Genomic DNA, 115343 nt, shown 5'->3' on the forward strand with positions numbered 1-115343 from the left:
AACCAGGTGCCCACGTCGACCTGCGTGGTGATGCGCTCCATGATCTCGTCGCGCTGACCGTCCCACCGCTTCAGCCAGTCGACGAACGGGCTTTCCTCGCCGCGATCGATGAACCAGTCGTGGAAGAGCTGCATGCGCTTACGCAGGAAACCGTGCGAGTAGTAGAGCTTGAGCGGAGTCCACGGCTCACCCGCATCGGGGAAACGCTCGGGATCGCCCGCGGCTTCCCACGCGGCCATCGAGACCTCGTGGCAGCGGATGTGATCGGGATGCGGGTAGCCGCCGCGTTCGTCGTACGTGGTGATGACGTGGGGCTTGAAGTCTCGAACCACCTTCACCAACGCCTCGGTGGACACCTCCAACGGCACCAGCGCGAAACAGCCCTCGGGCAGCGGCGGCAGCGGATCGCCCTCGGGGAGTCCCGAGTCCTCGAATCCGAGCCACGTCTGCTGTACCCCGAGGATGCGCGCCGCCTCGGCCATCTCTTCGCGTCTGACCTCCCGGATGCGTTCGTGGACGCCCGGAATGTCCATCGCCGGATTGAGGATGTCCCCTCGCTCGCCGCCGGTGAGCGTGACGACCAGAACGTCGTGCCCTTCGGCCGCATAGCGGGCCGTGGTCGCAGCACCTTTGCTGGACTCGTCGTCGGGATGGGCATGCACTGCCATGAGCCGCAGTCCGGACACGTTCTTCCTCACCTCGGATTCGCCTTGTTCTTGCCTGCCCTATAGTTCCACCTGACGCCGACATGCCCCCAGCGGCACCCCCGATTTCATTCCGAGAGCTGACATGACCAACGCACTTCCCGCAGGTAGATACCCGTCGGGTTCCGGTCCCAGCGGCCTTCGGCGAGCTCCGAAACGTGCGACGAAGATCGCACTGGTGGCACTGGTCCTGCTGGTCGGGCTCGGCGTGGCCTATTACGCGTACACGAAGTTCTCGGTCAAGCCCATCGAAGGCAGCCAGCTCTCGTTCGACATCGTCGACGACAGCACGATGTCGATCCGTTTCAGCGTCACCCGGGAGAACCCGGAGCAGCCGGCGGTGTGCATCGTCCGCGCGCGTTCTCGCGATGGTTCCGAGACGGGACGACGCGAGGTGTACATCCCACCGGAGTCCTCGTCGACCACGGTGGAACTCACCACCGACGTGACGACGTCGTCCCCGCCCGCCGTCGGAGACGTGTACGGCTGCAGCCTCGATGTTCCCGAGTATTTACGAGCCCGATAGGCGAACAGCCTGTTCGTGGTAAGCTCGGGTCGTACACGGCTGCCGCACAGGTGCCGTGTATTGCTGCATTGCGGGCAGGGTTACCTGCGTCAACGATGTCGACGGCTCCAGGATGCGGGCCGACCAAGGGGATCCATCCATTGGAGTCCCCTCTTCGTTGCGTGCCCTACCGCCTAGAAACCGGAATCGAACTCGAGATTCCGACTACGAGGGAGTGATCGAGATGACCGAGACCCAGGTGACCTGGCTTACCCAGGAATCACACGACAGGCTCAAGAGCGAACTCGACCAGCTCATTTCCAATCGCCCCGTCATCGCCGCCGAGATCAACGAGCGTCGCGAAGAAGGCGATCTGAAGGAGAACGGCGGCTACCACGCTGCGCGCGAGGAGCAGGGCCAGCAGGAAGCACGCATTCGTCAGCTGCAGGAACTGCTCAACAACGCCAAGGTCGGCGAGGCACCGACCCAGTCGGGCGTGGCTCTGCCCGGATCCGTCGTCAAGGTCTACTACGACGGCGACGAGTCCGACACCGAGACCTTCCTGATCGCCACCCGCGAAGAGGGTGCCCGCGACAGCAAGCTCGAGGTGTACTCCCCCGCGTCCCCGCTGGGTGGATCGCTCATCGACGCGAAGGTCGGCGACACCCGCGAGTACACCCTGCCCAACGGCAAGACCATGAAGGTCACGCTCGTCAGCGCGGAGCCGTACCACACGTAAGCCTGCTCGAAGAAGGTGTGATGCACCCCCGGTCGCTCAGCGGCCGGGGGTGCATTCGTCTGTGCGATTCAGCACTGCCGGTACACGTACGCCGGATCCGTCGAAGAAACCAGACCACGATCGCGCAGGATCGTGACGGACGGCCGGTCTTCTCGCGCACACAGCCGGTCGAACGGCTCCGCGAGGTTGTCGGTGTACTCGATGTCGTAGACCCGAGATCCGTATGCCGCAGTGTACGAGCGACATTCGTCGAAAGCGAGACATTCCTCGGCGACGGCGAAATCGAATCCGACGTCCTCCTTGATCCGACCGGCTCCGTCCGGCGCGTTCTTTTGCGCGATCTCGATGCCCGACGCATGTGCACGGTCTGCGTACAGGCGCGCCAGTGCGAGTACCGACGCTTCGTCGATCGAGTCCGGGAACCTCGTCCAGCTGTCGAGGTTGTCGATTTCGACCCCACTGAAACCCCTCGCGGCACACGCATCGATGATCGGGCCGATGACCCCGGCGATCTCCGCTCGTTTGTCGGCGGTACTCGGGTCGAGGACGAACTCGTCCGGCCAGTCCGGATCGATCACCGGCTCGCCGTCCACATCGCGCAGCAGGAGGTCCTGGTTCCACTCGGCACCGGGCTGAGTCTGCAGACCGTTGACGTAGCAGATCGACGATGCGCCGGACAGCGGCGCGGCGGTGGAATCACGCACGACGGTATCGAGACCGCCGGGTGCGTCGTACGCCGCGCCGAGTTGGTAGTCGAATCGCTCGGTCTGGACCGGACCGCTCTGTTTCGGTTCCGAACTGCATCCCCCGAGCGCCATCGCGCCGGCCAGTAGGCACGCTACGGCCGCCGCGGTGCGTATCACGCAGTCATCGTCTTCTGGTACTTGCGGACCGACAGCGGCACGAACACCACGAGCATCACCACGACCCAGATCAACGTGTACAGCACCGGGTTCTGCAACGGCCACACCTCGGGCGGCGGGGCCATCGGATTGGTGTTGCCGAACTGCTCACGCACGGCCAGGGTCACCGACGAGATGGGGTTCCATTCCGCAATGGTCTTGAGCACGCTCGGGAAATTGTCGATCGGCACGAAAGTGTTGGCGATGAACGTGAGCGGAAAGATCACGATGAACGACGCGTTGTTGAAGATCTCCGGGGAGCGCACGATCAGTCCCACCAGAGCCATCACCCACGAAATCGAGTAGGCGAACAGCAGCAACAGCACATAGCCGAGCAGAGCGTCGAAGAACGACGACGTGATGCGCCAGCCCACGATGAGTCCGGTGATGGACATGATCGTGATGGTGACGACGTTGTTGCCGACGTCGGCCGCCGTCCGTCCGATGACCACGGCAGATCGCGCCATCGGCAGCGACCGGAAGCGATCCATGACGCCCTTCTGCAGGTCCTCGGCCAGTGAGGATCCGGTGATGGACGCACCGAAAATCATCGTCTGGACGAAAATGCCGCCCATCAGGAAGCTCTTGTAGTCGATGCCGGGTACGTCGATGGCACTGCCGAAGACATAGGCGAACAACAGCACGAACATGATCGGCGACAGCGTGGCGAAGAACAGCAGATCGGGAACTCGCTTGAGCTTGATCAGGTTTCGCTTGGTGATGATCGCCGAATCCAGGAGAACGTTGCTCATTTCTCTTCCTCCGCAGCCTCGGGCTCGCCGGTGGTCTGACCGGTCAGAGACAGGAACACATCGTCGAGGTTCGGCCGTCGCAGACCGACGTCGACCACCCCGATCCCCGCAGCTTCCAGCTGACTCAACGCCGTGGACAGATCCTTCGATCCACCGTTGACCGGCATGACGATCCGTCCCACCTGTTCGTCCAGGGTGGGCGGCTCGACGCCGATCGGGGTCAGGATCTCCTTGGCACGATCGGCCTGAGATCGGTCGGTGAGTACGAATTCGATTCGCTCGCCGCCCGTTTGAGCCTTCAGCTCGTCGGCGGTGCCGCGCGCGATGATCTTGCCCTTGTTGAGCACGATGATCGAATCGGCGAGCCGGTCCGCCTCCTCGAGGTACTGCGTCGTCAGCAGGATCGTCGTTCCGTCACGGACGAGATCTGCGATGAACTCCCACATCGTGATTCGGCTGCGGGGGTCGAGACCCGTGGTGGGTTCGTCGAGGAACACCACCCGTGGCCTGCCGATCAGACTGGCCGCGATGTCGAGTCGGCGACGCATACCTCCGGAGTACTGTTTCGCGGTGCGGTCGCGTGCATATTCGAGGTCGAATCTGCTGAGCAGCTCGTCGGCGCGTTTCCTGGCCTCGGCCTTGCGCAGCCCGAACAGTCGGCCGACCATCTCCAGATTCTCGTACCCGGTCAGATACTCGTCCACAGCCGCGAACTGGCCGGTCAGGCCGATCGTTCCCCGAACCTCGTTGGCCTGCTTGGCCACATCGAGCCCGAACACCCGCGCCGAACCGGACGTAGCCTGCAGCAGAGTGGCCAGGATCCGCACCGCCGTCGTCTTGCCCGCACCGTTGGGGCCGAGCACACCGAGCACTGTGCCCTCGGGGACCGTGAAATCGATCCCGTCGAGCGCGACGTTCTTCCCGTACCGAAGTACCAGGTTCTCTACTTCTATAGCGTTCGCCATGGCCCTCTCCCCGTTTCTTCCACTGTCGGTATAAGGACTTCCGAACGCGTAGACATTAACCGGTTTTGATCGGACCCGGTGTCCAGAGGCCGGAGCGCTGAACCTCGGTTGCTGTGATCGTCGCCGGCTGAGCCGTTCGGTCGTACGGTGTGTACTGCTCGATCGATCCCCAGTCGCGATCCCAGTCCCCGTCCAGGTACGACGGGATGGTGCGGGCCGAGGCAACGACATCTATCCATCCGAGTGGGCCGCCGCCGAAATGGTCCTGCCAGGCGTTGGTGATGACGGCACCGCTGCGGTCCGGCAACACCCGGTACTGCGGAACTTCGGCAACCCCGAGTCGGTGATCGAACGGATGCTGACACGGGAAGTTGAAGCCCACCTCCCAGTCCAGCAGCACCGGACTCTCGCGCCCGACCACCTCGTTCAACGTCTGGGTACGCGGCACCCGCGGCGGGGTGACGGCAAGCCACTGGTCGGGGTCGCGGTCGGTGTCACTGAGCACCAGTCGAATCATGTTGCTGCCGGCGGGAATCAGGTCCATCGGCACCCGCAGGTTGCGCCACGACGGCGTCGGGCCGATGTCGATGGGCGTCACCCGCCCCTGCGCCCGGCCGTCCACTCCGTACTCGAGCTCGAGGCTCTGGCCGTAGGTGACGATGCCGTCGGAGTTCACCGAGCGGATGCGTCCGGCCGCGGCGATGGAGACGAGCTGACCGGGGTCGGCAGGCAGGGCGTACCAGCCGGTGGTCAGAGTGGCCGGACTGTCCGATCCGAACGACCCGAGTACCGGCACGGTCGCAGGATCGAGGCCGAATGGGAGCGCACTGCCGCCGGTGCCGGCACCGGTGGTCGACGTCGGCTGTTGCTGATCCTCGGTGTCGACGGTGTTCGAGGTGCCCGATGCCGAGGATTCCTTGTCTGCGGTGAGGTCGCGGGCAACCCCGTCCGGGGTGAAACCGTCGTTCTCGGCCCCGAGAGCGGCGAAGGCGTCGCCGCTGACCGGTTGCAGCACATCGGCATTGGGGTTCGTCTCGAGCAGCACGTCGTTCGCGAGTCCGCACGTGTTGCCGGCCAGAGCCGACAGGTTGGATTTCGCGACCGAGTACGACGGCCACTGAGCCACCGCGCCCTTGGCCATCGACGCCACGGCCAGCAGCACCATCAGACCTGCAGCTACGGCGATCGGCGGCACCGACCACCATCGCGCCATGGGCTTGTCGACGCGGACGTACGGCGCACGCAGATGAAACCACACTGCGGCGAGCAACAGCAGTACCGTCAGGCCGAGGAACATCGTCGAGATGCCGAGACCGGCCACGAGAATCGGCTTGTCCCAGAACGGAACTCCCCACGCCGAGACGTACCAGTAGCCGTTGGTGCCGGTGAAGGCGACCGCCGTCAGGAACGACACGGCCGCCGCGAACAGCAACCGGTTGCGCCGCGAACGGAGCACCGCTGCGCCGGTTGCCACGGCCGCGAGCACCGCAACCGAGGCCGCGAGCCCGGCGAACACGCCGAAGTGATGCGTCCACTTGGTGGGGGTGATCATCATCAACGCCATGGCCCCGACGGTGATGCCGACGATGCGACGGGCGGGTCCGGTGGCCGTGCCGGGAATCTTGCCGCCCTTGCGCAGCATCGCGATGACCACCGCGATGAGCGAGACGACCATGACGAACACCCCGAATCGGCGCGCGAGCGAGCCGTCGATGTCCATGTTCATCAGCCATTGGTAGCGCAGGTACTCCTCGAACCACGCCTGGCTCGGCCCGGCCGCAGTGTGCACCCGCTGCATCTCGAGCATGCCGGCCACGGTCTGATTCCCGAACGCGAAGACGAGTACCACCGTGCCCGACGCGATCAACGGCGCAAGCAGTGTCAGTGCACCCCATGCTGTATTGCCGAACGCGCGGGCGCGGGCGACGACGATCTGAATCACCGGCCGGGCACCGGCAATCAGTGGCGCGAAACAGATGAAGCCCGACGGCGCGCACGTGACCGTCAACGCGGCGATCAGAATCGCCGCCGCCGCAGGCAGCAGTCGACGCGTCGCGATGGACCGCTCCACCGAACACCACGTCAACAACACGCCAAGAGCCACGAACGGCTCCGGCCGCAGACCGTTGTTGTACGGCAACCAGAACGCGAGCATCACCAGCCCGCCGGTCCACAGCGCAGTCTTCGACGCGCGAGCAGCGGCACCGAACCGCGGGATCACCTCACGACTGAGGACGAGCCAGACGACGACGCCGCAGATCAACGTCGGAATCCGCATCCACACACTGGCCGTCGAGACGTGCGAGAGCAGAGTGAACATGTCGTACAGCGGTGTGCCGAACGGTGTTTCGGGCACCCCGAAGTAGCGGAAGTAGTTGGCCATGTACCCGGCGTGGTCGGCCGTGCGTGCCATGCCGAGTTGGTAACCGTCGTCGGAGGTGTTCGCGCCGATCACGTGCCACACCAGCAGCGTCCCGATCACCACCGCGTCGGCCGGCCCGAAACTCCACCAGCGCCGCGGCAGGAATCGTCGGGCGCGACGGCCGTCGGACAGATCGAGGCGGTGCAAAGCCACCAGCGAGATTCCCGTGGCGAGCACTCCGACGATCATCGCGAACCACTTGAGCGCACTGGGCGTGGAAGAAAACCTACTGTCCAGCTCGGCCTGCAGCTGCAGACCGGGAACGTTGCCCTGCAGATCGCTGAACACTCCGACCAGCTGGGGCCGCACGTCGCCGTCGCGGGAGACGGTGTCGTCACCGGACAATCCGACAGTGGTCGCGGTGCCGTTCGAGGTGATCGTCAACGAGCAGTCGCCCGCAGTCGATGGGCTCAGTTCCGAGACCGGCTTCTCGAGCAGGACCGAATCGCGCAGCGTCACCTTCAGTTGCGAGTCCTCGCCGCCGGTCACCTCAGCGACGAGACCGTAGCGATAGGCGTCGGGCGATCCCTTGGGCGAGGTGGACAGCAACAGGCCGCCGTCGGAGAGACCGGCCGCGGCTGCACACGGAACGGTCGCGTCGACGCTGATCGGGGTGTAGCCGACCAGCGGAGCCTCGACATTGCCGACGGTGTCGCTCTGCGGCCAGGTCAACGACGACTGCTGTTGTTCGATCGGCAACAGCGGTATCGAGATCGTCAGCAGGATTCCCACCAGTGCCGAAACGATCGCGACGAGCCGTGCCATGCAAACTTCTCCCACCGATGTCCTGGTCCAGGTCGCTGATCAAGGTACCAGTGCGACCTGTGTGAACCCGGCCGTCAGTTCTCGACCTGCACTGCATATCCCGCTGCGCCCAGCGCATCGAGCACCGTGCCGCGGTGATCGGGCCCGCGTGTCTCGACGGTCAACATGACATCGACTTCCTCGAGGCCCAGACGTCCGCCGGTGCGGGAATGCACGACGTCGACGACACTCGCACCGGCGTCGCGCACGACGCCCAGGACGCCGGTGAGCCCGCCCGGCTTGTCCGAAATCGTCACCCGCACGGCCAGATAACGCCCGCCCGCCCGAAGCCCATGGGTGATGACATGAGTGAGCAGCAGCGGATCGATGTTCCCGCCGGACAACACCGCGCACACCGACCCCGTCAGGCCCAGTTCCTCCGCCGAGTGCGTCATGAGCGCTGCCACCGCGGCGGCACCCGCCGGTTCGACGATGAGCTTCGCTCGCTCGATGCACAGCACCAAAGCGCGGGACAGCGCGTCCTCACTGACGGTGACGACGTCGTCGACCCAGCCCTGCACATGATCGAACGGCACCGAACCGGGGAGACCCACGGCGATGCCGTCGGCCATCGTCGACATCGACGTCAACGCGATCGGGTGGCCCGCCTTCAACGACGCCGGCCACGCGGCCGCGCCCTCGGCCTGAACGCCGATAACCCTGACGTCCGGTTTCGTCAGCTTCACCGCTGCGGCGACACCCGCCAACAGTCCCCCGCCGCCGGTGGGGATCACGATGGTGCCGACGTCCGGCATCTGCTGCAGCAGTTCGGTTCCGAGCGTTGCCTGCCCGGCCACGATATCGAGATGATCGAACGGGTGGATGAGCGTGGCACCGGTGCCGTCGGCGAATTCTCGTGCCGACGTCAGAGCCTCGTCGACGGTATTGCCCACCAGATGAACCGTCGCGCCGTACGCCTTGGTGGCGACGAGTTTGGGCAGCGACACTCCGACCGGCATGAACACCGTCGAGGTGATCCCCACCTGCGACGCGGCCCACGCCACACCTTGAGCATGGTTGCCTGCGCTGGCCGCCACCACGCCTCTGGCACGCTGGTCGGCGTCGAGGCGGGCGATGCGGTTGTACGCCCCGCGCGGCTTGAACGATCCGGTGCGCTGCAGGTTCTCGCATTTGAGGCGCACCTCGTGACCGGTCAGATCGGACAGAATTCGTGACGCGACCACCGGCGTCCGGCGCATGACCGGCTCCAGCAACGCCTCGGCCGAGGCAATATCCGACGTGGTCACCCGAACGATTTCCGACACAACCGCAGTATGCCAGGAAGAATTGCGCCGCCGATCCGGGCGAGGTGCACCGCGTCACTACAGTTGTGGAGTGCAACACCACAGTGCCCGTGACGAGCTGCGCGGAAGTCTGAAGATCAAACACCGTGCGCTGTCGAGAACAGCCATCGCGGCGGCATCGAAGGACTCTCGGGTCACCCGCACCACCGGCGGCATGTCGCGACTGACCGGTCGCGAACTTCCCCGAGCCGACGTCACCCTCGGAGAAGACACCGTCTCGGTCAACCTCTACATCGGAGTGCGCTGGCCCTCGCAGATCACCGACGTGACCGAGTCGGTTCACCGCACCGTCGAGGCCGCACTGGCGACGATGACCGGCGTGCACGTGCATCGGGTGAACGTGCTGGTGTCGGACACCACGCTGGATCGTTCGACGCGCGGTCCCGCACACGATGTTGCTGCCGATGATGTTGGTGCTGCTGCGGTAGTTTCGCCCCGACCACCCACGGCCGGCCCCGCAGCGATGCCGGTGGCCCTGGTGTTCGGGTTCGCCCTCCTCGCCGTTGCGTTCGTGGCCGGTCGCGAATTCTTCGTCGCTCAGGGGCATCTGGACGGCAGTCCATGGATTGCCGATGCCGTGCAGTGGGTTTCGCAACTGCACTGGCAGGGTTGGATGATCGCTTCCGCCGTCGGATCGCTCGTCGTCGGTGCACTGTTCGTCTACGCGGGCGTGAAACCGCGGACGAGAACTCATTCGGGATTGGGCGGCCCGACACCCACCGTCTGGGCCACACCGACGGACATCGCTCGATTGTGCAGTGCTGCAGCACAGTCCACCCGCGGAGTCGTGGACGCGCATACGGTCGTCACACGCAAGAAGATCGAGGTCCGGGTGGAGCGCGACCGAGCTGTTTCTCTGGACAGTGCCGACGCTGCCGTGCGCGCTGCCCTCGGTCCGGTACTGTCCGTGGCCGCGGGTGGACGGCGTCTGACGATGCAGCACTCGGTGTCGCAACCGACACGGGTGTCGTAGTGAAAACCTTTGTCGCCGGCGCGGATCGACTCGTTGCCGTCATCGCGGGGGCCAGTCTCCTCAACGGTGGAGGCTTCGCGCTCGCCTGGCACTACGACGTTCCGTGGGCACGGGAGACGCTCTCTCGCTTCGAGCGTGCTCGTATCGCCGAACTGCCGCAGCAGGGTTGGTGGGTACCGACACTGGCAATCGTCGTTGCGGTGGCCGTCGTCGCGGCGCTGGTGTTGTTGGTCGGCAACTTCTCACCACGCACGACCGGAACGGCGAGCGTCATCGAGGAGCCACACTTCTCGGCGCATGTGGACCTGAGTGCGATCGCGTCGGGCGTGGCCGCGGAGTTGGCGCAGTTCCCTGGTGTCGGACGGGCCAGGGGAACTGCCATCGACGACCGAGGCATGCCCACCATCACCGTATCGGTCTACGCTGCAGCCGATTTCGACGTCGTCGGCTTCACCGCCGAAGCCGAGTCGCGCGCTGCGTTCGTGGCACGGTCCCTGGGCGGCGCAGATGTGGCGACACGCGTCCAACTGCACATCGACAAACGGACCTGACGTCACGTTACGGTGGCTCCATGACGGCATCGACGCGTAGCAGATTCGAGCGATGGTCCGGCGGAATGCCCCTCTCTGTCCCGGTGGCATTCGGAGCGGTACTGGTGATTGTCGCCTTCGCCTCGAAACTCGGTGCCAGTTCCCTCTACTTCTACGTCCCCCTGGTGTTCGCGACGACCGGGACGGTGATCGGGCTCAACGCCCGTCGTACCCCCGATCGAATCGGCCTGCTCCACGCCGCTGTCGGATCAGCACTGCTGATCGGATGCGGCATCGTCGTCGCGGTCTGCGGACTTGCCGGAGGCGTGATGCTGGACTCGACCACCTTCTGGGCATCCATAGCGGTGACCGCCGCAATCGCAGCACCCATCGGTGCCGGAATCACTCCGTTTTCGTCGCCGCAGGCCTGAGTGCGGCTTCGCCGCAGTGGTGTGGATATGTGCCCCAGATGGCGCATAGCCACACCACTGCCGCAGGCACCTACAGCCGCGGGTCCACCGGCTCCGATTCCAGTGCCAGTACCGCGAACACGGCCTGGTGGATGGAAAAGAGCGGCTCACCGCGGATCGATCTGTCCAGTGCCTCCATTCCCAACGCGTATTCGCGCAGAGCCATCGACTGCTTGTGTCCCACGTTTCGGTTACGCAGTGCAGTGAGTCGATTCGGGTCGGTGTAATCCGCACCGTAGATCAGCCGCAGGTACTCCCGGCCACGAACCTTCATGCCGGGCTGCATCTTTCCGCGCGGCATGTTGGCCGCCGGTTTGACGACCATGCCCTCACCGCCCTGTGCCGTCAACTCCTCCCACCATCTCTCCCCTGCCGCAACCGAATCCGACGACGACAGATCGACCTCGATTCGACGCGTCGTCGTGAACAGCTTCGGCGCAGTGGCCACCAGTCGATCGGCCAGTGCAAGGTGCCATTCGTGCGGGCGGTCCGCATACGTGCCGGCGTCGGAGGCCAACAGCTGGAACGGGGCGAGGCTGACGCCTGCCAGTCCATCCGTCGGCCAGCTGTACCGCCGATACGCAGCAGTGAACTCGGCGAGGTTGCGCTGCCGACTCACGTTCCGTTCCTGCAGTTCGGACACAGCCAGGCCGCGCGAGGCCGCCCGAGCGAGCACCGACTCCTCGGCTTCGAGATTCGCCCGGGACACGGCAGCAGGTGCCGCGTACTCGGACTTGATCAGGCCCTCCGCCTTGGCAGACCACGGCATCAGTTCGCAGTCGAGAACCAGCCAGTGCGAGGACAATTCGTCCCACACGCCGGCCCTCTCCAGAGCGTCGGCCACCCCAGCGATCAGCACCCCGGTCACGGTCTCGTCGAACACCGGCCGACCGGTCCGCGTGTACGCGGTGCCGAGGACACCGTCGGGAGCGTCGAACTTCGCGCGAGCAGTGTCGGCGTCGCGGCACACCACGACGACCACCCGCGAGCCCATGTGCTTCTCCTCGCAGATCACCGTCGACGCACCGAGTGCGCGATAGGCGTCGAATGCCTCCGTCGGGTACTCGAGATAACCCTCTCGCTCCGAGGTACGACTCGGTGCCATGGTCGGCGGAAGGTAGTGCAGCCACTGCGGAGCCAAGGCGAATCGGCTCATCACTTCCAATGCGCCCGCGGCATTCTCCGGCCGAATCGACACACGCCCCCGCAGCGCAGTCTCCACTCCGGTCGGTCCGATGACGTCCGACAGGTCCAGCGAGGACGACTCCCGAACGAACCCGCCCAGCGGCCGGGTCGGCTCGTACCAGACCTGCTCCGCCGGCACCGAGACGACCTCACGCTCCGGATACCGCAGCGCCGTCAACTTGCCGCCGAAGACGCACCCCGTGTCCAGACACGCAGTGTTGTTCTCCCACGACACCTCCGGCACCGGCGTGTGTCCGTACAGCACCGTCGCCGACCCGCGATAGTCCTGAGCCCACGGATACCGCACCGGCAGGCCGAATTCGTCGGTCTCTCCGGTGGTGTCGCCGTACAGGGCGAAACTGCGTACTCGGCCCGACGCCCGGTTCTGGTACTTCTCGATCAACCCCGCGTGCGCAACGACGAGTTTCCCCCCGTCGAGCACCAGGTGGGCGACGAGACCATCACAGAATTCGAGCACCTCGCGGCGGAACTCGTCGGTCTCGCCGTCGAGCTGCTCGAGTGTCTCGGCCAAACCGTGTGAGGCAGTAACCTTCCGCCCGCGCAGCGCCTTGACGAGCTTGTTCTCGTGGTTGCCCGGAACTGCCAGTGCTGAACCCTCTGCCACCATCCCCATCACGAGCCGCAGAACTCCGACCGAATCCGGCCCACGGTCGACGTAGTCCCCGACGAACACCGCAGTTCGACCCTCCGGAGGCGTTGCACCGACTGCCTTACCGTCTGCGTTGCGCTCGAGTATGTAACCCATTGTCGTGAGCAGGCTTTCGAGCTCCGACAGACATCCGTGAATGTCGCCGACGACATCGAAAGGCCCGGAAAGCTGCCGTCGATCGCTCCGCAGCGGGGTACGAACGAACGTCGCCGACGCCACCGCGTCGACGCCGTCGAGGACATGGACCGAGCGAAAGCCTTCTTTGGACAGCCCTCGCATCGAGCGCTGCAACTGGGACTGCTGGCGGCGCAGCACATCTCGGCCGAACGTCCTGTCGCTGCGCTCCGCGTTGCGCTGTGCACAGACCGGTTCCGGCACGTCGAGCACGACGGCAACCGGAAGGACATCGTGCTCACGAGCCAATGCGATCAGGGCCTTGCGAGCCGCCGGTTGCACGTTGGTTGCGTCGACGACGGTGAGCAGACCGGCCCGCAGCCTGGTCGCGACCAGGAACTCGAGGAGGGCGAACGCATCCTTGGTGGCGCTCTGCAGGTTGGGATCGTTGCTGACCATCCCTCGACAGGCATCACTGGACACGGTTTCGTACGGGCCGAACCGGTCTGCAGCGAAGGACGACTTCCCTGATCCACTGATGCCGACGAGGACGACGAGGGACAGGTCCGGAATCTCGAAGGTACTCACTGGGACTGCTCCTCTCTGGTGAATACAGCGATCTGGGTAGGGCTACCGAGCACGTCGTCGAAGGGTCCGATGCGGTCGAAGCGAACCGTGTAGGCGTGTGCGTCGGCCACCGACGTTGCCCACTGCTCGAATTGGGCGCGGCTGAACTCGAAACGGTGATCGACGTGTCGAAAGGTCCCAGCGCGGAGGCCCGGATACAGCACGTTGTATTCCGAGTTCGGTGTGGTGACGAGCACCTTCCTCGGACGTGCCTCTCGAAATACCGAGCGCACCAACGCCGGAAGGCGTTCGAGATCGATGTGTTCGATGACCTCCATCAGAACCATGGCGTCGAATCCCTGCAAACGCACGTCGCGATAGGTCGCCGACGACTGGAGTAGTTCGATGCGTCCACGCTGCCGATCCGACATCTCGTCGAGGCGCAGTCTGCGCTGCGCCTTGGCCAGCGCACGATCACTCACGTCTGCGCCGAGTATCCGCTCGATTGAGTTGTGCGCAAGCAACTCACGCAACAGACGGCCCTCGCCGCACCCCATGTCGATGACCGACTTCGCACCGGCAGCATCGAGTGCAGCCAGCACCGCATGTACTCGTTGCTCGGCCAACGTCGGATCCCGTGGGATGACAACCTCTTCGGGGGCATCGGGGACCAGACGATCCAGTGCGGACTCGACGAGCTCCCGACGGTGCGCCAGATACCGGGAGGCGATCAACGACGACTCCGGGTGATCACCGAGCCAATCCCCTGCTGCGCGAACGAGTTTGTCCGCCTCGTCCTCACCGACCCAATAGTGCTTGGTGTCGTCGAGCACTGGCAGCAGTACGTACAGGTGCCGCAGCGCAGCCGACAGAGTAAAGGTACCGGTGAGTACAAGATCCACGTATTCGGAGTCGCCCCAGTTCGGCTGCGTCGAATCCAGTGGGATCGGGGTGGTCTCGACATTCCAACCGAGGGGACCGAACAGCCGAGGCGCAAGATCTGTTGCACCGCGCGACGGCGCGGCCGGCATCGTGACGCTCAGATCGATTGCCGCAGAGACCAACTCGGGCTTCGTGGTGCAGACGCCTGCCAGCGTCTGCTTGAACAGGCGAGACAACGCCACGGCAAGCCCGGATACGGCAGGACTCTTGCCGTCTGTGGCGTCGAGCAGTACTGCAAGGGTTGTCCGCTCTGCTGAGACCTCGGGATACAACACCGTGGTCTGGCCCATGGGCAGGTTGCGAGTCTGTACGCGATCGGGGTGCTTGTGCAACAAATACCCGATATCGGAGGCGTCCGGGAAATCGGTTGTGGCATTTGCAGTCACGGTCAGTAGCACCGCAGCGACGTTACGGGACAGCCGCGCCCGATGCGTCCCATTTTTCGGTCGTGTACTCCCCTCTACCCGCCGGATCAATGCGACTTTGTTGCAGTCTGAGCGACTGAAACCCACATTGATCCCGACGGGAGGGCCGTCCAACGGGAGGGCCACACAAGGGAGGCCGCACATTGAGGAGGTCGCGTGCACACGCAAAAGCGGCACCCACCAGAAGGTGGGTGCCGCTGTCGTAGAGCTGGGTGAAGCTAGATCACTTGATGATCTTCGTGACGCGACCGGCTCCGACGGTACGACCGCCCTCACGGATTGCGAAACGCAGGCCGACGTCCATGGCGACCGGCTGGATCAGCGTGACGGACATCTCGGTGTTGTCACCGGGCATGACCATCTCGGTGCCCTCGGGAAGGGTCACGACGCCCGTAACGTCCGTGGTACGGAAGTAGAACTGCGGGCGGTAGTTGTTGAAGAACGGCGTGTGGCGGCCGCCCTCGTCCTTCGAGAGGATGTAAGCGTTGCCCTCGAACTCCGTGTGGGGAGTCGTGGTGCCGGGCTTGATGATGACCTGTCCACGCTCGACGTCTTCGCGCTTGATGCCACGAACGAGGAGGCCGACGTTGTCGCCTGCCTGACCCGAGTCGAGCAGCTTGCGGAACATTTCGATGCCGGTGACGGTGGTCTTGGTCGAGCCGGGGCGGATGCCGACGATCTCGACCTCTTCGTTGACGTTGACCGAGCCGCGCTCGATACGTCCGGTGACCACGGTGCCACGACCGGTGATGGTGAAGACGTCCTCGACGGGCATGAGGAACGGCTTGTCGGTCTCACGGACGGGGTCCGGAACCGAATCGTCGACGGCCTGCATGAGCTCCAGAACCGACTCGCCCCACTTCTCGTCACCCTCGAGTGCCTTGAGTGCGGAGACCTTGATGACCGGTGCGTCCTCGTCGAACTCCTGCGAAGCGAGGAGCTCGCGGACCTCCATCTCGACGAGCTCGATGATCTCGTCGTCGTCGACCATGTCGGCCTTGTTCAGTGCGACCAGGATGTACGGCACGCCGACCTGGCGAGCGAGCAGCACGTGCTCGCGGGTCTGCGGCATCGGGCCGTCGGTAGCTGCCACGACCAGGATTGCGCCGTCCATCTGAGCCGCGCCGGTGATCATGTTCTTGATGTAGTCGGCGTGACCCGGTGCATCGACGTGCGCGTAGTGGCGCTTCTCGGTCTGGTACTCGACGTGGGAGATGTTGATCGTGATACCACGAGCCTTCTCCTCCGGAGCCTTGTCGATCTGATCGAAAGCCGATGCCTCGTTCAGGTCCGGGAACTTGTCGTGCAGAACCTTGGTGATTGCAGCCGTCAGCGTCGTCTTACCGTGGTCAACGTGACCGATGGTGCCGATGTTGACGTGCGGCTTCGTCCGATCGAACTTCGCCTTCGCCACTGTGTGTCCTCCTGGACTGATCTGTGCGTGCCCCTGCGGGGCAAGCACGCGTATGTGTTGTTACTTATTACAGGTCGAGCGTGGTCCAGCAAACGAAGAGAATTACTCTCCGTTGACCTTCGCGATGATTTCCTTCGCTACGTTCGCGGGAACTTCTGCGTACGAATCGAAGACCATGGAGTAGTTAGCACGGCCCTGCGTCTTCGACCGAAGGTCTCCGATGTAGCCGAACATCTCCGACAGCGGAACCAGTGCCTTGACGATACGGGCACCGCTGCGTTCCTCCATGGCCTGGATCTGACCACGGCGGGAGTTCAGGTCGCCGATGACCTCACCCATGTAATCCTCGGGCGTGATGACCTCGACGGCCATGACGGGTTCGAGGATGACGGGGCTGGCCTTGCGGGCGGCTTCCTTGAACGCTTGTGAGCCGGCGACCTTGAAGGCCATTTCCGACGAGTCGACGTCGTGGTACGCACCGTCGAGCAGTGTGACCTTGACGTTGACCAGCGGGTATCCGGCGAGAACACCGTACTGCATGGCGTCCTGTGCACCTGCGTCGACCGAGGGGATGTACTCCCTGGGCACACGACCACCGCTGACCTTGTTCTCGAACTCGTAGGTCGCGCCGTCTTCGCCCTCGAAAGGCTCGAGCTTGATGATGACCTTCGCGAACTGGCCGGAGCCACCGGTCTGCTTCTTGTGGGTGTAGTCGTGCTTCTCGACCGTCTTGCGGATGGTCTCGCGGTACGCAACCTGCGGCTTGCCGACGTTGGCCTCGACCTTGAACTCGCGACGCATACGGTCGACGAGGATGTCGAGGTGGAGCTCGCCCATGCCGCCGATGACGGTCTGGCCGGTGTCCTCGTCCAGCTTCACCGAGAACGTGGGGTCCTCTTCGGCGAGCTTCTGGATGGCTGTTCCCAGCTTCTCCTGGTCGGACTTGGTCTTCGGCTCGATCGACACCTGGATGACCGGGTCCGGGAAGCTCATGGACTCGAGGATGATCTGGTTCTGCGGATCGCAGAGCGTGTCACCCGTCGTGGTGTCCTTGAGGCCGATGACGGCGTAGATGTGACCGGCAGACGCGGTCGCGATCGCGTTCTCCTTGTTGGAGTGCATCTGGAAGAGCTTGCCCAGACGCTCCTTCTTGCCCTTGGTCGAGTTGATGACCTGAGCGCCGGAGTCGACCTTGCCCGAGTACACCCGGACGTAGGTCAGCTTGCCGAAGAAGGGGTGCGTCGCGATCTTGAACGCCAGAGCTGCGAACGGCTCGTCTGCGGACGGCTTGCGAGTGATCTCCTTCTCCTCGTCGCCGACGGCGTGTCCGATGGTCTCGGCAACGTCGAGGGGAGACGGGAGGTAGTCGATGACCGCGTCGAGCATGGGCTGAACGCCCTTGTTCTTGAACGCGGATCCACACAGGATCGGGTACAGCTCGCTGTTGACCGTCATCTTGCGGATGGCGCCCTTGATCTCGTCGATCGTGAGCTCTTCGCCGCCGAAGTGCTTCTCCAGAAGCGCTTCGTCGGACTCGGCCACGGTCTCGAGCAGCATGGTGCGGTACTCGTCTGCGCGCTCCTTGAGGTTTTCCGGGATCTCCTGGATCTCGTACTTCTCGCCGAGCTTGGTCTCGCCACTCCACACGAGAGCCTTCATCTGCACGAGGTCGATGACGCCCTCGAACTCGTTCTCTGCACCGATGGGCAGCTGGATGACCAGCGGCTTGGCACCGAGACGATCGATGATGGTCTGCACGGTGTAGTAGAAGTCCGCGCCGAGCTTGTCCATCTTGTTGACGAAGCAGATACGCGGCACGTCGTACTTGTCGGCCTGACGCCAGACCTGCTCGGACTGCGGCTCGACACCTTCTTTGCCGTCGAACACTGCGACAGCGCCGTCGAGGACGCGGAGCGAACGCTCCACCTCGACGGTGAAGTCGACGTGACCGGGGGTGTCGATGATGTTGATCTGGTTGTCGTTCCAGAAGCACGTCGTGGCAGCAGAGGTGATCGTGATGCCACGCTCCTGCTCCTGCTCCATCCAGTCCATGGTGGCTGCGCCATCGTGAACTTCACCGATCTTGTAGGAGATACCGGTGTAGAAGAGGATGCGTTCGGTAGTGGTGGTCTTGCCGGCATCGATGTGGGCCATGATGCCGATGTTGCGGACCTTGTTGAGGTCGGTCAGCACGTCCTGTGCCACGAGTTAACCCGCCTTGGTGTTGGAAGAGGTATTGCCTGAGCTGATCAACGCTCCGGCGACACCGGAAAGTTCCGAGTGCCGCCCGAGCGAGGAGATCACCAGCGGTAGTGGGCGAACGCCTTGTTGGCTTCGGCCATCTTGTGAGTGTCTTCGCGGCGCTTCACAGCGGCACCGAGGCCGTTGCTGGCGTCGAGCAACTCGTTCGCCAGACGCTCGACCATGGTCTTCTCACGACGAGCGCGCGAGAACGTGACCAGCCAGCGCAGTGCCAGCGTGGTGGAGCGGCCGGGACGAACCTCGACGGGCACCTGGTAGGTGGCACCGCCGACGCGTCGGCTGCGAACCTCGAGGGCCGGCTTGACGTTGTCGAGTGCACGCTTGAGCGTGACGACGGGGTCGGTGCCGGTCTTCTCGCGAGCCTGCTCGAGCGCCTGGTAGACGATGCGCTCTGCGGTCGACTTCTTGCCGTCGAGAAGGATCTTGTTGACGAGCTGCGTGACCAACGGCGATCCGTAGACCGGGTCGTTGATCAGCGGCCGCTTGGGTGCTGGGCCCTTGCGTGGCATATCAGCTCTTCTCCTTCTTGGCTCCGTAGCGGCTGCGAGCCTGCTTGCGGTTCTTGACACCCTGGGTGTCGAGCGAGCCGCGGATGATCTTGTAACGCACACCCGGGAGGTCCTTCACACGACCGCCGCGAACGAGCACCATCGAGTGCTCCTGCAGGTTGTGACCCTCACCGGGGATGTATGCGGTGACCTCTACCGAGGTGGTCAGGCGAACACGCGCGACCTTACGGAGAGCGGAGTTCGGCTTCTTGGGGGTGGTGGTGTACACGCGAGTGCACACACCACGGCGCTGGGGACTGCCCTTGAGGGCAGCGGTCTTCAGTTTCGCGACCTTGTCGGTGCGACCCTTACGGACCAGCTGGTTGATCGTTGGCATAAACCGGCTTTCTTCGTGTCGATAAACAGGGATCTAGCAGTTGGAGCAAGAGAACACTGCTCCTCACCCATGACGTCTCCGCGGGTCTCTTGCACCCCGCGGTCGGGTGTGTCGCATACCCCCACACGTCCAGCCGGTTGCGCGCTCTCGAGACGAACGTGCGCACGGCTGTACCTCGCATAGGCACACAAACGGTCCGGCCAGGCCGGACACGACCCATAACGATACCCGGCGGCGCGGCCTCGGGTCAAAACACCCTTCGCTCTGATACGCAACCTATCTGCTCAGGTTGAGTGTGAGGTCTGCCAGCTTCGCCGCCGCCTGGCAGGGATCGGGGTGTGCGACGCCCGGACGGTACTGCACCCACCACCCGAAGATGCCCGCCTGGTCCGCTCCGGCCGACACTCCGCACGAGTCCGGGTCGTTCGGGCGTTGAGCCTGTATTGCCTTGCGGCCCTGCACTGTTGTGTCGCTGACGGTGTACGTCATCTTCTCGTCGGCCGCCCGCTCGGCGGCCAAGGTGCCGGACTCGAACCAGTTGAACGTCACCTTCACGATGCCCGCGGAACCGATCAGATCCCATCGGCAGATCGCTCCGAAGAAGCCGCGAGCGATCTCGTCGGCTCCGGCGGCATCGGCGATCTGGTCGTCGGAGACGGCATCGCACTCGGTCAACAACTTGGTGAATTCTTGGTTGCCCGAGCCGGCATAGGACTGGGGCTTGGCCGTGCCCTCGACCGTCTGCGAGCAACCGGCCGCGAGCAGCAGGGTCGCTGCTGCGGCGAAAACCCGTCTCGTCGTACTTGCTCGAGATCTCATTGCTTACGCTCCACGGTCAGCTTCGCCAGCTCGTTCCCGACGTCGCACGGAGGACGGGCCGGGATCTGCTCGGAGTAGGTGACCGACCAATGGAAGAAGTCGTCGCCGAATTGCACACCGATCTCGCACAACGGGCCCTGTTCGGCCTCGAATCCGGGGTTGCCGTCGATGGCGATGTCCTTGGCCGGACGGCCGATCAGTTCGGAACCGGCGCGTTCTCGGCCGATCGGGCTGCCGCGGTACCAGGAGAAGCTGACGCTGGGACCGCTGATGGCCACGGTTTCCCACTGGCAGCCGACGGAGTTACGGGTGACTTGGGCAAACGGTCCGGCACCGAACGCGGCCTGCACCTCGGCATCGGTGATCGATCCGCATTCGCCGAAGAACGGGCCGGGCTCGTACGCCGCGGTGGACGGCGCCTTGTCCTGCGGCGGCGATACGGTGTCGTCCTCGCCGCCGCCACAACCGGCCATCAGCACAGCTGTGGCCCCCGCGACCATCGCGAACCGTCTCGTCATCCGCGGGCGCTCACATCTACGGGGACTCACAGCTACCGGGCCGAGTCGAGTCCGACGAGCCATACGAGCGTCTCCCCTGATCACCTGTCGATGTACCGATCCCGCACCGAGAACCCTCACGGTATCAATCGAAGTAGTCCCAGAACTGCAACCACTTCACCGAGGCGAACAACGCCAATGTCAATGCGTACAGCGCGACGACGATCACCGCACCGCTCACGGCCACTCGCACTCTCGCGCCGTCCACCGGATCCAGCCAACGCCGGAAGCGCCCGGTCACCGCGGGCATGAGCACGTAGGTCATCGCCGCGACACTGCAGATCTGACTCAGCCACATCGTCAGCCACGGCGAGGCGGAGATGTCGTCGAGCACAGGTCCGAGAAACCGAGACAGTGTCATCACGGTGGGATACAGCACGAGGAGGACGAGCATCGCCGTCTTCCAGTCCGGTGTGACGCTCGTTCGGTCGCCGTCGATGCGCACGATCGAGCCGAACCCGGTGTTGCGGGCGTGAACGGTGAAGTCTCCTCGAAGATCGCGTCGCACCTGCGGTAGCGCGCGCTCGCGGGTCTCGGACTCCATCCAAGCCGCCAGCTGCCGGGGCGTTCGGAACCGCAGAACCGACAACCAGCTCGCACCGGGACAGCTCGGTGGGAGGACGGACGCACCCTCGAAGCCGGAGAACCCCGCACTGAGTCCGATCAATCGACTCTGGGCGACGAGGAACTCTGCATCCTGACCGGTTCGCACGTCGTGCTCGATGACTTCCAGTCCAGGCACAGGCTCGCTGCCGTCGACCACGACGATGTCCGCACCGGCCCGCAGCATTCCACCGGCCGCAGCGTCGGCGAGCGCATCGGCGCGTGCGGAGCTGTCCAACCAGCTGTGCAACGCGTCTTCGGACTCGAAGGTCACCGACCACGTCCAGTCGATGGGCGCGTCGTACAGGGCGGTGACGCTCCCTACGAATCCTGGCCATGCACGTACGACGGGGTCGAGCAGTTCCATCGGCCGGGTGTCCGGTCCCCGATGAAAAACGGTTATCGCAGACGCGGCAATCCGAGCCTCAGACACGTCGGCTCGCCTGAGCGGAGAGTTCGCGGCCCTGGACATACACACCGACGATTGCCGGTTCACGCATCGCCATCAGCAGGGCGAACAGGGTCTGATCGCGCGCCAGCTCAGGGTCGTCGGCGCGGACGCCGTGGTCGATCGCCGCGGCCAGTTGCGGCCACGCCGACGGATCGACGACGACGAAATCGGCTTCCTTGCCCGCATCGAAGTTGCCGATGCGGTTCTCCATGTCGAGTGCACGTGCCCCGGCGAGGGTGCCGGTGAACAACAGTTCGGCCGGGTGCAGCGACAGACCGGCGTCTCCCGGTTCGGAGATGTGCACCTTGAACGCGTCGGCGAGCACCTGCGGGAGCAGCCACTCGTCACCGCCTCCGAAGTCGGACCCGATGGCGATGTTCACCCCGGCGGCGACGGTTCGCTTCCACGGCATCGTCCCCGAGCCCAGGAACTGTTGAGAGGTAGGACAGTGCGCGATCGACGTGCCGGTCTCTGCCATTCGGGCGAGCTCGTCGTCCTGACAGTGCACCGCATGAGCCAGGATGGTGCGCCTACCCAGAAAGCTCTTGCCACCTACCTGCGAGCCCGGTAGGAACTTGCCGTCGTAAGTGTCGAGGTAGCTGTCGACCTGGTACGCGCCCTTGGTGGCGTCGATCTCGCCCGTGCCCGGTCGGTTGTTCTCGTTGAGGTGCGTGTGAAAGTAGACGCCTCGTGCTCGCACGGAATCGTAGAGCTCGCCGAGATTCCTCAGCGTCTCCGTCGTCACCGAGAGCGAAAACCTCGGTACGACGGCGACGTGCAGCATCGCCGTGTCGACGTCGCCGGTATCTGCGGCGTGCCATTTCTCGATTTCTTCCGACACCAGCCTGACGGCCTCGTCCTCACCGGTGATCAGTGCGCGCGCCGACGCCGGGCCGGTGGTTTGGACCCCGCGGCCGCTGACGATGCGTAACCCGCTTCTCAGGGTCTCCGAGAACAGCGAGTCTTGTGCATGTGGGAAGGCCGACCCGAACACCATTGCCTGCGTGGTGCCGGCGCGAATGCGTGCCGCGCAGAAGTCGCGAGCTGCAGCTGCTGCGAACTCCGGATCGGCGAAGTGAGACTCGGACGGGAAGATGCACGCGTTCAGCCATTCGAGAAGCTGACCGCCGCCGTAGGAATCGCCGGCGTAGGTCTGTGGGAAGTGGATGTGCGTGTCGACGAATCCCGGCAGTAGGAAACCGGGCCGGTGATCCGACACATCCACGTGGGCATATTGCTTTGGCAGAGAATCGAACTCGCCGCAGAACTCGATCTTTCCCTCGGCGGACACAACCAGTGCACCGTCGGGAATCGAGACCAACGACGCGGCGGCGTCCAGCACTGTGGGCGAGCCCGCGATGTGAAAGATATGGCCACGGTGGACGCGTGCGGAATCGGAAGTCACGAGCCGACTCAAGCACAAGTCGATCGGGACTGCAGTTCGATCGCTCTACTGCGCTACCGCTCCCGCTGCGGACAGCCGTGCATTCAGCGAGGCATCGAGCACATCGGCCCAGGCTCGCACAATTTCGACGCGGCGACGCGCGTCGTCGGTCAGGACGTCCGCGAGACCGAGCCCACGCGCCAGATCGAGCGTCGCCTGGACCAGGCGGTGGGTGACGGGATCGTTGTCGTCGACTCCGAGGTTCTCGACGGCCATCATGTGTGCTCGCCGACCGAATCGCTCTTCGAGTGGGACGATCCGGTCACGCAGCTCCGGGTCGGCCGACGCGGCCGTCCAGACCTGCAGTGCCGCTTTGAACATCGGACCTGTGTAGTACTCGACGAGCCGCTCCACCACCAGTTTCGTTCGGCCGGGGCCGGGTGGAATCTCCTGCGCCTCGCGGCGAGCATGGTCCATCCGGGTGTCGAACATGTACTCGAGTGCCCCGGTGATGAGGTCCTCACGCGTCGGGAAATGGTGTTGGGTGGCACCGCGAGAAACGCCGGCGCGCTCGGCGACGACACCGACCGTCGTTGCGCTCCAGCCCTGCTCGGCGAGCGAGTCGATAGTCGCCTCGAGCAGTCGCTGACGCGTCACCCTGCTGCGATCCTGCTTGGGTTCGCGCGCCATCACCATCTCCCTGCTCCTTCTCGACCTACTTTTCGGCAGCCCAGGACGGCGGCCTCTTCTCCAGAAAGGACATCATCCCCTCTCGGGCTTCCTCCGATGCAAACAACCTGGCCGATTGCTCGGCGACGGCCGTTCCGCGCTCGTCGATCTCGCGTCTGATCGCGGCGGTGGTGAGCTGTTTGGACTCGGCCAAGCCCTGCGGCGAGCACTTCCGAAACATGATCATGTAGTCGGCCACCGCTGCCGCGGGAACGGCGTCGGCCACGGTGACCAGACCGATCGCCTGGGCGGTGGCACCGTCGAACGTCTCGCCGGTGAGGAAATATCGACTCGCGGCCCGGGAGGTCAATCGCGGCAGCACAGCAACGGAGATGACCGACGCCGCCAGTCCGAGGCGAACCTCGGTCAGGGCGAACGAACTCTGGGATCCGGCGATGGCAATGTCACATGCCGCGACGAGGCCCATCCCACCTGCCCGCACATGCCCGTCGATCTGCACGACGACGGGTTTAGGGGTGTCGATGATCAACCGCATCAGGTCGAGCATCTGCCGGGTGCGCAGCTCCGGTGACGATCCTGCTTCTCGGAGGTCGGCTCCGGCACAGAACGTGGTGCCGGTGTGACCGAGCACGATCGTTCTGACGTCGTCGTCGTGCGCCGCAGCGATGAGGCCCGCTGTCAGCTCCTCGACCAACACTGAGGACAGCGCGTTTCGGTTCTGCGGCGAATCCAACGTCAAATACGCTGTGTCTTTGCCCGACTCGACGAGAACGGCCATCAGTAGCTTCTCGGTAGGCCGAGCGAGTGCTGGCTCACGAAGTTGAGGATCATCTCCCGGCTCACGGGAGCGACGCGGGCGATACGGGCGGCTCCGAGCATCGCAGCCAATCCGTATTCACTGCTCAACCCGGCACCGCCGTGCGTTTGGATCGCCTGATCGAGTGCCTTGATGCTGGCTTCGGCGGCAGCGTACTTGGCCATGTTCGCAGCCTCGGCCGCACCGAAATCGTCGCCGGAGTCGTACAGCACCGCGGCCTTCTGCATCATCAGCTTCGCCAATTCGAGCTCGATCTTGCACTGCGCCAGCGGATGAGACAGGCCCTGGTGCGCACCGATCGGCGTCTTCCAGACGGTGCGCTCCTTGGCGTACTTCACCGCCGCGTCGATGGCGTACCGGCCCATCCCGACGGCCATCGCGGCCCCGAGAATGCGTTCGGGGTTCAGGCCGGCGAACAGCTGCATCAGCGCGGCGTCGGCCTCACCGACGAGTGCCTCGGCGGGGAGCCTGACGTCGTCGAGGAACAGCACGAACTGGTGATCGGGCTCGACGATGTCCATCTCCATCTGCGTCTTCTGCAGTCCGGGAGCGTCGGTGGGCACGATGAACAGGGCCGGCTTGAGCTTGCCGGTCTTGGAATCCTCGGTCCGTGCGACGATCAGGACCGCGTCGGCCTGATCGACACCGGAAATGTAGATCTTGTTGCCCTTCAAGATCCACCCTGCTTCATCCCCCGTCGCTCCGCTCGCCCCGTCCCTGTCACGACGCGCGGTGGTGGTGATCTGATGCGAGTTGGATCCGGCGTCGGGCTCGGTGATCCCGAAAACCATGATCTTGGACCCGTCGGCGAGAGCGGTGAGCCACTCCTGCTTCTGGTCTGGCGTGCCGTACTTACCGATGATGGTGCCGCAGATGGCCGGGCTGACGACGACGAGCAGCAGGCCGGCACCGTGCGCGGCCAACTCTTCCTGCACGAGCGCGAGTTCGTAGATGCCCGCCCCGCCACCGCCGTATTCCTCGGGCAAGTTGACGCCGAGGAAGCCGAGCTTGCCCGCCTCGTTCCACAGTTCGGTCAGCGGCTCACCCTTGCGCGCTTTGGGCAGGACGTAGTCGATGTAGTTGTAGCGCTTGCCCAGTGACGAGACTGCGTTGCGCAGACCCTTCTGCTCTTCGGTTTCGATGAAACTCATGGTTGCTCCACTCCGTTATCGGTGACTACTGCCAAGACCTGTCCTACCTCGACTTGCTGACCCTGCTGCACGTTCAGTTCGGTGAGCACACCATCGGCGGGTGCAGTCACGGTGTGCTCCATCTTCATTGCCTCCAGCCACAGAATGGGCTGGCCTGCGGTGACGGTATCTCCCTGCGCTGCAGCAATTCTGATGACGCTGCCCGGCATCGGCGCGAGCAGTGATCCGGCCGCCACCTCGTCGGTGGGGTCGGTGAACCTCGGTGCCCGAGCCAATCGGACAGGACCCAGGGAAGAATCCACGAACACGTCGGAACCGTAGGTGCTCACTGCGAAGATACGACGAATACCGTTGTCGTCGAGCGTCACCCGAGTCGGTATGTGTTCGACGAGCTGCACGCCGTCCAACGCCACTCCGGCTACCGACGAGGTGAGTCCGCTGCGTCCGATCGAGTATTCGACGGTGATGTCGTTGTACGTCTTGCGCTGCGGTTGCGACCGGAGATTGCGCCAGCCGCCTGGTAGTCCCCGGTTCACCCGAGCTCGCGCGACGTTGCTCGCCGCGTCGGCCAAGGCAGCCGCGAGCGCCGACAGCTCCTCGGATCGGCCGTGTGCGATCGGCTGGGCCAGGACATCGAGGCCGTGCGTGTCGAAGAAGGCGGTATCGGTGTCGCCCGCCAGGAAAGCCGGATGGCGCAGAATGTTGACCAGCAGATCGCGATTGGTCTTCAAGCCGTGAATGGTGGCGTTCTGCAGTGCTTTCGCCAACAGAGTCGCCGCTCGGTCCCGCGTCGGGGCGAAGGAGATCACCTTGGCGAGCATGGGGTCGTACTGCGTTCCCACCACGCTGCCCGTCTCGACGCCGGAATCGACTCTGATGTATCCAGCTTTGTCCGACACCTCGAACTGCGCACCGGGGATCTCGAATCGGTGCACGGCACCGCTCTGCGGCTGCCAGTCCTGAGCCGGATCCTCGGCGTACAGCCGAACCTCGATCGAGTGTCCCCGTGTCGTGGGCTGTTCGGCCGGTAGCCGCTCCCCCGCCGCAACCTGGATCTGCAACGCAACGAGATCGAGACCCGTCGTGCATTCGGTGACCGGATGCTCCACCTGCAAGCGGGTGTTCATCTCGAGGAAGAAAAAGTTTCCCTTCTCGTCGGCGAGGAATTCGACGGTGCCTGCACCCTCGTAGCCGATGGCCTCGGATGCCAGTGTGGCTGCCTCGAACAGCTTCTCGCGCATGCCGTCGATGCGTTCGACGAGCGGCGACGGAGCTTCCTCGACCACCTTCTGGTGCCTGCGTTGAATCGAGCATTCACGCTCGCCCACCGTCCACACCGTGCCGAATCGATCGGCCATGACCTGAACTTCGATATGCCGTCCGGTTTCGATGTACCGCTCGATGAACACCGTTCCATCACCGAAGGCCGACAGGGCTTCTCGTCCGGCCGCCTCGAGCTCCGACTGCAGTGCGTCGAGACTGCGGACGATGCGCATCCCCCGACCGCCACCTCCCGCGGAGGCCTTGATCAGTACCGGTAGCTCGTTCTCGGTGACCGACTCGGGATCGAGTCGAGTCAACACCGGCACTCCGGCGTCGGCCATCATCTTCTTGGACTCGACCTTCGAGCCCATCGATTCGATGGCCTTGACGGGCGGTCCGATCCAGGTCAACCCGGCGTCGAGTACCTGCCGGGCGAATTCGGCGTTCTCGGAGAGGAATCCGTATCCCGGATGCACCGCGTCGGCACCGGCCTGCAACGCGGCGGCGATGATCAACTCTCCGCGCAGGTAGGTCTCGGACGGGCTCTGCCCGGGCAGGCGCACAGCGGAGTCCGCCTCACGCACGTGGGGAGATGCCGCGTCGGCGTCGGAGAAGACCGCGACGGTGTCGATGCCCTCCGCGCGGCAGGTGGTGAAGACGCGTCGGGCGATTTCGCCGCGGTTGGCCACGAGGACTTTGTTCAGCATGCGGGCATCACATCCGGAAGACACCGAAGTTCGCGGTGCCTTCGATCGGGGCAGAGGCGATGGCCGACAGGCACATTCCCACTACCGTGCGGGTGTCACGGGGATCGATGACGCCGTCGTCGTAGAGGCGTCCGGACAGGAACATCGGCAACGATTCGGCTTCGATCTGATTCTCGATCATCGCGCGCAGGCCGGCATCGGCCTCCGCGTCGAACGCTTGACCGCGAGCTTCTGCGGCGGCGCGTCCGACGATGGAGATGACGCCGGCCAGCTGTGCGCCACCCATGACGGCGGATTTGCTGGACGGCCACGCGAAGAGGAAGCGAGGATCGAAGGCGCGGCCGCACATGCCGTAATGGCCGGCCCCGTAGGACGCCCCGAGCAGGATCGAGATATGCGGCACCTTCGAATTGGAGACGGCGTTGATCATCATCGATCCGTGCTTGATCATGCCGCCTTCCTCGTATTCCTTGCCGACCATGTAGCCGGTGGTGTTGTGCAGGAACAACAGTGGCGTATTCGACCGGTTGGCGAGCTGGATGAACTGCGTCGCCTTCTGCGATTCCTCGCTGAACAACACGCCGCGAGCGTTGGCCAGGATGCCGATCGGGTAGCCGTGCAACTCTGCCCAACCGGTGACGAGCGAGCCGCCGTACATCGGCTTGAACTCGTCGAAGTCGGAACCGTCGACGATGCGGGCGATGACCTCGCGGGGATCGAACGGGATCTTCAGATCGGTGGGGACGATGCCGAGCAGATCCTCGGGATCGGCGAGTGGCTCGATGACCTCGGTGCGTGGCTCGGGCCCCTTCTTCTTCCAGTTCAACCGGGAGACGATGCTGCGTCCGATGCGGATGGCGTCCTGCTCGTCGACGGCGAAGTAGTCTGCGAGACCGGACTTCCGGGCGTGCATCTCGGCTCCACCGAGCGACTCGTCGTCCGAGTCCTCACCGGTGGCCATCTTCACCAGGGGCGGTCCGGCCAGGAACACCTTGGATCGTTCCTTGATCATGACGACGTGATCGGACATGCCGGGAACGTAGGCACCGCCCGCAGTCGAGTTGCCGAACACCAGGGCGATGGTCGGAATGCCGGCCGCCGAGAGCTGCGTCAGATCGCGGAACATGCGTCCGCCGGGGATGAACACCTCTTTCTGCGTGGGCAGGTCGGCACCGCCCGACTCGACGAGAGAGATCACCGGCAGTCGGTTCTGGGTGGCGATGTCGTTGCCGCGGAACCCCTTCTTCAGGGTCCACGGGTTGCTGGATCCGCCGCGGACCGTGGGATCGTTGGCCACGATGAGACATTCGACGCCGCACACGACACCGATACCCATGACGGTGCTGGCACCGACGGGAAAGTCGCTGCCCCACGCCGCAAGTGGGCACAGTTCGAGAAACGCGGAATCCTCGTCGATCAACAGTTCGATGCGCTCACGGGCGAGCAGCTTGCCACGCTTCTTGTGGCGATCGACGTACTTCTGACCGCCACCGAGCAGCGCCTTGTCGTGTTCGGCGTCGATCTCGGCCAGTTTGGTGTGCATGGCCTCGGTGGCACCGGTGTACTGCTCCGATGCGGTGTCGAGAGTGGACTTCAGCACGCTCATGCCTGGTACCCCAATCGTTTTGCGGCGAGGCCGGTGAGAATTTCGGTGGTTCCGCCGCCGATACCGAGGATGCGCATGTCGCGGTATTGCCGTTCGACCTCGCTCTCGCGCATGTACCCGAGTCCGCCGAAGAGTTGGACGGCTTGATTGGCCACCCACTCCCCGGATTCGACGGCGGTGTTCTTGGCGAAGCAGACCTCGGCGATGAAGTCGCCGTCCTCCTGCATGGACCGCTCGACGAGGGAGCGGGTGTACACGCGAGCGATGTCGATCTTGCGCGCCATCTCGGTGACGGTGTTCTGTACGGATTGCCGTGCGATGAGCGGCTTTCCGAAGGTCTCTCGATCGCGAACCCACTGCAGCGTCAGATCGAGGCACCGTTGCGCGCTGGCGTAGGCCTGAGCGGCGAGAGCGATACGCTCGGTGAGAAATGCCTGCGCGATCTGGACGAAGCCACTGTTCTCCGCACCGACCAGGTTGGCCACCGGAACCCGTGCGTCGACGAAGGAGAGTTCGGCGGTATCGGAGGCGCGCCACCCCATCTTGTCGAGCTTGCTGGTGACCTCGAAGCCCGGTGTCCCCCTCTCGACGACGAGGAGCGACACTCCGGCTGCACCCGCGCCTCCCGTCCGGACCGCAGTGACGACGAAGTCCGCACGGCACCCCGAGGTGATGTAGGTCTTCGATCCGTTGACGACGTAATGGTCGCCGTCTCTGACCGCCTTGGTCCGCAGATGACCCACGTCGGAGCCGCCGCCCGGCTCGGTGATCGCGAGCGAGCCGATCTTCTCCCCCGCGAGCGTCGGCCGCACCCACTTGTCGATCTGCTCAGGATCTCTCGCGGCAACCAAGTGCGGCAACGCAATTCCACAGGTGAACAGAGAGGCGAACAGTCCGCCCGACGCCCCGGCCTGGTGCATCTCCTCGCAGATCAGCACCGCGTCCGCGAGATCACCACCGTCGCCGCCGACGTCCTCGGGAAACCCTGCGCCGAGCAAGCCCAGAGCGGCCGCTTTCTTGTGCAGCTCGCGCGGGATCTCGCCCTCGGTCTCCCACCGATTCATGTGCGGCGCAATGTCCTGCTCGACGAAACTGCGAACGGTCTTGCGAAGCTGCTGACGCTCCGGGGTAGTCCAGATGCTCATACGAGTGCTCCCTTGTAAGCGAGTGTTTCGGGGATGTCGATGTGTCGCGACCGCAGCCATTCACCGAGTCCCTTGGCCTGTGGATCGAATCTGGCCTGCGAAGCCACGCCTTGACCGAGGATGCCCTCGATGACGAAGTTCACGGCCCGCAGATTGGGCAGCACGTGGCGGGTGACCGTGAGGTCCAGGGCCTCAGGAAGCATCTGTTTCAGGGCCTCGACCGTCAATGCGTGGACGAGCCACGAGAATTCGTCGTCGGTGCGAACCCACACCCCGACGTTGGCGCTCCCGCCCTTGTCTCCGCTGCGGGCGGCGGCGATGGTGCCGAGTGGTAGTCGGATGGTGTCCTCGGCGGCACGCGGTGCCGGAAGTTGCGGTTCGACCAGCGATTCCAGGACTCGCGTCTGCGTCGAGGGTGCAATGCTGCGTTCGGTGCCGTCGGCCAGGTGGGCCGTATGCGGTACGTCGTGTGCGTCGACGAAACCTGCGGTGAACACCCCGTACGGTGCTCCGTTTCCGGGCGGTGCAGTCACCGAGAAGCCCGGGTAGCTGGCAAGCGCGAGCTCGACCGCCACAGCCGAGAACTGGCGTCCCACCGCGTCGGGGTTACTGTCGCGAGCCACGCAACGCAGCAACGCGCTGGCCGTCTCCTCGGTCTCGGCGTCCGGCTTGTCGGTGCGCACCAGGGTCCAGTCCAGTTCGGTCGGCCGTGCGGGGAGCCAGGACTCGAATTGACGCTGTGCCAATGCAGCTTTGGCCTCGATGTCCAGGCCGGTCAACACCATCGTGAATTCGTTGCGGAAGCCGCCGAGTGCGTTGAGCGAGACCTTGTAGGTGGGCGGCGGAGCTTCTCCGGTGACCCCGCTGATCGATACTCGGTTGCTGGACTCCTGCGCCAGGACCGCCGTGTCGATGCGCGCGGTGACGTCGGGGTTCGCGTATCGGCCACCGGTGATCTCGTACAGCAGTTGCGCGGTGACGGTACCGACACTGACGGCACCGCCGGTGCCCTCGTGCTTGGTGATGACGGAGGATCCGTCGGCTTCGATCTCGGCGATCGGGAATCCGGGACGGGACATGTCGGCGATCTCGGTGAAGAACGAGTAGTTTCCGCCGGTTGCTTGAGTACCGCACTCGATGACGTGGCCCGCGATGACCGCGCCGGCCAATGCGTCGTAATCGGTTGTCGACCAGCCGAAGTGAGCGGCGGCGGGTCCGACGATGACACTGGCATCGGTAACTCGTCCGGTCACGACGACATCGGCACCGGAGTTCAGGCATTCCACGATTCCCCAGGCACCGAGGTACGCGTTTGCCGTCAGCGGGCTGCCGAGGCCGAGTTCGTCTGTCCTGCCTAGAAGGTCGTCCCCGTCCACGTAGCCGATCTTCGCGCCGGAATCGAGCTTCTCCAACGCCTCGACCAGTCCGCGGGGATTGAGACCGCCGGCATTGGCGACGATCTTCACGCCCTTGTCGAGTGCCAGTCCGAGGCAGTCCTCGGCTTGCCGCAGAAAGGTTTTGGCGTAGCCACGGGTCGCGTCCTTCATTCGGTCGCGTCCGAGGATGAGCATGGTCAGCTCGGCGAGGTAGTCACCGGTGAGGTAGTCGAGGTCTCCTCCTTCGAGCATCTCCCGCATCGCGGACAGTCGATCTCCGTAGAAACCGGAGCAGTTGCCTATACGTACGGTCATGCTTTTTCGCGTCCTGCCTTGTCTCGTCCCTGACCGGGAGGTCCTGCGAAGGCTTGGGCGATGGTGAGCCAGTGTGCGGCATCGGCCCCGTCGGCTCGAACATCCAGGTCGTCGCGGTGTGCGCGCTGAGTGACGAGAAGGCAGAAGTCGAGTGCAGACCCGGTGACACGCTGTTCTGCGTCGTCGGGACCCCACGTCCACACTTCGCCCGAGGGTGCGGTGAGTTCGATTCCGAACGGTTCCGCCGGCGGAGTCTGCTCGTTGACGGCGTACGCGAAATCTCGTGTCCGGACGCCGATGTGTGCGACTCCGCGGATTCGGTCGGTCGGCACGCGAGTGACGCCCAGCGCATCGGCGACGTCCTGGCCGTGGGCCCACGTCTCCATGAGACGGGCGGTGGCCATGGACGCGGCACTCATGGGCGGGCCGAACCATTGGATCTTGACGCCCGACGGGACCTGCTTCAGCGCGTCCGTCATGGCGTGGCGGCGAGTTCGCCAGGCGCTCAACAGTTCTGGATTGCTCACTTCCTCCTCGGCGGCCTCGTCGACGAACCCGGTGGGGTTCTCCCAGGCCTTTTTCAGCGTGCGAGCGAACTCCTCTTCGGCCGCGGTATCACCGGATGCTGCGGATGTGGTTCGCTCCGCGACGTGATCCGTCCACGACAGGTGCGCGATCTGATGTGCGATCGTCCAGCCCGCCGCCGGAGTAGGTGCCGCCCAGCGTTCGGGTGCCAGCTCGGCCACCAGCGCGTCGAGGTCGTCACCCTCGGCGCGGAGATCGCCGACGAGTGAGTCGAGGTCTGCCATGAGACCAGCTTCACAAAGGCACGAGAAAAAAGCAAGCACGCTTGCTTGTTAATTCGTAACCTTACGTTCGCTTGCCGTCTCTACGGTCGGGAACGTGAAAACGTCGAGACTTGTGGCCGTCGCCATTACCCTCGCCTTCATGGCTGCCGGCTGCTCCTCCACGGACCCGTCTGCTGCGGACCCGACCCCCGACGAACCGTCGAGCATCCGGGTAGCGACATTCAACGCCAGTCTCAATCGGCCCGCGGCCGGACAATTGGTCACCGACCTGAGCACGGAGAACGCCCAGGCTCGCGCAGTGGCCGACGTGATCTCCGCGAACTCACCGGATGTGTTGCTGGTCAACGAGTTCGACTATTCGGGATCGGATGCCCCGACCCTCTTCAACGAGAACTATCTGGACGGGCAGTACCCGTTCTTCTTCACTGCTCCGGTGAACACCGGCGTCGACTCGGGACTCGACCTGGACGGGGACGGCGTACTCGGTGGCCCCGGTGATGCCTGGGGATTCGGACAGTTCCCCGGCCAGTACGGCATGGTGGTGTACTCGAAGTTCCCGATCAACACCGGTGCGGTACGCACGTTCCAGAACTTTCTGTGGAAGGACATGCCGGACTCGCTGTTACCGCGCGACTATTACGGAGAGAACGCGGACGCGCTTCGACTGTCCAGCAAGTCTCATTGGGACGTGCCCGTCGACGTGAACGGGAAGACGCTGCACGTGTTGGCCTCGCATCCCACTCCCCCGTCCTTCGACGGACCCGAGGACCGTAACGGTAAGCGCAATCACGACGAGATCCGGTTGAGTGCCGATTACATTTCCGGTGCCGACTACCTCTACGACGACACCGGCGTGCGAGGCGGACTCGACGAGGGAGCGTCGTTCGTGATGATGGGCGATCAGAACAGCGATCCGGTCGACGGCGACTCCGTGGCCGGTGCCATCGCACAGGTTCTGGATCTTCCGCGAGTACGAGATCCGGCACCCATGTCGGATGGACATGGAACGGACACAGCCGATTTCGCTGATCCGACGCCGGGTGACCTGCGCGTGGACTACGTACTGCCCTCGGACGATCTGACGGTGCGCGACTCGCAGGTGTATTGGCCCGATCAGGCCGAGCACCCGTCGGATCACCGATTGGTGTGGGTAGACCTCGAAATGTGATGCGCGAGTGACCGAACTGCCGATTGTCGAGTTCGCCTACCCGGGCCCACTACGGGACACGCTGGTTGCGGCCGGGGAGATCCGAACTTCACGGTGAACGATGACACCCAGGTGGTGCTGGAGCGATTCGAGCCGACATGAAGGTCGCCCGACAGTCTTGCGGCGATGTTCGAGGTCCATCCGCGGACCCGGTGTTTGTCGGTGGGTGGGTGTATAGACACGCCGCCTCCAATCCTTCTTCATTGCAACATAATTGAGGTTGACGATTGGTTCAGATCCCGGTACCATCGAACACACGTTCTACACATTGTTGGAACACCTGCCGGGGGGGCGAAGACACAATGGGCACATCGACGCGTAGCCGTTTCGCGGCCTATCTCGGGCCGCAATCGAAGCCGTACATCGAGGCTGCTTCGTTGGCCGAGATTCGGGATGTCGCGATTCTGGAGAATCAGGCGTGCGCCCGCAAGGTCGCTGTGGCCGCCGCCATCTGGGACTCGTGCATTCATCAGAACGTTCTGGTCGGCGATGTCGTTCAGGATGCGGGCAACTATGCAGCGTCCGAGATTGCGCACGTGCTGGGTTGTTCGAAGACGGTCGCGAACTCGTACGCCGAGATCGGTATGGACCTACGGCTTCGGCTACCCGCCATTGCAGCTGCGTTCGGGGTCGGCGAACTCGATTTGCCCCGAGTCCGTGCGATCTACCGCTGCACTCACAATCTGACGCAGGACGCAGCAACGGCTGTCCAGATCGAGGTTCTCCACGCTGCCAGACGCCTCTCCCCCGGCCCGCTCGCGACCGAGATCTGGTCGATCATGTACCGCATCGCGCCCGAGGAGGCCGCCGCTCTCCGTAAGGACCTGGAACGACACACCAACGTCACTTACACCGACAAGGACGTGCTGTCGACGCTCAAAGCCGATCTCACCGCTGCCGACGCCGCCGCAGCCTGGCAGCTGATCAACGAGATGGCCGCCACCGTCTGCCGACGCGATCCGCGCAACAAAGGACAGAGACGAGCGGCCGCGTATGTCGCTCTGCTGCACCAGGAATCGTTTATGGAGTGCCTGTGCGACGCGAACGACGACCATCCGTGCACGGCCGACGCATCGCGACCTGATCGACGTGCACCACTGACCGTCATCACCGTCGACCTCGCCACCCTCGCCGGCTTGCTGTCCAATCCCGCGCACCTGGCCGGACACGGAACCATCGACGCCGAGTACGCCCGCGAGCTTGCCGAGAACGCACAGTGGCAGCTCCTGCTGACCGAGGCGCGCAACCTCGCCGACAAACTCGGACACGGTGACGACCTCGAATCGATGATCGACGTCGACTCGACAGAAGACACGAAGACCGACACTGGCGCTGGGACCGACACCGAAAACGTCGCCGTGGATGTCATAGACGGGGACGATGCAGGGGATGCCGAACCGCTTCGGCCGCCACGTACCCCGCATGTGGTGTTTCATCCGCTGGGTCGTGGGCGTCGTCGAAGCGGGGCAGTTCCTCGTCCACTCCGATCGCCGGCTTCCAGATCAACGGCTTTCAAATCAACGGCGGCAGCCAGCACTCCACCGCAGAGTAGTTGCATTGCCACGCCGTATCGCGGTGCTTTCTCTCTGGTGGCCGAGTTCGAGGCGGCGATCGCAAGCAACCCCACGCTCGGGGTGGCGCGTCACCCGGATGGGCATGGCGGCCTCGTCATACCGCCACCCGGAGCCCTCGTCTATCGGCCGTCCAGCGCACTCGCCGACAGTATTCGGTTCCGCGACCGGACCTGCAGGCATCCCGGTTGTGACGTCCCGGCGCAGCAGTGCGAGATCGACCATATCGTTCCCTATTTACACCGTGATCCCGCAAGCGGTGGGTGGACGATCGCCACCAATCTCCACTGCCTGTGCCGATATCACCACAGCCTCAAGACCATGGGCCTGTGGACTCCGGTCATGATTGCCGACGGCGTCGAATTCTGGGTCTCCAATGCCGGCACCACCGCCGTCACCGGCCCCGCAACAACTCAGCTCGCCGATTGCGGCCACCTACCGACCGTCTACCGCAGACCCAAAGGCGCGAAACGGCAGGCAGATTTATCGACCCCGACCGCACCAAGACTTCGATCTACGTCGACCTCGGTGCCTCTGTCCACTTCCGCATCCGCACACGACGACGACGTGCCACCGTTTTGAATGCGCAGTCGATGGCGCTGCAGCCGGGCTCGAAAGGCAGAGCGTCAGACCCGATCCGCGTAGACGACGATGTTGTCCTCGTAACTCGCTACATCCGAATCGAATTGGCCACCGCACGTGATCAGACGCAACCCTGGGTGGTCGAGGTCGCCGTACACCTTCTGGGTGGGGAAAGCATCCTTCGGATACTGCTCCACAGCGCTGACGACGAACCGGACGGTGCTTCCATCCTCGGCAGTGACGGACACATCGTCTCCCTGCTCCAGTTCGCGGAGTCGATAGAACACACCCGGGCTACCGGCCCAATCCACATGGCCGGCAACGATCGACGGTCCCAGCTGACCGGGAATCGGCGATCCGGTGTACCAGCCTGCGGGAAAACCGCCCGGCGGAACGTCCATTGCTCCATCGGGGTTCAACCCGAGGTCCATCACATCGGAATCGACACCGATCGCCTCGATCTCGATACGTTCGGGCGGAGATGCGACACCCTCTACCGAACCAGCGCCCTGGGCAGGGACCGAATTGGGTTGAGCGACAACCTCAGCCGATGTCGTCGCTGGCGTTCGAGACGGAGCGGGTTCGTCGACGGGTGTCGCGCAACCCGATACGAGCGCGACCGCCATCAAGCAGGCTGCTGCCGCAGCCCGCACTGCGACCCGGCGACGGGTCACAGTGCGGGAAACGTGTGCAGCAGTAGTTATTTCACTGTTCACGTGTTACTCAGCGTCGACGACGGCTCAGAGCCAAGGCCGAGAACCCGCCTGCAGCGAGTACCACCAGTACAGCCCACATCGACGTCATCGACGCCGCGGCCGGCCGCACGCTGGTGCTGCCATCGCCCGTTTCGACTCCACCGTTGGGAATCTGGGTGATCTGGCCACCGGGGTTGTACGTACCCGGCTGATCCGGACCGCTGGGCTGTTCGGGAGTACCCGGGGTGCGCGGCTGGTCAGGGGTGTTGGGAGTGTTCGGGGTGTTGGGGGTGTTCGGGGTGTTCGGGGTGTTCGGCGTGTTCGGGGTGTTCGGCGTGTTGGGGATGTTCGGGGTATTCGGCACGTCCGGAATTCCGGGGATACCGGGGATGGGCGGAAGCGTGATCACCGGCGGCAGACCGGGAATGGGCGGCAGACCCGGAATCGGGGGTACTTCGATGACGATCGGCGGCGTTCCGCCACCGCCGCCATCACCCGGTGATCCTGGCGTACCGCCACCGCCACCCGGCGTTCCGCCACCGCCACCGCCACCCGGTGCGGTCGTCGTAGTCGTGGTTGCCGGCGGCGTCGTGGTGGTGGTTGTTGTGACCGGCGGCGTGGTGGTCGTCGTCGTGGTCGTGACCGGCGGCGTCGTCGTCGTGGTCGTGACCGGCGGCGTCGTCGTAACCGGTGGGGTGATCCCACACTCCGCATTGCTGATTGTGTTCGAGTCGAGGGTGACTGCGCCGGTCAGTGCCAGGAGTCGTCCTCGCACATCGGCATCCGTCGTCGCGGTGATCGACGCCTGCGCCATGACCGTGCCGACGAAATCGGTGCCGGTGCCGAGAGTGGCCGAGCTTCCCACCTGCCAGAACACGTTGCACGGGCTGGCCCCGTTGATCAGCGAGACACTGCTGTTCGACCCCGTGATGAGAGTGGATCCAGCTTGGAAGATGAAGACGGCTGCGGAATTGCCTTGCGCGTCGAGGACCAAAGGCAGAGGTCCGGTCAGTCCGAGCGTGTCGCCCTTGTACAAACCGGCATACCGAGTGGTGCCGCCCAGCTCGACCGGGACCAGTTCGGGACCCGACCTGTTGGCAGCGTCGGTGTATGCAACCTGCAGAGCAGCTTTCGCATTCAATGCTCGTTCGTTCTTGTCATCTATGACGCCGTTGGTCACTTGGCCTTGCAGCAGTCCGCTGACGCTCGAAGGGTTCCCGTCACCTGGGCTCACACCCACGGAGCCGTTGATCACAGATCCACCCGCATCGGTCACGGTGGAGCCGGCAAGAATTGCATACGGGTCTGCTGCACCGAGACCGACGGTGGGGACGACGACAGCAGGTGATTGAGCGTCGGCCGAAGAGGCGTTGACCAGCATGAGCGCGCTGGTTGCCAGTGCGACGGTACCGACGAGGGGAATCAACGCCGAGCCCTTGCGTCGGGATCTGGACTGCGCAGGACGATGTTGCGGAGAGTACATGGTGAGTACCGATCTGCTCGAGGAGGTGCGCGCGAGGCTTGTTGCCGCACAACGCGTTATGAATATCGATTCCCCCGACGAGATTCGACAGAATTCAGATGTCACGCGACGGTCGACGATGGTCACTGGAATTCACCAGGGGCGTCGAGGTCTCGCGGAATCCGTAGATCGGTGGCGTCGCCGGCTGGCTGTTCAACCGCACGACATGGGTAGAGGGGGCGCGGAGGCTCGTGGCCCACTCCGCAACAGCGAGTTTCCCCGTATCTCTACGGTGTAGAACTACAGCTCACCATGTGTAAGGTCTGGGGTCAAGCGAAAAGCGTTGGTGAACAGCAAGATTGTTTGTCGACCGAAAGCCGAACGGCGTGCCGCTTACTCGAAACCCGACATCGGCGGAGCAATGTGATGACCCCCTCGGATCGCAGCAGCCAGAACTCTCGGGACAGAATCGACCACGAATTCGTCGTGTCGGCCGCCCTCGCCATCATCGACGACACCGGACTCGACAGCCTGACCATCCGCAGCCTCGCCGTATCGATCGATCGCGATCCCATGACCGTGTACCGGTACGTCGCCACCAAGGAAGCACTACTCGATGCCGTTGCCGATTCGATTCTCGGCGACCTCGTCTCGGTGGACGGATCGGACACCGATTGGCGACGTCAGCTGACGATCTTCGGACGGCACTATCGCGAACTCGCCTTGGCGCATCCGCGCGCGGCCGTTCTGCTGGCGACTCGGCCACGCGCAACTCCGCTGGGCCTGGGTACCACCAGGTCCCTGATGTCACTCGAAGGAATACTGAGCCTGCTCGCCACGGCGGGATTCACTGTCCCCGAAGCGCTCTCGGCTTACCGATTGCTGATGTCGCTACTCCGCGGTCACGTGCTCAGTGAAACGCAGGAGACGACGGACAACCCGGACGAGACGGTCGACAGACTCAGCCTCGCGTTACGCCGACTACCGATCGAGGATTTTCCGATCATGTCCGTCCTGCCGCCGCTCATCACCGCATACGACGGTGCCCACGAACTCGACCGCGGATTGGACGCCTTGTTCGACGGCCTGCGTCACATCCCGTGACCTCGGTTCATGTTCGGCGAATGGGCGCGAACGTTCGTACGGCATCACGGGTGAAGAAGTCCAGCAACATCGCATTGCACAACGCGGGCTTCTCGACCAACAGACCATGCGAGGTACCCGGGACTATCGCCAACTCGGCGACCGGGACACTGCGATAGAACTCGGCAGCATGCTCGATGCTCACCTCGTCGTCGTCACCGATCATCACCAGAGTGCGCACCGACAACGCGGCGAGATCGCTCGGAGTCAGTGCGGGGTCTGCGCTGTGCATATCGTCGAGTCGCCGTACGAAATCGCTGCGGTCGGCATCGGCGAGCCCGGACAACCCGCCGCCCCAACCGTCGCGATGAAAGACACTCGCGACGCAGGCGAGACGGTCCACGAGATCCGGGCGTTGCAGCGCCACCAGTAGCGCCACGACACCGCCGTCGCTGCAGCCGGCCAACCGCGTCCGCCGCCCGACGACCTCCTCGATGAACGCAATGGTGTCGGCGACCATGTCCGAGAACGTCAACTCCGAGGAGAGACCCGGCCCGGAGACATCCGGGGTGCGGCCATGCCCTCGACGTTCGGGCGTGAAAACCCGAAACGCCGAGGACAAGCCGGCGACAGTGACATCGAGTGCTCGCGCATCAGCGCCCCCAGGATGGAGAAGAACCAGCGGGTCTCCGTCACCCACCTCGGCGTACCAGGTGTCCACCGAGCCGAGCCGGACCCAGTTCTCCGAATTCACGCCATCAATGTAAACCGGTGCCCACGTCGTTGGCTTGCTCTTCGTCGCGTTCCTGCTGTGCTGCCGCCAAACCCGACATCGTGCGCAGCGGCACCTCCTTGAGGAAGAGCACCAGGACGAATCCGAGGAGCATCAGGATCGATACGGCCAGGAACACGTAGTCCATCGCATCGGAGAAGCCGATACGGAACGGCTCGGCAAGCGCGGGATCGAGCTTCTGGATGAACGAACTGTCCTGCAAGGCGCTACCGGCAACGGATGCATCACCCGAGGCGATGGCCTTCGCAAAACCGGACTGCAACGGATCGGCACTGGTGGCCGCGCTCTGCACGGCCTGCTGGAACGCGGGCGTCGAACCAGCGGCGACCAACGCATCGCCGGTCTTGGGAGTCAGCTGCGTGAACAGCATCGACAGGAACACCGCCACGCCGACCGTCGCACCGATCTGACGGAAGAACGTTGCCGCCGAGGTGGACACGCCCATGTCCTTGGGCGGCATCGCATTCTGGATGGCCAACGTGAGCGGCTGCATCATCGAACCGAGACCGAGACCGAACACACCCATCACGACCATCGTCTGCCACAACGGAGTGTCGGCGTGCACGTAGTGGAACGTGAACATGGCGATCGCCATCAGCGCAGTGCCGACGATCGGAAAGATCTTGTAGCGCCCCGTCTTCGAGATGATCGAACCCGACACGATGGACGCGATCATCAAAGCGCCGACGAGCGGCAAGGTCTGATAACCGGCGAGAGTCGGCGAGGAACCCTTGACCACCTGCAGGTACTGCGGCAGCAACGAGATGCCGCCGAACATGGCTGCGCCTGCGATGACACTGACGGCAATACACAACGAGAACAACGGGTTTCGGAAGAACCGCATGGGGATCAGGGCGTCGTCGCCCATCTTGATCTCGGCGAGCACGAACGCGATGACGCCCACGATGCCGATTCCGAAGCACAGCAGTGCCCGCGGCGAACTCCATCCCCAGACGCGGCCCTGCTCGGCGATGATCAGTAGCGGCACGAGCCCGACGCTGAGGAGCACTGCGCCCCACCAGTCGACACGAGCTTCGCGGCGGTACACCGGCAGGTTCAGCACCCGCCAGACGACGACGAGCGCGATGATGCCGAGCGGAACGTTGATGTAGAAGACCCAGCGCCAGCCGGTGATGCCGAGAATGGACGACTGCCCGGCCAGCAGACCGCCGATGACCGGCCCGAGCACACTGGACGTACCGAATACGGCCAGGAAGTAACCCTGATACTTTGCCCTCTCTCGCGGGGGCACGATATCGCCGATGATCGCCAACGCCATCGACATCAGTCCACCCGCACCCAACCCCTGAATGGCACGGAAGGCTGCGAGCTCGTACATCGATGTCGCGATACCGCACAGCATGGAGCCGACGACGAAAATCGAGATCGCCGTCATGAAGAACGGCTTGCGTCCGTAGAGGTCGGAGAGCTTGCCGTAGAGCGGGGTGGAGACAGTAGAGGTGATCAGATACGCCGTGGTCACCCATGCCAGAACGGAGAACCCGTTCAGGTCGTCGGCGATGGTGCGTACCGACGTCGACACGATGGTCTGGTCGAGAGCCGCCAGGAACATCCCCATCATCAGACCCGACAGAATGGTCATGATCTCGCGGTGCGAATACTCGCCGACCGCAGGAGTCACTGCACGCTCGGCGGTCGCTTCGAACTCGGCGGACACTTCAGGCTCGCTTACCATCTCTTTGTTGCACCTTTACGTAACGTTTGCTTGTGTCCTACAACAATATTGGGACCACCAGCATGCTCGCAGAAAGCCGTTTGAGCAAAGGTTTATTTGCGGCGAATCCGGTCACGGACCTCGCGCATCGTGTGCGGGTGGATGCCGTCGGCCGCAAGTACCTTGCGTGTTTTACGACGCGTCGCCAACACCCCGATGATCGCGACGATCCACACCGGAAACTGCGCCAGCATCGCGACCCGGAAACTGTCGAAGTCGTAACCGCCCATGGCGTCGAGAATCCACCCGATCGCCGCGATGACCAACAGCGATGCCAGGAAGCCGCCGATGTTGACCATCCCCTGAGCCGTCCCCAGATTGGCACTCGGATTGAACGTGCGGGCGAGGTCGAATCCGATCACCGACCCCGGCCCACCCACGGAAATCACCACGACGAGAAGACCGAGCAGCCACAGCGGCGCAGGTCCGGGAAGCGACAGCACGATGGCCCACATCGTGGCGTTGCTGACCATGATCGCCAGTACCAGCCAGGACCGACGCATCGGGTAGCGGCCGGTGAGCAAACCGAGCACGATGCCCGACACCACCGCCGACAGCACCGACAACGTCAGCAGCGCTCCGGCCGTCGACGCCGACAATCCCTGAGCGGTGGTCATGTACGGCACGCCCCACAACAGGGCGAAGGTGGTGATCGAGAACTGGGTCCCCATGTGCGAGAAGAATCCGAGCCGGGTTCCCGGTCGTCGCCACACCTCGCCGATGGAGTCCAGCGTCTGCCGCAACGACGTCGGTTCCGGTTCCGGAGCAGTGCTGTCGTCCGGACGATCTCGAATCAGAGCGAGTGCCAGGACGAGTGCGAGCAAACCCAGAGCCGCAGCGCTACCGAAAGCGAACGTCCACCCCGGCCCGTTCAACAGGATCAGGAAGGGCACTGCCGAGAGCACCTGCCCGAGCTGCCCCAGTAGCCCGGTCAGCTGGGACACGATCGGCACCCGCCGCGGCGAGAACCAACGCGGCACCAAACGCAGGACCGAGATGAACGTCAGCGCGTCGCCCACGCCCACGAATGCACGTGCCGCCACCGCGACCGGCAGCGAATCGGTGAGCGCCAACGTGATCTGCGCCGACGCCATGATCAGCGCACCGGCGGCGATCATCTTGCGCGAACCGATCCGGTCCAGCAGCACCCCGGCGGGAATCTGCATCGCCGCGTACACGACCACCTGCAGCACCACGAACGAGGACAACAGAGATGGAGAGATCGAGAACCGGTCCGCAGCGTTCAGCCCTGCGACCCCGAAAGCCGTTCGATGCAGCACCCCGATGACATAGGCGAAGACACCGATGCCCCACACCACCCAGACTGTCTTGCCAGTACTCACCGGACGATTGTGTCAACCACGCTGTGGAATGATCGGACCCGGTAGTTCTCAGAGCAGGAAAGTGAGTGACGTCATGGCCGAGCAAGTACTGGTGCTCAACGGTCCGAACCTGAACATGCTCGGCACCCGGCAGCCCGAGGTGTACGGCCACGCCACCCTCGCCGACGTCGTCGCCCTGTGCGAGAAAACCGCTGCCACACACGGACTCGACGTGAAAGCGGAGCAGTCCAACCACGAGGGACAGTTGATCGACTGGATCCACGAGGCACGCGGGGTGGCGTCGGGCATCGTCATCAACCCCGGCGGATTGACCCACACGTCGGTGGCGCTGCGTGACGCACTCGTCATCCCCGAGGTCCCGATCATCGAGGTGCACATCTCCAACGTGCATGCCCGCGAGGATTTCCGGCACCACTCCTACGTCTCTCCGATCGCCAGCGGCGTCATCGCCGGACTCGGCATCGACGGATACCGATTCGCGATCGAACGACTCGCTGCACTCATCTGACACAGCACTTATCTGATACAGCACTTATCTGATACAGCTCTCATCTGACACTCAGGTTGTCCTGCATAAACTGGTCGCCGTGAACACCAGCAACAAGGCAACGAAAGACAGCAGAGCGTCCAAGGACATCCGGGCAATGCAGAACGGCGACAAGAATCGCCGAACGTTGATCCAGATCGTCGTCGCCGTAATTCTGATTGCACTCGTTGCGGCCATTGCTCTGTTCATCGTCAACAAGGATTCGTCGTCGGGTGAGGCATCCCCCGCCGCGAGTTCTGCACAGGGTTCGCAGCTGACGCCCACCTCACTCACCGCGAACGGTGCCATTCGTTTCGGCAACCCCGACGCCACCACGGTCGTCAGCGTCGTCGAGGACTTCCAGTGCCCGGCCTGCAAGGCATTCGAGTCGGTGAGCGGATCGACTCTGCAGCAGCTGGCCGACGCCGGCAATGTCGCCGTCGACTACCGTCCCATCTCCATTCTCGATCGCTTCTCGAACGGCACCATGTACTCCACTCGCGCCGCGAGTGCGTCGATCTGCGTCGCCGAGAACGATCGCGACAGTTGGATGAACTGGCACAACTCGATGTTCGCCGAGCAGCCCGCCGAGAACGGCAACGGTCTGCCCGACGACAAGCTCGTCGAGATCGCCACCGCAGCCGGTGCCGACTCCCCCGCCACCGCGTCGTGCATCACCGACGGCAGTTACACGGACTGGGTCACCAGCCAGACGCAGACCGTCATCGGCGAGGGCATCAACGGCACGCCGAGCGTCCGCGTCAACGGCACCGACGTCGCCACCCCGACACCCGAGAACATCCTCGCTGCCGCCGCGGCAGCCGGAAACTGAAGCAGCAACCGGTAACCGACCATGACAACTCGCGCCGGCGCTGCTGTCTTCACTCTCTTCAGCGCACTGGGGCTCCTCGCCGCACTGACCCTGACGATCGAACGATTCAAGCTCCTCGAAGACGCGTCCTACGTTCCGTCGTGCAGCCTGAATCCGGTGCTCTCGTGCGGGTCGGTGATGGTGACGAAACAGGCCGCGCTGTTCGGATTTCCCAATCCGATCCTCGGAATCGTGGCGTTCTCCGTCGCCCTCGTCGCCGGTGTCCTGTGGCTCGGCCGCGTCGAACTCCCGCACTGGTTCTGGCTCGGACTGAGCGCCGGGCTGCTGCTCGGCGAAGTGTTCGTGCACTGGCTGATCTTCGAGAGCCTGTACGAGATCAACGCCCTGTGCCCGTACTGCATGGTGGTGTGGGCAGTGACGATGCCGCTCTTCGTGTTGGCCCTGAGCCGACTGATCAGTACCGGCTCGAACACCACTGGTGCAGACGCCGGCACAATCGGCCGGCTGTTCCTCGAGTGGCGGTGGACGCTCCTCGCGGTCTGGTACGCAATCGTCGTCGCGCTCATCGGAATCCGGTTCTCGGACTACTGGGCCTCGTTGCTCTGACAGTTTCGCAAAACTCATGAGTCGATCGGCTGCACCGTGCATGATAGTTGCAGCACCCGGGTGAGTCTGATCACAGCTCCTGGCTCGGGGAAGAACGATCGAGTAACAGGAGTCGAAGCATGGCAGGCGATCCCTTCGCAGTCATCGTTGCCGTCATCGTGTCTGCCGCAGGCGCAGTCGCCGGAACGGACGCCCCAGCTCCACTGCAGAATCAGGCGGTGAAGGATCAGGCAGCCGCGGTCGCTGCCGCTGCCGAGGACCAGGGCAAGACGATGTCCGATCAATGGGCAGAACTGATGGGCACCATGCCCGAACCCGCCGCTGACGTCGCAGACCGGACCCTGAACGACGCCGCCGAGGGACTGCACACCGCCGTCGAACCGATGCTCCCGGACATGCCCACGGTTGCCGAGATCGAGACGCCGGCAACTCTCGCAGCTGCCGACCCGGGCGCAGTGTCCCCAGCTGCAGGGGCGGCCGTCACACAGGCTGCCATCACTGCCGGTGCCGCCCCGCTTCCCTTCAGTGTCTTCTCGTCGAACAGTGTCTTCTCGCCGAACAGTGTCCTCTCGCCGAGTGCGGCATCCGCCGCTGTCGCCGGGCTCGGTACCGGCGCTCTGCAATTCGCCGGCCGGACGTACACCGCCGCCGACATCGCGACCCAGACGGCGTTCATGGCGTCGGCCGAGGCCATTCGCCGAGCACTGTTCCCCGGTCTACCCATCACGTTCACCGGCATCAATGTGGGTCCGATCGGTTTGGGCGCGGTGGGAGCCATCACCGCGTTCGTTCCGTGGTTGCAGAAGGCGGGCAACATCTGCGGCGGCGTCAAGGCCACGACGATCGCCGCGCTCTATGCCGCCGAGAACGGATTCCGGTACGGTCCCACAGCTCCGGTATCGAGCACCGGCGCACAGGGACCCGGCCAGTTCATGCCGGGAACATGGGCGACTTACGGCAAGGACTACGACGGCAACGGCGTGGTCGACGTCAACAGCATCGGTGACTCGGTCATGGCGTCGGGCGCGATGCTGTGCGACATCTACGGGCAGGTCGACGGCTGGAAGCGCGCAGGCAAGGTATCCGGTGACACGACGGACCTCACCCTCGCCGGATACAACGCCGGAGCGGCCGCAGTGCTGCGCTCGGGTGGAATGCCCTCGGGGACAGTCGATTACGAGACGCAGACGAAGCCCTACGTAGCGCGCATCCGGGCCACCGAGGCGCAGTTCGCGGCCATCCTCACTCCGTTCGCCGGGCTCGATCTCACCGGGATGGGCGGGCGGGCAGTGCAGTTGGCGATGGACTACCTGGGACTTCCGTACGTGTGGGGCGGCGGAAACATCAACGGACCGTCCGGCGGCGGATTCGACTGCTCGGGCCTGACGTCCTACGCACTGTTCAAGGCCTCGGGCGGAAAGGTCACCCTGCCGCGTACGTCGGAGACGCAGTGGAACGTGGGCACCGAGGTGCCGATGGCCCTCGCCCAGCCGGGCGATCTGCTGTTCGGCAACTGGGGCGCGGCGGGCCCGGGACACGTGGCGATCTACATGGGCAACGGACAGATGGTGCATGCGCCCACCACCGGTGACGTGGTGCGGGTGGCACCGGTGTTCGACGGAATGCGAGCCCGCCACATCCTGTAACGGGTATCGCGTAGGTCCACCCGCGTACAGTGCGGACGTGACCAATGCACGCGTGGAACCGGCCGGCTTCGACGACGAACTGGCACCCGAGCCGCCGCCCGGCGAGGGCTTCGAAACGAGCTGGCCGGTACGGACCGGCGACATCGACCCCAACAACCGTCTCCGGTTCGACGGTGTCGCGCGCTACCTCCAGGACATCGGCACCGACAATCTCGACGCCACCCCGCTGGGTAAGACCGACCCGATGTGGATCGTCCGACGCACCGTCATCGACGTCTTCGAGCCCATCCACTTTCCCGACCGCGTGCACCTGCGGCGCTGGTGTTCCTCGATGTCGACGCGGTGGTCCAACATGCGGGTGGCGGTGACGACCCCCAAGGGTGGTCGCATCGAAACCGAGGGCTTCTGGATCAACATCAGCAAGGACACCGGCATGCCGACGCGCATCAGCGACGGGGCACTGGAGATGCTGGCCAAGACCACCGATCAGCACCGGTTGCGCTGGAAGGCGTGGCTGACCGAACCGGTACCGTCGCAGTCCCAGAGCGATATCGAATTCCCTTTGCGCGCAACCGATATCGATCCTTTCAACCACCTCAACAACGCGGCGTACTGGCACGCGGTCGAAGAACTCCTGGTGGACTTGCCGCACCTGGCGGCAGCGCCCCACCGCGCCGTCATCGAATACCTCACGCCGGTGCTGGCGAACGAACGCGTGACGCTACGTCACCGCTACGAGGGCGGAGCGCTGACCGTCTGGTTCGTCGTCACCGGAGCCTCGGGCGAACCCACGGTCCGCACCGTCGCCAAGGTTGCACCCAAGGCCTGACGATCGAGCTTGCCGCGCGGGGTACGCGGCAAACCGTCGACGATCGCGATGACGACGGGCAGACTCGGGTCGGGTAGCAACGAACGCAGGTGCCGCCGTATCCGCGCTACCGTCGGTGAATCATTCTCTGCTACAACCACTCCGGCGGCCGGTATCTCCCCCGCTCGATCATCGGGCAAGCCCAGAACTCCGGCATCGAGAACACCGGGGACCGACAACAGCGCTACCTCGATCGGGGGCAACTCGACCGTGAGGCCTGCTCGAACGATCGTCTCGCTACCGCGGCCGAGCAAGGTCAGCCGGCCCTGGTCGACGCCGCCGCGATCACCGACCGTCATCCACCCGTCGACCGGGCCGTCCGTCAGGCTGGTGTGCTCACCCACCCGACTCAGATAGCCGTCGAACAGCATGTCGCTGCGCACATGCAGAAATTCGCCCCGGGTCTCCACCTCGACGCCGTCGAACAGCGCCCCCTCGATCTCCGCACCCTCGGAAGTTCGACGGTCGTAGGACACGAAGCTCAGTTCCGACGCGCCGTAGAAGTGCGTCATGGTCGCGTTCGGTAGCACCGTGGCAAGTGCCGCCCGACCCGACTGCGGCCATCGCGCCGCAGACGACAGCACCTCACGGACGCTGGGATAGTGCACGTGCGACCGCGCGATGTCCCAGGCGATAGTCGGAACCGAATACAGGTGTGTCGGAGCATCTTCGAGAGCGGCCGCCGCCGTACGCAGGTCAACCGTCGCGCCGCGGGTCAGCCCGTGCAACGCACCGTAGAGAAAGTGCGTGTGATCGAGAGTTCCCGACGCAGACACTCTGTCGCCCGGTCCGAGATCGAACAGAGAATCGGAACGGTCGAGCGTAGCGACCCAGGACGCCTGATCACGGACGAACAATTTCGGTGGGCCGGTAGTTCCGGAGGTGATGCCCACGAGCAGTTCGGCGCTGCGTGCCGGCGGATCGACGCGTGCGACACGGTCGCCGGCAAGCTGCTCGGGTGCCAGCACCGCGTCGGCACCCCACCGACGCAACCGTGCGTGCTGACGCGGATGCGCCACGATCAGCGCAGGCGCAGTGACCGACATCGCGTCGACGAATTCGCCGGGTAGCAGATGCCGATGCAGCAGAACGACACTCACGCCGGCATGCATCGCGGCCGCGACGACGACCAGCGAGTCGATGTCCGACGTCGGCAACACCGCGATGCGACGCATCCCGGCCATCGACCCGGCCGTACATTCCACCCGACGCCACATATCCCGGTACGTGATCCGACCGGTCGCGTCGACGATCGCGATGTCTGCCCGATCGCAGTGCTGCGCTACCCGCGCGGTGAGAAGATCACTCCTCATCTGCACCGTCATCGTCCACACCGTCGTCATCCACCCCGTCGTCATCCACCCCGTCGTCATCCACACCGCGCGCAACCAGGGCGTCGCCCATCGCATCGGCGGTACGCAGCGCGCGCACCAACACCGGTGTGGCCAAGGCGGTCATCGACCACTGGAGGCCGCGGGCCTTCCGGGCCTGCGACACTTCCTGCACGATCGACGTCAACAACGGTATGCAGCGAATGGCAAGGGCCAGAAGCAAACCGATTCGATCCGGGTCGACGCCGAAGCGGCGGACGGGACCGAGGGCTCGGGTGACGGTATCGAGCATGTCGGTGACCCGGGTGGTCAGCGTGACCAATGCGGCCAACGCGACGGAGACGATCAGCACTCCGCAGACCACCGCTGCGCGTTGCCAGGTGGTGATGATCACCTGGAACACCCCGATGATCAGCAGCATCCACAGCACCGGACGTAGTTGCGCCAGAGCAACTTTCACAGGGATGCGGGCGACCGCGAACAGTGCCGCGACCATCACGGCAACCACGCCGACCTCGAGGGGTGTGCGGGCAAAAATCACCGTCGACAAAATAGCAACGATCAGCGCCAGCAGTTTCGATCCCGGACTCATCCGATGCAGCAACGAATCACCGGGGCGGTAGAGACCGATCATCCGATCAACTCGCGGTAGGCCGGGACTGCGGCAGCCGGGGTGCCGTCGAACGCGATGCGGCCGTCGTCGATGACGATGACGCGCTCGAAGCCGTCCAGCAACGCCAGCTGATGAGTCACGACGATGACCTGCTGGTCCATCGAATTCAAGGCGTCTGCGACGACGCGGCCGTTACGCAGATCGAGCAAGGTCGTCGGCTCGTCCGCGACGATCACCTCCGGCCGCCGAATGAGGACGGCCCCGATGGCGAGCAACTGTTTCTGTCCACCGGACAGCAGATGCGCAGGGTGGTCGCGGTGCCGATCGAGTCGAAACCTGACGAGCATCTCGTCGACACGCTCGGCCACCTCGGTCTTGCTGAGCCCGGACCTCCGTAGCGAGAACGCGAGATCCTCTGCGACGGTGGGCATGACGATCTGAGAGTCGGGATCGGTGAAGACGAATCCGACCTTCTTGCGGACCTGCGCGCCCTTCTTGGCCGCGTCGATTCCGTCGACCGTGACCCGGCCGGTATCGGGCTTGATCAACCCGTTGATCATGCGGGCCAGCGTGGATTTTCCCGATCCGTTGGACCCGATGATGCCGATACGGCGTTCGTCGAATTCGAGGTCTATGCCGCGCAGCACCTGGCGCTCGCCGAATGCGTGAGAGATGTTCTCGAAGGCAACCGTACTCATGACACTCTCTCCGCCAGCATAGCTATTCCCTGCCCGCCGCCGATAGCGCAGGCCGCCAGCCCCAGCGCAGGGCCTCCGGGCTGCAGCATACGAGAGAGCAACCGCACCAACAGTATTGCGCCCGACGCTCCCCACGGATGCCCCATTGCGATGGCACCACCGTCCGGGCAGATGCGGTCCTCGTCGATGCCGAGTTCGTCTGCGACGGCAAGCACCACCGACGCGAAGGCCTCGGTGATCTCGACTGTTTCGATGTCGCTCAGCGCTACCCCGGTGCGGGCCAGCAGCTTGGCGATCGCAGGTACCGGTCCGAGCCCGGGAAGGGCAGGATCGGACCCGGCAACAGCGCTTCCGAGAATGCGCAGCGCCGGCATGCCCGCGGCGCGGTCGAGGCTGGTGACCGCCAGAACGGCTGCGCCGTCGGAGATTCCACACGAATTACCGGCGGTCACGGTCCCGTCCGTGCTGAACGTGGGGCGCAGCCTGCCCAGGCGCTGCGTCGTCATGTTGGGCCGAATGCGCTCGTCGGTAGCCATATTGTTCACAGCCACGATTTCCGCGGAGAAGTCGTACGCTGCCGCTCGTGCGAAAGACCGTGCGGCATAGGCATCCTGGCGTTCGCGACCGATCCCGCGACGCCGCGCGAGGTCATCCGCCGCAACACCCATGTCCGGGTCGTCGAACCCGTCGGGTGCGAACGGCGCTCGGGTGTAGCGGACAGGCTCCGCGTCGCCGACGGGCGGCCAGAACCGCCACGGGCTGGTACTCGCAGATTCGACTCCCCCGGCCAGAATCATCGTCTCGTCGCCGCTCCGGATACGCGACGCGGCCTGGGCGAGCGCGTCCAACCCGGATCCACACTGCCGATCGACAGTGACTCCCGGGACGGCGACACCGAGCCCGGCACCCAACGCCGCCACTCGGGCGACGTCACCGCCTGGGCCTAGGCAGTTGCCGAGAATCACGTCGTCGATCGGAACACCGAGTGGACCGACTTCTGCGGCAACGGCTTTCAGGACCGGTACGGCCAAGTTCGGTGCCGTGACATCGGCGAACCCGTGCCCTGCGATACCGATCGCGGTACGTTTACCCGCGACAACAACGGGTGTGGGTGTCATGCCAGTGCCCCTTTAGCCAGCAGGGCCCCGCGTGCGATTTTTCCGCTGGCGGTGCGGGGCAACTGCTGTACCACCGTCCACCGCCTCGGTAGTGCCTCTTTGGTCATGGCCGCTCGGGCATCGGCGCGCACCAGGTCGAGATCGCGTGAACCGTCGAGTTCGATTACGGCAGAGACTGTTTCGCCGAGAACGGAGTGCGGGGTCCCGATCGCCGCGGCGGCGAGGACGCCGTCGATCGAGACCAGAATTCGCTCGACGTCCTCGGCGATCACGGTGGTGCCGCCGACGTTGATCGCCGCATCTCCGCGCCCGTGAACGACGAGCTCCCGGCCGCACACGTCGGCCAGGTCGCCGACGGCAAACCAATCGTGTGCACTCAGGGCGGCGTAGGGGGACCGCACGAACAGGTATCCGTCGTCGGTGCGCACCTCGACGTCGCGAAGCAGCGCCAGCAACGGCTGCTCACCCACCACTCTCGCTGCGATCAAGGACAACTCGGCGGCCCCGTAATATTCGACCAGTCTCACACTGTCCGGAACTGACTGAGCTGCAATGGAGTCCAGCATCGTTCCAGCTACGACCGCGATCCGAAGGTGCGGCATCCGCGGAGCGACGTCCCGCAACACAGCGGGGACCGCATGTACCACCGTCGCCTGCGCATGGTCGTCGGTGACACAGGCACCGAGCCACAGCGCATGCAGCGCCGCGAACAGATGCATCGTGGCGTGCAGAGGGCCGGTGATCGCTACCGAATCGGTGGGACGGATGCCGGTGATGTCGGTGAACTCGGCGAAGCTGTCGAGCCACGACGCCGCGGTCCGCGCGAGCGGCTTGGGCCTGCCGGTGGAACCGGAGGTCGCAACCAGGAGGAAGGCGTCGGGATCGGGGGCGCCGCTGCGTTCGGGCCTGGCGGCCGGGTCCTCGACTCGCACCGCGCACCCCTGCCGAGCAGCCGCGAGAACGCACACCAGTGCGTCCGGCAGATCCAGTGCTGACGCGTCGTGAGATTGGGCGTCGTGAGATTTGGTGTGTGCCGGGAGGTGAGGCCACTGCTCGACGGCGGCGTCGAGTTCGGCGTAGGTGAGACTGCGACCGCGCCAGACGATGGCGGTGTCCTGGTCTCGACCACCCAGCGTCAAAGTCACCTCTTGATCAGTCCCGGGTAGGCGCGGTGCACGCTCTTGGCCACGACCGTGCCGACGACGACCTTCGCGATATCGCCGGGCAGGAACGGTCCGTTGGTGGTGATCGCGGCCCAGATCCCGACGTCGGTGCGCAGGATCAAGCCGATAGTGCCGAAGATGTAGATGACGAGGATTCCGCCGACGGCGTTGATCGCCAGACCGAGCGCGATCGAGTACTTCGGCAGGATGCGGGCGGTGAGCCAGCCGATGATCAGCGCTGCCGCGATCCAGCCGATCAGGTATCCGACGGTGGGGCCGGCCATGGCCTGAAGGCCGGTTCGTCCGCCCGCCAGCAGCGGCAGGCCGATCATCGTGAGGGCGAGGAACACCAGCACTGCGGCTGTCCCCTTGCGCGGCCCCAGAACTGCGCCGGCCAGGATGATGCCGAGGGTCTGCAGGGTGATCGGGACTCCGGAGAAGCCCACCGTGATCGATCCCGGCAATCCGAGCGCGGCGATGAGTGCCGCGAACACCGCGATCTGCGCCATGTCGCGGGCGGAGACGTTCATTCGACCGACCTTACGGCTCGGCGGGCGAGTACTGCTGTCGATACCTGACACGGTGGCTCCTCGAGGAAGGGGCGATCACCTGCCCCAGATACTTGAACGGCGTTCAAGGTAGCAGGTGCGTGGCCCTGATTACCTATCGGGCACCGGCGGTGCCGGCGTCAGAAGGGCGCGGGATCGTATCGACTCCAGTCCTGTCGTATGCGTGCGTGCACAACGCGGCAATGCTCGAGATAGGCCCGCCTCTTCTCTGCTAGCCGCTTCCTCGCCATGTCCGTCGAGGCAGCACGGAAGTCCGCGAGCGTCGGGGGTGTGGATCCGCTGTAGTCGAGTTCCCATCGGGTGGGTTCGGACACAGATGACACCAGCTCCGCCGACCGTTTCCGACGTCGGCGGCGACCCACGGGCGATCCGATCGAGAAGTCCGGCAACGTGACCGAGCACAATCCGAGCGAGTTCGACCACGAAATTGCCCCTCCGGCCGGCATCGCCGCCGACCACGTTTTAGAGGTCTTCGCCTGATGATGGAACACGCACACCGGCTGAAGATTGGTCTCGATGGTCCAACCACCCCGCCGCGGATCGTCTTGGTCGAACGGCACAAGATGGTCGATCTGGCACCGCGCCGACGGCACGTCGCAACGGGGAAACGTGCACGTGCGATACGCGGCCCGAATGACCGCAGCGACGCGGGCACTGGGTCGATAGGTCACCGCACCCTGAGATGGACTGCGCTCCCCGCCGTGGCCGTCGGGAAAGATGCCGCAGGCACGCTCGGGCTTCTCGGCAATCCATGCGAGCCACCGAGCGACCAGCCCATTGCGAACAGACTCCTCCCCCAGCAGAGCGGCTGCGGGTGCGGCTACGGGTGTAATCGAGCAGTCACCTGCCCCGCGTATCGACGGAAGCTCGCCGGCAGCGCGCACGCGCCCGATGCCCACCACTCGACGTAGCAACAAACCGGTCGACAACCGCAAGCCTGGGTTGTGCCCGCTGCCCGGGTGCTTACTGCTGCCCGAGTCTCGACCGCTGCACTCACCGCGCTGCGAGCCTCCAAAGCCGTCCGGGCCTCTTCCGCGACGGTCGTCCTGGTCGCCGCCGTCTGGACCCGCATCGCCGTCAGGACCGGCATCGGGACCGCCATCGCCGTCAGGACCGGCATCGGGACCGCCATCGCCGTCAGGACCGGCATCGGGACCCGCGTCGTCGTCGGGACCGGAATTGCCATCAGGATTCACGTTGTTCGGGTCGCCGCCATCCGGCCCTCTGCTAGACGGTCCTCCGCCTTTCGGGTCACCGCTAACCGGGCCGTCACCGCCCTCAGGGCCGTCGTCGCCCTCGTCGCACTCAGGGCCGTCACCGCCCTCGTCGGGACTGTTTCCCTCTGGTTTGAGCATGTCGACCAACTCGGTCAGCATCGCCTGCCATTTCGCGTCGGTGGCGACGACGCGCGCCACCTCCGGATCGATGGGCGTCCCGTCCGCCAAGGTCGCGGGATCCGAGGACAGTCCCAGCAGCGTCTCCACCGCCACCACGATCTGAAGGAGATGCCCGCGCCGAGGAGGGAGATCATCGGTGCCACCCGCAACCGGGCAGTCGTCGCCCAGATCGCACTGACAGGCCAGCGAATGTTCGCCGTGTAGCAACGCCATCAGTCCCGCCGCCCGCAGCATCCCCGTCGACCGCGGATCGTCCTTGCAGACGGTCCCCACAATCTCGGCAATGAGCGCATCTGCCTCGGCCGCCTCGAGATCCGTGATTTTTGCGATGAGCGACGAAATACCGCCGGGACCGGCGCGGTCGATCCGCACACCGACTTCCTCCGTCTTGGCGGTCTCGCGAGCCTGCGCAGCGCCGTCCGGATCGGCCCGCATCCACAACCGCCAGATTCGGTTCCGCAAGGCCTGCGGACGCATTCGGCCTCCTGCGGCGCAGACCTCGTATTCGATTGTCGAGATGGTCTCGTCACTGGCGCGATGCAACACCGACGTGATGGTGACCATCGTCGACCAGTCGAAGCTGCCGGTCACAAAACGCAAGGCCGTCAACGGCATTCGATGTAGACGCTCCGCAACGTCGTGCATCACCCCCGCATCGCGACGCGTGCCGGTCATCGTCACGGCCAAGTCGCACAACGCGCCGCGGACGGTCTCGCCAGGGTCCCCACCGCCGGATTCGGCAGCCTCCAACCGCATTTCGAGCACGTCGCAGTACGCCAGGACGGTCCCCGCCCGGGCAAGATTCTCCTGGACACGGCTGAGCGCGATGACATCGAGAAACCCCGCAATACAGTCATCGACCGACGGCGTCTCCACCGCCCCCCACCCCCCCGATATCGAACATGTATTCGATAGTACGAGAGGGGTCCGACAAGAAAATTCGATTCGGTCACCGAGTTCGGGCCGGTATAACGACACCATGCGCAGTTACTCGATTCGTGATGTCCGGCCCGGCGACGAGCATCAGATCGGTACAGCACACGTTGCGATCTGGAAGGCAACGTATGCGGGAATGATGAACGGTGCGAAGTTGGATGCGATGAGGCCCGCACACCGCATCGAACGGTGGGAGCAGATCATCGCCCATCGCGACGAGTCGTCGGCGCGCGGAGTTCGCACCCGATGCGCAATAGACGTCGCCGATTCGGGCGTCGTCGGCTTCGCGACCGGAGGACCCCCGCGCGACGAAAACCCGCCCGCGCCACGAGAATTGTGGTCGTTGAACGTTCTTCCCGAACACCACGGCACCGGCATTGCACTGGCGTTGATGAACGACGCACTAGGTGAGGACACTCCCGCTGCATATTTGTGGGTGGCCGCGGCCAACGAGCGCGCGGTTGCCTTCTATCGCAAGAACGGGTTCGAGCTGGACGGCGAAGCCCGCTTCGACCCGACGTGGGAATGCCATGAGGCACGCATGGTCAGGGCTTGACGGGTGGTTCGTTTCTGGATCGGTCGGGGTTCACGTTCTCGGGATTCAGCACGACGTCGGTCACCACAGGCGTCGTTTCGACAGCCCGATCGTTGGAACGGACAGCCACCGTGTTCGGCAGGAACGCATCGAGGGCGCGAGGCGTGATCCACCACAGCAGGGCCGCGAACAGGATCAAAATGTTGATCCACTGCAGCACCGTCGCCGAATTGTCGGACGGAATCACCCGGTCGAAGACCTGGATGTTCATCACGAATCCATGAATGAGGATCAGCACCCACAATCGCCGATATCGGTAATACACCCACACCGCCGCCGCGCCCCACATGGCTGCCCACAGGAATCCGCCGCCGCCGAAATACAGGTACAGGAAGCCCCGCAACGTTGCCGACAACCCCATGATCGCCCAGATCGGCATCCTGCCCACCAACAGCAGAACCGGCAGAGCCACCAGAATCGGCTCCTCCCTCAGACCGACAGCGAGCGCCGAAACGACTGCAAGCCAATCCGATTCGACAGAGGCAGGGATAGAGAACCCAAACCGGACGATATTCAGTCGCGACAAGACGAGCACTATCGCCGACGCCGCGCCGATCGCAGCACACCATGTCAACGCAGCCTCACGCGCGGAGCCATGCCGCAGAGGCAGCACCGCCGGCAATGTCCGTCGCCGCGCGAGATACACCGCGCCGATCGCAATCGCTCCCACAACGACCTGCAGCGCGCCGACCGCGAGATCGGTCCACTGATCGTGCATCGTGAGGATCGGTGCCGGCGCATGCGGCTCACGAAAACGCCACAGCGCACCCACCAAGCCGATGAAATAAACGACGACCCACCCGACCACAAGAGCCGCAACCATCACAGCGGTACCGGCAGCGTTCAAACCACGCCGAGGCGAGCGAGCACGAAGACCCGCGTCGACACCGGTCGTCACCGGACCACCACCATTCCGCTCGATACAGATCGCCGAACAGCTTGTTTATCACGCCTGGGCCGAGAATTCAGTATGGTCTCAGCGATACGAACCGGCGGTGCCAGTCACGGCCGAGTGTCACGCTCGGATGCATCGCTCGAATCCTCGGTTCCGACGATGTCGTCTCGCAGTTCCGCGAGTAGCCCCTTTTTTCGGCGTGCCGCGACGCGAGTCCCATAGGTCCAGCATCGCGAGCACCACCAGAACACAGCCGATCGGGCCACCCTGGAACCAGAACATGTGCTGGTCCCAGAAGAACAGCGCCAGCACAGCTCCGACGACAATCATGACGACGCTGCGCGCCTCTCTCGACTTCATCGCTTCCCTTTCATTGGTTCGGACCACAACCAGGTCAGACCAGATTCAGTTCGATCGCCGCATTCGCGGTCAGTAGCGCGCCCACCACGATCGACACCGTTGCCGCTACGCCGGCGGTCCAACGGTCCACGCGCCGCACCAGCGGTCGCGTGACCGACGAAATACGCTCCTGCGCAACCACTCCGACAGCCAGCAGGACGAGGGCAGGCGACAGCATCACAAGCACGTACGCCGCCAGAATCGACACCGAGGACAACCACCCCAGGTCCGCATCTCCCACGATGGCGATTGCCGAAAAGTAGGGCAGCATCGTCGCTACCTCCACCGCGCCCACAACGACCGCGAGCAGAACAACCCCGCGAACACTCCCCGGGGTCCGCGTCCACCACGCACTGCTGGGGACTCGACGCCGATACTGTCCAGCAGCGCAAGCCCGGTCAGCTTAATTAACACAGCTGTACCGTAACACGGTTTCAACACAGTCGTGTCAAAAAAATCCTCTCGTGCTAGAACAGACCGATGCCGAAGATCGTCGACCACGACGCACGCCGAGCGAAGATCGTCGCCGCCGTGTGGCGCGTCATCGAACGAGCAGGAATGAACGGGGCGACGGTACGTAGCGTCGCTGCCGAAGCCGGCGTCTCCCCTGGATCACTGCGGTACTACTTCTCCGATCAAGGAGAACTTGTCCTCTTCGCGGCCGAGGCCATGACGCAACGCGTCGTACATCGGTTGGAGGAGCATCCGGCCGGAGGCGACGGCCTGGTTCGCGCGATCCGAGTCCTCGAGGAAATGCTGCCACTCGACGAGGACCGCCGTGCCGAGGCGTCGGTGTGGCTGGAAGCGATCGTGCGTGCCAGATTCGACGAGCGACTCGCCGCCCTCAAGACGGCCGGGTGGTTCGGCAGCCGTTACCTCTGTCGGCTCGCGTGGGCGCACCTGCACGATCTCGATCGACCGAACTCCCCCGCATTCACATTCGACAGCACTGTCGACGAACATGCCGCGGCCGAACTGCATACCTACATCGACGGACTGACACTGCAGGCGGTGACGTATCCCGAGCAACTCACGGCCGATGAGGTGCGTCGGTTGTTGCGCTCTTATCTGGAGCCGCAGTCCTGAACCGAGTCGATGGGAAATCTGCGGCCGTAGAGCCACCCGATCACCGCGACGACGACGCCCGCAGCAGCGATCGCAGCCAATACCGACCCGAAGCCCGATGCCTCGACGACCCGCCCGACCACCAACGGTGCCAGCAGAAATCCGGCACGCGAGATCAGCGAGACGGTCGAGATCGCCGCAGCCGACGACACACCGGGAAGCCGTCCGGCCAGGCTGAACACGATGGGAAACAGCGGACTCGACCCCAGGCCGGCGACCGCGAACGCGGCAATGACCAGAACAGGCACGTCGACGGCGAGCACCGACAGCCCCGCGATGCCCGCAAATGCGACCGCTACCAGCGCTGCGCCACCCGTCAGTACCGACGACGGTCCGAAGCGGTCCACTATCCGGTCACCCACCAGGCGTCCCACCAACATGGCCACCGAGAACGCCACGAACGCCAGACCGGCAGCGCCAGGACCGGCACCCTGCTCGGTCGTCATGTACACCGCGCTCCAGGACTGCGGGAAATCCTCCATCAGGCCGGCCAGCAGAACCACCGCGCCGAGCATGGCCAGCGCCGCAATCGGACGGCCGACGGCCGGCTGAGGAGTTGGCCCGTCGGCGGACTCGTCCGGCCGTGCGTCCGGACCCAGCAGACCCCGGCCGACCGCCGCGAGCGCGAGAACCAACACCACTGCAACGCAGCCGAAGTGCACCACGACCGGAAGGCGAGCACCCGCGGCCGCGGAACCCGTCACTCCGCCCACCACAGCCCCGACGCTCCACGCGGCATGAAAGCCACTGAGTAGAGACCGACCGGCACGCTCCTCGACCAGCACTCCCTGTGCGTTCATGGAAATGTCCATCACCGCGTCGGCCCCGCCGAGCAGGACCAGAGCTGCCAGCAACGTCCACCACGACACCGCCACAGCGGGGAGCACGAACGCCCCGCACAACAAGAGTCCCGACGCGAGAACAGCCCACCTACTACCGAATCGGTGGACCAGCACGGCTGCAACGGGTGCTGCGGCAAGCCCGCCGACACCGACCCCTGCAAGTGCGAGACCCAGCGTGGCAACATCGATGGACAACGAGTTCTGGATCTCGGGAATGCGGGGTGCCCAGTTGGCGAACACGGCGCCGTTGACGAAGAAGACGATCAGAACGGACAAGCGAGCACTGGTTTTCGGGCGGCCCATAGTGCCGCGAGCCTATCGTTGATGGAGCTACCCAACCCGTTACTCGAGGTAACGTCGATGGGATGCATGTGTCCGACCGCCTCACCGACCACGTTCCCGAGCGTTGGCTCGCGCCCCTCGTCAAGCACGCCGAGGCTCTGAAGTTCCTCATCGTCGGAGCAATCACCTTCGTCGTCACCGTCGTGCTGTTCTTCGGCTTGAAGTGGACGATCCTGCAGGACAAGCCGGTGACAGCCAATGTTCTGGCCGTGCTGATCGCGACGATCGTGTCTTACGTCCTCAACCGGGAATGGTCGTTCACTGCCCGCGGCGGACGACGTCGCCATCACGAAGCAGCGCTGTTCTTCGCCGTCGCCGGGACCGGTCTGGCCATCAACCAATTGCCGCTCTGGGTGTCGAGTTACGTGCTGGATCTGCGCGCTCCCAACGTGTCTTTCATCACCGAGAACATCGCGGACTTCGTCAGTGGCTCCATTGTCGGCACCCTGCTCGCTACCGCCTTCCGGTGGTGGGCAATGCGGAAGTTCGTTTTCCCCGAGCCGGTGAACGTCGTTCCCGACGAGGTTGCCCTGACCGTTTACGGTGGACGGCATGGCGACCACTAGGACTCTCGTGCTGATGCGGCACGGAAAATCCGGCTACCCCGACGGCGTGCCCGACCACGAGCGGCCACTGGCTCCACGCGGCCAACGGGAAGCAGGACTGGCGGGAGCCTGGATCACCGAGCATGTCGGCTCCGTCGACGCCGTGTTGTGCTCGACGGCTCTGCGGACTCGCGAGACCTTGGCCGCCACCGGCCTCGGCGATGCACCCACCCGCTTCGAGCGAGATATCTACGGCGGTTCGGCCGACGAGATCATCGACGAAATCAAACTGGCGGACACCTACTTCGACGACGTGACGGTCTCGACACTGTTGGTCGTCGGGCACGAGCCCGGAATTCCGTGGACGGCACTCGAACTGGCCGTCGACGACGACACCGACGTGGCCCGCGAAGTGCGACACCGCTTCCCTACCTCGGCGATCGCCGTGCTGACCACCGAATGCAGCTGGGCCGAGCTGGCAGCAGGTACCGCCACGATCACCGAATTCTGCATCCCCCGCGCCGATTCCGACGGCGCGTAGACCCGACTAACGGTTCCGGAGATACAGGTAGCCGGCACCGCCTGCGGCGATCAGCAGAATCAGCGCGGCAGGAAATCCGAGAAGCCACCACACCACCGCGAGCACCACCAATGCAGGTGCGGCGGCAATCAATGCAATACCGGGATTCTCGCGAACCGTTTCCAGCGCGGACTGTGCATGGACTCTGTCGATCTTCTTGCCTGCCATCGTCGACTCCCTCTTCGTGTCCCGTATGCGTGATTCCACAGTAGCGCGGCCTACTACGACTTTCGGTGGACCGCCGCGTCGTACGTCGGTAGGAATCACCAGCTACGACGCCTCGGCAGGGGTGTCGCATCAGAGCCGACTCGCGTGAGATCGGCCCATGGACAATCCGATTCTGCTCACCATCGCCGTCTGCGAAGTCGGATTCTGGGTGCTGGTCCTGGGCGGCCTGTGCTTGCGCTACCTGGCACGGATGCGGCGAGCCAGCACCGTCATGCTGGCTCTGCTTCCAGTCCTCGATCTCGTCCTCGTCGCTGCCGTCGCCGTCGACTTGCATCGCGGTGGGGAGGTCGAGTTCGCTCACCGTCTCGCCGGTATCTACCTCGGTTGGACCCTCGTGTTCGCGCACTCCACCGTGGCCTGGCTGGACGTGCGCTTCGCCCACCGGTTTGCGGGAGGACCGGCACCGTCCACGCCACCCAAGTCCGGACCGCAGGCCTACCGCAACGAGATCCGAGGATTCGTGAAATGGCTGTGCGCTGCCGCGATCGCACTGGCTATCACCTACGTGCTGGCGGCTACCGTGGCAGACTCGAAGCAGGCAGCAGCGTTGAAAACAGTGGTGCAACCGCTCGGCGTCATCACGTTCTTCTGGTTCGTCACCGGACCTCTGTGGGTGCTGGGAACCAAGAGCCCTGGGCGCTCGAAAGACACTGCAGGAGAACGGAGTCGACTCTGATGATGGGCAGGTCCCGGATACCGAACACGTTTCGCCCTTCCTGGCGGCCGCGTAATCCGGTGGTCCTGCCCGTCGAGATGCTGCTGGCCACCGTCGTCTACGCCGCATTCCAACTCTCGACGGGCATGGTCGGCGACACCAGAGACGAACTCGTCGAGAGCCCGGCGCTGATCACGGTGAGCGTCCTCGCAGTACTGGCGATGACAGCGGCGACCTGGGTCCGCCGGACCTACCCTGTCTTCTCGTACTCGGCTGTGGTCGCGATCAGCGTGGCACTCATCCTCGTATTACCCGAGCGCACTTTGGGTTTCACTCCCCTGTACTGGTTCGCCATCGCCGCGTTGGCAATTCGCGTGAGCGGCCCGCGACTCTTCGTTCCCCTCGGCGCAGGATTGATACTGGAGATCCTGGTCAGCGTCGATACACGCCTGTCCTTTCCCGACGCCGCAGCCGGACCTGGCGGCACCGTCGGAGTGGTGGCCGAACAGATCGCCAACCTGGCCATCAACTACACGGTGCTCATCGCGCTGGGTAAATACATCGCACGTGGCCGGGCCCAGGAACTGGAGAGCGAGGCGGCATTGGGGCGGGCCGAATCGGCGCACCGGGAACGCCTGGAGACAGCTCTGGACAACGAGCGGCGCACCATGGCACGCGAATTGCACGACGTCGCAGCCCATCACCTCACCGGCATGCTCATCCAGGCCAAGGCTTCGAAGACTCTGATCACGAGCGACCCCGAGCAGGCACGCGAACTACTCACCGGCGCAATCGGACACGGTCAACGCACCCTCGACAGTCTCCGCCAAATTGTCGGCATCCTGCGTCCGACCGACAATGACGGCGGCGCACCACAGCCCATGATCTCCGATATCACCGACCTCGTCGAACAGTCTCGAATGTCGTTCGCCTCCATCGACCTCGACGTCACCGGCGACGCAGCCCGAACGGACAGCGCGGTGCAGCTGACATGCTTTCGCATCGTGCAGGAGTCACTGTCCAATGCTCGACGCCACGCGCCCGGTTGCGCCGCACTGGTCCAGGTCAGCACTGGAGCCTCGAATGTCGAGGTGACCGTTTCCAACACGATTGCCTCCCTCACCTCCGGTCATGACGATTCCTTGGGTCAGGGATTCGGCATTCCCGGCATGCGGGAGCGAGCAGCCCTGTTCGGCGGGACGCTGGAGGCCGGGCCGAATGAGCTGGCCGACGGCAGAGGCTGGGTGGTGCGCGCGCGACTACCGGTCGACGGCAAGATCTCTCGCCCCGACGGGGTACCGGCATGATCAGAGTACTGATCGTCGATGATCAACCCGTGGTTCGGCAGGGATTCGAGCTGTTCCTGGCCGGCAACTCCGCCATCGAGGTCGTCGGACACGCATCGTCGGGACGGCATGCAGTTCAACAGGTCTCGGCGCTGCAGCCCGACGTCGTACTGATGGACATTCGGATGCCGAACGGCGACGGACTCACCGCGACACGGGAAGTCCTGGCGCGATTCGACGATGTTCGCATCATTGTCGTCACCACCTTCGATCTCGACGAGTACGTGTTCGCCGCACTCGACAGCGGTGCATCCGGATTTCTGCTCAAGGATGCCGATCCGGACGAGCTCGTCGACGCCGTGACGACCGTCGCCGCCGGCGGAGCGGCCCTGTCGCCGCGCATCACCCCGCGGTTGATTGCGGAGTTCGCGCGACGCGGGGCACCACAGCGATCGACGAGAAGCACTGCCCCACAACACGACCTGAGCCTCCGGGAGATGGAGGTGGTGCAATTGCTGGCGACAGGGCTGGGCAACAGCGAGATAGCCCGATCACTGCAACTCGAGCAGAGTACGGTCAAGACCCACATCGGCAACATCTGCCGCAAACTCGAGGTCAGCACCCGAGTGCACGTTGTGATCTGGGCCTACCGCAACGGTCTGGTGGGCAGCTAGCCCTATCCGAATCCTAAGCCGCTGAACGTTCCTCGTCGTCCGATGTCTCGTCGGCAAGTTCGAGCATCGACCCGGACTTGTCGGTGTACTGGAAGTGCGGTCGCTTGTCGCCGATGTACGACGTCATCCACGACACCACCGCAACGTAACGGTTTCGGAAACCCACCAGGTACATCAGGTGCACCGCGAGCCACATCACCCAAGCGATCGGCCCGGACATGTCGACCTTGCCGAACAGTCGAGCCACCGCACTGAAACGGCCCACGATCGACATGCTGCCCTTGTCCACATACTTGAACGGCGTTCCCGCGTCGACCTTTCCGATGATCGTCTTGGCTACATGGCGGCCCTGCTGCATCGCAACCGGCGACTGTCCCGGCAGCTTGTGCAGCGAGGTCACGTCGCCGATCGCGTAGATGTCCTTCGCGGTACCGACGGTGAGGTCGTCGTGCACGAGCAACCGACCGGCCCGATCGGTCTCGCACCCGGTGCGCTCGGCGATCGTCGCCGCCAGCTCGCTCGCCTGAACTCCGGCCGACCAGATCACGGTCTTGGCCGGGTAGGTGCGCGAGGTCTTCGTATCTACGTCCTGCACCGTCACGACGTCGTCGGCGATATCGGTCACCATGGCACCGGTGACGACGTCGACGCCCGACTTCTCGAGCTTGGTGCGGGCATAGGCACTGAGCTTGCCGCCGAAAGCGGGGAGTACCTCTTTCACACCGTCGACGAGGGTGACCGTGACGTCGTCGGGTCCGATGTCGGGGAACGAGCCGGCGAAGTATCGGTGCGCGAGATCCCTGATCTGGCCGGCCAGTTCGACGCCGGTCGCGCCTGCACCGACGACCACGAAGCTGAGTAGTTCCTTGCGCGCGTCGAGATCGGATGTCTGGTGCGCCTTTTCGTAGCAGCTCAGAATCTGCTCACGCAGGGCGATCGCGTCGTCGACGGTCTTGAGCGCGAAGGTGCGGTCCTTGAACTCGTCGCGGCCGAAGTAGGCCTGAGTGGCCCCGGTGGCGACGATCAGGCGACCGAAACCGATGGTGTGGCGTTCGCCGCCACCGACGTAAGAGACCTGATGACTCTCGGGATCGACGTCGACCACTCGGCCCAGACGCACATCGGCGGAGTCGTACTGCGCGAGAATGCGCCGGATGGGCGGGGCGATCTCGCCCGTCGAGATCATCCCGGTTGCCGCCTGGTAGAGCAGCGGCTGGAACAGGTGCTCGGTGGTGCTGGAGATCAGAGAGAACGTCACACCGGCCTTGCCCAGAGCCTTGGCCGCGGCCAACGCTCCGAATCCCGAACCCACGATGACGACGTCGTACGTTTTCACAGCACTTCCCTTTCCGAGCACACATTTCTTGTAGATCGACGAACTACCTCCATGAAACTCCGCCGTTCCTGCGCTATCAACGCGAGAGTTGAAATAGCATCCATGAGCAGAACTCATGAATGGAGGTGGCCGTGGAGCTGCGGCAACTGAAGTACTTCCTCGCGGTCGGGGAAGAACTCAACTTCTCCCGTGCCGCCGAGCGGTGCTACGTCTCGCAATCAGCGATCAGTCTGCAGATCTCCAAGCTCGAACGCGAGATCGGTGAGCCGCTGTTCGAGCGCACCTCACGCACAGTCCGATTGACCGTCGTCGGAGCACAATTGGTGTCCATCGCCCGCCACATGGTGGAGCTCGAACAGGCCGCTCTGGCGCTGACGACCAGGCGTCGAAACCAACTCCGCCTCACCGGAAACATGACCTTCGCCGCGAACGCCATCTCCGCAATCGTCGCGGTACGCGAACGCCATCCCGACGCCGAGATCGACTTCGTTCTCAAACGATTCGCAGAACAGATCGAAGCGGTGACCTCGGGCGACTGCCAGGTGGCACTGATCCGCGGCAGCGTCGAACGCTCCGGTCTGCACGTGACCGAACTGTGGACCGAGGACCTCGTCGTCGTCCTCGCAGAGGGCCACCCCCTGGCCGGGGAACCCAACCCGAGCCTGAGCCAACTCGCCGAATATCCGCTGCTGCTGCCCAAACGAAGCGAGCAGATCTTGCTGCACCGCGTCATCGAGCGTGAGATGAAACGCAGTGGGCTTCCACTGACCTTCGGTCCGCCGGTGGCGTCCGATCACACCGCGAGCGCCGAACTGCTCAACCACCCGCAGTGTTGGTCGATCCTCTACGCCAGCACGGCCGAGAGCACACCCAAAACCGGCCTGGTGTTTCGCACCGAGGCCGACCGTCGGCTGCGACTACCGGTCTCGGCAGTGGTCGACGCGACCGTGCCGGCCACCGACATTCAACGCGATCTGGTTGCCGCGCTGGCAGATACAGCTCCCGCTCAACCCACCGCGCCGGTTCAAAAAACTGCGCCGGAGAGCTGAGCGAAAGCGGCGTCGGCGGCGAACAGTTCGGCCCGGTCGAACGTCGACGTCGAGGCCATGACCTCGTCCGCGCCGGTGCGCTCGATCAGCTCGTCGAGCCGTGGGCGGACCTGCTCGGCCGTGCCGAGGATGGTTGCTTCCAACGAGGATTCGATCCGATCTCTGGTCCGCGGCGTCCACCGAGCTTCGTCGATCGACGAGGCGGGTTCGAGCGCCGGGAACTCACCCTCGCGCCGTGATCGCGCCATCGCCCACGCCTCCGGGAGGGCGAAACGGCGCGCATCTGCTGCGTCCGCGGCGATCGTCACATCGAGCGAGACGACGACGTACGGATCCGGCAGTTGCGGACTCGGCCGAAAGTGCTTGCGATACTGCGCCAGTGGATCGTTCCCGCGCAGTACCGGGCCCCCGACGACCACCGGCAACCCGGCACGGGCAGCAACCTCCAGACCGGCACCGGTGGCGAGCACGAACATCGGCGGCGGCGTAGTTGCCGGCCGCGCGGTCACAGGACCGGACCCGTCCAGATACGAACGCACTTCGGCGACGTCGGCCTCGAAAGTATCGGGAGCGTCGCGGTCTCGACGCAGGGCGGCGCGCACCGGTTCGGTGAACCCGAGCGAACGCCCGACGCCCAGGTCTATCCGGCCCGGAAAGAGCGACTCCAGCATCAGAAACTGTTCGGCCACGATCAGGGGTTGATGATTGGGCAGCATCACCCCGCCGGACCCGACGCGAATGCGCGAGGTCTGCGACGCCACCGCCGCTGCGAGAACCGCAGGCGCGCCCGACGCGATGCCGAGTACAGCATGATGCTCGGCCACCCAGAACCGGTGCAGCCCGAGCTTTTCGGCGTGCACACCGCGTTCGACGGTGTGACGGAGCGCCGCGGCGTCGTCGACACCTGCCCTCGTGCGGGATCGGTCGAGCAGTGAGAAGAACACATCAGCTGCAACCGGCGAGGCGTCGGGCATATTTCTCGGAACGACCTGCTCATCGCGGACCGAATATGTCCGCAATGGGGCTCATCCTTGCTTCATGACTCTCACCATGAAGATCGAACTCATCACCGTCCCTGTCACCGACGTCGACCGCGCCAAGGAGTTCTACACGTCGATCGGGTTCAACGCCGACCACGACGCACGCCCGTGGGAAGGCATTCGGTACGTCCAACTCACTCCCCCGGGATCGGCGTGCTCCATCGCTATCGGCGAAGGCATCACCGACGCCGAACCCGGTGCCGGCGCAGGCATTCTGATGGTCGTCGACAGCGCCCAGGAGGCCTACGACCACCTCACCGCGGTGGGCCTGACCGTCGAGGAGCCGAAGGACGAGGGCTGGGGAACATTCGTGTACTTCGCGGACCCCGACGGCAACAAGTGGTCGCTGCAGCAGTTGCCGACCCAGCCCTAGTTCGGAAAGCCCTGGTTCGGTTAGAAAGCCAATCGTGCCAGGATGCCGCGGTGGTCGGAGCCGGGGACGGTCACGGCCTCGACCGAACGAACTCCCATGTCTGCCACCAGAACATGGTCGATGGCAATGACCGGCGGGTGCCAGGTGTGCGCCGGATACGTCCTGAGCATGCCTGCTCCCGTGGCCACCGCGCCGTCGACGAATCGGCCGTCCTGCAGATCGCGGTAGCGCCGGTGGTCCTGCGTGGCATTGAAGTCCCCGGCCACCACGACAGGTCCGTCGTCGGCCGGGATCTTGGCCAGCAGCTGCCGAAGCAGCCCGAGCTCACGTACCCATTCGGACGGCTCCCGCGGCCACGGCGGAACTGGATGCACCGCGAACACCAGCGGCCGACCCCGCATCTGCACCCGAGCCGACAGCATTTCGGTCACGAAGCCGTCGTGCCGCTGCTGGTCGGCGAGTGGGAATCGGCTGTAGATGCCGGTTCCGTTGCCTCCTGGTCCGGCGCTCACGTGGGCGTACGGTAACAGCTCGGACAGCCTGGGTCGAAGACTCGCATCGGCCTCGGGCGTCAGCTCGACGAGAGTGAGCACATCCGGACGATGGTGCTCGACGAGCGCGATCAACGCATCCGGATCGGCCTGGCCGAGCCAGATGTTGGCGTGCAGCACCGTCAGGTCCGAGTTGTCGGGCCTCGGCGCGACGCGGCGGTAGCGGAGCCGGAACTGGGTCGCGACCGCCGCGGCAGAGACGGCCGATCCTGCCGTCAGCCCCCACCCACCGAAGGCAACACCTGCCAACACAGTTCCGGGCACGGCCGCGAGCATGAGGACATGTGCCAAAGCCGCAGCGACCGCCATCGGCTGCCCACGTCCGTCGACCAGGTGCGCGACGACCCCCGTGACCACCACGACGAGCAGTAATACAGCCACCGATGCCGACACCATGAGCGGAGTCTGGCAGGCAAACCTGAGGCCGAGCTGGGAGCCGTCCCGAAATACGACCGGACCGTTGGCTTTCTTGTCGCAAACACGACAGAATCGGGAGCGCTGTCCGCGAGGTGTCCGAGGGGGAAGTACTGCCGTGAATAGAAGGCAACTGTTGCGTTTGGCCGCTGCCGGAATGCTCGGTGCCGCTGCAGCCCCGGTCCTGAGTTCGACCGGACTGGCCGGATCCCCCGTCGCCGGCGCTTTGCCGATCGGAGCAGACCGCATCCGGTCGCTGGTGCCCGAACTGTTCGCCGACCCTCCCCGACCACCGGACCACTCGCCCGTCATCGTCATCGGTTCCGGCTTCGGAGCCAGCGCCGCCGCCCTACGCATGGCTCAGGCCGGCACCGCGGTGACCGTCCTCGAGCGCGGACTGCGCTGGCCGCGCGACCCCTGGCGCGAAATCTTCACGGCGGACATGACCGCCGACGGCCGCGGACTGTGGCAGCAGACCTCGTTCACCAACATCACCGGTCTTCCCGTCGGACCGGTCGACCTCTTCGGCGGCGTCCTCGACACCACCCGCTACGAGAACCTCTCGGTCTGGCGCGGCGCAGCCGTCGGCGGCGGCTCCGTGGTCTACACCGGCGTCACCATCGCACCGAACAAGAAATTCTTCGACCTCTCGTTCGGCGGACGCCTGAACTACGACGAGATGGCAGCCACCTGGTACCCGAAGGCCCGTTCCATGCTCCGGCCGTCGGCGATGCCCGAGGACGTCTACAACAGCCCCAACTTCGCTCACTCACGGACCTGGGACGATCACGCCCGCCGTGCAGGCTTCCGCCCCGAAGCAGTCGACGGCAACTGGAACTGGAACGTCGTGCGCGACGAGATCGCCGGCCGATCCCGGCCGTCCGCGACAGTCGGGGAAAGCACCTTCGGTAACTCCAACGGTGCCAAGCACGACCTGACCCAGAACTACATCCCCCAAGCCGAAGCCACCGGTAACGCAACGGTGTGCCACAGCCACCGCGTCGCAGCGATCGGCAGCGAATCCGGCGGCCGCTACCGCGTCGACATCGAACGCCTCGACCCGTTCGGCAACATCGTCGAGACCCGGACACTCACGTGCGACACCCTCGTCCTCGGGGCCGGATCCATCGGCACCACCGAACTGTTGATGCGCGCACGCACCACCGGCGCATTGTCGAACCTCAACGAATTCGTCGGCACCGGCTGGGGCACCAACGGCGACGCCTCGATGACCAGGTCCCTCGGACCGATGTCTGCCGGCCCGCAAGCTGCGCCCTGCGCGTCCCGCATCGTCGACGACTCCGGACTGCCCCTGACCGTCGAGAACTGGTACACCCCAGGCGTTCCCGTGAACATGGGCTTCCTCGGCTCACTCGGTATGACCATCGACCCCTTGCGCGGAAACTTCGGATTCGATTCCGCTGCAAACAAACTGACCCTCAACTGGCCCAAGGGCGGCAGCCGCGACACCGTCGAGGCCCTGCGTGCCGTTCAGAACCGCATGGCCCAGGCCGGCGGCACCATCGTCGCCGCCGAACCCTTCACCCGCGATGTCGACGACACCTTCACCGCGCACCCCCTGGGCGGCGCAGTACTCGGCGACGCCACCGACGATTACGGTCGCGTCAAGGGCCACCCCGGGCTCTACGTCGTCGACGGTGCCCTGATCCCGGGCAGCACCGGTGCCGCCAACCCGTCGCTGACCATCACCGCACTCGCCGAACGCAACGTCGCACAGATCATCGCCGACGGTCGCTGAGCCGTCTGTCCAGAGGTTTACCCATGCACCATCCCGCCACCCGACTTGCCGAAAATCACGATCTGCTGCTTGCGGCCGATACACTGCGCGACGCATTTGCCGACTACCCATGGACGCGATGGGTGGTCCCGGCCGATGACTACCTGGCCACGCTGCAGGAACTCCAGCAGCTGTACCTACAACACGCGCATCGACACGGAATCGTATTGCTCACCGCGGATTACGCCGGGGTCGCGGCACTACTTCCCGCAGATGCCCCTCCACCCGATGACGAATCCATGGCGAGGATCATCGAACTACACGGAGATCGGATCGATCGACTGTCCTCCAGTGAATCACCACCGGGGTCATGGACACTGGAAACGCTTGGTGTGCAACCGCATCGGCAAGGGCACGGGATCGGCGGACGACTGCTCGAGAAGGCCGTCGACGAAGCACGGCAACGTGGCACCTCCGGGTTGGCCTTGGACACGTCGGATCTGCAAAACGTGCGCCTGTACGAGCGGGCCGGGTTCCGTGTCTCGAGCCACGCCGCACCGAGTGAGGGGCCCGAGGTGTGGTCCATGGTCCGTACATTCGGCACGGATTGAGCCTGCGACACCAGGCGCTACCCGAGCTGAATCTCCGGCCGCCCCTCGGGAACGGTGACCGTCATGGCTGTGCGAACCGGCTTACCCGGCGTCGACACGGCATCGAGAACCCTGACCTCCGAACGCCATTCGGTGGGTGTCAAGGTGCTGCGCAGGTAGCCACGACGGGCATTTCCGTACTTGACGTGCGGCGAACCGTCGGCGATGGCAGTTCCGGTGGAGTCGATGTCGGCACCGTCCTTGCCCGACGCGATGGACGTGGTGGCGATCTCGACTCCCTGCAAGGGCGAGACCTGATCCTGGTAGTCGCGGCGCAACTCCGAGACGATCGTTCGGTGGATGTCGCCGACGATCGACGCCACGTTCTGCGTGCCACGATCCCGGGCTCCGTCGAGAATTCGATGCCGCGAGGCCTCGTAGCCGCTCCACGGATCCATGCCGACCTTCCGGTCGTTGCCCTGCCCCTGCGCGAGATCGGATATGACCGTCTGATGCGCCAGGAAGTTCCATCTCGACGGCGACGCGAATCCGTCGAGTATCCATTGTTCCTGTGCTGCACCGGTGATGGTGCGCGCCGGATCCGCCGTCTCGGCGTCCTGCGCGTGCTCACCGTCTCCATGAGCCTGATCGCTGCGATACTGCCGGGTGTCGAGCACCGAGAAGTCCACCAGATCACCGAACGAGAACCGGCGATAGACCTTCATGTCCGGGCCGACGGGCCTCAGGTTCGCGCGCACCGGAGTGTTCTCCCACCACGCCTTGAACGCATCGGCCCTGCGTAGCAGGAACTCTCGTGGATCGTCGTTGTCCTGGCTGATCTGCGAGGCCCAATTGTTGTCCACCTCGTGGTCGTCGAACGTCGAGACGAACGGTGCCGACGCATGTGCGGCAGCCAGGTTCTCGTCTGCCTTGTACATCGCGTACCGGTCGCGATAGTCGCTGAGAACCATGGTTTCTCGAGCGGCCGACTCGGTGCGAGGCTCGCCCGCCCGCGCACCCTCGTTCTTGATCGCGTACTCGTAGATGTAGTCGCCCAGAAAGAACACCACATCGAGATTCGAGGCCGCCAGGTCCTGGTACGCACCGAAGTAGCCGTCCTCCCACTTCTGGCACGAGGCCCACGCGAAATCGAGCTTGCTCAGCGGCTGCCCGAGTGCGGGTGCAGTTTTGGTGCGACCGACGGGACTCGCATGTGGGCCGACCAGGAAACGGTAGAAGAATTCGCGCGCCGGCTCGAGCCCGCGCACGTCGACGTGAATGGACCAACCGTCGAATTCGGTTGCCGGCTCGATGCCCTGCGCCACGATGCGGCCGAATTTTTCGTCGGCGGCTATCTGCCACTGGACCGGCACCACACCCGGCGTCATCCCGCCCAGCGGGGCGAATGGGTCGGTGGCGAGTCTGGTCCACAGCACCACCGAATCGGGCAACGGATCGCCGGAAGCAACACCGAGACGGAAGGGATAGTCGGGGGTGATCACCGACTGCGCACCTGCAGTCGCGGATGTCCCCGCAAGCTCGGGCGTGAAGGCCAGCGCCCCCACCAACGCACTCCACGTCAGAAACTGTCGACGTGTGGCCCCGGCCCGCAGAGAAATGTCGCGACCGATCCTGACGTCGTTACCTCGGTTCACCATTGTCCGAGACTCTCGTGCGACCGACAACTGCATTCGTCATCGATCCGACGGGCAGGTGAACTCCGTGTGTCGCCTCCGTCACTGCGGCCGCGGCAGCGTCCCGTTGGCTCGCACATGGTCGCGCAGACGAGTGAGAAGCGGTTCGAGAGTGGCGATGTCCTCGGGTGCGAGCCCGTCGAAGAACAGTCGACGCACCACGTCGACGTGCCCCGCCGCCGCTGCGTCCAGAGCGGTCCTGCCCGCTTCGGTGAGCACTGCATCCGTGGCGCGCCCGTCGGTCGTCGAGACCGTGCGATCGGTGAGCCCTCGTGCGGACATCCGCGCGAGGTGATGGGAGGCCCTGCTGCGCTCCCAGCCGATTTCGGCGGCCAGTTCGGTCACCCGGCGACGACCGTCGGGACTGTCCGCCAGTGCGACCAGCACCGAATAGTCGGCCAGGGAAAGACCGTGATCCTCGGTCAGCTGCCGGTTCATCTCGAACGTCATCTGCAGCGACAACCCCATGTAGGCGCGCCACGCCGATTCCTCGGTGGGCGTCAACCACGGAGTGCTTTCGGCTTTACTGGGTGACATGTCACGTACTTTCTGCGATGCTGGGTCCGGGGCACCGAACCCCCACCACCAACCCTAGGGGCACACCATGGATCGCAGCACTCCCGCAGAGCTGGCACGCCGCAACGTCGTCGAAGTATTCAACACGAACGACGACGCGAAACGACGCGAACTCATCGAGTCCATGTATCACCCGGACGCGGTCTTCTACGACGCCGAGAACACCGCCACCGGGAGAGAGTCGGTCATCGAGGCGATTCGAGCGCTGGTCGGTCCATCCGAGGGTCTGACGTTCGCCGTCACCACCGAGCCCACCGCCCTGGGTGACGTCGCCCGAATCTCCTGGGCACTGTCGCCGCCCGACGCCCCCGCCGTAGTCTCGGGGCAGGACTTCGTCGTCGCGAAGGACAACCTGATCGCCGAGCTGTACACGTTCATCGACCAGGCATAACCGACCAGACATAGACGGCTACCCGAAGGGCTCGCCACGGCCGACGTACGCGTCAGATGAGCCGCGCCCCGGGGCCCGCGTTGCCCAGCTCGTCGCCTGGATTGAGCAGACTGCATTTGTTCAGGGAGAGACATCCGCAGCCGATGCAGCCGGTGAGTTGCTCCTGCATCCGCGCAATCGACTGCTTCCGATCCTCCAACCGCTGGTTCCATGCAACCGAAATCTTGGCCCAGTCGCGCTTGTTCGGGGTGCGCCCCGACGGTAGGGACGCAAAGACCTCGGCCACCTCGGCAAGCGGTATTCCGAACCGCACCGCCACCTGAATCAGCGAGATCCGTCGAATCGCATGACGGGGGAACTTTCGGACGTTGCCCGCCGTCCGCTCGGCGGGAACGAGCCCGAGAGTCTCGTAGTACCGAACCGCAGACACTGCGGCACCGGTTCTGGCCGCGACCTCCCCGATGGACAACAGTTCGTCACTGATACGGATCATGCTGCCTCCCAGCCGACACGACGATTTGACCTCGAGTGCACTCGAGATCCTAACCTTCCACACCATGCACTCCCCCACCGAATCCACGACCGGAACCTGGCGACAGCTACTCGGCGCTCGCTACATCGGCACCGCAACCGTTCTCGCCGGCGGCGTCGCGCTGTACGCCACGAACGTCTACCTGACGACCAGCCTGCTCCCCACGGCCATCGACGAGATCGGCGGCCAGCGCTACTACGCCTGGACTGCAACGGTTTTCCTCGTTGCGTCCGTTATCTCCTCGATGCTGGTCAGCAAAGTTCTGGCCGCCCGCGGACCTCGCGGTGCCTACCTGATCGGCCTGACGGTCTTCGCTCTCGGCACCGTTGTGTGTGCCGTCAGCCCCACGATGGAACTCTTACTGGTGGGCCGCACAATTCAGGGCGCAGGAGGTGGCCTATTGGCCGGACTCGGCTACGCCGTCATCAATGCCGCGCTGCCGCAACATCTCTGGACGCGAGGTGCGGCTCTGGTCTCGGCCATGTGGGGTGTGGGAACGTTCGCCGGACCGGCCGTCGGCGGCATCTTTGCGCAATTCGGAGCCTGGCGAATGGCCTTCGGTGTGCTCGTTCTCGCAGCTCTGGCCATGGCTGCCCTCGTCCCGCGAGCACTGCCCGCCCACACCGCTGAGGCCACCGAACCCAGCCCGGTACCGACACTGTCGCTGACCCTGCTCACCACAGCTGCCCTACTGGTGAGCATCGCCGGCGTGGTCTCCAACCTCGCGATCACCGCGGCAATGGTCCTGGGAGGAGTACTCCTGCTGATCGCCTTCGTGGCCGCCGACCGTCGCGCACCGCACGGCGTGCTCCCCCCGTCGACCTTCGGCGCGTCCGCACTGAAATGGATATACCTGACCATCGTCGTCCTCGCCGTCGCGTCCACGGTGGAGACCTTCATCCCACTGTTCGGCCAACGTCTCGCCGGATTGGCACCGCTGGCCGCCGGATTCCTTGGAGCCGCACTGGCGCTCGGGTGGACCCTCGGCGAGATACCGAGCGCGTCGGCCACCGCTCCACGCGCCGTGCGACGCATCGTCATCGCCGGCCCGATCCTCGTCGCCGCCGGATTGTGCATCGTGGCAGCGTTTCTCACCGACCAGGCAGGTCCCGGTTCGATCACCACGTGGGTAGTGGGTCTGCTCGTCGCGGGCTTCGGAATCGGGATCGCGTGGCCACACTTGGCCGTCGGTGCCATGACATCGGTCGCCGAACCGGGCGAAGGCGCACGAGCGTCGGCCGCGATCAACACCGTCCAACTGATCGCCAACGCCTTCGGAGCAGCTCTCGCGGGCGTCCTGGTGAATCTCGGGGAACCATCGACGCTGCGATCGGCGCAGTTGCTGCTGTTCACCTTTGCGGCGCTGGCATTCATCGGTGTTGCAGCGGCGGCGCGATCGCAGCGCGCGTAGGTTGTCGGCTGACCGGATCAGGTCTGTACGACCCAGATCGAATTGCCGTCGGGATCACGCAAGGCGAACATCGGCGGCACGCCGTCCACCTCTTCCATGAAGTCGTCGAGATCGATGCCGCCGAGAGCGCTGAGCCGCTTGTGCTCGGCCGCGACATCGGCAGTCTCGACACCGATGGACCCACCGCCGGGCGTACCTCCCATCGGCGGGTTCAGGGCGAGCCGCGCCGTCGAGCCCGGCGGGGCCACTTCCAGCCACCGGTACTCGCCCTCGGGGTCGAACCGCAGATCACCGCGAATTTCGAACCCGAGAACGCGGGAGTAGAAATCGAGGGCGGCGTCCTGATCGGCGACAGTGAACATGGCCACGCCGATGTTCACGATTGTGCTGGGTGTTTGCTCGGTCATACCGGTACCGACTCGAGTGCCGCGGGAAACTCACCGCGCCCCCTCCACATAGAACAAAGCCCCGCACCGACCGAAGTCGGTGCGGGGCTTTGTTGGTCACGCCCTGTCGTCGTGAGTGGAAACTCGTAGTGGGCTACGAAGTTCCGCTCACGTGCGACGAAGTCGCTCTAGCGGTATTCGTTGGAGAAACCGTAGTCGTCGAGCGGCACTGCAGCACCGGTTCCCTGGCCGAAGCCGTCCGGGCTGTAGTACTGATCGTCGTACGACGGCACCGCGTATGCCGCGGCACGCGCCTCTTCGGTCGGCTGCACCGTGATGTTCCGGTACCGGTTGATGCCGGTACCAGCCGGGATGAGCTTACCGATGATGACGTTCTCCTTGAGACCTATGAGCTTGTCGCTGCGGCAGTTGATCGCCGCATCGGTGAGCACACGAGTGGTCTCCTGGAAGGACGCAGCCGATAGCCACGAGTCGGTGGCCAGCGACGCCTTGGTGATACCCATCAGGACCGGACGTCCGGCTGCGGGCTCGCCACCCTCGGAGACGACGCGACGGTTGCTCGACTCGAATTCGCTGCGCTCGGTGAGTGAACCGGGCAGGAACTCGGTGGAGCCGCTGTCGATGATCGTCACGCGACGGAGCATCTGGCGCACGATCGTCTCGATGTGCTTGTCGTGAATCGACACACCCTGCGACCGGTACACCTCCTGGACCTCGTTGACCAAGTGGATCTGCACCTGACGAGGACCCATCACGCGCAGCACCTCGTGCGGATCGGCAGCACCTTCCATGAGCTGCTGGCCGACCTCGACGTGGTCACCGTCCGCCAGAAGGCGCTCGGTGCCGTCGTCGTGCTTGAAGACGCGCAGACGCTGACGCTTGGAGAGCTTGTCGTAGACAACCTCTTCGCCGCCGTCGTCCGGGACGATGGTGATCTTGTAGAAACGATCGCCGTCCTCGAGCTGGATGCGTCCCGACACGTCCGCGATCGGAGCCTTGCCCTTCGGCACACGTGCCTCGAACAGCTCCTGCACGCGAGGCAGACCACCGGTGATGTCATCTCCGGCGACACCACCCTGGTGGAAGGTACGCATGGTCAGCTGGGTTCCGGGCTCACCGATGGACTGTGCGGCAACGATACCGACGGCCTCACCGATGTCGACCAGCTTGCCGGTGGCCATCGAGCGGCCGTAGCAGGTGGCGCAGACGCCGGTACCCGTGGTGCAGGTGAGCACCGAGCGAACCTTGACCGACGTGATGCCCGCAGCGAGCAGCGCGTCGATGGCCGGGTCACCGAGATCGTGTCCGCGAGCGACGATGACCGTGCCGTTCTCGTCGACAGCGTCGTTCGCCAAGGTGCGGGCGTACGTGCTGGTCTCGACGTGAGCGTCGCGGATCATCTTGCCGTCGGCCATCTTCTCGGCGATCGTCGTGACGATGCCGCGCTCGGTGCCACAGTCGGTTTCCCGAACGATGACATCCTGCGAGACGTCGACCAGACGACGCGTCAGGTAGCCCGAGTCGGCGGTACGAAGCGCCGTGTCGGCCAGACCCTTACGAGCACCGTGCGTGTTGATGAAGTACTCGAGGACCGTCAGGCCTTCCTTGAAGGAAGACTTGATCGGACGCGGGATGAACTCACCCTTCGGGTTCGTCACCAAGCCCTTCATGCCGGCGAGCGAGCGAACCTGAGTCATGTTTCCGGCTGCGCCGGACTTCACGATCATCGGGATCGGGTTGTCGTCGGGGAAGTGGGCCTCCATGGCCTTACCGACCTGCTCGGTCGCGTCCTGCCAGATCTTGACCAGTGCGGAGTTGCGCTCGACCTTGTCGAGTGCGCCACGCTGGTACTTCTTCTCGATCTGATCGGCCTGAGCCTCGAAGGTCTCCATGATCTGCGGCTTCTCCGGCGGCACGAGGACGTCGGAGATCGAGATGGTGACACCCGAACGCGTGGCCCAGTAGAAGCCTGCGTCCTTGAGCTTGTCGACGGTCTGCGCAACGACGATCATCGGGTAACGCTCGGCGAGATCGTTGATGATGGTCGACTGACGCTTCTTCGGCATCTGCTCGTTGACGAACGGGTAGTCCGCCGGGAGCAGCTCGTTGAAGAGCACGCGTCCCAGAGTGGTCTCCGCGGTCCATGCCTCGCCGCGGTTCCAGCCCTCGGGGAACAGCTCGTTCTCGATGTCACGCGGCGGGCGCTGCGTGGTGAGACGAACCCGAATCTGCGACTGCACTGTGAGCGATCCACGATCGACGGCCATCTGAGCCTCGGCCGGGGAGGAGTACGCCCCGAACTCGGCCTGATCGGTCGATGCATCGACGCGCTCGCCGACAGCACCGGCGTCCAGACGCGTCAGGTGGTACAGACCCGTCACCATGTCCAGACGCGGCATGGCGAGCGGACGGCCCGATGCCGGCGAGAGGATGTTGTTCGAGGACAGCATCAGCACGCGTGCCTCGGCCTGAGCCTCGGCGGACAGCGGGAGGTGGACAGCCATCTGGTCACCGTCGAAGTCGGCGTTGAACGCCTCACACACGAGCGGGTGCAGCTGGATGGCCTTGCCCTCGACGAGCTGCGGCTCGAACGCCTGGATGCCCAACCGGTGCAGGGTGGGTGCACGGTTCAGCAGCACGGGGTGCTCGGCGATGACCTCTTCGAGAACGTCCCACACCTGCGGACGCTGACGCTCGACCATGCGCTTGGCCGACTTGATGTTCTGCGCGTGGTTCAGATCCACCAGGCGCTTCATCACGAACGGCTTGAACAGCTCGAGTGCCATCAACTTCGGCAGACCACACTGGTGCAGCTTCAGCTGGGGACCGACGACGATGACCGAACGGCCCGAGTAGTCGACGCGCTTGCCGAGGAGGTTCTGACGGAATCGTCCCTGCTTGCCCTTGAGCAAGTCGGAGAGCGACTTCAGCGGGCGGTTACCCGGTCCGGTGACCGGACGTCCACGACGGCCGTTGTCGAACAGGGCGTCGACCGACTCCTGCAGCATCCGCTTCTCGTTGTTGACGATGATCTCGGGAGCACCGAGATCGATCAGACGCTTGAGGCGGTTGTTGCGGTTGATGACGCGGCGGTACAGGTCGTTCAGGTCGGACGTCGCGAAACGGCCACCGTCGAGCTGCACCATCGGACGAAGCTCCGGTGGGATGACCGGGACAGCGTCCAGGACCATGCCCATCGGCGAGTTACGGCCGGCCTGGAATGCGGCAACGACCTTCAGACGCTTGAGCGCGCGCAGCTTCTTCTGACCCTTGCCACTGCGGATGGTCTCGCGAAGAGACTCCGCCTCGGCGTCGATGTCGAAGGTCTGCATGAGCTTCTGGATCGACTCGGCACCCATGGCACCGGTGAAGTACTCGCCGTACCGGTCGATGAGCTCGCGGTAGATGAGCTCGTCGACGATGAGCTGCTTGGGAGCAAGCTTGGTGAACGTGGTCCAGATCTCTTCGAGACGATCGAGCTCACGCTGTGCGCGGTCACGGAGCTGACGCATCTCGCGCTCGCCGCCGTCCTTGACCTTGCGGCGCACGTCGGACTTGGCACCCTCGGCTTCGAGCTCGGCGATGTCGGCTTCGAGCTTCTGCGCACGAGCCTCGAGATCGGCGTCGCGCTGATCTGCGACGGCCTTCTTCTCGACCTCCATCTCGGCCTCGAGCGTCGAGAGCTCGTTGTGACGGAGCTCGTCGTCGACCGTGGTGATGACGTAGGCAGCGAAGTAGATGATCTTCTCGAGATCCTTCGGAGCCAGGTCGAGCAGGTAGCCCAGACGCGACGGCACACCCTTGAAGTACCAGATGTGCGTGACCGGAGCGGCCAGTTCGATGTGGCCCATGCGCTCACGACGCACCTTGGCGCGAGTGACCTCGACGCCACAACGCTCACAGATGATGCCCTTGAAGCGGACGCGCTTGTACTTGCCGCAGTAGCACTCCCAGTCCCGAGTGGGGCCGAAGATCTTCTCGCAGAAGAGGCCGTCCTTCTCGGGCTTGAGCGTGCGGTAGTTGATGGTCTCCGGCTTCTTGACCTCGCCGTAGGACCACTGACGGATGTCGTCCGCAGTGGCAAGGCCAATGCGAAGTTCATCGAAGAAGTTGACGTCGAGCACGTAACTTCCTTTCCCCGTTATGGGTGTTGTGCTGGAAGAGCAAATGAGAAGAACGCCTGCCGGATCCGCACTGGGCGGATCCGGCAGACCACAGAACTACTGAGCTAGCTGCATGACCGCGTTCACTGCGTTCACTGCGCTAGGTCGTCGACCGTGGCAGCTTCGTTGCGGGAGAGGTTGATTCCCAGGTTGGCTGCGGCACGCTCGAGGTCTTCGTCGTCACCGTCGGCCATCGTGATGGCAGCGCCGTCCGAGGACAGCACCTCCACGTTGAGGCACAGCGACTGGAGCTCCTTGAGGAGCACCTTGAAGGACTCGGGGATACCGGGCTCGGGAATGTTCTCGCCCTTGACGATCGCCTCGTACACCTTCACGCGGCCGACAACGTCGTCCGACTTGATGGTGAGAAGCTCCTGCAGCGTGTACGCGGCACCGTAGGCCTGCATGGCCCAGCACTCCATCTCACCGAAGCGCTGTCCACCGAACTGAGCCTTACCACCGAGGGGCTGCTGCGTGATCATCGAGTACGGCCCGGTCGAACGAGCGTGGATCTTGTCGTCGACCAAGTGGTGCAGCTTGATGATGTACATGTAGCCCACCGACACCGGGTACGGGAACGGCTCGCCGGAGCGGCCGTCGAACAACGTGGCCTTTCCGTCGGATCCGACCATCTGCTCGCCGTCGCGGTTGGGAATCGTGCTCTCCAGCAGGCCGGCGAGCTGATTCTCCTTGGCACCGTCGAACACCGGGGTGGCGATGTTGCTGTCGGCCGGAGCCGCCAGCATCTCCTCGGGCAGGCGTTCGGCCCAATCGGGCTTGCTGCCGTCCGCGGCGATCTGCACGTTCCAACCGGTCTTGCCGATCCAACCCAGGTGGGTCTCCAGGACCTGACCGATGTTCATACGACGCGGAACACCGTGGGTGTTGAGGATGATGTCGATCGGGGTGCCGTCGGGCAGGAACGGCATGTCCTCCTGCGGGAGGATCTTGCCGATGACGCCCTTGTTGCCGTGACGGCCGGCGAGCTTGTCGCCGTCCTGGATCTTGCGCTTCTGAGCCACGTAGACGCGGACCAGCTCGTTGACGCCGGGAGGCAGATCGTCGTCGTCGTCGCGCGAGAAGACGCGGATGCCGATGACCTTTCCGTTCTCGCCGTGCGGAACCTTGAGCGAGGTGTCGCGAACTTCGCGAGCCTTCTCACCGAAGATGGCGCGCAGCAGGCGCTCTTCGGGGGTCAGCTCGGTCTCGCCCTTCGGCGTGACCTTTCCGACCAGCACGTCGCCGTCACGAACCTCGGCACCGATCCGGATGATGCCGCGCTCGTCGAGGTCTGCGAGGACCTCGTCGGAGACGTTCGGGATGTCGCGAGTGATCTCTTCGGCACCGAGCTTGGTGTCGCGAGCATCGATCTCGTGCTCCTCGATGTGGATCGAGGTGAGAACGTCCTCTTCCACGAGACGCTGCGACAGGATGATCGCGTCCTCGTAGTTGTGGCCCTCCCACGGCATGATCGCCAGCAGCAGGTTCTTGCCGAGAGCCATCTCACCGTTCTCGGTGCAGGGGCCGTCGGCGAGGACCTGGCCGGACTCGACGCGCTGTCCCTCGTCCACGATCGGACGCTGGTTGGCGCAGGTGCCCTGGTTGGAACGCGCGAACTTGCGCATCCGGTAGGTCTTACGCGATCCGTCGTCGGCCATGACCGTGACGTAATCGGCGGAGACCTCTTCGACGACACCGGTCTTCTCGGTGATGACGACGTCACCGGCGTCGACAGCTGCACGCAGCTCCATGCCGGTACCGACGATCGGAGCCTCGCTGCGGACCAGCGGGACAGCCTGACGCTGCATGTTCGCGCCCATCAGGGCACGGTTGGCATCGTCGTGCTCGAGGAACGGAATCATCGCGGTGGCGACAGACACCATCTGACGAGGCGAGACGTCCATGTAGTCGATGTCGTCGGACGAGACGAACTCGACCTCTCCACCCTTACGACGGACGAGAATCTTGTCCTCGATGAAGTGACCCGAATCGTCGACCGGAGAGTTCGCCTGCGCGAGCGTGTGGCGATCCTCCTCGTCGGCGGTCAGGTAATCGACATCGTCGGTCACCTTGCCGTCGACGACCTTGCGGTACGGGGTCTCGATGAAGCCGAACGGGTTGACGCGTGCGTACACCGAGAGCGATCCGATCAGGCCGATGTTCGGGCCTTCCGGGGTCTCGATGGGGCACATGCGGCCGTAGTGCGAGGGGTGCACGTCGCGGACCTCGAGGCCGGCGCGCTCACGAGAGAGACCGCCGGGTCCCAGTGCCGACAGGCGACGCTTGTGCGTCAGACCCGACAGCGGGTTGTTCTGGTCCATGAACTGCGAGAGCTGGGAGGTTCCGAAGAACTCCTTGATCGCAGCGACGACGGGACGGATGTTGATCAGGGTCTGCGGCGTGATCGCCTCGACGTCCTGAGTCGTCATACGTTCGCGCACGACGCGCTCCATGCGGGACAGGCCCACGCGGATCTGGTTCTGGATGAGCTCGCCCACGGTACGCAGACGACGGTTGCCGAAGTGGTCGATGTCGTCGACCTCGACCGGAACCTCGACGCCGTCGGGTGCGGTCATCGAAGTCTCACCTGCGTGCAGACGCACGAGGTACTCGATGGTCGCGACGATGTCTTCCTCGGTGAGGGTCGACGCCACGATGGGCTGACCCGAGTTCAGGCCGAGCTTCTTGTTGATCTTGTAGCGACCCACGCGAGCGAGGTCGTAGCGCTTGTCCTTGAAGAACAGGTTCTCCAGCAGGGTCTGCGCCGACTCCTTGGTCGGCGGCTCGCCCGGACGCAGCTTGCGGTAGATGTCGAGGAGAGCCTCGTCGGTACCGGCGGTGTTGTCCTTCTCCAGCGTGGCCATGAGGATCTCGGAGAAGCCGAAGCGCTCCGTGATCTGCTCGGTGGACCAGCCGAGAGCCTTCAGCAGCACCGTGACGGGCTGACGACGCTTGCGGTCGATGCGGACACCGACGGTGTCGCGCTTGTCGACGTCGAACTCGAGCCAAGCACCGCGGCCGGGGATGACCTTGACGCTGTGCAGGTCCTTCTCGGTGGTCTTGTCGATCGAGTGATCGAAGTAGACGCCCGGAGAACGCACCAGCTGCGAGACGACGACGCGCTCGGTGCCGTTGATGATGAAGGTGCCCTTGTCGGTCATCATCGGGAAATCACCCATGAAGACCGTCTGGCTCTTGATCTCGCCGGTGTTGTTGTTGATGAACTCGGCGGTGACGAACAGCGGAGCCGCGTACGTCATGTCCTTGTCCTTGCACTCATCGGTCGAGGCCTTGACCTCGTCGAATCGTGGGTCGGAGAAGGAGAGCGACATCGAGCCCGAGAAGTCCTCGATCGGAGAGAGCTCGGTCAGGATGTCCTCGAGTCCGCCGGAGACACCGCTGTCTCCACGGGCGGCGGCACGGTCGCGCCAACTCTGCGCACCTACCAGCCACTCGAACGAATCCGTCTGTACATCGAGGAGACCGGGTACCTCCAACGGCTCGCGAATATTCGCGAACGAAACCCTCCTCGGGGCTCCCGGTGTTCCGACAACTGCCTTGGTCTGGCTAGAGACTGCCAAGATGCGTCCTTCCAGCACCTCACGCGGGTCGCGCCGTTCTGTCAACCGAAACGACATGGCGACCGCCGCTGTATCTGTTTGCTATATGTGGGGCGAATTTCGGCTGGTCGCAACCAGACCGAATCCCCATCACAGCGGCCCGAAAACGTGCTTTCGGGTAACAGCGATCGAGAGGTGGACAGGAGGCAGCCAGCGCAACGTCCAAAGGTACCCCAAATGTGCGCGCGGCGCAACGGGGGCATCAAAAGTAACACCCGAGGTCCGTTCTCGCACCGAGTCGATGAAAGCGTGTCGCCACGCCGCCTCGAACAGGTGTGCGCCCGATACCGCAAGGGGGTGCTCCTGACGACAAGAGTGAACCTTGCGCCTCCCTTCGTCAAGAGGTCCGCGGAAAGCCGACGCATCGACCTGTCCCGAGGCGGCGGGTGTGATGACTGGCAGGTACCCGATTCCGCGGACCCACCCCCACCGATACGGCCGCTGATCACTCAGGCGGGTGATCCCGACGATCGCGACGAAAGGGACGAATAACCGCAGGCGAATTACTACAGGCGGACGCGGCAAAATAGTCGCTCTCTACGTTCGTCGAATCGAGCTTCCGGATACAGCGACGTCGACCGAGTGGCGACCGCGATCCCGTGCGAGCTCCAGATCTCTCCCGACAATCATGAAATACGGTGGCGGTAAACGTATTTCATTCGCAGCAACAACGGTCGAGTCGTGAACGGCCATACAGACCGACCCGGTTCACACAACCCCTCGGTTGCTATGGAAATTCGACCCGCCGTCTGATTGTATTCACTTTGTCGAAACGGGGGTCGTCGACGAGGGGGGTCCGATTCGCCGACGCGGCTCTATCTATGCGATACACACGTTTTCGCACAACACAACACTTTGTCTCTCGGGGGGACAGCATGGTCGCGGTCGCGGTGGTCGGAATCGGATGCAGATTTTCAGGCGGGGTGAACGCATCGATCGCACTCGCGTCTTTGGTCGACGGCGTCGGGGACCCGGGTGCGACGTGACGACGGCTACCGGCCCGGTCGACTTCATCGTCGAACGTGCGCGCTGGGTACTGGTCACCGTGCTCGCACTCGTGCTGGCCGCGGGTGCGTGGGGCATCGGTGTCGTCGACGAACTGAGTGTCGGCGGGTACACAGACCCGGCCAGTGAATCGGCCGAAGTGGACTCGCTCGTCGAATCGCGTTTCGGCCGAAAGGTTCCCGACGTCGCGGTGGTCTACACCCCGACGGACGGGCAATCCATCGACGACATCGGCGACACCGTTCTCGGTCGCCTCGACGGCATCGACGACGGACTGCTCGCCCGCACTCCCATCACCTATTGGACTGTGCCCGACGCGTTCGCGTCGGGTCTGCGATCGTTCGACGGCCGGTCCGCACTCGCGGTCCTGACACTGACCGGCAACGAGGACCGTCGCGTCAAGATTTACCGGGACCTGCGCGACGAGTTGACGATCGACGGCGCGACCGTGCAGTTCGGCGGCTTTTCGGCCATCGCCGACTCCTACAACCAGCAGGCGCGAGCGGATCTGGTGCGAGCCGAGACCATCACGTTCCCGATTCTGCTCGTCCTGTTGCTGCTGATCTTCGGCGGACTCGTCGCTGCCGCAACGCCGTTGGTCATCGGCGGCATGAGCGTCGTGGCGTCGCTCGCCGTACTGCGAGCACTGAACGAGGTCACCGAAGTATCGGTGTTCGCCACCAATATCGCCTCGCTCGTCGGACTCGGGATGGCCGTCGACTACAGCTTGTTCGTCATCACGCGTTTCCGCGAGGAACTACGCGACGGCCGAGACCCGGCAGCTGCGGTGCGCCGCACGATGTCCACCGCCGGCCGCACTGTGGCGTTCTCTGCCCTGTTGCTCGTGTGTGGGTTCATGGGCATGCTGATCTTCCCGCAGTCGATGATTCGATCTCTCGGCTTCGGCGGCATGGCCGCGGTGGCCCTGGCCGCCGGCATCTCACTGACCGCACTGCCCGCAGCGCTCGCAATCCTCGGTCACCGTGTCGACTCGTGGAGTTGGCGCACAGGCGCGATCGACCGCGGCGACGCACGGGCACAGCGGTTCTGGGGCACAGTCGCAGACCGCGTCATGCGCAGACCGGTGCTCGTCGTCGTATCCATTGTCGCGATACTCACACTGCTCAGTGCGCCGATTCTCGGTGCCCGATTGGGCGATCTCGACCACACAGGCCTCCCCTCCGACGCGTCCGCGAAAATCGCCACCGAAAAGCTGTTCACCGAATTTCCGCTCGCGAACACCGGAGTCACCGTCCTCGTCGAATCCGACACCGCATCCCCACCGAGTCCCGCAGCGGTCGCCGAAGTGACCAAAGCGGTCGACGCGTCGCTCGGCGTCGTTGCAGCAATCCCCGGCGGAACCGCGGACAACCTGACCGTCGTCGACGCCATCATGAGCTCACCCGATCGTACGGCAGGTGCCCTGGAGACACTGGACTCCATCCGGTCGATCCCGGCCCCGACAGGGACGACACTGCGCGTGGGCGGCGGCACCGCGCAGAGCCAGGACGGCATCCACGCCATCCACGTGACGCTTCCGTGGATGCTGACCATCATGGTTCTCGCCACGTTCGTGATGACGACGGTGGCGTTCCGCTCGATCGTGCTCAGCGTCAAGGCAATTGCGATGGCGTCGATCAGCCTCAGCGCCACGTTCGGAGTGCTCACCTGGATATTCGTCGACGGTCACGGTGCCGACTGGATCGGAGTAACCCCGGGCCCGTTGCAGTCGACGATGAGCATCCTCATCATGGCCGTGGTATTCGGCCTGTCCACCGATTACGAGATCTTCCTGCTCTCCCGCATCGTCGAAGCACACGATCGAGGAGCCACCACCCGGGACGCCGTTCGCATCGGTGCCGCCCACACCGGACGCGTCGTCACGGCCGCCGCGCTACTGCTCATCACCGTCACCGCATTCTTCTCGCTGTCCGAACTCACCATGATGCGGCTCGTGGGTATCGGCATCATCGTCGGTCTCGTCATCGACGCCACCATCGTGCGCATGATGCTGGTGCCCGCGCTCGTCGCGTCGATGGGCAACGCCAACTGGTGGCTGCGCCCCACCCCAACCGGTCGGTGAATTCTTCTTACCGGACGCGTCGGGCCGACCGAGCACATCGCGCCGCCCGATTGCCGCACTGATCCACCGGCCACGGACTTTGCGACATGGGGTACCGCCCGCATCGGCGCGGCGGGGCCGGAGGTCCACCTGCTCTCGCGACCTCCGGCCCCGGTCACCTACTGAGCGTCCTCACGCCACCGGGTGGCCTCGGCGAGCGTGAAGCCGTGAACGTCGGCGAGCGCACCCAACCGCTCGACACTCTCACCGTCCAGAGTGGTTCCGATACTGCGGAGCGCGAATTCGCCCGACAATGCGATCAGCATCGTCTCGGCCATGCACGCGTACGTCAGGCCCGGAGCCAACCCGTAGGTCAACGAGAAGTCCGAGCCCGACGGCACCCGCACGATTCCGCCGTCGAACACCGTCACGTCCGGCCGCTCACCGCGGACGTCGCGACCGATATTCGGTGGCTGCGCCACGTCGCAGACGATGGCACCCTGCATCAGGTCCGTCGGATCGATCAACGCGTGCGGAGCCGACGTCGCCGCGATGACGATCAACGAATCCTGAACAGCAGCAATAGGATCGGTGAAGAATTCGATGTGCCGCGAACGGATCAGATCGTCGAGGTTGCCGTCGACCTCGGCGGCAGCCACCGCGAGATCACCCGAACCCGCGCCGGCACTCGCCACCATCTCCTGCGCCGCAGCCCACAACTTCGGCGCGATCACCGAGTTCTCGCCGCGCCTGCCCACCAACGCGATACTGCCGACCTCGCCGGCCAATTGCTTGCCGATGGTCCGTCCGATCGCCCCACCCGCACCGAGAATCGTCACCCGAGCGCGAGCGACATCGATGCCCCGTTCCTGGCATACACGTCGGACGGCCCGCAGACTCGCGGCCGCGGTGAAGGTGTTGCCCGTCGTGATCGGCCGAGATGTCGCACCGAGACCCAGCCCGTTTCCGGTGATCACCGACGAGTACCCGCCGAGTCCGACCACGGTTGCCCCGCGCGAGATCGCGAGTTCGACGGCTCCACCCACCACCCGCAGCGCGCGCTCGGTGGGCAATCTCAGCAACTGCTCGGAGGTGTAGGGCAGTCCGATCAGGTCGCCGTGCGCAGTCGAGTCCCCGAATCCGGACACCCGGCCGCTGCCGATGACGAAAGAGGCCGGATCGAGCTCGGACGTCGACGCAGCGAATCGCTCCAGCAAGTCCTGTCTCTCGGCATTGTCGAACACCTCGAGCGCAGGATCGAACGCGGCGAAGAAGCCGAGATCCAGAGGATGGGCGATGAAGGCAAAGCGTCGATCGCCCGGCCGTACCGCGATGTCGGGAGTACGGCCCGGACGCAGTGCCGCAAGCGCCGCGGGAGTGGCGACGGTCGGGCGTCCGAGCAGATGCCCGAACAATCCGTCCATGTCGCCCTCGGCCGCGTAGCCGAGACCGCGATCGAGTGCCGCGACCAGACGAGAGCACGCGGCCGCGGACACCGTCAGCGGCGGTTCGATGCGAATCACCCTGTTGCCCAACAGAGTCGGTGCCACGCGAATACCCTCGACGTTGAGCAGATACGAGCAGATCACCGCGGACAGATTGTGCTGATCCGCGATCGATCCGAGCAGCGACTGCCGTCCGACGAAGTTCACATCCGCAGTGAGTTCGATGCCCAACAACAGTCCGAGACCACGTACCTCGGTGACCACCGAAGGGTACTTCTCGGCCAGACCGGCCAGATCGTTCTTCAACTGTCGTCCGATTGCGGCGGCTCCGGTGACCACCGCGCAGTCGTCTCGGGTCAACTCGTCCAGGACGGCCAGGCCGACCCGTGCTGCCAGGGCATTGCCCGCGAACGTCGATGTGTGGCGAAGGGCGAAACTCTCCCCCACCAATTCCGGCCGGCAGAGCACTGCGCCCACCGGCACGATCCCGCCGCCGAGCGCTTTCGCGAGAGTCAGAATGTCGGGAATAACGCCCTCGTGCTCGGCCGCGAACATCCGGCCGGTCCGGCCGAGTCCCGTCTGTACCTCGTCGAGCGCGAGCAACACACCGTGGCGGTTGCAGATCTCCTGGACCTGCCGCAGATAGCCGTCGGGCGGGCACACCACACCGCCCTCACCCTGAATCGGCTCCACCAGGAACACCGCATAGTGATCAGGCTCAGCCGTCAGAGCCGCGTCGAGTGCCTCTGCATCGCCGAACGCGATGTGGTCGAATCCCGTGACCGGAGCCCCGAATCCGCTCTGGTACTTAATGTTTCCCGTCGCCGACAGCGCCCCCAACGTCTTGCCGTGAAAGCTGTTGCCGGTAGTCAACACCCCGAGACGGCCGGTATGGGCCCGCGCGATCTTCAGCGCCACCTCGGTCGCTTCGGTACCACTGTTGACGAACGTCGTACGCGTCAATCCCTCGGGTGCGATTCGCCCCAGCCGATCAGCCAGTTCACCTGCGGCGGTGAGCACCGAGGGCTGCACGAAAATGGGCTCACCGCTGCAGCGAACATCGTTGATCGCCTGCCAGATGGGCGTCGGCCCGTGGCCGAACGGCAGCGCCCCGTAGGCACCCGCGAAGTCCAGATAGCGACGGCCCACAGAATCGAACAGCACGGTGCCGTCGCCGCGGACGTACTCGCGATCGAGATTCAGCGCAGTCAGCAGTCGGTACAACTCGGGATTGACGCTGCCCGCAAATCCCGAGCGACCCGACCGCTCTGGTACTACAGATACATCGATTGTCGTGTCAGTCATGACCAGCATGCTCCGTTTTCATCGGATCCATCCCTGGCCGTCGAGCATCGAATGGTTGTCCCGAACAACCAGGGCTCGTCCCAAGCCAGGACGCAAACGCGATGGTAGACCTGGCCAGGGACACCGACAGCGACCCAGAAAGCAACGAAAAGCCCCGCCCGAGCAGCTCTACAGCTGCATCGGACGGGGCCGAAGTATTCGACGAACCGGGCTCTACTGATCGTCGATGGCCGACAACTTCCAGGTGCCGTCGATCTTCTCCATGTTGACCGTCAGAGGGCCCTCCGCACTGCCGGAGGCAACACCGTTCTGAGTGGCGCTGATGTTGACGTTCGCGATCAGTTCGGCCTTGTCGTCCTCGAGCCGGGAGACTCCGATATCGGTGACCATCGCCTCGGTACCGGTATCGGTTTGCACCACAGCAGATTTGGTGGTGTCAGCCGTGGAGTTGAACTCGTCGAGCATCGACTGATTCAACACCGCTCGCGCAGCATCGAAATCTGCGTCGATCGTCTCGGCCTTGTACGTGTACAGCGTCTGCAGAGCGTCGGTGGCTGCCGACGTCACCTCTTGCGTGGCCGAGGAATCCACCCACGCCTTGTTGTCGATCGTCGCGAACGGCTTGAATGCAGCGACAGCCGCAAAAGCACCGAGAACCACGGCGATGACCGCGACCACGATCACGTGCTTGAACCCGATCCCCGACGCCGACTTCGACGCCTCGGGTGCCTCGGGCGACGCCGAAGTGGGCGCGACCGGCTTCTTCAGCCCGGCCTTGGACAGGCGCGGCTTGTCCTGCTGCGTCTCGACGGGCTGCGTCTCGGCCGGTTGTGTCGTGGCCGGTTGTGTCGTGGCCGGGGTTGTCGTGGCCGGGGTTGTCTTGACCGGATCTGTCTTGTCCAGTCGAGGCTTCTCCGACGCGGGTGTGGTGCCGACGGCTGACTCGGCAGCTGTCGTGTCGGGTGCCGTGGCGTCGAATGCCGTGGTGTCGGGTGCAGTGGCGTCGGTCTCGGCCGGCGTCGGCTTGGCGGTGCCGGCTACCTTTCGACGTACCTTGCTGGTGGTCGTGGGGGGAACGATCTTGCGACGCTGGGGAGGCACTGCAGAACTCCTTCGAAACTTACTTCGGTACAGATGGACGACGGCGCTGCCGGCAAACTCAATTGCCGCCGGTGTTCGGCTGGGGAGCCGGCGTCGGTTCCGTACTGGGCTCGACCGCGTTGGGGTCGGTAGGACCACCCGGTTCCGTCGGGATGACGGGATTGGTGTTCGGGTTGTCGAGGGAAATCCGCGAACCGATGGGATCGACCTTGTTGGTCTTCCACACCCCGTCGACCTCTTCCATGGCCATTCGCATGGTCAGCTTGCTGCGCTCCACCCGATCGGGCCAGGTGGTGGTCGTGGCGATGACGACGAGCGCCGTTGCGGTGTTCTCGTCGGTGCTCAGCTCGGTGAGGCTGCCATGCAGCACCTCGGCATCGCTCTTGGCACCGGACTGGCGAACCTGATCAGTGATTCCCGAACGAGTCTGCTCCAGATCGTTGAGCATCAGATCACCGGTGATCGAGGACTTCATATTGTCGAACGACTGGTCGATGTTGGCTGCATCCACAGTGTTGAGGTTGACCGCTGCCTGCTGAGCGCCGGTGAGCGCCGCATCGCGAGTGTCGGCGGTGGGCTTCTGACTCAACAGCGCCGTGCCCCAGCCGTATCCGAAGAACACGGCTGCCGCGAGCGCCGCCACGGCGATCACCGTGACGACGGCCAACAGAATTTTCGGTGTCTTGCTTGACCCTGGAGTCGCGGACGACTCCAGGGTTTCGGTGCTCGAGTTCACACTGTCACCCTACTACTCGGTAATATCCGGCCGAACCGCTCTCGGCCCGATAGTAGTGCTGAGCAGCAGTTCCTTCGGTCCCGCTACTTCGGCGTGACGCCGAGGAGCGGTGCCAACTGGGTGGCGATGGGGTTGAGGTTGAGCTTGTCGGGATCGACCTTGGGCTTGAGGTCCCACGGCTGCGGCACGTCCGGGTCGGCGAACACGATTCGGTTCGCGCTACGGACACCGGTGACGCTGCCCTGCGGCGTCGCGCAGTTCGCGTCGAGGTTCAGCGGGTAGTTCTCCCGAGTCTCGTCGAAGTTCGGGTTCTTCCGCTTCTCCTCGTCCAGGATGGCCTGGCTGCCCTCGTAGCCGACGGTGCACGGCGGCGGGTTGTTGGTCTCCAGCAACAGCCCCTGATGGATCGTGCCGTCGTTCGGGACGATGGTCGAGATACCGGCACCGAGCGCAGGCAGGAACGTCAGGAACGGACGTAGGGCGACTGTCCGCGGCTCGGCCTGAGCAGCGACCAGAGCCAAATTGTTGATATCGGTCGTCAACGCCGGGCCGGCGTCGGTGATGAGACCACCGACCTGGTCTCCGGCAGCGGTTCCGGTATCGATGAGGCGACGGATATCGGGATCGCTCGACTTCAGCTGAGCCGTCACCTGATCCAGACTCGTGCTGAATTCGCGGATCAGATCCGACTGCTCGGACTGAGTGTTCAGCACCGGCACCGCGTCCCGAACCAGCGACAGCGTCTGCGGCAGAGCCTCGTTGGCCGACTCGGAGATGTTGCCGAGTGAATCGACGAGAGACTGCAGGTCGTTGCCCTTGCCGTCGAATGCCACACCGAGCTCGTTGACCACATTCGTCAACGTGTCGAGGGGCACCGACCTGACCAAGGTGTTCGTGTTCGCGAGCACGTCCTCCACCGGAACCGGCGTCGCGGTGTCGGCCTGTGCGATCTCCGAACCATCCACCAGGAACGGACCCTGATCGGACTGCGGCTGCAGGTCGACGAACTGCTCGCCGATCGCGGAACGGTTCGCAACGACGGCCTTGGTGTCGGCCGGAATGTCGGGCCCACCGTTGTCGAGCTTGAGTGCCACCCGGACACCGTCCGACGTCAACTGCAGATCGCCGACGGTTCCGACCGGCACACCGCGGTACGTCACCTCGGCATTGGAGAAGATGCCGCCGGAGTCGGCCAGGTTGAGTGCAACCTCGTACTGCCCGAACCCGAGCATGTTGTCCAAGCGGACGTACTTGCCACCGACGTAGATCAACCCGAGCAGGGCGACCACGACGAACGCGACCAACTGAAAGCGAACGAGCTTCGATCTCACTGTCCAACTCCGAACTGCTCGAGCAAATCGTTCAACGGTGCCAACGGATCCGCAGGCGCGGGTGCCGGTGCGGCCTCACCCGCAGGGGCACCGGGTCCGGGAACCGGCGACGGGATGATCGGCGGCAACGGCAGCAGCGAGATCGTCGGCCAGCCCGGACGCGGTCCGTTTCCGTTGTAGTACGGATTCGATGGATCGACGACCGGCAGCGTGTTGCCGTACTTCGGCTGGATGTAGACCGGATCTCCCTCTCCGACACCGAAGTTGCGCAGTGCAGTACCGATCGAGAGATCCAGCGAAAGGAACAGGTTGGCCGAGTTGCCCTCGATGATCTTCTCGGTGCCGTCCGCGAACGGCAGTGTCGGGATCACGGCGAGCGAGGTGACCACGTCGTCCGCGGAATCGGCCAGGGCCTGAAGCGTCGGACGCAGTGCCCGTAGGTCTGCAATCAGATCGTCCTTGGATCGATCGATGACATCGGTACCGACGGTGCCGAGACGATCGAGTGCCCCGAGCATCTCGGTGAGCTGTGGGCGCTGCTTCTCGAGAACGTCCGTCGCGATCGGCAGGTCTTTGAGAACTGCGTCGATCTTGTCGGTCTGCGAGTTGACGCGACCACTGAGAGTATCGAGACCGTCGATCGCACGGGTGATGTCGTCGCGCTGCTGATTGAGACCGTCGATCAGCGTATTGGCTTGCTGCAGAAGGTCTTTGGTCTTGCCTTCGCGACCGTCGAACGCTGTGCTCAGCTCTTTGACGATCGGCGAGAGCTGCCCGACACCGCCGCCGTTGAGGAGCAGCGACAGGGCACCGAGTACTTGCTCGATGTCGGTTGCGTGGCGAGTGCGATCGAGCGGGATCGTGGCACCGTCCTGCAGGCGTGCGGCTTCTTCGTCACCGGGAGGTGCGGAGAGCTGCACGAACTTCTCGCCGAGCAGGTTGGTCTGCTGCACCGACGCGATCGCGTTGGCCGGCAGATCGACGTCGGAGTTCAGGATGACGTTGACGTCGGCGGTCCATCCGTCGTTCGGCACCGAGATGGAGTCGACGCGGCCCACCGCGACACCGTCGACCTTGACGGTCGACTGCGGCACGAGGTCCAGCACGTCGTCGAACTGCACGGTCAGATTGAACGGGTTGTCGCCGACGTCGGCACCACCGGGAAGCGGGATGGCATAGATGCCGGCCGACGAGCACGCGCCGGCAGACAGCGCCACCACGCACAACCCGGCTCCGAGGGTCAACGAACGCTTCACGCGAACTCGATTCCGTTTCACAGAGGTCATCACTGTCCCCCACCTCCGATGTACGACTGCTCGAGTCCTGGCATCGAGCTGTTTCCGAGCCTGGGTGACACGACGCCCGGAACAGTGCCCGGAACCGATTCGTTCTGCTGGGTGTCGTTGGTCAGCACACCGAACGGCAGCACGAGTCGGTTGTTGTCCTTGATCGGGGCCTGGATCATGTCGGTGATGTTGGCGCACTGATCGAGGATCGGCTGAATCTGCGCACCGAGTGCCTCGAAACGCGGGTCACCGGGTACCAGCTTGCCGAGGTCGAGCAATCGGCAGACGGTTCCGAGCGGATCCTGGGTCTCGTTCTGCAGATTGGCGCGCGATGCCAGCGTGCCCGATTCTGCGTCGTATGCGTTGACCAGGTTGCTGATGGCCAACGGCAGCAGCGTCAAGGTTTGCACGAGCTGCTCACGGTTGTCGGCGAGGGTCTGAGTGGGGACCACCAGACCGTTCGCTGCTGTGGTCAGCTCGGTCCGGTTGTCCGCCACGAACGTCGCCACGTCACCGAGCGACACCGAGAGCTGCTGCAGTGCGGCTCCCAAATCCTCGCGCTGGCCCGACAGGAAACCGGTCAGATCGGCGAGCTGACTGTTGAAGTTGCGCACCTGCTGATCGTTGACGGCCAGCGCACTGACGAAGGTCTGCAGATTCTTGATCGTGTCGAAGACGTCGGAGCGCGAGTCGCTCAACGTGCGGCCGGCAGCCGAGAGCTGAGTGATGCTGTTGCCCAACGCTTCCCCGTTGCCGTCGAGGTTTGCCGCACCGGTGTTCACGAGGTCGGTGAGAGCGCCGTCCTTGTTCGCGCCGTCGGGACCGAGAGCGGTGGAGAGATCGTTGATTGACTTGTACAGCTCGTCGACCTCGACGGGTGTGGCAGTGCGATCACGGCCGATCGTCGTACCGCTGGCCATGGTGTCGCCGCCGGTGTAGACGGGCGAGAGCTGCACGTACCGGTCGGCGACGAGCGACGGGGTGACCTGGACGGCCTTCGCGTCGGCCGGGATGTCGATTCCGCGATCGACCCGCATGACGACCTCGACGTCCTCACCCAACGGCGTGACCGATTCGACGGTACCCACCTTGACGCCGAGGACTCTGACCTCGGATCCCGAGTAGATGCCGATGGACTTGTCGAAGTAGGCGGTGATCTTGGTGGAGCCGGCCCTGGTGAACAACCACCAGCCGGCGACGGCGACGACCAGCGCCACGATCACGACAACCGCGATCAGCGCGAGCTTGTTCTTGTTCCTCGGTGCTGCCTGAGTCTCTGTCATCAGTTCCCCGCCAACGTGTCGAGCGAGGGCTGGCGGTAACCAGGTATCAACGGAACTCCGGGTGGGGTGAGGTTGGCCAGAACGATGTCGAGCCATCGGCCGTTACCGGTCACGTTGGTGTAGAGCCGGATGAACGGCTCGTACAGCTTCAGTGCCCGGTCGAGATTGTCGTTGTTGCGTTGCAGGATGTCGATGACGCCGTTGAGCTGCTGCAACATCGGGTTGATGGTCGCCTCGTTGTCGCGGACCAAACCGGTCAGCTCCTGCGACACACGTTGCGTGCCGGTGAGCAGCTGGGAGATGGCCTGCTGTCGATTGTTGAGCTCCTCGAGCAGTGGACCCGCATCGGTGATCAGTTTGTTGAACTGCTCGTTGCGGTCGGCCAGCACCTTGGAGGTCTCGCCGGTGGCTGCGAACAACTTCTTCAGTTCCTCGTCGCGGCTGGCCACCGTCTGCGACAACCGAGTCACACCGTCGAGCGAGGCTCGGATGTTGGCCGGGGTCTCGGAGAACGCGTCGGACAACGTCCGCATGCTGGTGGCGAGCTGATCGGTGTCGATGTCGTTGATCGTCGACGCCGCCGCCGAGAACGCGTCGATGACGTCGTACGGAGACGTGGTGCGCGCCAACGGGATCGGATCTTTCGGGCTGAGGGTGTCCGAGCCACTCGGATCCAGTGCCAGATACTTCTGGCCCAGCAGAGTCTTGATGGCGATGGCCGCTCGCGACTCGTTGCCGACCCAGGCGTCCTGCACCGTGAAGTCCACGAGCACCCTGTCGCCGTCGAGCCGCACGTCGGTGACCTTGCCGACCTTGACGCCCGCGATACGGACTTCGTTGGACGGCTTGAGACCTGCGGCTTCACTGAACTCCGCGGTGTACACCGAACCCGCACCGATGATCGGGAGACGGTCGAGGAAGAAGACCGACATCGTGGCGAGCAGGATGATTGCGATTCCCAGTGCCCCGATGGTGGCCGGACTACGTCGAGATGTCATTGCTTGATCCCCCCAGCTTTGCAGCGCTCTGCCGAGTTCGTGTACAGGGGCTGATTGACGGTCGGAAGCCCGGTCGGCAAGTTCAGGTTCGGCGAGTACCCCGGTCCGGCGACGATGTCGATACCGCAGAGGTAGAACGTGAACCAGGATCCTTGCTGGGCCGTACGAATCAGCTTGTCGAGCTTGTTCGGCAGAATTCCGAGGACCGTGTCCACGTCGTCGCTGCGTCGATTGATGGTCTCCGACAACGTGTTCAACGCTGTGACCGAACCCTGGATCGACGGCCGCGTCGGCTCGAGCAGGTCCGCGGTGGCGTTGGTCAGTCCGGCCAGTGAGGTCACGGCCGAGCCGACGACATCGCGGTCGGCCGACAGGCCCGACACGAGCTGCTGAGTGTTGACGATGAGGCTGTCGAGCTGCCCGTCGTTCTGGTTGACCGTGGCGAGCACGTTGTTGAGATTGGTGATGACCTGACCGATGACCTGATCCTTGTCGGCCACGGTGTTGGTCAGACTCGCCGTGTTCTTGACCAGCTCGTTGATGGTGCCCGATTCCCCCTGGAACACCTGGATGATCTGGTACGAGAGCTTGTTGACGTCATCTGCGCTGAGCGTGGTGAACAGCGGGCGGAAACCGTCGAACAGAGTTGTCAGGTTCACCGCGGGCTTGGTCCGCTCGAGCGGGATGGTCGCTCCTTCGGTGATCTTCTTGCCCTGATCGCCCGAACCCTGCTCGATGGCGATGTAGCGCTGACCGACCAGGTTGCGGAAGCGAATGGTGGCCGTCGAACTCGCCGGCAGCCAGTCGCGACTGCTCAGCGTGAAATCGACCTTCGCCTCTCGTTCGTTGGCGATCTCGATCTTGTCGACCTGCCCGACGCGAACGCCGGCGATCCGAATCTCGTCACCCTCGTTGAGCGAGGTGACATCGGTGAACATGGCCGAGAACTTGGTACCGCCACCACCGCTCGAGTTCGCGATGGTGAAGGCCAGGGTGGCCGTGGCGATGATCGTGATCACGGCGAACACGACCAACTTGATGATCGGCGCGAGAAGGCCTCTCATGGCACGGTCACCTCCACTCCTCTCAGTGCCGGTGCGCCGATTGCGGCGGCCCACGACGGAACAGTCTCTGGTGCAACACCACTCGCTTGTCCGTAGATGACGGCAAGAGTGTCACGCTCGAAGTCCGAGCCCTCGTAGCTCGCAGGCGCCGCAGACGCGGAGACAGCGGGAACGATGGAACTCTGAGCCGACTTCGGTGGGCCCTGCCCGGGGATCTCCTGCGGGCCCGGATTACGGGTCGGTACCTGGTAGGACCCATCGTTGACGGAGCCTCCCGGGTACTGCGGGAAGAACTCTCCCGGTGCGGCGGGCTCGAAGCAGGTAGCTCCGCGGTCGTCGAACAGCCGTGGCTCGTCCTGGTTCGGCAAGTAACGGCCCTTCGGGTTGACGAACGATGCGGACACGTTGATTCCGGGGTACTCGTCGCCCTCACCGAGGACGACCTTGCCGCGCCTGGCACCTTCGGCGAACTGGGTGAACGTGCAGCCGAACGTCGGCGAGAACTCGGCCAACAACTCCAGGGCCTCTCGCGAGTTCGAGGCGAGCCCGATCAGATTCTCGGAGTTGACCTGCAGGAAGTCGGCGGTCGTGTTCGATGCCGACGTCAGCGAGCCGTAGAGCGTCTCGAGGCTCGACTGCCTCTCGACGACCGTATTACCCGTCGTACGCAGGTTGTCCAGCGCCGAGATCAGCTCCGGTGCCGCGTCGGCGTAGGTCTGGGAGAAGTCTGCGAGACCCACCAGTGTCTGCTGGATGTTGGGCAGTTCGGTGTTGAGACCGGACACGACACTGGTGAGGTTGTCGATGGTCTGGCCGAGCTGCTCCCCGCGTCCGCTCAGGCCCTGTGCCAGTGACCCGAGGGTATTGGCGAGGTCCTGCGGCGGGATGGCCTGCAGCAACGGCAGCAACCCGTCGAGCAGCTGCCCGACCTCGATCGCATTGCCGCTGGTGTCCTGTCGGAGAACGGTGCCGTCGGAAATCGGCGACGCCGTGTCGTTCTCGGGCACGATCAGCGAGACGTAGCGCTCTCCGAACAGGGTCTTGGGCAGCAGCCGCGCCGTGGAATTCGACGGGATGAGCGGAGCCTTGTCCGGATCGATGGCCAGCTGCGAGGTGACGACACCATCGACGGTCGACGCCGAACGCACCTCGCCGACGATCATGCCGCGCACCTTGACGTCCGCATTGAGCGGCAGGGCGTTCCCGACCGAGTCGGTTTCGAGGCTGACGTTGACCACCGACTTGAACGTCTTGTTGTAGGAGGTGATGGACCACCCGAGGAAAAGAATGAGCACGAGAAAGAATGCAAGTCCGAGCAATACTCGCTTCAGTCGCGACGGCGAGTCGATCATCCGGCAACCCTCACTGTGGTGGTCGTGCCCCAGATCGCGAGGCTCAGGAAGAAGTCCAGTACCGCGATCGTGACGATCGCCGTACGTACTGCGCGACCCACCGCGACGCCGACGCCGGCCGGCCCGCCGGAGGCGTGGTAGCCGTAGTAGCAATGGATCATGATCAGGACGAACGCGAAGATGAGCACCTTGAGGAAGGAATACAGCACATCTTCGGGCGGTAGGAACAAGTTGAAGTAGTGGTCGTACGAGCCCGAGGACTGCCCGTTGAAGATCGTGCTGATTCCACGGGAGGCGACGTACGAGGCGAGCAGACCGACGATGTACAGCGGGATCACCGCAACGAACCCGGCGATCATGCGGGTGGTGACGAGGAACGGCACGCTGGGCACCGCCATCACTTCGAGAGCGTCGATCTCCTCCGAGATCCGCATCGCGCCGAGCTGGGCGGTGAAACCACAGCCGACGGTGGCCGACAGGGCCAGTCCGGCGACCACGGGCGCGATCTCACGGGTGTTGACGTACGCCGAGAGGAAGCCGGTCAGAACCGAGCTGCCGAGCTGTTCGAGGGCTGCGTAACCCTGCAGACCGACGACGATGCCGGTGAAGCCGGACATCATCACGATCACGCCGATGGTGCCGCCGATGACGGCGAGTGCGCCACTGCCGAAGGTGACCTCCGCCAGCAGACGGAGAACCTCTTTCTTGTAATGGACTGCAGTCTTCGGGATCCACCCGATGGCCCGCAGGTAGAACGACATCTGCTCGCCTGCGCGATCGAGCACGTTGAGCGGAGCATTGCCGACGCGCTTGACGCGCATCAGCGTGCGGTCACCGCGACCTCTGGCGATCGTCATCGCGGTTACGCTCCCTTCGCTGGTACGACCTGGAGGTAAACCAGGGTCAGAATGAGGTTGGCGAAGAACAGCAACAGGAATGTGATGACGACCGTCTGGTTCACAGCTTCGCCGACACCCTTGGGGCCGGGGTTGGGGTTCAGGCCCTTGTAGGAGGCGATGATGCCGGCGATGAGACCGAAGATCGCCGCTTTCGCTTCTGCGACATACAGATCGGGTAGCTGAGCCAACGCGGAGAACGACGCCAGGTAGGCACCGGGGGTACCACCCTGCAGGATCACGTTGAAGAAGTAGCCGCCGACGATGCCGACAACCGAGACGAGTCCGTTGAGTAGCAGCGCCACGAGGATCATGGCCAGCACTCGCGGAACGACGAGGCGGTGAACCGGGTCGATTCCCAGCACACGCATCGCGTCGATCTCCTCGCGAATGGTGCGAGAACCGAGGTCGGCGGTGACAGCAGAACCGGCCGCGCCGGCCACCAGGAGGGCGGTCACGATCGGACTGCCCTGCTGGATGACGGCGAGCACGCTGGCTGCGCCGGTGAACGATTCGGCACCGAGCTGTTTGATCAGCGAACCGGTCTGCAGCGATACGACCGCGCCGAACGGAATGGCGACCAGAGCCGTCGGCAGAATCGTCACGCTGGCGATGAACCATGCCTGCTCGATGAACTCGCGGAACTGGAACGGCCTACGAAAGGTGTTTCGGACCACCTCGACGAACAGTTCGACGATATTGCCCGCTTGTGTCAGAGCGGCGTTCGCGGGCGCGAACGCGGACTTCTTCGATCCCCCCATGTCTGCTATTGACCCCGACCTTGTGTTGGAGCTTGGTAGCCCTGCTGATCATGTCCTTGTTCGTAACCCTGCTGGCTGTAACCCTGCTGGTCGTAACCTTGCCGACCGTAACCCTGTTGGTCGTAGCCCTGCTGGTCGTAACCCTGCTGGTCGTAACCCTGCTGGTCTGCGTACGCCGGCTGACGTTGACCCGAGTCGGTGCTGTCGAGGCTTTCCTGGATCGCGACCTGAGCACTGTGCGGCAGGGTGTGCATGATCTGGCGCACCCGCTCCTGCCTGCGTCCCACTGCCTGGCGCACCGGCGTACCCGGAGTGGCCTTCATCTGCGGCACGATGCCTTCGACGTCGTCGACGCCACCGGCATGGTGACCGGCGTCGACCATGGCCTGCTCCTGCGCCATCTGCGCCTCGTCCTTCTCTTCCGACATTCCGATCGGCCCGATCATGGTGCCGTTGAGGAATTGCTTGACCACCGGCTCGTCACTGGTGAGCAGCACCTCGCGTGGGCCGAACATGACCAGCTGACGACGGAACAGCATGCCGATGTTGTCCGGGACCGTTCGAGCCAGATTGATGTTGTGCGAAACGATGAGGATCGTGGCATCGATATTGGCGTTGATGTCGATCAGAGTCTGCGAAATGTAGGTCGTACGAACAGGATCCAGGCCGGAGTCCGGCTCGTCGACGAGGATGATCTCCGGGTCGAGCACGAGGGCGCGGGCGAGGCCGGCGCGCTTGCGCATACCACCGGAGATCTCGCCGGGCAGCTTGTCCTCGGCACCGAGCAGACCCGTCAGTTCGAGCTTCTCCATGACGATCTTGCGGATGTCGGACTCGGACTTCTTGGTGTGCTCGCGAAGCGGGAAAGCGACGTTGTCGTAGAGGTTCATCGAGCCGAACAGGGCACCGTCCTGGAAGAGCACCCCGAACAACTTGCGGATCTCGTACAGCTCACGAGATGAGCACTGCAGGATGTCGGTTCCGTCGATGAAAATCTTGCCCTGCTCTGGGCGCAGGAGACCGATCAGCGACTTCAGAAAGACCGACTTACCGGTACCGGAAGGACCGAGCAATGCACTGACTTCACCCTTCGGCAGAGTCAACGTCACGTCCTGCCAAATCTTCTGTACACCGAAAGACTTGGTCAATCCTTCGACCGAAACCTCGACTCCCACGCTGACCTCCACAATTCATACACATCGACCCGGATGTGGGTTGCGTCACTGTATCCCATGCACGTGTCCGCACCGACACAGGAGCTTACCGCCCAGTAAGAACTTCCCCGAGTCAGGCTGTAGAGCTTGCATCAGTGTGGCTCATCTCACGCGAGCCGGTCGGCAAGTTGCCCGAACTGTGACAAGTCCCTGCTGTCGGATTCTGTGAGAAGACACAACCACACCCGGCCGAGACCGTTCGGAAAGCTTCGGACTTCGGCGTTACCGAGTAAACAGTGACGCGTCGTCGGTGTCCCGGGATCGACGAGAGTCCGTGATCGGTCACAACGCCGGGAGGTGTCTTCCGCTTCGAATACAGAATGGGGCCACCCTCACCGAAGTGAGGATGGCCCCTTCTGTGCGCTCGATTGTCAGAGCGCGAAGTACGACTGCAGTGAAGCGGTCTTACTTGACGGAGATCTTTGCGCCGGCAGCTTCCAGCTTCTCCTTGGCAGCCTCGGCTGCATCCTTGGCGACCTTCTCCAGGATTGCCTTCGGAGCGCTCTCGACGAGGTCCTTGGCTTCCTTCAGGCCGAGGCCGGAGACGACCTCACGGACGACCTTGATGACCTGGATCTTCTTGTCGCCGGCCGACTCGAGAACGACGTCGAACTCGTCCTGCTCTTCGGCTGCCTCAGCCGGAGCGCCTGCTCCGCCTGCTGCTGCAACTGCGACGGGAGCAGCTGCGGTGACCTCGAAGGTCTCCTCGAATGCCTTCACGAACTCGCTGAGCTCGAGGAGGGTGAGCTCCTTGAACTGGTCGAGCAATTCTTCGGTGCTGAGCTTCGCCATGGTGGCGGTCCTTCCTGTAAGTACCTGGTCGCTGATCCGCGACATGGTGTTGGTGTGGAGCTGTTCGCTAATGCCAGCGGATCAGCTTTCGGCGGGAGCTTCCGCCGGTGCTTCTGCTTCTGCAGGGGCCTCGGCTGCGGCAGGTTCGCCCGCGGCCTTCTTCTCCTGCAACGCGAACGCCAAGCGGGCGAACTGCGATGCGGGAGCGTTGAACAGGCCTGCAGCCTTCGACAAGTTGCCCTTCATGGCGCCGGCGAGCTTGGCCAACAGGATCTCGCGAGACTCGAGGTCTGCGATCTTGTTGATCTCGTCCACGGACAGCGTTGCGCCGTCCATGTAGCCGCCCTTGATGATCAAGGCCTTGTTGTCCTTCGCGAAGGCCTTGATGGCCTTCGCAGCGTCGACCGGCTCGCCCTTGATGAATGCAATGGCGGTCGGTCCGACGAACAAGTCGTCGAGGCCGGTGATGCCGGCATCGGCAGCTGCGCGCTTGACCAGGGTGTTCTTGGCGACGGAGTACGTGGCACCTTCGCCGAGCGCACGCCGGAGCTGAGTCAGACCGGAAACCGACAGGCCACGGTATTCCGTGACGACGGCAGCCGTCGAACCCTTGAACTGGTCGGTGATCTCCGAAACTGCGGAGACCTTTTCGGGCTTTGCCATACTTCGCCTCCTCTCGTGGGAAGTTGTGTCGATCGCGAGAGGGCCGGAAAACGACGAACGCCCCGGTGCAGGAAGCACACGGGGCGTGAACGAGCAGGCAGCCGAAGCTGCACGACAGGTTCCCTACCGCGTTCTCCTGCGTGGGCCGTCCGAAGCGATCTCGGACCTTCAACCGCACACCTGTCAGGAAATTTCCCTCGAGAAGGCGGTGACCAACGGTCTTGGGTAGAACTTGATTGGGCGGAACGAAAGAAACGCACTGCGTGCACATTCCTTCTGGACCGTCGACCAGGCTACAACACCTCCGGGGTCAACTCCAAAACGATCGACTACCGGCGCACCCCGGGCCACCAGTTTCGCTCGCCGAACAGCTTCATCATCGCCGGCACCATCATCATGCGCACCAGAACCGCGTCGAACAGCACGGCGACGGCAAGCGCGAACCCGAACTGTTGCAGTTCGAGAACATCGGCGGTGAGGAAGCTGGCGAACACGGCGATCATGATCGCGGCTGCCGCAGTGATCGGCCTGGCGGTGTGCTCGAGGCCGTCGACGATCGCGGTGTCGTTGGCACTGGTGTCGTTCACGCTGGGGTCGTTCACGCTGGGGTCGTTCACGCTGCGCCGGTCGCGGTGCGCGACGAACACCTCCCGCATCCGGCCGATGAGAAACACCTCGTAGTCCATCGAGAGACCGAAGACCACGGCGAACACGGTGACAGGCAGATACACCTGGATGTAGCCCGGACTTTCGAACCCGAGAAGCGACGATCCCCATCCCCACTGGAACACCGCCACCGTCGCACCCAACGCCGCCCCGGTGACGAGCACATTCATCGCAACCGCTTTGATCGGAATCACCACGCTCCGAAAGACGATGCCCAGATACACCAGCGAGAATGCCAGCACTGCGAACACGACCCACAGGAATTTGCTCGAAATCTCTTGGGAGGCATCGACGACGAGGGCGGTGGTTCCGCCGACCGAGACGGTGGTGCCGTCGCGATCTGCGGCGACAATTGCCTGCGACCGGATCGACGCGACCAGGTCGGATGCCTCGGTCGAATCGATCGGCACCGCGGGCACCACGATCAGCAGCGTGCGGCCGGAGTCCTGTTGTGCCAGGGCGTAGTCGACGCGGCCGTCGGCTCGGATGCCGTCTGCGAAAGCCGCGGCGGTGGCCGCCTGCGCCGGTTCGAGGGGCCGGTCGCCGCTGCCGGTGAACACGACGATGATCGGCGAAATCGTTCCAGGAGCGAATTTTTCGGCGAGGACCGTGTTGGCCCGGCCGCTCGGCTCCGCGGCAAGGGCGTCGGCTCCGAGATCCACCCCGTACTGGATCGAACCGATCGGTGCCAGGCAGGCCAGCAGCACGGCCGCGGTGACGGCCGTGTAGCGCCACGGGCGTTCGATGACGTGCCGCGCCCACCGTGACCACCACGTGGGTACCGCGGCATCGTGCTCACCGACCGCCGGAGGCTGAAACCTCTGCGGCAGTGACAGTGTCGAGATTCGCGGGCCGAGGACCGCGAGAATCGCCGGTAGCAGCGTCCAGGCCACCACGACGACGCACGCCACCGTCAGCGCTACGACGAACGAAATACTCTGCACGGCCGGAACATCGACGATCGCCAGAGCGCCGAGCGAAATGAGTACGACCAGACCGGAGATGACGATCGTGTGGCCCGCCGTTCCCATCGCGGCACCGACGGCCGCATTCGTGCGCCCCTGATCCTCGGCACCTCCCGGCGGCGTGGTGCGGTCCATTTCCTCTCGAAATCGGCTGACGATGAAGAGCGCGTAATCGATACCCAGACCGAGACCGAACATCGACGCCACCGTCGTCACGAGGACGTCGAAGGTCATGACGTGCGAGAGCAGCGAGAACACTCCGAACGCCGCCAGCACTCCGATGCCCGTGGTGACGAGCGGCACGATGCCGGCGACCACGGATCCGAGAGCCAGGATCAACAGCACGAATGCCAGTGGCAGGCCGATACTTTCGGCCCGGACGGCGTCGTCGGATTCGACTTTCGTCAGATCGACGGTCATCGGCGAGTAGCCGGTGACCGCCACGTCGATACCCGCGGCGGACGCCCCGTCGATCAGCTTCTGAATGCGTTCTGCTGTCGCGATCCGGTCGCGAGGGTCGCCGCCGACACCGACGAAAGCCAGTGCCGACGTTCCGTCCTCGGAGATCTGGGGCACGAATCCGGCCGTCTCGTAGGGATCGACGACCCGCAGCACATCCGGGGATTGCCGCAGTGCAGAGACGGTCTCGCCGACGCGTTCGCGAAACGCGGGATCTGCGACGCGGACCCGATCCGACGTGAACGTGACGACGAGTTGCTCGGACCCGAACGAGGAGAAGTGTTGCTCGACGAGCGCGTCGGCGCGACTCGATTCGGTACCGGGGACGGAGAAGTTAGCTCCCGCCAACGAGTTCTGCAGTGCCGGGTAGAGCGCAGCAGAACCCACCGCGAGCAACAGCCAGACGGCCAGCACGAGCCACCTGTGGCGGCCTATTGTCCGGCCCCAGCGGTCACCGATGCCGAGCCTGGTCTGCTCACGGTCGAGCACCACCGTCCGATCGATCATGGCCGGGGCAGCTCGAGATCGCGGTTGTAGATGCGGTATGTCCGGTGCGGAGTCTGCTCCATGCGGGTCAGCACCGACCCCTTCATCCACGGGCTGTCGTCGAGCACCGGCGCTGCCTCGACTCGGGTGAAGCCGAGATCACGCATCCGCACCGACAACTCCATGATCAGCAGCGACGACACCGCGCGATCAGGGCAGTCCGGATCGACGAACAACATGTCCACCCGCACCCCGTCGATGACGTCCGTCCGGCTCGGCTTCTTGACGTGCCACAGCGTCACCAGGTCTCGTAGCCACCGCGACTTCAGGTGCGCCGCCTTGGCCGCGGCCTGATTGACGTCCGGAATACCCATCAGGAACCCGACCGGCTTGCCGTCCAACTCGGCCAGCAGGGTGAGCCTTCGATCGAGGACCGGCAGCATCATCTTCAGCAACTCGAGCAGCTCGACGAAGGACAGCGGCGAGAAACCCCAGAAGTTCACGAACGTCTTGTTGTACAGATCGCGCACGATGCGCGCGTCGCGGCGAACCGTCCGGTACTTCATGGACCGGAACGTCACTTCCGAACGTGCCTTGACCTTCTCGAAGATCTGCATGTGCCGCGCATATTCGGGGCGGTTGTAGATCACGCACGGATCGTCGAACAGGTAGCTGTAGAAGTCCTTGATCCCGACGAGCCCCCACTTCTCGAAATGGGCCGCGTAGTACAGGGGATTGTGCGGCATTCCCACCAGCGGGAGGGCTGGCTCGTCGTCGACGACGATGCCCGCGCTGTAGAACATCGACGGACCGAAGGGCCCGGACATCGCGCCGAGCCCACGCCCGACAAGCCATGCCGCCGCCGCGTCGAGCAGGCCGGTGGCGACCTCCTGATCGTCGACGGCCTCGTAGAACCCGAAGAAGCCGATGGACTCACCGGTGTACTGGGTGAAGCTCGTGTCGTGGATGGCCACGACTCGGCCGACGACGACTCCGTTCTCGCGTGCGAGGAAGGCAGCGATATCGCGGATCGACGCGATGGCGACCGGCGGCGAAATCAGGATCCGATCGAGATCCATGGGTTCGTCGGGCAATCGGTACGGATCACCCTGGTAGACGAGATCGGTGACAGCCTTGAATTCGTTCCAGTCCTGGGTGGACTCGACCCGGTCGACAGTGATCATCGTTCCTTCTCAAATGAAGTGTCGTCTGCCACCGGGATCGGTGAGCGGGCGACGACGCTCTCCCCCGCGAACACGTACTGGCCCGGTCGGACGGTGATGGTTTCGGCGAGAGCGTCGGGGACGAACACGTCGCACTGAGACCCGAAGCGGATCATCCCGTACTGCTCGCCGCGTTCGACGGTGTCGCCGACGGCGACATGCGCGACGATCCGGTCGACCCACAGATCGGCTATCTGTGTCACCGTCACCACCGACCCGGACGAATGTTCGATGGAGATGGTGAGCCGCTCGTTGGACAGTATGTAGTCGCACCCCTCGTCGTACGGGGTGCGCCGCGTCAACAGGTTCGCTCCCACTCGCGCCATCGACTTGTTGAACGGTGCCGCGGAGCGATGACGCCGCATACCGATGGTGCCCGAGATCGGAATCCTGTTGCGGTGCACCGAGTATTCGGACATGTAGATCCCGATGAGGTATCCGCTCTCGGTCGATGCCACACCCGCGATCTCGTCGAGCGGAATGGTTCTGCCCTTCTTGACCGCGAATGCCGTCGAACCCGCGTCGACGCGTTTGACGTACGTGACGAAACCGTCGGCGGGTGCCACCACCGACAGCGGATCGGCCGGCGGAGCGCGATGCGGGTCTCGGAAGAAGAACCGGGTGCGCCAGTACAGGAACACCCCGAACGGTGCGGCCACGGCGACACCCGCACCGACGAGTGCTCGTCCGAGCGACATCAGAGATGTCGCTGTTCGTCGATGCTCTCCGACCAGGTCACGAACGCGTCGGCTGCCCGGTGCCGCAGCGCACCGGGCAGCAGCCCGATGGCTCCACACACGACGTAGAAGGCAATGGAGAGAACGGCATTGGTGACCTCGTGGCCGAGGGAGAGTTCCCGCAACCGCACCGAGGTCGGCTCGAATCCGTCCGACACGTCAGTTGACGACAGGGGTGAGCGTCTTGAGCTGGGCCTTCTCGAAGTACAGCTCGAAGAGCCTGCGATGATCGCACCAGGAGGTGTCGTGGTCGACGGGCAGGATGGCCTCCGGCTTGTGCACCAGCCGCATGAGCTTGTCGATGTTGTCGGCGAGCATCGTCTCGGCGAACCGAGGAGAGATACGGACACTGACGCGTTCGACGAACTCGTCCCAGCTCACCAGGTCGAGGCCGAGGAGCTCGGCGTACAGATCGTGTCCGTAACCGGTCGGGTTACTGGGCAACAATCGGGTGAGCGGGTGGCTACGCAGTGCGTTACCGGCCATGACGTCGCACATCACGTCCACCGGAACGTAGTTCATTCCCGGCCCGTCCCAGATCGCGCCGGCCGCGATGGCCAACTCCACGATGCGCCAGAAGCTGTAGACGCGGCCCGGATCGAGGCCCAAGTCGGTACTGCCGAGGATGTAGGGGGCCTCGGCCAGCGTGACGGAATAGGTGTCCGACATCGACAACCATCCGAGCAAGGTGGCGTTGACCCACTTCATCTGGGCGTATCCGGAATACCACCACGAGTCGGGACGCCGGAAGTCCTCGGGCTTCTGGTAGAGATGCGCGCCGATGCTGCCGACGTACGTCAGGTGCTTTCGGACCGAGGTGATGCTGAATTCGAGAATGCGCAGCACGCTGACGAACCAGTCGTCCCGCAGCTCGGCGTAGCTCTCGGTGTAGTCGGTCGAGCTGGCGCAGTTGAAGATCTGGCCCACACCGGCGGCGAGCTCGAAATACTCGGCCTTGTCCAGACCGAAGCGGAACGAGGTCGGCGTGCCTTCTACGATCCGAATCTTGTCCGCATCGACCACGATCTCGTACTGGTCGAACGTGCGCTGGAGTCGCGCGACAGCCGACTCCTCCTCGGTGGGACGGACCACGGCGTACACGACGTCGACGGCGGAGTCCCGGGTGAGACGACCGATCAGATGCGCGCCGAGAAAACCGTTGGCTCCGAACACGAGTGCGGTGTCGGTGCGGGGCGCTGCCATGCTCGCTACCCGTCGACGGGTCTCCTCGTCGATGAACGGCCGCAGCGCGGTGGGATCACCGTTGCTGAGGGCGACGACATCGGCGTACTTGCCGGCGAAGCGAAGCCCCGGGCATTCGCTGGTGATCAATGCGTCCGCGTGCGGCCACATCGGCCGTAGCGATCCGTCTCCGAACAGTGCCTCTACGTGCATTCGTACTCCCCTGCAACGGTCGGTGTCCCACATCACTCGGACGGGCAGACGTTAACAACGCAGCGCACTTCGTACTCGCTGGTTTCGAAAGTCTGGTATGCCCCACAGCGCTGCTCAACCGGCGTTGAGAAGGTTCCCAAAAAATCACAGGACGGAGGCCGAGTCGTTGGAGCACACCACGACCGATTCGCGTTCCTCAGGACAAACAGGGTCGTTCGGAGGTCTAATCGTTCTCCATGACCGCCGTCGAGCCCCACCCCCTCCTGCGACCCCCGCGCGATCCCAGCGGCGGCGAGGCCGCGCAGGCTTGGGCAGCGATCACAGCCGAGGACCCCCGGTACCCACGAGTGTCCGTCTCGGCCGATGTGCGCATTCCGATGAGCGACGGGGCGGCGCTGCGCGCATACGTCTTCCGGCCCGCCGATGCGTCCGGACAGCCGGTACCGGGATCGTTCCCGACAGTGCTGAACCTGACGCCGTACAACAAGCTGTTGATCAAGAGCATCGACACGATCCTGGAAACACCGATCCTCGGCCGAGCGATCAGGAGGTTCTCGTCGGCATTCGACCTGACCGGCACCGCGTTCGACGGCATCACCGAAATCACTCGTGTGGTCGCGGGCGGAGCCGCGGATCTGTTGTCGGTCAACCGCCACCTCGTGCGCAGCGGCTACGTCCAGATGATCGTCGACGTTCGAGGAACCGGAAGCTCCACCGGCACCTGGGACGTGCTGGGCACCCGAGAACAACTGGACTCCATCGAAGTGATCGAGTGGGCACGCCGGCAATACTGGTGCAACGGCAGAATCGGCATGGCCGGGATCTCGTACTCCGCGATCAACGCACTGCAGGCGGCGGCCAAGAGACCCGACGGGCTCGACGCAATATTCGCCGTCGAAGGTTCGGTGGACATCGTTCGCGAGATCTTCGCAACCGGAGGCGCGACCTCGGCGTTCATTCCCCTGTGGCTCGCTGCCGTCAACGGACTCAAATGGGCACCTGCCGTGAGAGGAATCGATACTCTCGCCTGGCTTCGCGATCGCATCCGATCACCTGCGACCAACCTGTTCGATCTGGCCAAAGGCTTTGTCACGGGCGATGATCCGCGAATCTACGACGACGCGTACTACGACACCATCGACGCGGTCATCGAGGACATCACCGCGCCGACCTTTCTGTACGGCTGCTGGCACGACATCTTCGGCAGCTCGGCCCCGGACATCTACAACCGACTCGCTCTCGAACGCGGCTCCAAACAACTACTCGTCGGCGACGGCTACCACGTCAATCCCGGAATCGGTTTCGGTGAACCGGGATTCCCACCACGACTGGACGTACTCGAACGAGCCTGGTTCGACAGGTGGCTGTGCGACATCGACAACGGAATCGAGAACTACGGGCCGGTCACCCTACGACAACAGGGCGGCAATTGGACTGCGCACGGCCGCTTTCCGGCTCCCCAGGCACAACCGCGCCGGCTGTACCTGTCGGCCGAGGCGTCGAACACCGCCGCCCACGCCGCCGGCGACGGCAGCCTCGCTTTCGAGCCGTCCACGTCTTCCGGCCGGCTGACCGTACGTCCATCCCTGCGTGCCGTCGTATCCCGGGACACCACACAGGTTCTCGCGGGTGTCACGGCCGTACTGGGCGGCGGCTTCACCTACGACAACCGATTCGCCGAAGGTGCCGCCGCCACGTTCACCACCGAACCCGCCCGCGCGGACGCTGTGCTGTCGGGGCCGATGAACCTGCATATGCGCGTGATCTGCCGTGCCCGAGAAGCGTTGTGGGCGATCATGATCTGCGACGTCGCCCCGGATGGTAAGTCGACCGTACTGAGCAATGGGGCGTTGCTCGCGTCTCGCCGAGCCGTGGACGACGAGCGATCCTTGTTCGCACCGAACGGCGACTACACCCGGCCGTACCACCCACTCACCAAGGCCACTGTGCTGCCGGTACCCGCCGGGCAGCCCATCACACTCGACATCGACATTCTCGGAACGGAGGCTGTGATCGCGACGGGTCATCGCCTCCGGGTGGCCGTATTCGCCACCGACGCAACACGGTTCATCCCCATCCTGCCCGACATCGTGCGCACTCGATTGCGACCACAGGACATCGCGATCGACCCACACGATCCCAGCTACCTGGTGGTTCCGGTGCTGGGCGACCCCGACTGGTAGGAACGAGAACATGAGAATTGAACAAGGCATCGCGCCGTCGAACTCCATCGACATCGCATACGAGGACATGGGTTCGGTGGACGACCCCGCCGTACTGCTCATCATGGGTCTGTCTGCGCAGCTGACACTGTGGCCCATGGACTTCTGCACGCGTCTCGTCGACGCCGGCTATCGAGTGATCCGCATCGACAACCGCGACATCGGCCTGTCGACGAAGATGACGGGTCGGAAGGTGCACGGCTGGCAGATTCTGCGGCTCCTCCGGCACGAACTGGGAATGTCGTCGGACGTCCCGTACACGATCGTCGACATGGCCGCCGATGCAGTCGGCGTACTCGACCACCTCGACATCGACTCCGCGCACGTCGTCGGCGCGTCTATGGGCGGCATGATCACGCAGGTGTTCGCCGGTAGCTACCCGCAGCGAACCAAGTCCGTGTCCATTCTGTTCTCGAGCACCAACGAGGCATTCCTGCCACCGCCGGATCCCCGGGCGCTGCTACCTCTGATGGGTGGCGTCGGCAAGGACGCCACGAAGGACGAGATCATCGCTCATTCGGCGAAGACACTGTCCACGATCGGCTCCCCCGGGTTCCGGACCCCGCTCGAGGAACAGCTCGAAATCGCCCAGGTGATGTACGAACGCAACTACAACCCGTCCGGCGTCATTCGGCAGATGGCGGCCATCACCGGCACCGGCAGCCTCAAGCCCTACGCACAGAAGATCAGCGCACCGACGACCGTCATCCACGGGACCGCGGACAGACTCGTGCGGCCGGCCTGTGGCAAGGCCATCGCCCGGGCAGTTCCCGGCGCGGAGCTGACTCTCATCGAGGGCATGGCACACGACCTGCCGGCAGCGTTACTCGACCGGATCAGCGGCCTCGTGCTGGCCAACTTCGCTCGCGCGAACGCAGCCTAGATCTCGGCAGGACAGAACGACGAAGGCCGGCCTCACACAGGGAGACCGGCCTTCGATCGGAGCTGAAAGAAATTACGCGTTCGCGTCGTCCTCGAGGAGGTTGCGCGTACGGTTCGGATCGACCTGGACGCCGGGTCCGGTGGTGGTCGAGACGGTGACCTTCTTGACGTAACGACCCTTGGCCGACGACGGCTTCGCACGCAGGATCTCGTCCAGCGCTGCGCCGTAGTTCTCCACCAGCTTGGTCTCGTCGAACGAGGCCTTGCCGATGACGAAGTGCAGGTTGGCCTGCTTGTCGACGCGGAAGTTGATCTTTCCGCCCTTGATGTCGTTGACGGCCTTGGTCACATCGTTGGTGACCGTGCCCGTCTTCGGGTTCGGCATCAGGCCACGCGGTCCGAGGACGCGGGCGATGCGGCCGACCTTGGCCATCTGATCGGGGGTCGCGATAGCGGCGTCGAAGTCCAGGAATCCGCCCTGGATGCGCTCGATCAGATCTTCTGCACCGACGACGTCGGCTCCTGCTGCCTCGGCTTCAGCAGCCTTCTCACCAGCGGCGAAAACAATAACCCGAGCGGTCTTGCCGGTGCCGTGGGGAAGGTTGACGGTGCCGCGCACCATCTGGTCTGCCTTGCGGGGGTCGACGCCGAGTCGCACTGCGACCTCGACGGTGGGGTCGAACTTGCTCGACGCGGTCTCCTTGGCCAGCTTGGCGGCTTCCAGAGGCGAGTAGAGGTTGTCCTGGTCGATCTTGGCGGCCTGCTCGAGGTAGGCCTTACTGCGCTTTGCCATGTCTTACTGTCCTTCGTTCGAGTTCAGAGTGGTTGACGAGCCTGGCCGGCTCTCCCACGTGACGCTTGAGGGCTGAGAATCAGCCTTCGACGGTGATGCCCATCGAGCGAGCAGTACCGGCGATGATCTTCGCGGCCTGATCGATGTCGTTGGCGTTGAGGTCTTCCTGCTTGGTCTTGGCGATCTCGCGCACCTGATCCATGGTCACCTTGGCGACCTTGGTCTTGTGCGGCTCGCCGGAGCCCTTTGCCACGCCTGCAGCCTTGAGCAGCAGCTTGGCAGCGGGAGGAGTCTTCAGCTTGAAGTCGAACGTCCGGTCTTCGTAGACCGAGATCTCGACGGGCACGACGTTGCCGCGCTGCGACTCGGTCGCGGCGTTGTACGCCTTGCAGAACTCCATGATGTTGACGCCGTGCTGGCCCAATGCGGGGCCGACGGGCGGTGCCGGGTTGGCGGCACCGGCCTGGATCTGAAGCTTGATGATCCCGGCTAGCTTCTTCTTCTTCGGGGGCATGTCTTGTTTCCTTGTATTCGCTCGGGTTTCTTGCGGTTGCTACTGCAAGTCTGTGCGGTCGGCTTCTAGATCTTGGAGACCTGAGTGAAGCCGAGCTCGACCGGGGTTTCACGGCCGAAGATCGATACCAGCACCTTGAGCTTCTGCTGCTCTGCGTTGACCTCGCTGATGCTGGCCGGGAGGGTCGCGAACGGGCCGTCCATGACGGTGACCGACTCGCCGACCTCGAAGTCGACCTCGATGGTGGGCTTCGACGTGGTGTCGCTGCCCTGCTCGGCAGTGCCTGTGGCCGCTTTCGCGTCCTTCTTGGCACCTTCCTGCGGCATGAGGAACTTGACGACCTCGTTGATGGTCAGCGGCGACGGACGTGACGTCGCGCCGACGAAACCGGTGACGCCGGGAGTGTTGCGAACCGCGCCCCAGGACTCGTCGTTCAGTTCCATGCGGACCAGGATGTAGCCCGGCAGAACCTTGCGATTGACCTGCTTGCGCTGGCCGTTCTTGATCTCGGTGACCTCTTCGGTGGGAACCTCCACCTGGAAGATGTAGTCACCGACGTCGAGGTTCTGCACACGGGTCTCGAGGTTGGCCTTGACCTTGTTCTCGTATCCGGCGTAGCTGTGGATGACGTACCAGTCACCGGGAGCGCGGCGCAGAGCCGCCTTCATCTCGGCAACGGGATCTTCGGGCTCTGCAGTGACGTCGACGTCAGCGGTGACCTCGGATGTCTCGTCGCCTTCGGCGGGAACGTCGTCCCCGGCGGCAGCGGCGACGTCGGCCTTGATTGCTTCGTCCGTCTCGCGGTCCTGAGCGGCCTGCTCCGCTTCGAGGCCCTGCTTGGTCGCCTCGACATCGGCGTCGAATGCGGCCACTTCGGTGGCGTCGTTGTGCGGCGTGCTCACGTCAGCACCCTTTCTCTAGTTCCTGCTCGGTTCGATCGTCGAAAAGTCACGGCAACTGCGTTCGGTCAACCGAACAGCCAGCCGACGCCCTTGATGAACAGCAGATCGAGGCCACTGATGAACGCGACCATGAACGCCAGGAAGACGAGCACGACGGTGGTGTAGGTGACCATCTGCTTCTTGTTCGGCCAGATGACCTTCCGAAGCTCGGCGACGACCTCGCGGAAGAACTGCAGCAGACGCAGAAACACATTCGGTCGCTTGTCGAGCTTGGCCTTGCGGGACCGAGCCTTGCCCGGAGTGGCCTTCGCGGGCGCGGCCTTCGTCATCGACACGCCGGCGGCGCTGCCACGGGACCTGCCGGACGCCCGCTTGCCAGTGGGAGCCACTGCGCCTGCAGCGGGATCATCTGCGGTTGTGTCAGCATCGGAGAAACGGCCCTCGGAGCCAGGTGCGACGTCGTCTGGAGCCGAGGAGTTCTCGAACTCCTCCGATCGACCGTCGCGCTTACCGCGCTCCTCGCTCACGTCGTTCCTCTCAGTTGCTGACACCTTGGGCAGGGGCGACAGGACTTGAACCTGCAACCTACGGTTTTGGAGACCGTTGCTCTACCAATTGAGCTACGCCCCTTCGGCCGAAAACTTCTCGGCCGCTCTGGTGTCCACCCGACGCATTCACGCGAAACCACACAACCTCCGAGGAGGACGCGGGCAGCGCACAGCGCCGGATTACCCCAGAAATCTCAGTGTACTG

At 64.3% G+C, this 115343-nt stretch carries 101 protein-coding genes, 1 tRNA gene and 1 pseudogene (1 of these 103 cut by a window edge); 29 read left to right on the forward strand and 74 right to left on the reverse strand.

Features of this window, described 5'->3' with window-relative positions; translation table 11 throughout:
• On the reverse strand, nucleotides 1–686 hold the 5' portion of the coding sequence (gene mca / locus E4P29_RS00570; protein WP_209205282.1) for a mycothiol conjugate amidase Mca. It extends 190 nt beyond the left edge of the window; the window shows 686 of its 876 coding nt (coding positions 1–686); the start codon lies at nucleotides 684–686; its stop codon lies beyond the left edge, outside the window.
• 103 nt (nucleotides 687–789) lie between these two features.
• On the opposite strand from mca, the gene E4P29_RS00575 reads away from it, so the two are divergent.
• Both E4P29_RS00575 and greA read left to right on the forward strand, forming a co-directional pair.
• Nucleotides 790–1230 (forward strand): DUF4307 domain-containing protein, encoded by a 441-nt coding sequence (locus E4P29_RS00575; RefSeq protein WP_135041031.1) that lies wholly within the window; start codon nucleotides 790–792, stop codon nucleotides 1228–1230.
• 223 nt (nucleotides 1231–1453) lie between these two features.
• Nucleotides 1454–1948: a transcription elongation factor GreA gene (gene greA / locus E4P29_RS00580; protein ID WP_027498150.1), complete on the forward strand. Its 495-nt coding sequence runs from the start codon at nucleotides 1454–1456 to the stop codon at nucleotides 1946–1948.
• A 68-nt stretch (nucleotides 1949–2016) separates the two neighbouring features.
• Here the strand turns inward: greA and E4P29_RS00585 are convergent, their stop codons facing one another.
• The 5 genes from E4P29_RS00585 to ilvA all read right to left on the reverse strand — a co-directional run bounded on the left by E4P29_RS00585 (nucleotide 2017) and on the right by ilvA (nucleotide 8992).
• On the reverse strand, nucleotides 2017–2811 hold the full coding sequence (locus E4P29_RS00585; protein WP_245154087.1) for an endo alpha-1,4 polygalactosaminidase: 795 nt from the start codon (nucleotides 2809–2811) through the stop codon (nucleotides 2017–2019).
• Entirely contained in the window at nucleotides 2808–3602 is a 795-nt protein-coding gene (locus E4P29_RS00590; protein WP_027498151.1) for an ABC transporter permease, read from the reverse strand. The genes E4P29_RS00585 and E4P29_RS00590 overlap by 4 nt, the downstream gene beginning before the upstream one ends.
• Nucleotides 3599–4567, reverse strand: a complete 969-nt coding sequence (locus tag E4P29_RS00595; protein ID WP_135041033.1) for an ATP-binding cassette domain-containing protein — start codon at nucleotides 4565–4567, stop codon at nucleotides 3599–3601. The genes E4P29_RS00590 and E4P29_RS00595 overlap by 4 nt, the downstream gene beginning before the upstream one ends.
• A 55-nt stretch (nucleotides 4568–4622) precedes the next feature.
• A complete protein-coding gene (locus E4P29_RS00600; protein WP_135041035.1) occupies nucleotides 4623–7754 on the reverse strand; it encodes an arabinosyltransferase domain-containing protein in 3132 nt (1043 codons plus the stop codon).
• A gap of 74 nt (nucleotides 7755–7828) precedes the next feature.
• The gene (gene ilvA / locus E4P29_RS00605) at nucleotides 7829–8992 is read right to left on the reverse strand and encodes a threonine ammonia-lyase (protein ID WP_245154125.1); all 1164 of its coding nucleotides are present in this window, start codon (nucleotides 8990–8992) and stop codon (nucleotides 7829–7831) included.
• 136 nt (nucleotides 8993–9128) lie between these two features.
• Here ilvA and E4P29_RS00610 point away from each other — a divergent pair, with 136 nt between their 5' ends.
• Genes E4P29_RS00610 through E4P29_RS00620 form a run of 3 tightly spaced genes read left to right on the forward strand, consistent with a single transcriptional unit; the run spans nucleotide 9129 to nucleotide 11031 of the window.
• The gene (locus tag E4P29_RS00610; protein ID WP_167735344.1) at nucleotides 9129–10070 is read left to right on the forward strand and encodes a DUF6286 domain-containing Asp23/Gls24 family envelope stress response protein; all 942 of its coding nucleotides are present in this window, start codon (nucleotides 9129–9131) and stop codon (nucleotides 10068–10070) included.
• Complete coding sequence (locus tag E4P29_RS00615; protein ID WP_135041041.1) at nucleotides 10070–10621, forward strand: hypothetical protein; 552 nt, start codon at nucleotides 10070–10072, stop codon at nucleotides 10619–10621. The genes E4P29_RS00610 and E4P29_RS00615 overlap by 1 nt, the downstream gene beginning before the upstream one ends.
• 20 nt (nucleotides 10622–10641) lie before the next feature.
• Nucleotides 10642–11031: a hypothetical protein gene (locus E4P29_RS00620; RefSeq protein ID WP_135041043.1), complete on the forward strand. Its 390-nt coding sequence runs from the start codon at nucleotides 10642–10644 to the stop codon at nucleotides 11029–11031.
• A gap of 70 nt (nucleotides 11032–11101) precedes the next feature.
• Here the strand turns inward: E4P29_RS00620 and E4P29_RS00625 are convergent, their stop codons facing one another.
• The 18 genes from E4P29_RS00625 to E4P29_RS00710 form a co-directional block, all read right to left on the reverse strand.
• A complete protein-coding gene (locus E4P29_RS00625; protein WP_135041045.1) occupies nucleotides 11102–13627 on the reverse strand; it encodes a polynucleotide kinase-phosphatase in 2526 nt (841 codons plus the stop codon).
• Nucleotides 13624–14934 carry a 3' terminal RNA ribose 2'-O-methyltransferase Hen1 gene (locus tag E4P29_RS00630; RefSeq protein WP_245154088.1) on the reverse strand — a complete coding sequence of 437 codons (1311 nt, stop codon included), beginning with the start codon at nucleotides 14932–14934 and terminating at the stop codon, nucleotides 13624–13626. Before E4P29_RS00630 ends, E4P29_RS00625 begins: the two co-directional genes overlap by 4 nt.
• Before the next feature lie 262 nt (nucleotides 14935–15196).
• Nucleotides 15197–16387, reverse strand: coding sequence for an elongation factor Tu (gene tuf / locus E4P29_RS00635; protein ID WP_008714056.1), 1191 nt, complete (start codon nucleotides 16385–16387; stop codon nucleotides 15197–15199).
• 102 nt (nucleotides 16388–16489) lie between these two features.
• Nucleotides 16490–18592 carry an elongation factor G gene (gene fusA / locus E4P29_RS00640; RefSeq protein ID WP_032407315.1) on the reverse strand — a complete coding sequence of 701 codons (2103 nt, stop codon included), beginning with the start codon at nucleotides 18590–18592 and terminating at the stop codon, nucleotides 16490–16492.
• A 95-nt stretch (nucleotides 18593–18687) separates the two neighbouring features.
• Nucleotides 18688–19158, reverse strand: coding sequence for a 30S ribosomal protein S7 (rpsG, locus tag E4P29_RS00645; protein WP_003941856.1), 471 nt, complete (start codon nucleotides 19156–19158; stop codon nucleotides 18688–18690).
• A 1-nt stretch (nucleotide 19159) separates the two neighbouring features.
• The gene (gene rpsL / locus E4P29_RS00650; protein ID WP_027498160.1) at nucleotides 19160–19534 is read right to left on the reverse strand and encodes a 30S ribosomal protein S12; all 375 of its coding nucleotides are present in this window, start codon (nucleotides 19532–19534) and stop codon (nucleotides 19160–19162) included.
• Between the two features lie 276 nt (nucleotides 19535–19810).
• Nucleotides 19811–20353 (reverse strand): DUF3558 domain-containing protein, encoded by a 543-nt coding sequence (locus tag E4P29_RS00655; RefSeq protein WP_135041049.1) that lies wholly within the window; start codon nucleotides 20351–20353, stop codon nucleotides 19811–19813.
• Nucleotides 20350–20871: a DUF3558 domain-containing protein gene (locus tag E4P29_RS00660; RefSeq protein ID WP_135041051.1), complete on the reverse strand. Its 522-nt coding sequence runs from the start codon at nucleotides 20869–20871 to the stop codon at nucleotides 20350–20352. Before E4P29_RS00660 ends, E4P29_RS00655 begins: the two co-directional genes overlap by 4 nt.
• Nucleotides 20872–20995: 124 nt before the next feature.
• Nucleotides 20996–21880, reverse strand: coding sequence for an antibiotic biosynthesis monooxygenase (locus E4P29_RS00665; RefSeq protein WP_135041053.1), 885 nt, complete (start codon nucleotides 21878–21880; stop codon nucleotides 20996–20998).
• A gap of 58 nt (nucleotides 21881–21938) precedes the next feature.
• A complete protein-coding gene (locus E4P29_RS00670; protein WP_135041055.1) occupies nucleotides 21939–23369 on the reverse strand; it encodes a guanine deaminase in 1431 nt (476 codons plus the stop codon).
• Between the two features lie 45 nt (nucleotides 23370–23414).
• Entirely contained in the window at nucleotides 23415–24038 is a 624-nt protein-coding gene (locus E4P29_RS00675) for a TetR/AcrR family transcriptional regulator (RefSeq protein ID WP_135041834.1), read from the reverse strand.
• 25 nt (nucleotides 24039–24063) lie between these two features.
• A complete protein-coding gene (locus E4P29_RS00680; protein WP_135041057.1) occupies nucleotides 24064–24816 on the reverse strand; it encodes an enoyl-CoA hydratase family protein in 753 nt (250 codons plus the stop codon).
• On the reverse strand, nucleotides 24816–26006 hold the full coding sequence (locus tag E4P29_RS00685; RefSeq protein ID WP_135041059.1) for an acyl-CoA dehydrogenase family protein: 1191 nt from the start codon (nucleotides 26004–26006) through the stop codon (nucleotides 24816–24818). Before E4P29_RS00685 ends, E4P29_RS00680 begins: the two co-directional genes overlap by 1 nt.
• Nucleotides 26003–27976 carry a biotin carboxylase N-terminal domain-containing protein gene (locus E4P29_RS00690; RefSeq protein ID WP_135041061.1) on the reverse strand — a complete coding sequence of 658 codons (1974 nt, stop codon included), beginning with the start codon at nucleotides 27974–27976 and terminating at the stop codon, nucleotides 26003–26005. Before E4P29_RS00690 ends, E4P29_RS00685 begins: the two co-directional genes overlap by 4 nt.
• A gap of 7 nt (nucleotides 27977–27983) precedes the next feature.
• A complete protein-coding gene (locus E4P29_RS00695) occupies nucleotides 27984–29582 on the reverse strand; it encodes a carboxyl transferase domain-containing protein (RefSeq protein ID WP_027498168.1) in 1599 nt (532 codons plus the stop codon).
• Nucleotides 29579–30727, reverse strand: coding sequence for an acyl-CoA dehydrogenase family protein (locus tag E4P29_RS00700; RefSeq protein WP_135041064.1), 1149 nt, complete (start codon nucleotides 30725–30727; stop codon nucleotides 29579–29581). The genes E4P29_RS00695 and E4P29_RS00700 overlap by 4 nt, the downstream gene beginning before the upstream one ends.
• Entirely contained in the window at nucleotides 30724–32418 is a 1695-nt protein-coding gene (locus E4P29_RS00705) for an acyclic terpene utilization AtuA family protein (RefSeq protein ID WP_135041066.1), read from the reverse strand. The genes E4P29_RS00700 and E4P29_RS00705 overlap by 4 nt, the downstream gene beginning before the upstream one ends.
• Entirely contained in the window at nucleotides 32415–33227 is an 813-nt protein-coding gene (locus E4P29_RS00710; protein ID WP_135041068.1) for a TIGR03084 family metal-binding protein, read from the reverse strand. Before E4P29_RS00710 ends, E4P29_RS00705 begins: the two co-directional genes overlap by 4 nt.
• A gap of 94 nt (nucleotides 33228–33321) precedes the next feature.
• Here E4P29_RS00710 and E4P29_RS00715 point away from each other — a divergent pair, with 94 nt between their 5' ends.
• The gene (locus E4P29_RS00715) at nucleotides 33322–34395 is read left to right on the forward strand and encodes an endonuclease/exonuclease/phosphatase family protein (RefSeq protein WP_135041070.1); all 1074 of its coding nucleotides are present in this window, start codon (nucleotides 33322–33324) and stop codon (nucleotides 34393–34395) included.
• A gap of 341 nt (nucleotides 34396–34736) precedes the next feature.
• On the forward strand, nucleotides 34737–36587 hold the full coding sequence (locus E4P29_RS00725) for an HNH endonuclease signature motif containing protein (protein WP_135041072.1): 1851 nt from the start codon (nucleotides 34737–34739) through the stop codon (nucleotides 36585–36587).
• 44 nt (nucleotides 36588–36631) lie between these two features.
• Here E4P29_RS00725 and E4P29_RS00730 read toward each other — a convergent pair whose 3' ends face one another.
• Nucleotides 36632–37261 carry a class F sortase gene (locus E4P29_RS00730; RefSeq protein ID WP_245154089.1) on the reverse strand — a complete coding sequence of 210 codons (630 nt, stop codon included), beginning with the start codon at nucleotides 37259–37261 and terminating at the stop codon, nucleotides 36632–36634.
• A gap of 49 nt (nucleotides 37262–37310) precedes the next feature.
• Nucleotides 37311–38765: an ice-binding family protein gene (locus tag E4P29_RS00735; RefSeq protein WP_245154090.1), complete on the reverse strand. Its 1455-nt coding sequence runs from the start codon at nucleotides 38763–38765 to the stop codon at nucleotides 37311–37313.
• A gap of 405 nt (nucleotides 38766–39170) precedes the next feature.
• Here E4P29_RS00735 and E4P29_RS00740 point away from each other — a divergent pair, with 405 nt between their 5' ends.
• Nucleotides 39171–39848, forward strand: a complete 678-nt coding sequence (locus E4P29_RS00740; protein WP_135041074.1) for a TetR/AcrR family transcriptional regulator C-terminal domain-containing protein — start codon at nucleotides 39171–39173, stop codon at nucleotides 39846–39848.
• A gap of 7 nt (nucleotides 39849–39855) precedes the next feature.
• Here the strand turns inward: E4P29_RS00740 and E4P29_RS00745 are convergent, their stop codons facing one another.
• From E4P29_RS00745 to E4P29_RS00755, 3 genes are all read right to left on the reverse strand, one after another.
• Nucleotides 39856–40581, reverse strand: a complete 726-nt coding sequence (locus E4P29_RS00745; protein WP_135041076.1) for an alpha/beta hydrolase — start codon at nucleotides 40579–40581, stop codon at nucleotides 39856–39858.
• Between the two features lie 4 nt (nucleotides 40582–40585).
• Nucleotides 40586–42298 (reverse strand): MDR family MFS transporter, encoded by a 1713-nt coding sequence (locus E4P29_RS00750; RefSeq protein ID WP_135041078.1) that lies wholly within the window; start codon nucleotides 42296–42298, stop codon nucleotides 40586–40588.
• A gap of 110 nt (nucleotides 42299–42408) precedes the next feature.
• Nucleotides 42409–43698, reverse strand: coding sequence for an MFS transporter (locus E4P29_RS00755; RefSeq protein ID WP_135041079.1), 1290 nt, complete (start codon nucleotides 43696–43698; stop codon nucleotides 42409–42411).
• A 73-nt stretch (nucleotides 43699–43771) separates the two neighbouring features.
• On the opposite strand from E4P29_RS00755, the gene aroQ reads away from it, so the two are divergent.
• The 5 genes from aroQ (at nucleotide 43772) to E4P29_RS00780 (ending at nucleotide 48137) form a co-directional block, all read left to right on the forward strand.
• Nucleotides 43772–44206 carry a type II 3-dehydroquinate dehydratase gene (gene aroQ, locus E4P29_RS00760; protein WP_209205251.1) on the forward strand — a complete coding sequence of 145 codons (435 nt, stop codon included), beginning with the start codon at nucleotides 43772–43774 and terminating at the stop codon, nucleotides 44204–44206.
• 79 nt (nucleotides 44207–44285) lie between these two features.
• Nucleotides 44286–45056: a thioredoxin domain-containing protein gene (locus E4P29_RS00765; protein WP_209205252.1), complete on the forward strand. Its 771-nt coding sequence runs from the start codon at nucleotides 44286–44288 to the stop codon at nucleotides 45054–45056.
• Between the two features lie 21 nt (nucleotides 45057–45077).
• Complete coding sequence (locus E4P29_RS00770) at nucleotides 45078–45662, forward strand: vitamin K epoxide reductase family protein (RefSeq protein WP_135041083.1); 585 nt, start codon at nucleotides 45078–45080, stop codon at nucleotides 45660–45662.
• Nucleotides 45663–45781: 119 nt separating this feature from the next.
• Nucleotides 45782–47308, forward strand: coding sequence for a bifunctional lytic transglycosylase/C40 family peptidase (locus E4P29_RS00775; RefSeq protein ID WP_135041085.1), 1527 nt, complete (start codon nucleotides 45782–45784; stop codon nucleotides 47306–47308).
• Nucleotides 47309–47360: 52 nt separating this feature from the next.
• Nucleotides 47361–48137 (forward strand): acyl-ACP thioesterase domain-containing protein, encoded by a 777-nt coding sequence (locus E4P29_RS00780; protein ID WP_094644066.1) that lies wholly within the window; start codon nucleotides 47361–47363, stop codon nucleotides 48135–48137.
• Here E4P29_RS00780 and E4P29_RS00785 read toward each other — a convergent pair.
• The 7 genes from E4P29_RS00785 to E4P29_RS00815 all read right to left on the reverse strand — a co-directional run bounded on the left by E4P29_RS00785 (nucleotide 48041) and on the right by E4P29_RS00815 (nucleotide 55941).
• The gene (locus E4P29_RS00785) at nucleotides 48041–49501 is read right to left on the reverse strand and encodes an AMP-binding protein (RefSeq protein ID WP_245154091.1); all 1461 of its coding nucleotides are present in this window, start codon (nucleotides 49499–49501) and stop codon (nucleotides 48041–48043) included. The two genes, E4P29_RS00780 and E4P29_RS00785, sit on opposite strands and share 97 nt — an antisense overlap.
• Entirely contained in the window at nucleotides 49479–50141 is a 663-nt protein-coding gene (locus E4P29_RS00790; RefSeq protein ID WP_135041087.1) for an energy-coupling factor transporter transmembrane protein EcfT, read from the reverse strand. Before E4P29_RS00790 ends, E4P29_RS00785 begins: the two co-directional genes overlap by 23 nt.
• On the reverse strand, nucleotides 50138–50818 hold the full coding sequence (locus E4P29_RS00795; RefSeq protein WP_027498187.1) for an ABC transporter ATP-binding protein: 681 nt from the start codon (nucleotides 50816–50818) through the stop codon (nucleotides 50138–50140). The genes E4P29_RS00790 and E4P29_RS00795 overlap by 4 nt, the downstream gene beginning before the upstream one ends.
• Complete coding sequence (locus E4P29_RS00800; RefSeq protein WP_135041089.1) at nucleotides 50815–51936, reverse strand: thiolase family protein; 1122 nt, start codon at nucleotides 51934–51936, stop codon at nucleotides 50815–50817. Before E4P29_RS00800 ends, E4P29_RS00795 begins: the two co-directional genes overlap by 4 nt.
• On the reverse strand, nucleotides 51933–53081 hold the full coding sequence (locus E4P29_RS00805) for an AMP-binding protein (RefSeq protein ID WP_209205253.1): 1149 nt from the start codon (nucleotides 53079–53081) through the stop codon (nucleotides 51933–51935). Before E4P29_RS00805 ends, E4P29_RS00800 begins: the two co-directional genes overlap by 4 nt.
• The gene (locus E4P29_RS00810) at nucleotides 53078–53680 is read right to left on the reverse strand and encodes a biotin transporter BioY (RefSeq protein WP_209205254.1); all 603 of its coding nucleotides are present in this window, start codon (nucleotides 53678–53680) and stop codon (nucleotides 53078–53080) included. The genes E4P29_RS00805 and E4P29_RS00810 overlap by 4 nt, the downstream gene beginning before the upstream one ends.
• A 107-nt stretch (nucleotides 53681–53787) precedes the next feature.
• Nucleotides 53788–55941, reverse strand: a complete 2154-nt coding sequence (locus E4P29_RS00815) for an HNH endonuclease signature motif containing protein (RefSeq protein ID WP_167735345.1) — start codon at nucleotides 55939–55941, stop codon at nucleotides 53788–53790.
• 103 nt (nucleotides 55942–56044) lie between these two features.
• On the opposite strand from E4P29_RS00815, the gene E4P29_RS00820 reads away from it, so the two are divergent.
• Nucleotides 56045–56557 (forward strand): GNAT family N-acetyltransferase, encoded by a 513-nt coding sequence (locus tag E4P29_RS00820; protein WP_135041093.1) that lies wholly within the window; start codon nucleotides 56045–56047, stop codon nucleotides 56555–56557.
• Here the strand turns inward: E4P29_RS00820 and E4P29_RS00825 are convergent.
• The 3 genes and pseudogenes from E4P29_RS00825 to E4P29_RS00835 form a co-directional block, all read right to left on the reverse strand.
• Nucleotides 56547–57494 carry a CPBP family intramembrane glutamic endopeptidase gene (locus E4P29_RS00825; protein WP_167735346.1) on the reverse strand — a complete coding sequence of 316 codons (948 nt, stop codon included), beginning with the start codon at nucleotides 57492–57494 and terminating at the stop codon, nucleotides 56547–56549. The two genes, E4P29_RS00820 and E4P29_RS00825, sit on opposite strands and share 11 nt — an antisense overlap.
• A gap of 117 nt (nucleotides 57495–57611) precedes the next feature.
• On the reverse strand, nucleotides 57612–57851 hold the full coding sequence (locus tag E4P29_RS00830) for a hypothetical protein (RefSeq protein ID WP_209205255.1): 240 nt from the start codon (nucleotides 57849–57851) through the stop codon (nucleotides 57612–57614).
• Nucleotides 57852–57885: 34 nt separating this feature from the next.
• Nucleotides 57886–58230 (reverse strand): annotated as a pseudogene (locus E4P29_RS00835) (GAP family protein); the annotation flags it as partial.
• A gap of 140 nt (nucleotides 58231–58370) precedes the next feature.
• On the opposite strand from E4P29_RS00835, the gene E4P29_RS00840 reads away from it, so the two are divergent.
• Nucleotides 58371–58976, forward strand: coding sequence for a TetR family transcriptional regulator C-terminal domain-containing protein (locus E4P29_RS00840; RefSeq protein WP_135041097.1), 606 nt, complete (start codon nucleotides 58371–58373; stop codon nucleotides 58974–58976).
• Here E4P29_RS00840 and E4P29_RS00845 read toward each other — a convergent pair.
• Entirely contained in the window at nucleotides 58955–60133 is a 1179-nt protein-coding gene (locus E4P29_RS00845) for an MFS transporter (protein ID WP_167735348.1), read from the reverse strand. The two genes, E4P29_RS00840 and E4P29_RS00845, sit on opposite strands and share 22 nt — an antisense overlap.
• A gap of 89 nt (nucleotides 60134–60222) precedes the next feature.
• On the opposite strand from E4P29_RS00845, the gene E4P29_RS00850 reads away from it, so the two are divergent.
• Both E4P29_RS00850 and E4P29_RS00855 read left to right on the forward strand, forming a co-directional pair.
• The gene (locus E4P29_RS00850) at nucleotides 60223–60765 is read left to right on the forward strand and encodes a GtrA family protein (RefSeq protein WP_027498197.1); all 543 of its coding nucleotides are present in this window, start codon (nucleotides 60223–60225) and stop codon (nucleotides 60763–60765) included.
• Nucleotides 60752–61285, forward strand: a complete 534-nt coding sequence (locus tag E4P29_RS00855) for a histidine phosphatase family protein (protein WP_135041101.1) — start codon at nucleotides 60752–60754, stop codon at nucleotides 61283–61285. Before E4P29_RS00850 ends, E4P29_RS00855 begins: the two co-directional genes overlap by 14 nt.
• A 6-nt stretch (nucleotides 61286–61291) precedes the next feature.
• On the opposite strand, the gene E4P29_RS00860 is transcribed toward E4P29_RS00855, so the two are convergent.
• Nucleotides 61292–61492: a membrane protein gene (locus E4P29_RS00860; protein WP_027498199.1), complete on the reverse strand. Its 201-nt coding sequence runs from the start codon at nucleotides 61490–61492 to the stop codon at nucleotides 61292–61294.
• A 157-nt stretch (nucleotides 61493–61649) separates the two neighbouring features.
• Between E4P29_RS00860 and E4P29_RS00865 the strand changes: the two genes are divergently transcribed.
• Genes E4P29_RS00865 through E4P29_RS00875 form a run of 3 tightly spaced genes read left to right on the forward strand, consistent with a single transcriptional unit; the run spans nucleotide 61650 to nucleotide 64167 of the window.
• Complete coding sequence (locus E4P29_RS00865) at nucleotides 61650–62228, forward strand: hypothetical protein (RefSeq protein WP_135041103.1); 579 nt, start codon at nucleotides 61650–61652, stop codon at nucleotides 62226–62228.
• Nucleotides 62228–63514, forward strand: coding sequence for a histidine kinase (locus tag E4P29_RS00870; protein ID WP_135041105.1), 1287 nt, complete (start codon nucleotides 62228–62230; stop codon nucleotides 63512–63514). The genes E4P29_RS00865 and E4P29_RS00870 overlap by 1 nt, the downstream gene beginning before the upstream one ends.
• On the forward strand, nucleotides 63511–64167 hold the full coding sequence (locus E4P29_RS00875) for a response regulator transcription factor (RefSeq protein WP_135041107.1): 657 nt from the start codon (nucleotides 63511–63513) through the stop codon (nucleotides 64165–64167). Before E4P29_RS00870 ends, E4P29_RS00875 begins: the two co-directional genes overlap by 4 nt.
• Before the next feature lie 13 nt (nucleotides 64168–64180).
• Here the strand turns inward: E4P29_RS00875 and E4P29_RS00880 are convergent, their stop codons facing one another.
• Nucleotides 64181–65503: an NAD(P)/FAD-dependent oxidoreductase gene (locus E4P29_RS00880; RefSeq protein ID WP_135041109.1), complete on the reverse strand. Its 1323-nt coding sequence runs from the start codon at nucleotides 65501–65503 to the stop codon at nucleotides 64181–64183.
• Between the two features lie 131 nt (nucleotides 65504–65634).
• Between E4P29_RS00880 and E4P29_RS00885 the strand changes: the two genes are divergently transcribed.
• Nucleotides 65635–66552: a LysR substrate-binding domain-containing protein gene (locus E4P29_RS00885; RefSeq protein ID WP_135041111.1), complete on the forward strand. Its 918-nt coding sequence runs from the start codon at nucleotides 65635–65637 to the stop codon at nucleotides 66550–66552.
• Here E4P29_RS00885 and E4P29_RS00890 read toward each other — a convergent pair.
• A complete protein-coding gene (locus E4P29_RS00890) occupies nucleotides 66528–67496 on the reverse strand; it encodes an MsnO8 family LLM class oxidoreductase (protein WP_209205283.1) in 969 nt (322 codons plus the stop codon). The genes E4P29_RS00885 and E4P29_RS00890 overlap by 25 nt on opposite strands.
• A 94-nt stretch (nucleotides 67497–67590) precedes the next feature.
• On the opposite strand from E4P29_RS00890, the gene E4P29_RS00895 reads away from it, so the two are divergent.
• A complete protein-coding gene (locus E4P29_RS00895) occupies nucleotides 67591–67965 on the forward strand; it encodes a VOC family protein (RefSeq protein ID WP_135041114.1) in 375 nt (124 codons plus the stop codon).
• 20 nt (nucleotides 67966–67985) lie between these two features.
• On the opposite strand, the gene E4P29_RS00900 is transcribed toward E4P29_RS00895, so the two are convergent.
• A complete protein-coding gene (locus tag E4P29_RS00900; protein ID WP_167735349.1) occupies nucleotides 67986–68897 on the reverse strand; it encodes an endonuclease/exonuclease/phosphatase family protein in 912 nt (303 codons plus the stop codon).
• A gap of 190 nt (nucleotides 68898–69087) precedes the next feature.
• Here E4P29_RS00900 and E4P29_RS00905 point away from each other — a divergent pair, with 190 nt between their 5' ends.
• On the forward strand, nucleotides 69088–70689 hold the full coding sequence (locus tag E4P29_RS00905) for a GMC oxidoreductase (RefSeq protein WP_245154127.1): 1602 nt from the start codon (nucleotides 69088–69090) through the stop codon (nucleotides 70687–70689).
• A 23-nt stretch (nucleotides 70690–70712) separates the two neighbouring features.
• Nucleotides 70713–71279, forward strand: coding sequence for a GNAT family N-acetyltransferase (locus E4P29_RS00910; protein ID WP_135041119.1), 567 nt, complete (start codon nucleotides 70713–70715; stop codon nucleotides 71277–71279).
• Nucleotides 71280–71296: 17 nt separating this feature from the next.
• Here the strand turns inward: E4P29_RS00910 and E4P29_RS00915 are convergent, their stop codons facing one another.
• Both E4P29_RS00915 and E4P29_RS00920 read right to left on the reverse strand, forming a co-directional pair.
• Entirely contained in the window at nucleotides 71297–72916 is a 1620-nt protein-coding gene (locus E4P29_RS00915; RefSeq protein ID WP_135041121.1) for an alkaline phosphatase D family protein, read from the reverse strand.
• Between the two features lie 78 nt (nucleotides 72917–72994).
• Nucleotides 72995–73489 (reverse strand): MarR family winged helix-turn-helix transcriptional regulator, encoded by a 495-nt coding sequence (locus E4P29_RS00920; protein ID WP_135041123.1) that lies wholly within the window; start codon nucleotides 73487–73489, stop codon nucleotides 72995–72997.
• Nucleotides 73490–73556: 67 nt separating this feature from the next.
• Here E4P29_RS00920 and E4P29_RS00925 point away from each other — a divergent pair, with 67 nt between their 5' ends.
• Complete coding sequence (locus tag E4P29_RS00925) at nucleotides 73557–73919, forward strand: nuclear transport factor 2 family protein (RefSeq protein WP_135041125.1); 363 nt, start codon at nucleotides 73557–73559, stop codon at nucleotides 73917–73919.
• A 52-nt stretch (nucleotides 73920–73971) separates the two neighbouring features.
• Here the strand turns inward: E4P29_RS00925 and soxR are convergent, their stop codons facing one another.
• Nucleotides 73972–74409 carry a redox-sensitive transcriptional activator SoxR gene (gene soxR / locus E4P29_RS00930; protein WP_209205284.1) on the reverse strand — a complete coding sequence of 146 codons (438 nt, stop codon included), beginning with the start codon at nucleotides 74407–74409 and terminating at the stop codon, nucleotides 73972–73974.
• 67 nt (nucleotides 74410–74476) lie between these two features.
• Between soxR and E4P29_RS00935 the strand changes: the two genes are divergently transcribed.
• Nucleotides 74477–75862, forward strand: coding sequence for an MFS transporter (locus E4P29_RS00935; RefSeq protein ID WP_135041160.1), 1386 nt, complete (start codon nucleotides 74477–74479; stop codon nucleotides 75860–75862).
• A 17-nt stretch (nucleotides 75863–75879) separates the two neighbouring features.
• On the opposite strand, the gene E4P29_RS00940 is transcribed toward E4P29_RS00935, so the two are convergent.
• From E4P29_RS00940 to rpoB, 3 genes are all read right to left on the reverse strand, one after another.
• A complete protein-coding gene (locus tag E4P29_RS00940) occupies nucleotides 75880–76269 on the reverse strand; it encodes a VOC family protein (RefSeq protein WP_135041162.1) in 390 nt (129 codons plus the stop codon).
• 167 nt (nucleotides 76270–76436) lie between these two features.
• Entirely contained in the window at nucleotides 76437–80393 is a 3957-nt protein-coding gene (locus E4P29_RS00945) for a DNA-directed RNA polymerase subunit beta' (RefSeq protein WP_135041164.1), read from the reverse strand.
• Between the two features lie 131 nt (nucleotides 80394–80524).
• Nucleotides 80525–84031: a DNA-directed RNA polymerase subunit beta gene (gene rpoB / locus E4P29_RS00950; protein WP_135041849.1), complete on the reverse strand. Its 3507-nt coding sequence runs from the start codon at nucleotides 84029–84031 to the stop codon at nucleotides 80525–80527.
• A 1003-nt stretch (nucleotides 84032–85034) separates the two neighbouring features.
• Between rpoB and E4P29_RS00955 the strand changes: the two genes are divergently transcribed.
• Nucleotides 85035–87140 carry an MMPL family transporter gene (locus tag E4P29_RS00955; protein ID WP_245154093.1) on the forward strand — a complete coding sequence of 702 codons (2106 nt, stop codon included), beginning with the start codon at nucleotides 85035–85037 and terminating at the stop codon, nucleotides 87138–87140.
• A 158-nt stretch (nucleotides 87141–87298) separates the two neighbouring features.
• On the opposite strand, the gene E4P29_RS00960 is transcribed toward E4P29_RS00955, so the two are convergent.
• From E4P29_RS00960 to E4P29_RS01050, 19 genes are all read right to left on the reverse strand, one after another.
• Nucleotides 87299–89869, reverse strand: a complete 2571-nt coding sequence (locus E4P29_RS00960; protein ID WP_135041168.1) for an aminotransferase class III-fold pyridoxal phosphate-dependent enzyme — start codon at nucleotides 89867–89869, stop codon at nucleotides 87299–87301.
• Between the two features lie 213 nt (nucleotides 89870–90082).
• Nucleotides 90083–90970, reverse strand: coding sequence for a hypothetical protein (locus E4P29_RS00965; RefSeq protein ID WP_245154094.1), 888 nt, complete (start codon nucleotides 90968–90970; stop codon nucleotides 90083–90085).
• Between the two features lie 58 nt (nucleotides 90971–91028).
• Nucleotides 91029–91706 (reverse strand): hypothetical protein, encoded by a 678-nt coding sequence (locus tag E4P29_RS00970; RefSeq protein ID WP_135041170.1) that lies wholly within the window; start codon nucleotides 91704–91706, stop codon nucleotides 91029–91031.
• An 83-nt stretch (nucleotides 91707–91789) separates the two neighbouring features.
• Nucleotides 91790–93037 carry an MlaD family protein gene (locus E4P29_RS00975; RefSeq protein ID WP_135041172.1) on the reverse strand — a complete coding sequence of 416 codons (1248 nt, stop codon included), beginning with the start codon at nucleotides 93035–93037 and terminating at the stop codon, nucleotides 91790–91792.
• The gene (locus E4P29_RS00980; RefSeq protein ID WP_209205257.1) at nucleotides 93034–94293 is read right to left on the reverse strand and encodes an MCE family protein; all 1260 of its coding nucleotides are present in this window, start codon (nucleotides 94291–94293) and stop codon (nucleotides 93034–93036) included. The genes E4P29_RS00975 and E4P29_RS00980 overlap by 4 nt, the downstream gene beginning before the upstream one ends.
• Before the next feature lie 29 nt (nucleotides 94294–94322).
• A complete protein-coding gene (locus E4P29_RS00985) occupies nucleotides 94323–95606 on the reverse strand; it encodes an MCE family protein (protein ID WP_135041176.1) in 1284 nt (427 codons plus the stop codon).
• A complete protein-coding gene (locus E4P29_RS00990; protein WP_135041178.1) occupies nucleotides 95606–96604 on the reverse strand; it encodes an MCE family protein in 999 nt (332 codons plus the stop codon). Before E4P29_RS00990 ends, E4P29_RS00985 begins: the two co-directional genes overlap by 1 nt.
• Nucleotides 96601–97668 carry an MlaD family protein gene (locus E4P29_RS00995; protein ID WP_135041180.1) on the reverse strand — a complete coding sequence of 356 codons (1068 nt, stop codon included), beginning with the start codon at nucleotides 97666–97668 and terminating at the stop codon, nucleotides 96601–96603. Before E4P29_RS00995 ends, E4P29_RS00990 begins: the two co-directional genes overlap by 4 nt.
• The gene (locus E4P29_RS01000) at nucleotides 97665–99020 is read right to left on the reverse strand and encodes an MCE family protein (RefSeq protein ID WP_135041182.1); all 1356 of its coding nucleotides are present in this window, start codon (nucleotides 99018–99020) and stop codon (nucleotides 97665–97667) included. Before E4P29_RS01000 ends, E4P29_RS00995 begins: the two co-directional genes overlap by 4 nt.
• A complete protein-coding gene (locus E4P29_RS01005) occupies nucleotides 99017–99877 on the reverse strand; it encodes an ABC transporter permease (RefSeq protein ID WP_135041184.1) in 861 nt (286 codons plus the stop codon). Before E4P29_RS01005 ends, E4P29_RS01000 begins: the two co-directional genes overlap by 4 nt.
• Nucleotides 99878–99882: 5 nt before the next feature.
• A complete protein-coding gene (locus E4P29_RS01010; protein ID WP_032365269.1) occupies nucleotides 99883–100677 on the reverse strand; it encodes an ABC transporter permease in 795 nt (264 codons plus the stop codon).
• A 5-nt stretch (nucleotides 100678–100682) separates the two neighbouring features.
• Entirely contained in the window at nucleotides 100683–101852 is a 1170-nt protein-coding gene (locus E4P29_RS01015; RefSeq protein WP_209205258.1) for an ATP-binding cassette domain-containing protein, read from the reverse strand.
• A 444-nt stretch (nucleotides 101853–102296) separates the two neighbouring features.
• Entirely contained in the window at nucleotides 102297–102683 is a 387-nt protein-coding gene (rplL, locus tag E4P29_RS01020; RefSeq protein ID WP_032365267.1) for a 50S ribosomal protein L7/L12, read from the reverse strand.
• An 81-nt stretch (nucleotides 102684–102764) separates the two neighbouring features.
• Nucleotides 102765–103346: a 50S ribosomal protein L10 gene (rplJ, locus tag E4P29_RS01025; RefSeq protein ID WP_032365266.1), complete on the reverse strand. Its 582-nt coding sequence runs from the start codon at nucleotides 103344–103346 to the stop codon at nucleotides 102765–102767.
• Between the two features lie 329 nt (nucleotides 103347–103675).
• Nucleotides 103676–105943: an MMPL family transporter gene (locus E4P29_RS01030; protein WP_135041188.1), complete on the reverse strand. Its 2268-nt coding sequence runs from the start codon at nucleotides 105941–105943 to the stop codon at nucleotides 103676–103678.
• The gene (locus tag E4P29_RS01035; protein WP_135041190.1) at nucleotides 105940–107106 is read right to left on the reverse strand and encodes a hypothetical protein; all 1167 of its coding nucleotides are present in this window, start codon (nucleotides 107104–107106) and stop codon (nucleotides 105940–105942) included. Before E4P29_RS01035 ends, E4P29_RS01030 begins: the two co-directional genes overlap by 4 nt.
• Nucleotides 107103–107843, reverse strand: coding sequence for a phosphatidylserine decarboxylase (locus E4P29_RS01040; protein WP_135041193.1), 741 nt, complete (start codon nucleotides 107841–107843; stop codon nucleotides 107103–107105). Before E4P29_RS01040 ends, E4P29_RS01035 begins: the two co-directional genes overlap by 4 nt.
• Nucleotides 107843–108040, reverse strand: coding sequence for a serine/threonine protein phosphatase (locus E4P29_RS01045; protein ID WP_135041195.1), 198 nt, complete (start codon nucleotides 108038–108040; stop codon nucleotides 107843–107845). Before E4P29_RS01045 ends, E4P29_RS01040 begins: the two co-directional genes overlap by 1 nt.
• Nucleotide 108041: 1 nt before the next feature.
• Nucleotides 108042–109277, reverse strand: a complete 1236-nt coding sequence (locus E4P29_RS01050; RefSeq protein WP_135041197.1) for an SDR family oxidoreductase — start codon at nucleotides 109275–109277, stop codon at nucleotides 108042–108044.
• Between the two features lie 236 nt (nucleotides 109278–109513).
• Between E4P29_RS01050 and E4P29_RS01055 the strand changes: the two genes are divergently transcribed.
• The gene (locus E4P29_RS01055) at nucleotides 109514–111460 is read left to right on the forward strand and encodes a CocE/NonD family hydrolase (protein WP_135041199.1); all 1947 of its coding nucleotides are present in this window, start codon (nucleotides 109514–109516) and stop codon (nucleotides 111458–111460) included.
• A 10-nt stretch (nucleotides 111461–111470) separates the two neighbouring features.
• A complete protein-coding gene (locus E4P29_RS01060) occupies nucleotides 111471–112382 on the forward strand; it encodes an alpha/beta fold hydrolase (RefSeq protein ID WP_135041201.1) in 912 nt (303 codons plus the stop codon).
• Between the two features lie 72 nt (nucleotides 112383–112454).
• Here the strand turns inward: E4P29_RS01060 and rplA are convergent, their stop codons facing one another.
• From rplA to E4P29_RS01085, 5 genes are all read right to left on the reverse strand, one after another.
• Nucleotides 112455–113174 (reverse strand): 50S ribosomal protein L1, encoded by a 720-nt coding sequence (gene rplA, locus E4P29_RS01065; protein ID WP_027498276.1) that lies wholly within the window; start codon nucleotides 113172–113174, stop codon nucleotides 112455–112457.
• A 79-nt stretch (nucleotides 113175–113253) separates the two neighbouring features.
• Entirely contained in the window at nucleotides 113254–113688 is a 435-nt protein-coding gene (gene rplK, locus E4P29_RS01070) for a 50S ribosomal protein L11 (RefSeq protein WP_008713829.1), read from the reverse strand.
• 65 nt (nucleotides 113689–113753) lie between these two features.
• Nucleotides 113754–114590 carry a transcription termination/antitermination protein NusG gene (gene nusG, locus E4P29_RS01075; RefSeq protein ID WP_135041203.1) on the reverse strand — a complete coding sequence of 279 codons (837 nt, stop codon included), beginning with the start codon at nucleotides 114588–114590 and terminating at the stop codon, nucleotides 113754–113756.
• A gap of 65 nt (nucleotides 114591–114655) precedes the next feature.
• The gene (gene secE, locus E4P29_RS01080; protein WP_135041205.1) at nucleotides 114656–115117 is read right to left on the reverse strand and encodes a preprotein translocase subunit SecE; all 462 of its coding nucleotides are present in this window, start codon (nucleotides 115115–115117) and stop codon (nucleotides 114656–114658) included.
• 30 nt (nucleotides 115118–115147) lie between these two features.
• Nucleotides 115148–115220: transfer RNA gene (locus E4P29_RS01085), tRNA-Trp, on the reverse strand.
• Nucleotides 115221–115343: the final 123 nt, after the last annotated feature.

The organism is Rhodococcus sp. 1R11 (genome assembly GCF_004563845.1).
Taxonomy (GTDB): Bacteria; Actinomycetota; Actinomycetes; order Mycobacteriales; family Mycobacteriaceae; genus Rhodococcoides.

What these genes read in the sequence shown, in the direction of transcription:
- E4P29_RS00710 (WP_135041068.1), bottom strand. Translation starts at nt 33,227, where the DNA reads ATGGCAGACCTCGACTCACTCGTCGGCGATCTCCGCGCCGAGGGTGAC.
- E4P29_RS00875 (WP_135041107.1), top strand. Translation starts at nt 63,511, where the DNA reads ATGATCAGAGTACTGATCGTCGATGATCAACCCGTGGTTCGGCAGGGA.
- E4P29_RS00590 (WP_027498151.1), bottom strand. Translation starts at nt 3,602, where the DNA reads ATGAGCAACGTTCTCCTGGATTCGGCGATCATCACCAAGCGAAACCTG.
- E4P29_RS00940 (WP_135041162.1), bottom strand. Translation starts at nt 76,269, where the DNA reads ATGACCGAGCAAACACCCAGCACAATCGTGAACATCGGCGTGGCCATG.
- E4P29_RS00575 (WP_135041031.1), top strand. Translation starts at nt 790, where the DNA reads ATGACCAACGCACTTCCCGCAGGTAGATACCCGTCGGGTTCCGGTCCC.
- E4P29_RS00700 (WP_135041064.1), bottom strand. Translation starts at nt 30,727, where the DNA reads ATGAGCATCTGGACTACCCCGGAGCGTCAGCAGCTTCGCAAGACCGTT.
- E4P29_RS01030 (WP_135041188.1), bottom strand. Translation starts at nt 105,943, where the DNA reads ATGATCGATCGGACGGTGGTGCTCGACCGTGAGCAGACCAGGCTCGGC.
- E4P29_RS00850 (WP_027498197.1), top strand. Translation starts at nt 60,223, where the DNA reads ATGCATGTGTCCGACCGCCTCACCGACCACGTTCCCGAGCGTTGGCTC.
- E4P29_RS00675 (WP_135041834.1), bottom strand. Translation starts at nt 24,038, where the DNA reads ATGGCGCGCGAACCCAAGCAGGATCGCAGCAGGGTGACGCGTCAGCGA.
- E4P29_RS00595 (WP_135041033.1), bottom strand. Translation starts at nt 4,567, where the DNA reads ATGGCGAACGCTATAGAAGTAGAGAACCTGGTACTTCGGTACGGGAAG.
- rplK (WP_008713829.1), bottom strand. Translation starts at nt 113,688, where the DNA reads ATGCCCCCGAAGAAGAAGAAGCTAGCCGGGATCATCAAGCTTCAGATC.
- E4P29_RS00600 (WP_135041035.1), bottom strand. Translation starts at nt 7,754, where the DNA reads ATGGCACGGCTCGTCGCGATCGTTTCGGCACTGGTGGGAATCCTGCTG.
- E4P29_RS01050 (WP_135041197.1), bottom strand. Translation starts at nt 109,277, where the DNA reads ATGCACGTAGAGGCACTGTTCGGAGACGGATCGCTACGGCCGATGTGG.
- E4P29_RS01040 (WP_135041193.1), bottom strand. Translation starts at nt 107,843, where the DNA reads ATGTCGCTCGGACGAGCACTCGTCGGTGCGGGTGTCGCCGTGGCCGCA.
- E4P29_RS00775 (WP_135041085.1), top strand. Translation starts at nt 45,782, where the DNA reads ATGGCAGGCGATCCCTTCGCAGTCATCGTTGCCGTCATCGTGTCTGCC.
- E4P29_RS00685 (WP_135041059.1), bottom strand. Translation starts at nt 26,006, where the DNA reads ATGAGTTTCATCGAAACCGAAGAGCAGAAGGGTCTGCGCAACGCAGTC.
- E4P29_RS00770 (WP_135041083.1), top strand. Translation starts at nt 45,078, where the DNA reads ATGACAACTCGCGCCGGCGCTGCTGTCTTCACTCTCTTCAGCGCACTG.
- E4P29_RS00735 (WP_245154090.1), bottom strand. Translation starts at nt 38,765, where the DNA reads ATGTACTCTCCGCAACATCGTCCTGCGCAGTCCAGATCCCGACGCAAG.
- E4P29_RS01010 (WP_032365269.1), bottom strand. Translation starts at nt 100,677, where the DNA reads ATGGGGGGATCGAAGAAGTCCGCGTTCGCGCCCGCGAACGCCGCTCTG.
- E4P29_RS01055 (WP_135041199.1), top strand. Translation starts at nt 109,514, where the DNA reads ATGACCGCCGTCGAGCCCCACCCCCTCCTGCGACCCCCGCGCGATCCC.
- E4P29_RS01060 (WP_135041201.1), top strand. Translation starts at nt 111,471, where the DNA reads ATGAGAATTGAACAAGGCATCGCGCCGTCGAACTCCATCGACATCGCA.
- E4P29_RS00660 (WP_135041051.1), bottom strand. Translation starts at nt 20,871, where the DNA reads ATGACGAGACGGTTCGCGATGGTCGCGGGGGCCACAGCTGTGCTGATG.
- E4P29_RS00820 (WP_135041093.1), top strand. Translation starts at nt 56,045, where the DNA reads ATGCGCAGTTACTCGATTCGTGATGTCCGGCCCGGCGACGAGCATCAG.
- E4P29_RS01000 (WP_135041182.1), bottom strand. Translation starts at nt 99,020, where the DNA reads ATGATCGACTCGCCGTCGCGACTGAAGCGAGTATTGCTCGGACTTGCA.
- E4P29_RS00985 (WP_135041176.1), bottom strand. Translation starts at nt 95,606, where the DNA reads ATGACAGAGACTCAGGCAGCACCGAGGAACAAGAACAAGCTCGCGCTG.
- ilvA (WP_245154125.1), bottom strand. Translation starts at nt 8,992, where the DNA reads ATGCGCCGGACGCCGGTGGTCGCGTCACGAATTCTGTCCGATCTGACC.
- E4P29_RS00915 (WP_135041121.1), bottom strand. Translation starts at nt 72,916, where the DNA reads ATGGTGAACCGAGGTAACGACGTCAGGATCGGTCGCGACATTTCTCTG.
- E4P29_RS00830 (WP_209205255.1), bottom strand. Translation starts at nt 57,851, where the DNA reads ATGAAGTCGAGAGAGGCGCGCAGCGTCGTCATGATTGTCGTCGGAGCT.
- E4P29_RS00910 (WP_135041119.1), top strand. Translation starts at nt 70,713, where the DNA reads ATGCACCATCCCGCCACCCGACTTGCCGAAAATCACGATCTGCTGCTT.
- E4P29_RS01035 (WP_135041190.1), bottom strand. Translation starts at nt 107,106, where the DNA reads ATGATCACTGTCGACCGGGTCGAGTCCACCCAGGACTGGAACGAATTC.
- E4P29_RS00905 (WP_245154127.1), top strand. Translation starts at nt 69,088, where the DNA reads ATGCTCGGTGCCGCTGCAGCCCCGGTCCTGAGTTCGACCGGACTGGCC.
- E4P29_RS00705 (WP_135041066.1), bottom strand. Translation starts at nt 32,418, where the DNA reads ATGACCGTACGTATAGGCAACTGCTCCGGTTTCTACGGAGATCGACTG.
- E4P29_RS00865 (WP_135041103.1), top strand. Translation starts at nt 61,650, where the DNA reads ATGGACAATCCGATTCTGCTCACCATCGCCGTCTGCGAAGTCGGATTC.
- E4P29_RS00680 (WP_135041057.1), bottom strand. Translation starts at nt 24,816, where the DNA reads ATGGCCGTTCTCGTCGAGTCGGGCAAAGACACAGCGTATTTGACGTTG.
- E4P29_RS00785 (WP_245154091.1), bottom strand. Translation starts at nt 49,501, where the DNA reads ATGACGGTGCAGATGAGGAGTGATCTTCTCACCGCGCGGGTAGCGCAG.
- E4P29_RS00620 (WP_135041043.1), top strand. Translation starts at nt 10,642, where the DNA reads ATGACGGCATCGACGCGTAGCAGATTCGAGCGATGGTCCGGCGGAATG.
- E4P29_RS00655 (WP_135041049.1), bottom strand. Translation starts at nt 20,353, where the DNA reads ATGAGATCTCGAGCAAGTACGACGAGACGGGTTTTCGCCGCAGCAGCG.
- rpsG (WP_003941856.1), bottom strand. Translation starts at nt 19,158, where the DNA reads ATGCCACGCAAGGGCCCAGCACCCAAGCGGCCGCTGATCAACGACCCG.
- E4P29_RS00790 (WP_135041087.1), bottom strand. Translation starts at nt 50,141, where the DNA reads ATGATCGGTCTCTACCGCCCCGGTGATTCGTTGCTGCATCGGATGAGT.
- E4P29_RS00920 (WP_135041123.1), bottom strand. Translation starts at nt 73,489, where the DNA reads ATGTCACCCAGTAAAGCCGAAAGCACTCCGTGGTTGACGCCCACCGAG.
- E4P29_RS00990 (WP_135041178.1), bottom strand. Translation starts at nt 96,604, where the DNA reads ATGACATCTCGACGTAGTCCGGCCACCATCGGGGCACTGGGAATCGCA.
- E4P29_RS00925 (WP_135041125.1), top strand. Translation starts at nt 73,557, where the DNA reads ATGGATCGCAGCACTCCCGCAGAGCTGGCACGCCGCAACGTCGTCGAA.
- E4P29_RS00665 (WP_135041053.1), bottom strand. Translation starts at nt 21,880, where the DNA reads ATGGAACTGCTCGACCCCGTCGTACGTGCATGGCCAGGATTCGTAGGG.
- E4P29_RS00800 (WP_135041089.1), bottom strand. Translation starts at nt 51,936, where the DNA reads ATGACACCCACACCCGTTGTTGTCGCGGGTAAACGTACCGCGATCGGT.
- rplL (WP_032365267.1), bottom strand. Translation starts at nt 102,683, where the DNA reads ATGGCGAAGCTCAGCACCGAAGAATTGCTCGACCAGTTCAAGGAGCTC.
- E4P29_RS00895 (WP_135041114.1), top strand. Translation starts at nt 67,591, where the DNA reads ATGACTCTCACCATGAAGATCGAACTCATCACCGTCCCTGTCACCGAC.
- E4P29_RS00860 (WP_027498199.1), bottom strand. Translation starts at nt 61,492, where the DNA reads ATGGCAGGCAAGAAGATCGACAGAGTCCATGCACAGTCCGCGCTGGAA.
- rpsL (WP_027498160.1), bottom strand. Translation starts at nt 19,534, where the DNA reads ATGCCAACGATCAACCAGCTGGTCCGTAAGGGTCGCACCGACAAGGTC.
- E4P29_RS00795 (WP_027498187.1), bottom strand. Translation starts at nt 50,818, where the DNA reads ATGAGTACGGTTGCCTTCGAGAACATCTCTCACGCATTCGGCGAGCGC.
- aroQ (WP_209205251.1), top strand. Translation starts at nt 43,772, where the DNA reads ATGGCCGAGCAAGTACTGGTGCTCAACGGTCCGAACCTGAACATGCTC.
- rplA (WP_027498276.1), bottom strand. Translation starts at nt 113,174, where the DNA reads ATGGCAAAGCGCAGTAAGGCCTACCTCGAGCAGGCCGCCAAGATCGAC.
- E4P29_RS00870 (WP_135041105.1), top strand. Translation starts at nt 62,228, where the DNA reads ATGATGGGCAGGTCCCGGATACCGAACACGTTTCGCCCTTCCTGGCGG.
- rplJ (WP_032365266.1), bottom strand. Translation starts at nt 103,346, where the DNA reads ATGGCAAAGCCCGAAAAGGTCTCCGCAGTTTCGGAGATCACCGACCAG.
- E4P29_RS00995 (WP_135041180.1), bottom strand. Translation starts at nt 97,668, where the DNA reads ATGAGAGGCCTTCTCGCGCCGATCATCAAGTTGGTCGTGTTCGCCGTG.
- E4P29_RS00725 (WP_135041072.1), top strand. Translation starts at nt 34,737, where the DNA reads ATGGGCACATCGACGCGTAGCCGTTTCGCGGCCTATCTCGGGCCGCAA.
- E4P29_RS00960 (WP_135041168.1), bottom strand. Translation starts at nt 89,869, where the DNA reads ATGACTGACACGACAATCGATGTATCTGTAGTACCAGAGCGGTCGGGT.
- greA (WP_027498150.1), top strand. Translation starts at nt 1,454, where the DNA reads ATGACCGAGACCCAGGTGACCTGGCTTACCCAGGAATCACACGACAGG.
- E4P29_RS00690 (WP_135041061.1), bottom strand. Translation starts at nt 27,976, where the DNA reads ATGCTGAACAAAGTCCTCGTGGCCAACCGCGGCGAAATCGCCCGACGC.
- E4P29_RS00855 (WP_135041101.1), top strand. Translation starts at nt 60,752, where the DNA reads ATGGCGACCACTAGGACTCTCGTGCTGATGCGGCACGGAAAATCCGGC.
- E4P29_RS01005 (WP_135041184.1), bottom strand. Translation starts at nt 99,877, where the DNA reads ATGACGATCGCCAGAGGTCGCGGTGACCGCACGCTGATGCGCGTCAAG.
- E4P29_RS00935 (WP_135041160.1), top strand. Translation starts at nt 74,477, where the DNA reads ATGCACTCCCCCACCGAATCCACGACCGGAACCTGGCGACAGCTACTC.
- E4P29_RS00740 (WP_135041074.1), top strand. Translation starts at nt 39,171, where the DNA reads ATGACCCCCTCGGATCGCAGCAGCCAGAACTCTCGGGACAGAATCGAC.
- E4P29_RS00695 (WP_027498168.1), bottom strand. Translation starts at nt 29,582, where the DNA reads ATGAGCGTGCTGAAGTCCACTCTCGACACCGCATCGGAGCAGTACACC.
- E4P29_RS00840 (WP_135041097.1), top strand. Translation starts at nt 58,371, where the DNA reads ATGCCGAAGATCGTCGACCACGACGCACGCCGAGCGAAGATCGTCGCC.